Raw genomic sequence first — 115343 nt, 5'->3', positions numbered from 1 at the left:
AAGTGACCGGGTACTTCTCCTCTTTTTTTTCTCGAACCGCATCAGCTGTCCCCGTTACCCATCCTAACAACAATTGCTCCAAGTCTTGAAGCGTGTTGCACAGCTGAATGCGTTCATCCGACTCATGCAAGATTTCCTCCATACGATCCGCTTCAACATAGTTAGGTACCACTGTATTCCGGAGCTTACCTACCATTGATTCCGCAAAACGCACCAGTACAGCCGCAGTAAATTCCTTCCCCTGCCATCTGGCATACAGACGTTCCATAAGTGCAGTCAGCTGAGCAGCGTTCCCTTCCTTCAAATTAGCGTCAAACTCTTTATCCTGATCTAGAGAGAAACCTACGGCCATTTGCCTAGCCGCACGTTTACGAATGATTTGTGTCTCATTAATTAACAAACGTTCTCCTACCAGATCCTGCACTTCCTCATAAGCTTTCGTTAGGTGAATAGATGCTGAATGAATCGATGAGACCGCAATCGTAACGATACCATGATCTCTATCATGGTCGAACACATCTTTCATTTGATTCAACAGCTCATCTACATCTGCCATGTTTTCGGTAAACACATAGCTCAAGATTTGATCGTGTTCCACCTGAAACGTCAGTACATCTGGAAATACGGGCTTGAGCTTGCTGTCAATGAATGTCTTCATATAATAGAGCCATTTCTGGAACACTGGCTGTGTGATGGCATCTATATTATTCGCTTTAATCTGAAACAAAATGAAAAGGAATGGCTTGTCGATAAAATCAAGTCTGACGGTGTCGTGATCTGAGTTGCGTATCGCTTTCAAATGATGGATAAACGACAGCTGCTTGCGGATCATCTGATTACCGTGAAGTTCATTACTTATAATGTTAAATTCTTTGATATTCGAGCGGTAAGGTACATTTTCGTTCATATCGCGAATGGATTCGATTACTTTTTTGAGCGGATTGTTAATCCGTGCCGTAAACAGGAAAGAAAACAATATGCTTAGCATGATTGCCGCCACCACAGCTACAATCAGGGTAATATTCAATCGATATTGACTCGCAATACGTTTCACTAGCACCCGATACACATATTGATACCCCGTCACATCACCCTTCATTTTAAAATAATACTTATCCTCATGGACGAACTCACCCACGTTACTACGTGTCTGCAATTCATCATAGGAAAGGAAGGGCTCCTCGTTCGGGCTCTCGAAGATCGCTTGGCCGAGATCATTGTAAATGATGAAATCGTCAAACATGCTTTGATGAAACGCTTTGTACATCTTTTGGGCATTGAGAAAAACAACCATGTAGAAATCCGGATGATCATTGTCTCGAAATATAATTGGAATAAGCTCGCCCAATATCTGCGGCTGGTCACGAAAAATGGTATTAACCATAGTAGCAGACGGGAAAATCCGATTCGAGTAGGTTTCGGTAAATTGCTGCCTCCAGAATGACAGTGGATATTCGCTGCTCGAGTAAAATTTACTAAACATGTCTTCTGCATTCGTACTCGTACCTTTTTCTAGGACGATATCGTTCTGCTTCGAATAAATAGCTATGTTTTCTATAAATAAATACGGATTGCCGACCCAAGTTGTAATATCACGCACGATTAAAGGGAAATTACCATAGCTTGGGGACTTATGTAGATTCTGCACTTCGTTGCTATAGTAAAACAGAAGCATTTGATTTTTGATTAGGTTAAAATGATTTTCATAATTTACCCTTGTACTTTCAAGCATCAGCGTATTGTATTTGACAATCTCTTTCCTGACGCTTTCTTTGGAAACGGACATCGAATACAGTGTAAGGGATGCGAACAAAACGATGATACAAAGGAACCCCGCGATAAGTCGCATAAAAAGAGAATTCGAATTATTCCGAATGAAAAGTACCGGTTGAAGATTTTTCATACAACCTCCACTTCATCATGAATAATCACTGCAGTTTTCTTATTTCCCAGTGGTACCCATATCTTAACAAACGGTTAGAATCGTGTAAACGGTTTATCCGTTAGGTTATGGCCGTTTTCTTAAAAAAATACTAGCTTTCGTAAAAGCGCCTAATAGACAGTCGATCACTCGGCTGTCCTTACGTTTAGGGCTGTATCTCATCGAATCGTTTTCCTATTTGACCATAAATTTGAAAGCTTCTTCAAATAAAATAAGATGGCTATCCAAAATTTCATGGGCTGTAAATTTCGGCGGTGGGGCGTCCATACCCGTATTGGACTCGAAAGTAATGCTCATTCCACCGCACACATGATGGATGGCAGAAGTCAAATTGAATGCTGGAAAAGGATATTTCCCTTCATCTACCACAATCTGATCAAGATTCGAATACGGAATGTCATGTTGGGCATAGGCAGTTTCAAGCTGAAGATTAAACGACTGATGCTTCTGCATGACCCATTTGGGAATATGATAGATTGGCGGTAGGTGTACATTGTTATTAGCACCGCTGTGAAGCAAAAGGGTGAAATCTGGCGCTTCTTCATCCGCAAGACCTAGCAGAGCGCTTGTCTCGCGCGCCATCGGCGCAAAGAAATTGTCATGCATCAGATTAACGCCATCGTCATTAAAATACGTTCCTAGGAAATCCGAAGCGTCCTTGATCGGATGAACTGCCTTACAGTCCGGCCATCTGCACAGTGTACCGTCCTTCCACGTGCCTTGCATGTAATACACAACCTTCTCTGCAGGCACATCAATGAGCGTATCAATTGGCAGTCTCGCTCGACCGTCAGGGTTCATGCAGGGAATAAGCAGAAGCCGGAAACGGTGTGCATGTTCAATCAAATATTCATAGGGCTTTCCACGATAATCTTCGCCTGTTTCAAGGAGCTTAATCAGGCTCAGTACAGCAGTAATTCCCTCTAATTCCCCACCATGAATGCCTCCAACGATGAGAAGGACAGGCTTGTGACCAGGTCCTTTGCGTGCATAATGTTCTGGATTTTTGGCTCCGCAGGCGGAATTATAATTCGCTTTCCGGTCAAAGTCCTCTTTTGCACCGTACTCCACATAATGGATATCTCGCCCGCCCGCTGATGTAACGAGATGTTTGACTGTCCCCTTCGTAACGTTAGATAAACATGCTTCAATGTCTGTTAATGTACTCCTCCAAAATGAGCTATCCATGAGATGCCCCTCCTTCGCTTGATAGCTCCATTGTAACGATAACGAACCGACTCGTGTATGGACGGTTTTCTAGAAGGCTCAACTATTTTTGACCTTAGCTAAAAAAATACCAGTTTCCGCAAAAGTGACTAGCTCTGTCATAGCCCAAGCTTATTTCCGACTATCTTCAACGCGTCTAAAGCGAAATCCAGATCTTCTCGCGTATGCTTCGCCGTGACAATGAAACGCACGCGGCCTATATCCATTGCGACCGTCGGGTAGACGATGCCTTGCGCGAACACGCCTTGCTGCAGCAGTAAATCCGAGAACAACATCGTCTTCGCCGGATCACCGACGATGACGGGCACGATTGGTGTCTCGCTGCCGCCAGTATCGAAACCGAGCGCCTGTACTTGGGTGCGGAAGTAAGTCGCATTCGACCAAAGCTGACCAATCAACGATTCGCTTTGTCTCAGCACGCGAATTGCAGCTAAACAGGTTGCGGCCACCGCTGGAGGTGCCGAGGTGCTGAACAGAAATGGACGCGCTTTCTGGATTAGAAAGTCCTTCAACACTTGGTCGCCAGCAACATACCCGCCAACCGCTCCAACTGCTTTAGACAACGTACCTACTTGAATATGTACGCGTCCTTTCAAACCAAAGTGGTCAGTCGACCCTTTGCCGTTGCGTCCCAACACGCCGCTCGCATGTGCGTCGTCGACAAACACGATGGCGTCGTATTTCTCCGCCAGCTCCACAATTGCCGGAAGCGGTGCGATATCTCCGTCCATGCTGAACACACCGTCGGTTACCACGACGCGTTTCGCGAACGACCCGCACTCGCGAAGCACCGCTTCGAGTTGGTCCATATCCCTATGCGCATAGATGCGGCGCTGCGCCTTGGTCAACCGGATGCCATCGATAATGCTGGCATGATTCAACTCATCGCTGATGACGACATCATCAGCCCCCAGAATCGCCATCACACCTTGGTTCGTTGTGAAGCCCGATTGGAATACCAGAGCAGCTTCTGTTTCCTTGAATGCAGCAAGCTCTTGCTCCAACTTGTCATGAATGTCCAGTGTGCCGGTTATCGTTCGAACGGATCCGCTGCCAACGCCATATTGCGCGATGGCCTCGATGGCTGCCTTTTTCAAATCCGGATGATTCGTCAGCCCCAAGTAGTTATTCGAAGACATCTGCAGCACACGTCGACCGCCGATATTCATCCAGGTATCAGAACCTGTCTTCCAAACCGTAATTGGACGATAACGCCCCTCCTTCTTCAATTGCTCCAGTTCACGCTCAAGTGCGCCCCAATTGGCCATATTCAAATTCCTCCTTCTGCCGCAGCATTATATTGTCGTGTGTGAATATCACTTTGCCACATCGTCCGGAAGCCATTAGATCAAATGCTTCCTCATAACGGTCCAGCGTAAATGTATGGGTGATAAGTGGACGTAAATCGATCCGCTTCTGGTCAATCAACCCCTTCAGCTGGTACCAGGTTTGGTACATGCGGCGGCCTGTTATCCCTTCTATCCGAAGCCCTTTGAAGATAATATGTTTGGATAAATCAAGCGAAACCTCTTTGCTCGGTATGCCAAGCAAGGATATTCGGGCAGCCGGGGCCGCAGCCTCGAAGCCAGCGCGAATTGCGTCTGGATGGCCAGACATCTCTAGCACGACCTCGGCGCCTTCTCCTCCAGTAGCTTCCATTAGCGCTTGCGCTAGTGGCGTTTGGGTACTGTTGATTGTGATATCTGCTCCCATTCGTTCGGCCAATCCCAATCGATAGGGATTCACGTCGGCCGCAATGACCACTCCTGCACCGCTCGCCTTTGCAACGGCGACAGCCATCAACCCGATCGGCCCTACTCCGATGATGGCAACCGACTTCCCGACGATATCCCCGGAGAGTACCGTTTGCACCGCATTGCCTAGCGGGTCCTGTAAGCAGCCAATCTCGAAAGGCATGTCGGTGCGATTATGGATCACGTTAGACGCCTTCACAACTGCGAATTCCGCGAAGCACCCCGGTGCCGTAATCCCAAAGCTGCGAGTGTTCGGACAGACATGCCCATTGCCCGTACGGCACGTTTTGCAGACACCGCAAACCATGTGGCCTTCCGCAGAAATAGGGTCCCCGAGCTTCACGTTCTTCACATGGCTCCCCACCCCCGCGACGATTCCTGCGAATTCATGACCAAATACGTTCGGTGTAACGACTGTGTTTTCAGCCCAAGAATCCCATTTGTAAATGTGCATATCCGTTCCACAAATCGAAGTTGCCTTCACTCTTACTAACACTTCATCCGGTCCATAGCTTGGAATCGGCAACTCTTTCAGTATAGCTCCCGGCGCTCGATGCGCTTTAACCAACCCCATCATCGTTCCCATCGCATTCTCCTCCTGTCCCGCACGTTAGTACGTTATAATGTATTTTTGTGCGTTATATAACATATACATTATATTATACATATGTGCGCTATAATGTATATAGGTATTTCGCCTATAAGAGAATCATTTTCTACGATTTGTTTGCCAATAGGTTGGGTTGGTTTATAATGAGGAATATAAAATCGGCCGTATCCGTTTGGTAGGCAGGAGGAACTGTAATTGGAACAAGAGCATGAACAGATTCATAAGAAAATTGGCAAAAGCTTGCAAGCGATTCGTAAAGCAAGGTCATTAAGCTTAGATCAGGTAGCAGAGTTGACGGGTGTAAGCAAAGCCATGCTCGGGCAAATCGAACGCGGGGACTCGAATCCGACCATCTCGATCCTATGGAAGATCGTCAATGGCCTACATATTTCTTTTACATCGCTAATTGAAGATGAAGAGCCTAAGGTAACGCATTTCCGCTTCTCCGACAAGGAGCCTCTCATGGAAGAAGACGGCCACTATCGAGCATTCCCGCTCATTCCTTTTGACCAGAAGAAGCAATTCGAAATCTATACCGTCGAGATGGATCCCGGCTGCAGCCACGCATCGGAGCCGCACAATGAAGGCGTCGAGGAATACATCCTTATGATGCAAGGCGGACTTGAAGTGACGTTCCACCAAGAAACTTTCCAGATGTCAGTCGGCGATGCTATTCATTTCTCCGCTGACCAACCACATACGTACCGAAATACCGAAGATGTCAAAACCATGTACCATACGATAATTGTATATCCTTCATAATCTTTGATTAATGGTGGCTATGTGCAGATGATTGCAGGACGATAGGAGTTTAAGTATGAGCATGAAACGCAGCAGTTTTGTCATGTCAGGGGAAAGTTATTTTGAACCAGGCATACCTATCTATGTGAACCGCGCATACGAGACGTTCGAGCTGATCGAGCATTCTCACGAATTTATCGAGATCACATATGTGAGTGAAGGCGCTGGTGTACATTATATTGCCGGTGAAGCCGTTCCTGTTGGCTATGGCACACTCTTTTTCATTCCTGTTGGACAAAGTCATGTATTTCGACCTAAGACCTCCAAGAAGGACTTACCTCTCATCGTTTACAATTGCTTGTTTCCTGTTTCGTATGTGTCGGAATTACGAGCTAGCTTTCCGCAGGCTGCCGAAATCTTTGACTTGTTTCTGAATGGCACCTTGCCTTGGTTCTCCATTCAAGACACATCAGGGGAAAACCATACTTTATTCCGAGAGCTATACCAAGAATTTTCTGCTAAACCGCCTGGATACTTGGTCGTTCTAAGCTCGCTTGTTGCGCGAATATTCATGCTCTTATATCGACACCACTTGCAGATTCATACAGATACGAGGCATCGCCCGCAATGGTTAAGCGTAGATGAAGCAGTTTCTTTCATTGACTGTAATTATGCAGCTGAGATCCGATTAAGCAAGTTGGCCTCGCAAGCCAATCTTAGCGAGCGACAGTTCAGCCGTCTCTTCCGGCACCAGACCGGCATGAGTTTTACCGAATACTTGCAGAACATTCGTATGGAAGCTGCTTGTAGCAAGCTGACTAGTACCAACATGAGTGTAGGGGATATTTGCGGGGCAGTGGGGTATAACGATCTGAAGTTTTTTCATCGCTTATTTAAGAAAAAAACCGGGGTTACCCCCCGGGAATATCGTGAAGCTTCTTATTAAACGATCTCGCAGCGGGTGATTTCACTCTGTTCCGTCTGCGTGATCGTCCTCATTTCTACATCTACAACGTCTCCATCGTAAGCGTAAATCCTTCAATTACGACGTCTTCGTCAACCTCAATCATAATACATCGTTTTCCTTGATAATTCACTTGTCTGACGTACCTTAAATCTTGCGGACTTACCGAGATCGTAGCTACCTTCGTTTCAATCTTAATCGATTTCGACGTGAACTTGGGCATAACGCTGCTCGCTTTGAGTTCATAGTTTTTGTCGTCGACGACGTTTTGGAACGCTCGTTCCACTCTTTCCATCGTTACATTCTCAACACCGCTCGTCGCCAGAATGCGTTCCACATCTTTGTAGTCCAACTTCGGAGGCTCTTCCTCCTCATTAGACTCGATGACTCGATGAATCTCCTCATACACATGAGCGATCGTCGCGGCATCCAGTTGATCACCTGCCAACTCATTTACGATATCTTCGAAAATAGCTCTCTCTTCTAACGCTGTCACGGTCTTCTCAGCATTCAACACTTGATCGATAAACTGCCAATTCGGTTCATGCGCTCTCCCCGAGCAATATAAAATGCGATTCACATCCGAATAGTTGTCCGTCACACTAGGGTAGAAAAAACCTTGTTCCGGCGTGTTCAGTTTGACGATCGGATCAACAAAAACATTATACTTAAATTCTCTCTCCACATAGTCAAACATGAGCGTTTTCTTCTGTTGTTCCGTAGAATTCACGCTGCACAGAATGAATAGGTTCGAGAACATCTCGTTCTTCTCGCTCTCCATGGCATCTTCGTTCCTGCTCTTAGTAGGACTAGCGTATTGGCCGCGAACAAAAGTAATCACGGTATCCTGTTCGTAGATCGTATCCGCCAACATTTTATCCACTAACAGGAGCATAAGATCTTGCCATTCTTCCGGATTACCCGTCACCAAACCCTGATGGAGAAGCACTTGTGTAGGCTGCTCCGCCTCCTCCTGAAACCTCAGCTCGTACATCTTCTGATCTAATTCACCCGTCAACAGTTTCTTGAAATTAGCCATATACAATTCTTGTTTCTCTCTGTCCACTAAGGCGAACGGCTGGCGTTCATAATGGTAGATCTCGTTGGTTTCCTTCATGATGTACACGTTAAAAATATCGTAAATTTTAAGCATTTCATTATCCAATTTAAAATGTTTGCGAATATGTGCGATTTCTTTCTTAATCATAATCCGTTAGTCAGCTCCTAAAAAGTGAAATAGCATCTCTATGCTACCCAACATACTTGGATGAACACTTCCTGTATGTTAATTCATTATGATAGATTTCTCAACATGTTTGAGAAAATCTACTCCGCGACTAAGTTAATTATACTTATTCTTTCCCTTTATCGTGGGTCATCTTAATGGTATGTTTATGTTGCTGAACAAATAAATCGTAAAGAGGTGAGGACAATGAAAACAACAACATATATGTCCCATCCTCGTACTACTTTTTAGTTATTCTTTCTACGAATACATTAGGCTATGAGGGTAGGATTCACTCTCGGAGCTTTTATTATTTGGGCAGAAAGAACGTTTCGACTTTCTTGCCGGTCTATGACAGCCACTCTCAGAGTGGCTGTTTTTTTTATGACCGTAATTCCCTGCTTTTCTACTATGAAAGGATGATGCTTTATTAAAAGACTCGCTCACTATTTTCGCGAATTGCAATCTGGACAATCGACTTACGGTATGATTTATGAAGGTTCCTACTATGATCAAGGGGGGACGATTTCTGACCCAACCTATTGGTACAACGATGTCGCCTATTACATTGAACGGACGCATAAACTCACATTGGATAAACCATGTATCACGATCCAAATACCTTTTGAACGCCTCGGCTTAGATGAGAATAAAGATGGCGTTGTTCTATCCGATTTTGCATTGCGAGAATGGGTTCCACATATTGATGCCTTACAAACATTGATTTATAACCGTTCACGTTCGGATAAAGAAAATGGTGCTTTTTATTGTTTTCGTCCAACCAATGTGGTGTTGCAGCGAAATGCATCTTATGTCAAGGTCATTTCGGACACATGGTACCTGTGTTTAATGATTACAGTTCAACTTCCTTTCAAAAATAATGATAAAGCGATGCGTATGCTCTGCAAAATGCTTCCGAAAGAAGTAGAGGAGTTCATTGCCACATGGGATCTTCACCAACTAAATGCTGCCTATGACTTGGTACAGCAGCAGAATAGGATTCGCGAATGGTTGAAAACAAGCAGTTACTGTGCGTTTATTGCGAATGGGAGCATTTTGCCAAGAAATAAAGAGGGCAACGGACCACTTGCGGGCGCATTGCCTTTTACATCCCCGAAAGATGTTGAAATTGAAATTTGTGGGTTGCGCGGAATGGGAATAAAACAAGGAGTGACCGTCATCACGGGAGGTGGTTATTCGGGTAAAAGCACCATGCTGGATGCGCTAAATTCAGGGATTTACAATCACATCCTAGGCGACGGGCGAGAATTTGTGATTACTGATCCCACTGCCATGGAAATATCTGCTGAGGAAGGACGTTCTATAAAAAATATGAATATTACGCCTTTCATCAAATGGATCCCCTATGGTTCAGCGGAACAGTTTTCAACGGACTATGCCTCAGGTTCCACGTCACAAGCGGCAAACATTATGGAGGCCATCAACTACGGGTGTAAACTTCTTCTTATTGATGAAGACCGAAGTGCGACGAATTTCATGATTCAAGATATCAAAATGCGTTCATTAATTAAGCGTGAACCTATTACACCTTTTACTGAACGCGTTAGGGAGCTTTATGAGGCTGCCCACGTATCTTCCGTTCTTGTGATTGGAGGTAGCGGTGAATTCCTATCCCTTGCCGATCAAATTATCCTGATGGACAATTTTGTGGCGACAAACGTAACACAGGAGGCCAAACGTTTATGTGAACATGACAAACCACGTGAGCTTATACCCTATACCCAGTGGGAGATTGAAAGACGAATAACCAGTGATCACTTCTCGAGCTATCCACAGGGCAGCGGTACAGAAAAGCTGATGGTTTTAACTATGGGATACATTGTGATGGGGGATGAACAAGTAGATATCCGAGGGCTTTACAACATCACTTCTAACGCGCAGCTTGCGGCTATTGCCTTTCTACTTCGAAAAATCGCGATAAGTAATCAGGATCGCCTCATCTCACCCCATGAGAAGATCAAAAAAGCACTCGATGATATGGAGAGAGAAGGCGTGGACATTGTATTCTCTTCCTTCTTTCCTGGTTTCGACAGGTGGCTTGAATTACCGAGGATGCATGAAGTATTAGCAGTCTTAAACCGAATGAAACTTGTGAATTTTATTAAGTCGGACCATATTGGTCAAAATGATGAGTAGCCTTTAATAGATAACGTTATGCCATCATCCTATTCGTTGAAAATACGCGAAATCTGCTCGAATAAGGTTATGGCATAACGGTATGCTTGCTCATAGTTACGGATCTATTTCACCCGATACTTCTCAAAATACTGCGGAATCACCTCTGTCGAGGCACCTGGCATTTCCGGGAGGATGTAATGACCATTCTTGACGGTTGCAGGTTCCAAGAAGATGTCTCGAATCCAAGGAATGTACTCCAGCATAATGGCATTCTGCGTAGCGCCGACAAGATGCTGATGAATTTGTCCCATATCGCCAACATGCGGAACGACAGGCAGATCGTAGGCTGCAGCAAGCCCTGCTACTTGAAGCCATTCTGTGATCCCACCGACACGCGTGCAATCGACTTGCACATATTCAACCGCGCCACTATGGATGTAATCACGGAATGCATATTTATTGTAGACATGTTCGCCAAGTGCGATCGGAACATTGAGGACATCAGCTAATTTTTTATGTCCAAGAATATCGTCCGGGTTAAGCGGCTCTTCCAGCCAGAACAAGTCGAACTCTTCTAGCTTTTTCCCCCAAGTCATAGCTGTATTGATATTCCACTGCTGATTCACGTCAATCATGAGGATAATGTCTTTACCAATGAGTTCACGCACTGCCTTCACGCGATCATAATCTTCCTGTGTGTTAGGCTTGCCGACTTTCATTTTCACCCCTGTAAAGCCCTCTTCCACATAGGAGCTAATGTCTTTCAGCAGTCTTTCTTGGGTCCAGTTTAGCCAACCCCCATTCGTGTTGTAGGCTTTAATTCCTTTATCTTTGGACTTATGACCGCCAAGATATTGCCACAGCGGTTTGCCCGCTGCCTTGGACATCACATCCCACAGGGCAATATCAACGGCGGCAAGTGCCATATGCGTGATACCCGCGCGACCGATCCAATGCATTTTACCAAAACGGAGTTCATCCCAAATTTCTTTCACCTGAAATGGATCTTTGCCAAGCAGGACAGGCGCGTAATAGTGATCGATCGTGTCCGTAATCATGGTATCGCCATGCGCGCAAGTTCCTGTATACCCATAACCAACGATGCCCTCATCTGTAAAAATGCGAACACCCGGCAATCCCCAATGGGTAGGTGAATTAATCGCATCTGTAATCGGCGGGTTTAATGGGACGTGTAGAATAAAGCTTTCAACTTTTGTAATTTTCATGGTAAAGGACTCCTGTCTCTCATTAATCATTTATAATGTATCGTGTATGATAATTCACGAAGAATAACTGCACGTTTTTACGTACTAGTTATCCAACTGTTATTGCGTTCCTACCGTATTCATAAAATGGATATTTGCCCTATTTTGAGAGAGGCTGATATGTTCATACATGGCTGCAGATGCACCAGTGACGTCTCGCTGAATCAATTGCTGCAAAATGGCGTTATGCTCAGCCCATTCCACTTCGCGATTGTCTACATCCAGATTGATTTTAATGAATGTGACATATCGTTGTATCTGCTCAATGTAACCTCTCACTAAATTTTGCAGGCTAATATTATCGCAGTACGCAAGTATAGTTCCATGAATGGACACGTTCATTTCCTCGATGGAGGCTAACCCCTCATGAGGTCGTGACGCCAAATTAGATCGAATGGCATTTAAGGTTTCGCTTAATCTCGCAAGTTTCTCATCCGGAATTTGAAGGACAGCTTTTTCTACTGCAAGTGGCTCAAGTCGCAATCGGATCTCGAACAATTCGTTTAATTGCTGAAGACTCATCAGATTCACATACATCCCTTTAAAAGGAACCATATGTAAATACCCCTCCGATTGCAGCCTAGAGAGTGCTTCACGAATCGGAATATTGCTTACTTCTAACGTTCGAGCAAGCTGGTCAATATTGATTTTTTCACCCGCAGGCAATTTATGAGTTAGAATATCTTCTTTTACAATCCGATAAATTTCTTCTGTTACATTCACCCGGTTAATTTTAGTTGCCATGCCGTCCATCCCACTCCTTTCCACAAATATATCATGTATGGTGGAGTGTTATCCAATTTCCAACTTGTAGAAGCGACATGCATTGTTACCGAAAATATCTTCCTTTACTTCATCTGTTACTTCGATTGGCAAATTGTGATTAACAATATCCAAGACCTCGGAATAGCTCGCTGCCAATAAGCACACAGGCCAATCACTGCCGAACATCACTCTTTTGCCGCCGAAAACTTCAAGCGTATGACGGATATAGTCGGTGAAGTCAGCTTCTTCCCAATTCGAATGATCTGCTTCCGTTACCATGCCTGAAAGTTTGCAATAGATATTAGGATAGGAGGCTACTGCAGTGAGAGATGCTTGCCATTGTGCTTTCTCTTGGATCGCTATTTGCGGCTTTCCAATATGATCGATGACAGCATTCAAAGTCGGTATTAGTTCCAACATTTTGACAATTGTAGGGAACTGGTGTGACTTGATCAGTAGATCGACAGGAAACTGTTGCTCCGCTAAGAACTGTAAGTTCGCCATCACCTGAGGACGAAATACATACGAGTCGGCATCGATATCCTGAAGCATAATCCGAATCCCAACGAAATAGGGATTGGCACGGAATGAGGCATACAAGTCTTGAAACGTGTTCGAGTCAAAGTCCAGCCATCCGACAACGCCAGCTATTGTATCAATCTGCTCACATAGGCTCAATAGATAAGCTGTCTCTTCAACTGTTGGTGCAGCTTGAACCGCAATGGTTTTCGTAATCCCGTTATGAAGCAATTCCTTCGTTAAATCATCAGGCAAGTAATCCTTATAGAGCACGGATAATTCTGGAGTTAACCATTCGTAATCGCCCCGAGAAAGCTTCCAATAATGTTGATGCGCATCGATTCTCACTTGTGGATCATCCTCCGTTACTCATCCTAATTTATTCATTCTAATTTATTTTTCTAATCATATTTAGTATATCGTGTATGATTTTAATATTAATTGCTCTTACATTCTTTGTCAACGTCATCATGAGCGCAAATAAAATCTCGCCCCAAAGCCATTATCTTCGGGACGAGTTTATGGATCCGATTAGCGATGAATCCCTCAGGGGACTCGAATATAACTTCATCTAAAGAAAGCGATTCTCTTCAGGATCTTCTGTATCGTAGCCGATGACTTCAAATGCCGACCATAGCTCAGGGGGGATTGGGTAATTCGCGAGTTCGATGGTTTGAGCTACCCGTTCCGGCTTTGACATACCGATGACAGTGCTGACGATTCGCGAGTCGCGAAGCGAAAATTGAAGTGCTGCGGCAGCCAGCGGAACATCGTATTCCTGGCAAATCTTGGCGTAGCTACGTGCTCTCTCCAATACGGCTGGCGGTGCATCGCTATAGGCGTAACGAGCGTATGCATCCGGTCCTTTGGCCAAAATGCCGCTGCCATACGGAGCTGCGTTAACGACCGCAACACCTAAGCGACTTGCGATATCAAGTAAAGGTTCAGCTGCGCGATTAAGAAGTGTATAGCGATTGTGGGTTTCAACCGCACTGAACGCTCCTGTTTCGACATAACGAATGAGCATATCAATCGGTCCGCCGGACATCCCGATGTGATCGATGACTCCCTGCTCTTGGAATTTTTGCAGTACTTCTAAAGGTCCGCCTGCTCCCATAACATTTTCGAAAGTGCTATGTTCGGGATCGTGGATATACACGTATGGCAGACGCTGGAGTCCTAAACGTTCGAGACTCCCTTCAATGGAGCGTTTGATCTGTTCGCCGCTGAAGTCGCCCGTCTGTAAGTCGCGATCGGCTTTGGTGGCCAAAACGAAACCTGCCGGAAGTCCACCGTTCGCTTGAATCGCCTTGCCGATTCGCCGCTCGCTCTCGCCATCGCCGTATGCCGCAGCCGTATCTAGAAAGTTGATTGGACTTTCGAAGGCGCTGCGCAAAGTCACCAACGCTTGTTCTTCCGAAATACTATATTGAAAAGTTTCTGGCATATCTCCGAGTGGAGCAGCTCCAATACATAGCGGTGTTACGTAGAGGCCAGTACTGCCAAGTTGCCGTTTGGCTAATAGTTCGTTCGACATGGTGTGTTCCTCGCTTTCTATATAATAGGCATTATAACGACACGCCTAAGAAGCCACGCGTCATTTGAAAATCAATATTACCTTGGAGATAGAGACGCGGTACATACGTATGTTCCATAATTTCTTTGCTGCGCTCGAGAATGTGATTCCCCCATAAGCTCGGGTTACCCGCCAGCACCAAATCAAGATCTTGCTGATAGTTACGCAGCACGTTCTGCTCCGAAGTTATTTGCATCATCGGGACGAAAGGGTGCGTCTGCATCGGACGATCACCGATCAGCGCAATGATTAATTCTACGCCTGTTGCAGCAAGTCCTGTTATCGTCTCTACGCCATGCGTTGTAGGGGTTTCCATGATGTGGAATCCATGATGGCGGACGTGTTCCCCGTAAGCGATGGATGGCCGAACTTGGGACGTATTCAGGAGATGTTGGCCGAACGCAGCTGCAGTAAGCAACTCACTGTTCTCGGGGACGACGACCGTGCCTCCTGCCCCGACAATCCTTTTCGTTAGTAACGCCAACTGTTCCGCAGCATCTTTGGAAACGGCGCCAACACTTACGATTCCGATGCGCAGTCCTTCCAAACCAACCGTCACTTTCTCGGCAGGAGCTGCCGCAGTCACTTGATCGGTGAACCAAGCTTCTACCTTCTCGCTCACCTTGGCAATACCACCGTCGAGCTGGATGCTGGCATAACCGAGCCGACTTGCATCGACGCCCATCACTTCCATCTGATGGCGCATGTAGTCGTTATGCGTTTTCTCGCATCCATGCTCTAGAAGCAAACAATGCTCCACCATCGGATGCGTCATATAGCCGATCATCGTACGGGCAAACAGCGATTCGGCTGGCCCTCCTGAAGTGCCGCAGCCTTCTGTGTGCGCCAATGTGACAAAGCGCGAGAGTTCGGGCTGCCCTGTTCCCTGTTTGTTCAGACTCCGTGTGATCATGCCTGCGACCTGTCCCGCACAAAGACTTGTCGGCACGATCAAGCCGATGCTGTCACTAGACAGCCGATCGCGATGACGTGTAAACGCAAACTGAATCGGGTCAGCAGCACTTGCAGCAGCTGGATCCCCAATTTCTATCGGAGCTCCAGTCGGTACAGGAGGATGAAGCAACGTCTTCAGCTGGCTCGCATCGCTCTGCTGCCAGTTGCGCCAAATTTGTACCTGGGCATGACCTGCCTTCTCGCCTACACTTCGCTGGCCAGATGCAATTCGGATCGCCAGTTCAAATACCTCTTCGCCCAGCTCATCCATCGACTTGCCTTCTAGATACTGACCCGCGTTCACATCCATATCGTTCGACAACAATTGGAAGCGACGAGTTGTCGTGACCACTTTAACCGTTGGTACATACGGAAAGTTCGTGATCGAACCATTTCCCGTCGTAAAGAAGATCACATTACAGCCTGCTGCCACCTGTCCAGCAATGCTCTCCAGGTCATTACCAGGGCTGTCCATGAAATAGTAGCCGCCATCCTTCATAAGCTCCCCGTACTCAGTTGCGAAGTCGATTCGCGTAATGGGGTCTTTCTTCATGGCTGCGCCTATGGATTTGAGATAGATGTTGTACAAACCGCGATACATGTTGCCACCTGAAGGGTTGCCTTCTGCGCTAGTGCCGTGCCAGGACGTGCGCTCTTTAAATCGATTCACAAGCTCCAGAAATTTGCGAGCGGTTTCCACATTGCGTACTTTGGACAGGACATGGGGTTCTGCGCCAATCAATTCGTCAGTTTCGGCCAAACTAGCCCCGCCACCGTACCGAACCAATTGCTCCGAAATCCAGCCGAGGAGCGGATTGGCGGACACGCCTGAGAATGCGTCTGAACCGCCGCACTGCAAACCAAATCGCAAGTGACGAATGGATTCTGCCGTCCGCTGCATAACGCTGACCGTTGGCAGCCATTCTCGTACTAACGCTTCACCTTTAAGCAACTCCTCTTCAAAGCTGCCTGTGAGTGATACGAACTTGTGAAGCACTTCGTCGATCGGGTAATTGTGTTCGCGTGCGTAAGCCTCCACCATCTTGTTCGTTACCGACTCATTCCCATAATCGACTACCAATACCGCACCAACATTCGGGTTAACCATGAAACCCGCAAGCGTTCTGAGCAACAAGTCCACGTTGTTCGGCTTATCAATGCCGCCCTCCGTGTGCGCAACGGGAACTATCCCGTCTATATTTGAATCGTTCTTCCAATCCGCTTGTAGTCGGGCAGCAAGTTCATTCACATAACTCCCCGTGTGCGAGGTGGTACCTAGCAATACGATGTAGTTCCGTGTGCCAACTCCGCGATCTACATGGCGGCGAAAGCCCATGAACGTAGGCGTCTCCGTCTCCGGATAAACTGGCGAAGCTGGAGCTGGCTGGAAGTTCTCCTCATCAAATAGGTAAGGAGGAATTTGATCACCGAAATTAGGCGCATCTGGCACTGCGAAGGTCAACTGACGCACACTAAGCGCTTCCAATACGGTTTCATTGATCACATAATGACCGGGTTGAATCGATTTAAGCGCTATGCCAAAAGGCAAATGCCACGAGAGCAGATTTTCGCCAGCTGCAATCGCTTTCACCGCAAATCGATGACCTTCCATCACTGTGTAATCCAAGGTAAGGGATTGACCTTCATATTCAATAACGGTACCCGCGTTCAATTGGCGAATCGCAACAGCGCAGTTATCCTCAGGCAAGGGAAGTCTCGCTACTTCTTCAAATTGATAAACGACGTCCATCGGTGGTTGACTCCTTTGATGAAAATTTCTATTTCCATGTATGTACCTCATATTGTACCAAGATTATGGCATTTGTTAATTCTTTACCTTTGCACAAACATACTCTATTTTGATATTCTATATATAAAGCTTAATAATACGGCAGGATGAACTAAGGAGGTTCACAACATGCAAAACCCACTGATAAAGAACTTTTTTAACGATCACCTCCTACCGTTTGACCTTGTATTTATGGACACCAAAACACCAAATCGAGAACTACCCGAACATCTGCATGATCGGTACGAATTGGTTTATGTTTATAGTGGAAAAGGAACATTCTTCTTAAACCAAATGCTCTATGAGATGAATGAAGGAGACCTCTTTATCATCCCTGGCAATACCATTCATCAGGCATTACCTGATGCTGAATCTCCAGTTACAGCCACCGCTGTCTATTTTGATCCGCAACTGATCGGGCATTATTCAGCAGGTGATTCCTTTACGAATATGCAAGTTTTTGAGCGTGCGCGTAAGTATAAGAGTTACAAGCTTATGATCCCAGCAGCCCTGCGTCCCCTTGTTGAAGATAAACTCAACCAACTGCATGAAGAATTGGAACGACACGAGGCTGGTTTTAGATACGCAGTTCAACTGCATTTAAATAGCCTCTTAATCACCATCAATCGTTTGATATTAAAAGATTCTCGCCATCAACAAGCGGAGTCCGATGTCGGCCCCTCCTGGTTGCTCAACATCCTTCAACATCTAGACCAGTTTCACACGGACCAAAGCGTTGGACTTTCCACTTTAGCGAAGCATACATCAGTCTCAGCCGCCCATTTATCTAGGGTGTTTAAACAATTAACGGGGATGAACATCACCGACTATGTGAATGCCAAGCGAATTTCAACTGCTAAGGAACTGCTGTTAACGACTGAGTTAGGCATCGATACCATTGCGAACAATTGCGGATATGAGAGCTTGCCTTATTTTCATAAACTATTCAAGAAATTTACGGGTGTTACTCCTGGCTTATATCGCAGGAAAGTAATGAAGGAGCTTAGTTTTCAATTAGAATTGGAAAACGGAGCCCGCTGAGTGCAGAGCTCCGTTCTTTCTTTTACATTTGAATAGCATACATCATTACAACTTCTTACAATTGTACAAGTTTGTTTATTCATTTAAGCAGTCATTCCTCTTCAAACAACCGTTCACCTTTATGCAATCTCCAGGCAATTTTGGCTGTATGCGGAAGCTCTCTCGCCGTTGGTATTCCTTCCGTTACCTAGTCTCGTATATAAAAAAATACCCCTAGTCTGAACACTTTTTTTAAATGAGTCCAGACTATTGGGTACTAGGTGTATAGCTAGTTAGTCAAAATGGCACAACCAAATGCCGGAAGCTGCACAATCACATGTTTATTCAATTCATTAACCGTGTAATCTACTTCATTAAGAACATCCGTAACCTGATTATTAGAGGCTGTCCATGGAAGTGTAACTACCAATTCTTGCGGATTCGGGGAATGATGGATGATGATCGCCATGCGTTCACTGTCGTACTCGCGCAGAAAGCCAAACGCGTTGCGTGCTTCATCAACGAACCATAATCGAAATCTGCCGCGTGTGAGTGAAACGTACTGCTTCCGAATCGCTATGAGTTTGCGATATAAAGTCAGCATCTCTTCGTTCTGCTCAGCTCTCTCCCAGATCATTGGTTTCCGGCAATCCGGATCGGTTTCACCCGTCATCCCAATCTCATCGCCATAATAGATCATCGGCATCCCCAGATAAGTGAACTGAAAACAAACTGCCAGTTTCATCCGAGCTACTGCCGTTTCTGTTTTATTCCAACCCCAGCCCCCTTTCCTACAAGCGGTGAGGAATCGCTCTGTATCATGGCTTCCCAGCAGTTGAAGCATCGCTGAGTTTGCCTGATCTGTGTAGCTCATCTGAATTTGAACGATTTCCTCTAGAAAGCGGGTCGCACCTAAGGTTTGGCGGGCAAAAAAATCAAGCACAGCTTCACGGAATAAATAGTTCATCACACCATCGAACTGATCTCCTCGCAACCACGGTCCTGCTTCGTGCATAATTTCGCCAATTAAAGCAAGTTCGCCACTAATACCTTTCACTTCTGACCGCAACCTGCGCCAAAATTGCTGATCAACCTCATTCGCTACATCAAGCCGCCAACCGTCGATCCCTACCTCTTCTATCCAGTAGCGAGCCACCTTTAGAAGGTATTCGACAACTTCGGTATTGGATGTATTCAACTTCGGCATCGTGGATTCAGCATGAGAGAAAGTCTCATAACTCGGAACCGGCTGCTGAACAACAGGATAACTATGCACATGGAACCAGTCCTTATAAGGCGAAGACTCTCCTAATTTCAATACATCGCGAAATGCGAAAAATTGGTCGCCGGAATGATTAAATACCGCATCCAGAATGAGACGCATCCCATGCTGCTTAGCCGTCCATTTCAGCAGCTTTAACAGTCCAATATCGCCGAAAACGGGGTCAATCTGGTAATAATCCGATGTATCATATTTGTGATTCGATGGTGATTTGAAAATCGGTGTCAGATACACTGTATTCACACCAAGCTCAGCCAAATATGGTAATTTCTCAATGATACCCCGAATATCTCCCCCGAATAAGGAGTCGCTTTGGGGTTTGGCTTCTGATGTCCAAGGCTGAGTACCTGGAGGATCGTTAGCTGGATCGCTATTGTGAAAACGGTCTGGAAATATTTGATAGACAATAGCTTCAGGTAACCACGATGGAACCGCTGGAATATCCGCATCACAAATATAGGAATATTGGAAGTAACCTGCCTCCGTCCGGTGCATCGAAGCGCCACGCTCCCCGTACCACACATCAATACCTTCTCGTGTTCGAACCATAAATGAGTACCGCAGTCTTCGCTTCGGAAGCTCTACGATCGTTTCATAGTAGTCAAAATGCCGGGTAAAACCGACCTTCTCCATCTCCTGCGGCCGTTCCGTTCCCGGCGAGTTGTAACGATCCGCATGCAGGACATAGCAGGATTGCGTTGTATTTTTTTTCATCCGAATACGGATCTTCAGTTGGGTTTGATTCAAGGCAAAAGCATAAGGAGCTTCGCTTGTATGATAAATAGTCTCGAACATTCGTGATCTCCTTCTAGTACGCGTGACTTAACCTTTGGATGCGCCGACCGTAAGGCCGTCTATTAAATAGCGCTGCAGCCAAAAATATAGAATAATAATCGGCACTGCCAAGAGTACCGCGCCAGCCGCAAACATCGTAAATTCGGTTGAGTTCTTTTGGCTGACCATTTCATAGAGCCCTACAGCTAATGTGATTTTGTCTTGGGAGCGCAGAATGAGCCGAGCAAAGATGAAATCGACCCATGCTCCTGAGAAAATAACGAGACTAACGTAGGTTAGCATAGGCTTGGATAGGAGGAAAATTATTTTCCAGAATACGACGCTGTGCGTAGCCCCATCAATTAACGCCGCTTCCTCCAAACTACGCGGAATCGTATCATAGAACCCTTTGGCCACAAACATATTCATAACGAATGCGCCTGAGCTGTAGACCAAGATGAGCGCCCAGTGATTGTTCAACAATTTAATTTGGGACAACAGGATAAAGATCGAAATCATTGCCATAAACCCAGGAAACATATTGAGGACAAGCAGCAACATTAACCCCTGCTTCCTGCCGGGAAACCGAAACCTGGCCAAGGCATAAGAGCCGAGCATGGTCAACAAGCTACCAAACAATGTGGAGAAGAAAGCTACTTTCAGCGTGTTCATAAACCACACCGGATAACGGTGAATCGGACTTGTAAACAAGTCTTTGTAATGAACTAGTGTGAGCGAACGTGGAATGAAGGTTTCACTGTATAAGCTATTTCCTGTTTTCAATGAAGACAGGATGATCCACAAGGCAGGATACACGCTCGCCAATGAAAGTATGGTTAGGATCAAATAGGTCACCACGAGGCGAATTTTCATTGAATGATATCATCCTCCTTGTAGGATTGTGTTTTGCGGTAGTTATAAATGGAAATACCCGCAATCAAAAGGAAGATGATTAGACCGATTACCGAAGCGAAGTTGTATTGGTTGTTCGTAAGCGTTAGCTTATACAACCATGTCACGAGCAGGTCAGTCGCTCCCGCGTATTGATAGTTGGATATCAGCGGGTTGCCATCTGTGAGCATGAATATAACGTTGAAGTTATTAATGTTGGAGGCAAATTGCATAATGAGTACCGGAGCTGCTGAGAACATGACCATGGGAAGTGTGATTTGTCTAAATTTATCCCAAGCCCTGGCTCCATCTACTTCCGCTGATTCATATAAATCTCTTGGTATCGTTGTCAGAATTCCCGAGACTAGTACCATAATTAACGGCATACCTAACCATAAATTCACCAACAGCACGGTAACCTTCGCCCAAAACGGGTCTGTTAACCAAGGCAACCCTTGCAAGCCGAACCATTTTAAATATTGGTTAATTGGACCGAACTCGCTGTTAAGCAAGTTGCGGAAAACAAGTAATGACACCAAATTGGGAATTGCAAAAGGAATGATGAGCAGCGTTCGCCACATTTTCTTAAGACGAACATCCTTCTGAGCAACAAGCACCGCTACCAATGTACCAGCTACGTAGGTCGTTGCCGTTGCCAAAACCGCCCAAATCACCGTCCAGGTCAGCACACCATAGAACGTTCTGCTCCACGTCTTGAGAGTGAGCAGGTTTTGGAAGACGCGGAATCCTACCCAATCCAGAAGATTAGCTGGAGGCAGCACCGGAGCGGCGTAATTCGTAAAGGCAATTAGAATGCTGAAGATAAGCGGCATCACATTTAGGAAAACAACGAAAATCGCAGGGATGGCGAGAATGAGATAAGGAAAATGCCGGTATCGAATATGCTGCAGCGTCTGTGCGAAAGAGTGGGGATGGCCCCCCCTCTCTCGCTGTCCAGCCACCTTATACGCATCACGCACATTCAGGACATACACAAGTAGAATAACAATCACACCTAGCAAGGAAATGAGCCCCTCCACCATGAGAAATACCGAATGGTCTCCTGCAACCGGAATGTAGACATCTCCCGATTTTACGATGGAACGCGGGGTATCCCCCAGTGTAATTAATCCTTCAATACGCCTAATTCCCTGGGAAACGATGAATACGACTCCCGCAAGGCCAAAGAGAAACAATAGAAATCCTTTGAACAATTGCTTGTTGTACCATTGTCCGAAGCCCATGAAAAGGATGGAGAGCCCTACGGCTTTGCCGGTGTACTTGTTCTGCATATTGATTGCGCTTCTTTCCTTTTTATTTTTTAGCCGGCGTGGATGCCATTTGTTCTTTGATCGTCTTCACCGCTTCATCCAACTTCTTGCGCACATCCGCATGATCGTTCCAAATGGCCGTAAATGCCCCTTCCATCGGTGTCCATACATTAGATGTTTGTGGGATTGTCGGCATCGGCTGCGATTGCGCGAATTGCTTGATAAATCCGCCTAACAGCGGATCATTCGCAATGAGAGGGTCCTTGGACGCCTCTGTATTGGCAGGAAGGATGCCCGTTGCTTTAAAATTTTTCAGCGCATTGTCCTTGTTCGTAATGAACTGGGCGAACAGCTTCGCCGCATTCGGGTATTTCGTGTAGGAATTCACATAGTAGGAACGGACACCTGAGAACGACACGGCTTTCTTACCGCCTGGGAAATCAGGCAACGGCATGACGCCAAAGTTGACCTTATCTTTAAATGAACCGATAGACCAAGGTCCGTCAATGTTAAAAGCTAGCTTGCCTTCTTGAAACAGTTGCGTTTTCACATCGTAGCTCAAATCCTCGACCTTAACAGGAAGAATATCGTGCAGGCTTTGGTAATATTTCATACCTTCTACAGCTCCGTCGCTATTCAATCCGATATCGCTCGGATCCGTGCCATTTTTGCCAAACATATAACCGCCGAACGCTGTCATGAAAATGTAGTTGTAATACGTAATTTTCGCTTCCCACATGATGCCATACTTTTTCTTGGCTTGATCATTGTACGTTTTAGCAAAAGCGATAATATCATCCCATGTCTTCGGCAGCTCTTTCACGAGGTCTTTATTATAGAAGAGCGCGTATGTTTCTACTGATTTGGGATACCCGTAAAGCTTGCCATCATACGAGGAGGCCTCAATCGCAGCTTTGGCTACGGCCGCTTCCGTATCCTTCTGGAATACATCGTTAGGCAGGAGCAGGCCGGCCGTTACAGCATTACCGAGTTTATCGTGTGCGAACATCACCACGTCAGCACCAAGTCCTGCCGGCCCATCATTCGCAAGCCTTCCTGCTTGATCAGGTGCAGGGACAGACTCCACTTTCACATCAACATTATATTGTTGCTTGAAAGCAGCAGCCAATTCTTTAATGAAAGCAACTTCAGCACCATCCTCCCATACAAGCAGCGAAGCTCCTGGCTCCGGTTTGATGCTAGCATTCGTTTTGGCAGCGTTATCATTGTTGGCTTGATTTGTTCCTTCAGGCTGTTTCGTTGCCTCATTCGCAGGTTTCATGGAGGATGAACTTGATGGCTGATCACCCGCTGTGGACGAACAGGCTGTGAGTGAACTCGCAACGAATGTGGCAGCTAGCAGACCTAACATTTTCTTCTTCATACGCAGCATTACCCCTTCTATTATCGGATGAAAAGCGACATTACCAATCTGATTATTGATGTGCTATAGTGTAGAGAAAAATGAACAACAGCCTTCAAGGAAACCGGTTTCCTAAAATTAAAATACCATATCCGATTTAGTAAATCAAACTATTTTTCTGAACGTTGGGGGAACTATGAGTAAAATTACAATTAATGATATTGCCAAAGCTGCCAATGTCGCGAAATCGACTGTATCGAAAGTATTGAACGACTCTCCGACGATACCAGAAGCAACCAAAACAAAAATTAGGGAAATCATGAAAGAAATGAATTACATCCCGAGCAGTATCGCAACCCAATTAGCTAAACAAAGCAGCTTTAATATCGGCGTGCTGATTGATATGTCACGGAAACATGATTTCTTGAACCATTTCTTTTATACCATTATAGGCGGGATAGAAAATGTGATTGGCACACTCAATTATGAATTAACCATCTGCAATTCTCATGCTCAGAGTGAAAATAACTTCCTTGAGCGACTCGTTTTGAATAAAAAAGTAGACGGTCTTATCATGGATAACACCATTCTAACCCCGTCACTAGCTCAACAATTGAATGATTTGCAATTCCCCTTCGTGTCACTAGGCGGTTTGGCAGGTGTCGATTCCGTAAATTGGGTAGATATTGATAATATCCAGGGAGCGGGGATGATCACTGAGCATCTGTTACAGCAGGGATACAGTAACTTCGCCTTTATTGGCGGCGAGATACATAGCCCCCTCTTCAAGAACCGCTACGAAGGAGTGCAACGCACGCTTCAACGATTCGGTAAAACGATCCATAACGACTACCTTAAGACGGGATTCGCTAACGAAGAGAACGGCTATCGCCTGATGCAGGAACTGCTGGCACTAGCTTCTCCGCCTGACGCGGTTGTTTGCATTAACAATTACACCGCCTTCGGTGCATTAAAGGCCATACGCGAGAAAGGGCTGTCTGTACCCGATGAGATCGGAATCGTTACGTTCGACAACTACCCGCTTGCACCCTATACAACTCCGCCGCTCACTTGCCTCGATCTGGACACTTTCGAGCTGGGGGTCACTGCGGGGAACATGCTGATTCAACGGATTGCCGATCCTCATAAACCCTTGGAAAACAGATCGATTGAACCTAGTTTGATTATTCGTGAATCGACCCTTAGAATTTGAACTTGATATAAAACTACGAAGAAAGACTGCCAAATTGGCCAATGTCATTAAGATAAGGCTCAGGGAAAAAAATTAAAAAAAGAGCAGGTTATCAAAGATAGCCCGCTCTTTTTTTGGCATACATGATGAAAATAAATGAGAAAACAACAAAAGTTGCCCCGATGAAGAATGAGACAACTCTTGTTGCGTAAGTCATGTAACAAACTTAGATTTTTTTCAGTATTTCAACTACACTCGTCTGCCTAGGACTGGTACTGATCGTCGCTGACTTTCTCCATCCACTCAACTGTCTTCCCGTTCAAACGCTCTTGGATGGCTATATGAACCATAGCTGTTGTTGGCGAAGCTCCATGCCAATGTTTCTCGCCAGGTGGGAACCAAACCACATCACCAGGACTAATTTCCTCGATTTGACCTCCCCAGCGTTGAACCCGTCCTTTACCTGCCGTTACGATTAACGTCTGACCGAGTGGATGCGTATGCCATGCTGTTCGCGCACCTGGCTCGAACGTAACACTTGCTCCTACGACACGAGCAGGTTCTGCTGCTTCCAACAATGGATCAATCCGAACCGTGCCTGTGAAATACGCTGATGGTCCTGTGCCTGAAGGTTGTGAGCCGACTTTCCTGATTTCCATTTTCTATGAGCCTCCTTAGAGTTTCGTATTTTATGTGTTGTTTACAACCCCTACCGTTTCCACTTTCGGAATGAGGACGAAATACGCAATGATGGCCAGTACACTGGTTGTACATATCATAATACCAAAAGGAACAGCGGAATACTCACCTGCGATTCCCACAAGCGGGGAAGTAACTGCACCTAGTGCGAATTGAAAAGTGCCAATAACGGCAGATGCACTGCCCGCCATTTGCCCATGCGACTCCATCGCTAAGGTAATCGAAACCGGTCCAATGATCCCAATGGATACTGCAAATAAGAAAGTTGAAGCAAATACTGCCAATAAAGATCCCTGAGAAAGAACAGCAATCAGGATTGCGAAAGTGGAAATAAAGGATAGCGATAATCCGATACGCATTATACTGCGATTTGAAAGCCTGCCAACCATACGTTTGACTACTTGCGCTCCAATCATAATAGCTAGACCGTTCATTGCAAACAGGATCGAGAATATGCCCGGCGACACGCCATAAATGTTCTGATAAATAAACGGTGTACCGGCGACAAAGGCAAATACGCCTGCGAACAAAATACCATTAACTAGCGCATACCCCATAAATGTTCGATCATGAAACAGACGTCTGTAGTTCGTCATTACGTCCTTGAGGTTTCCTTGTACACGATGCTGTTCAGGTAAGCTTTCCTCTAATCCCCATTTTGTGATCCCTGTTAATAGTACTCCTAGAAGCCCCAAAAAAACAAACACACCCACCCATGAACTGTTAGATGTGACGGCACTCCCGGCATTTGGGGATAGTAATGGAGCGACATTGCTGATCATCGTCAGCATTGATATAAATTTCGTCAACTCCGCCCCACTATATTTGTCTCGTGCAATTGCACGAGAAATCACAAGTCCAGCCGATGCTGCCACCCCTTGGACGAAACGTAAAACGATGAAAGATTCAATATTGGGTACTAAAGCACAACCAATCGATGAAACCATATAAAGAACCATGGAGATCAGCAATGGGGTACGTCTGCCATGCCTGTCACTTAAAGGTCCCATGACCATCTGGCCTAATCCTAAACCTAATAGGCTTGCTGTTAAACTCGCTTGAATCATAGATGCGTTACTTCCAAAGAAATCCATGATTTGAGGTAGCGATGCGAGATACATATCGACTGTAAATGGCCCTAATGCGGAAAATGCGGCTAGAATTAAAACTAATCGGAGCGATTGTTTTCTACGATTATCATCCATACCTTCTATAAGGTCGATATGTCGATAACGAATCGGTATCGCACGTCACTACGCTGAATTCGCTCATACGCTTCGTCTACTTGCTCAGCACGGATAATCTCAATCTGAGGCAGAATGCCATGCGCGGCAGCAAAATGAAGCATCTCTTGCGTTTCCGCAAGTCCGCCAACCAAAGACCCTGCAATACTGCGGCGGCTCATGATGAGAGAAATCACATTATATTGACTTGGTTCCGCAGGCGCCCCGACATTAACAATCGTTCCGTCTACACGAAGTAGCGATAAGTACGAATCCATGTCAATGTTGGCGGATACGGTGTTGAGAATCAGGTTGAACCGGCCGGCAAGCGTGTTGAATGTTTCAGGTTCAAGTGTTGAAAAGTAGTAATCTGCACCAAAACTTAGCGCTTCGCTTTCCTTGTCTTTTGCCCGGCTTAACACGGTAACTTCTGCTCCCATCGCATGTGCGAATTGTATCGCAACATGACCAAGTCCTCCCATTCCAAGAATAGCTACCTTTTTGCCAGCGCTGGCATTCCAACGTTTCAAAGGGGAATACGTGGTAATACCTGCACACAATAGCGGGCTAGCAACATCTAGTGCCATATTTTCCGGGATATGCACAACGAACCGTTCAGTAACAACAATACGCTGGCTGTAACCGCCATAAGTTGGATTGCCATCGTAGTCCAAGGAGTTATAAGTGGCGACAAAGCCTTTTGAACAATACTGCTCCTCTCCTTGAAGGCAGTATTCGCATTCTCCGCAAGAGTCCACATAGCAGCCAACACCAACGCGGTCACCTACAGCGAATTTCGTCACCTTTTCCCCAACTGCTGTTACAACTCCAGTAATTTCATGGCCGGGCACCATGGGGAAAATCCCGCCTGCCCAGTCCCCATGTGCACTATGAATATCGGAATGGCAAATGCCGCTATACTTAATATCGATCGACAGGTCATACGGTCGTAATTGTCGTCTTTCAATCGTAGTTTTTTCAAATGGCGCTTTGGCCGCAGAAATACTTAAAACGTGAGTTTGGCACATGTGTGTTGTCTCCTTTAACTAAATCAAGTCGAGATGGTTAATCGATTATATTCGATTATAGAAATCTATTTGATTAACCAACTAGTGTCTATTATTATATAATCAACTCTGTGAATTCAATGGTTAAAGAATCGTAATCTGTTGATATATCAACAGAACTGCTGAATGTGTTGAGTAACTTAGAAAGTTTGGTGAGTATACAATGGCGAAAACAGATCGACGTATCCTTAAAACGCAGGAATCTTTGAAAAAAGCGGTGATTGAACTGATGACTGAAAAAAATTTCAATGATATAACGATTCAGGATATTTCAGATCGGGCTAACTTAAATCGAGGAACCATCTATCTTCATTATCAGGATAAATTTGATTTATTGGATAAACTCATTCAAACGCACCTCGATGAATTAGAGGAGATGGATGAGTGGGCATGTAAGTTGGATTGGAACGAGGCGCTTGTGCCGTACTTTGAATATTTCGAGAAAAATTATTTATTTTTCTCAACCATGCTTGCAAGTACTGGAGCTCCCGCTGCCTTTCGCGCTCGGCTTCTTGCTTCTTTTATACAAGGATTCCAGGGCGAGATTGACAGAGAAAGCGGGAAAAATACCGATTTAATGGATGATGTCATGCTGCAATATGCAGGCACCGCGTATGCAGGTGTTATTGAATGGTGGATCAGGAACGGCATGCCCTATCCGCCACAAGTCATGGCTAAACAAGTTGGTACCTTGTTAGGGCGAAGCTTGTAGTTTAAAGAGAAAACGGAGCCCGCTTAACAGCGGCGCTCCGTTTTTTTATTCCACAATTCGTGAGAATCCTAACTCGCCATCCGCCCCAAAATGGAAAGTTTGCTTTACATCCCTGCCAATCCACGATATACTTTCACTATGGAAAGTTTACTTTCCTTAAGGAGGGTGAACATTGTGAACAACCGTTTGGAAGAAATCCGAAAGCAACGCGGAATTAAGCAAGAAGAATTGGCAGCAGCCCTTGAAGTGTCAAGACAAACTATCGGTTCACTGGAAAATGGACGCTATAACCCATCGATCCTCCTAGCGTTCAAGATTGCTCGTTTTTTCGGTATGAGTATAGAAGAAATCTTTATTTATGAGGGGGATGAACATGTATGAGTAAAATTACTTCGTCATATTTTCTTACCGTTGTAGGCTTAGCACTACTAGCAGTTGGTCTTTACTTCATCAAAACAATTGAAGATCCACAAGGTACCTTGCAAGCGTTGCCTTATATCTGTTTTGGCCTTGGCTGTGCCATTTTTGGTCACGGTATGGGAGAAATAATCCTCCAACACGCTATGAGGAAAAATCCCGCCGCAGCCAAACAGCTAGAGATTGACAAAAAAGATGAACGTAATTTGACAATTACTAATCGGGCAAAAGCGAAAGCATATGACATGATGGTTTTTGTGTTCGGAGCCTTAATTACAGCATTAGCCTTAATGGATATTGATATAAAAATGGTGGTATTATTCGTTTTTGCCTATATATTTTTCCTTGGATATAACTCATATTACCGCGTCAAGTACTTTAAAGAGATGTAAAAACAAAAGAAATTCATTGCAAAGGGCTTCGCCACTGTTCAACAGTAGCGAAGCCTTTAATATTCATACACCTTTTTTTATATTTTGAAACAAGCCTATCCGTTTAGAGAATTAAGGTGTTGATGGTTTATGTACATGTTTCAAAAAAGGAAAAGTCGGTTATATTCCATTCAAACTTGTTTCATGAGTAGGAGGAATGTTGAAGATGCCAACTAATCGTAAAGTAATCGTACCTTATGTAGGAAAAAACGATCCTTGCCCACCTCTCAAAGAAAAGACTTACGAGACTCCACCTCATCTTTATTTAGGTGTTCAACAGCCAGAACTAGAACAGTACTCATTACAAGAAGCACTACAATCTGGAACTCTTTGGCCCGCTTTATATGGACCATATAGCAATCCATTTAAGGATGATGCAGAAGATCATACCAAAGTGGAAAGCAAGAAAACAAAGAGGAGATGAGCACATGAACAAGATTAAGAAAACAAATTCTGATAAGTTACTCGAAGAATTGCAGGCAATTGATTTTGCTTTAGTAGATATTACCTTGTATTTAGACACACACCCTGATGACGAACTAGCGTTTGCACAGCACAAAGAATTAGCGGAAAAACGACAGGATATCCGACATCAGCTTAAAGTTTTAGAAGGACCGCAAAATGCTTATGAGGTTGGAGATTCACCCAAATGGCAATGGAGCCAAGGACCTTGGCCGTGGCAAATTTAATATAAAAAAAAGGAGATGTAGCCCGTGTGGATCTATGAAAAGAAACTGTTATACCCTGTAAAGGTGAGTACTTGCAATCCTAAGCTCGGCAAGTATTTGAACGAGTTGTATGGCGGTGCAGATGGAGAACTGGCTGCAGCCCTGCGGTACTTAAATCAACGTTATACAATTCCTGATAAAGTTATTGGCTTATTGACGGATATTGCTACAGAGGAATTTGCTCATTTGGAAATGATTGCAACCATGATCTTTAAATTGACCAAAGATGCAACTCCAGAGCAGCTGAAGGAAGTTGGTATGGAGGATCATTATGTGAATCATGGAAGTTCATTGTTCTATGAGAATGCAGGTGGAGTTCCATTCTCAGCTACATATATTGCTTCCAAAGGAGATCCAATTGCAGATTTATATGAAGATATTGCAGCAGAGGAAAAAGCACGAGCAACTTATCAACATATCATAGATTTATCTGATGATCCTGATTTGAATGATAGTTTGAAATTTTTACGTGAACGGGAAATTATTCACTCTCAGCGTTTTCGTGAAGCAGTTGAGATACTAAAAGATGATCGAAATACTCAAAAGGTATTTTAACCTTAATTGCCTCAAGGAATTCTAAAATCTGCCCTTGAGGCCATTTAATAAATCGAGGGAGGAATGACATTATGCTGTGGTCGATATTTGTTTTTATCCTAATTTTATGGGTTCTTGGATTCTCATTCCATGTAGCCGGTGGTTTTATTCATATTTTACTGGTAATTGCTTTAATTTCTCTTATATTCAATTTGATTAGAGGAAGAAGTAATTAGTCAAATTTCACAGAAAAAAGGCACACTCGCAGGCGATGCGAAATGTGCCTTTTCTTTTTTAAGTGTATACATATATAAACTACTTTGTTCTGAGTGATACCTTGCGTAAATCTTTTTTATTTGTAACCTTTTCTTCGCTATCCTTACTTTGATGAGTTTGGTGATAGAAATTGATTATATCATCTATGCTCTTGAATTCTACTGAGTTATTTGTTTTGTGATAAATCATTTTACAAACACTCCTTTCTCTCTTGTTACTTAACCTATATCTGTTTACTTGAATCTTAGTAAATAGAGGAAAATCGCCAGTTTCTCAACGAAACTGACGATTCTCTTTCGTCACTGCTTATGATTTACTCGTACTTATCATGTGAATCCATCTTGCGAATACCACAGCCACTTCTGCTCGACTAGCCCTCGTGTGAGGATCAAAGATTCCACCAGTCTTGCCATTAAGAATGCCTGCCGCCGCAGTTGCGTTCACTGCTTCTTTGGCCCATGAACTTACGCGGTCTCCGTCTGCGAATTCCGCCTTGGTTATTGCGCTGAGCTTATACCCCTTACTTATGGCGTAGTTGTACAACATAAGTGCCATTTGTTCACGCGTAATCATCTCGTCAGGGCTGAATTGGTCAGGACTTGTTCCACTCACAATACCGTTCTTAGCTGCCCAATTCACAGCCGCCGTATACCTCTGTCCACTAGGAACGTCGGAGAACATAGAGGAAATCGTATTGTTGCGCTCTACCCCCTCCAGATTCGCAAGTACTTGTGTGAACATCGCTCGCGTCATCGAAGCTTCGGGACTGAAGCTGTTATCGCTAGTTCCCTCGAACAACTTGCGTGCTGTTACTAACGCGATATCCTTGGCCGCCCAATGATCGGCGGGAACATCCTCGAACGTCTTGCCATTAGAGTTGCTGGAGCCGTTATCATTCGGGTTTTCCTTCGGCGCATCTTTCCCGCTCTCTGGATTTGTCGTCACTGGGTCTATTGGAGCAATAGGTACATCGGGAACATTCGGCACTTCTGGTGTCTCTGGTGTTTCCGGAACTACCGTCGCTTCCGGCGCAGCCTTCGCTTCCACACTCGTACTGCTGCCTACGAAGTTGACTGCTCTCACATAAAATGTGTATTCGAGTCCATTCACGAGGTTATCGAAACTATAACCTGTTGGCGATTCAGCTGCTGCCCACGTCACACCGTTATCCTTGGATACCTCATACTTCGTTATAGCCGCACCGCCGTCACTATTTGGAGCGTTCCAGCCCAGTGTTACTCGTCCGTCGCCTGGGGTCGCTGTAAAATTCTGTGGTGCACTCGGAGCCACAAGATTGTACATAAACAGGAGTCTTTCACTCGTCGTAACGTCTGGTATATCTGTGATTTGGGACAGTTTTTTGGTCCCCAACCGAAGTGTTAGCACAGCGCTGTTGCCTGATCCTGCCGCATCTTGATAGATGATCCGATTGTCATATTTAGGCGAAGCCAGATAAAACGGACCGACCCCCGTGGAACGAAGAGTAAACTTTTCATTGGCGCTGATCTCCACTGCATCACCTTTAATCACATTGTAATTTCCTACTTGCTCATCCTTTACCGATAAATACGTATTGGTTTGAAGTATTCGTACCGAATACGTACCGTCCTCGTTCGCGATTAATTGATAGAAAGGTGCCGCTTTCTTCATAACGCTTGTCGTCAGTTCACCGCTCGCATTGAGAGCAAAGTACGAGTTTAAGGTCTCAGCGACTTTCTCTCCGTTCACAGTGCTCCAATTTCTTTGATACAAAGGCTCCCATCGGGTTCTCATTTGGAAATAAGGTCCGCCAGTTGTGTCGATCGGTTCATCCCTGTAGTATGTCAACGTCCCAAAATTTAAATTGTCAAAATGCACCATACCCTGCGGACGCATCGCATTCGCCGCTCTTGCTGTCCATGTCAGATCGACGCCCGCCACTTTGTTGTACAGCGCTAGCCCCTGTTCGAAAACAGGTCGTAACTCTCCCCTATTCAACCCATTGCTATCGCGATCAAATCCAGCACCGTAATAGCCTCTGCTCGTATCGCCAAAAACGTTCGGCATCGCAACGAAAGGTACATCCTCTCCATACAATTCCTTCGAATACAGGTTATATTTCGCCATATATTCAAAGGCTTTCGCCAATCGGTTATCGTAAAGGGAGTATAAGTCCACATCCTGATTTTTCGCAATTAAGCCGATTTCCGCCATATAACCAAGCGTTAACATCGCATGCCCTTGATCACGACCAGTTTCCATCGTCTGACCTGCATCGTTCACATAAGCGAAGATGGATCCGTTGGTATGCATATCCTGATAAAAGAACATCGCGCGATCAAAGATTTCGCTATTCTCACACAACACGCCGATCGCCATCATACTAACCAGAGCAGCATCGTCCCAGTTTCCGTTGGCTAGCATAGGAACACCCGCGTCCTGAATAACAGGGTATACAACATTCAACATCATTGCTTTCAATGCATTGAAGTCCGTTTGGGTGTATCCACTGTATCCGCCGCCGTAATACTTGATGATCTCTGCCGCACTGGCATATTTGTAAGCATTAATACCTGCTCCTAAAATTCTGTCCCTGCCGTCAATCACCTTGAGCGTATTCGCCCATTGACGGAGAAGTTCAACCGCCTTATCGGCATATCGGTGCTCTCCCGTGATCACCCATTGCAGGGCATTGAAATAAGCAGCGTTGCCACCCTTCTCAAAATAGCCGATATTCGCAGAGTCCGAAGGTGCTCCCCCGCGTCCGACATTCGCAAAGACATTGATTGGGTAGTCCACACTTGCCACATCATAGGAAACACTATTCAGCATTCTTTGATAGTCCGAGTACCATGGCTCCTCTTTGGCTAACACATGCGACTTCATTCGCTCTAGATCATCCAACGTTAGCAAAATACCCGGATGGCTGAAAATACGAACACTTCCACTCATACTTACGCCATATCCATTTCCGTTATAAGAAACGGTATACGGATGGACGCCGACACTCAAGTTCGACAACGTCACATGCATACGTCCTTCGGAATAAACCGCACTAGAGACCGTCCCATTTACACTGTAATTCGCCGAATTCGTATCGCCATTTACGGGACTCCAGAACAACTCTGCCTGATTACCGGAAACGGTTTGACTGATTTCCAATTGGTCTTTATCCGTCACCTCTTCAAAATAAAACTTATACTCAGTATTCTCTGAAGCTGTGCCACTGCTTAGCATCGTAGTATCGGTCATTTTCACGTTAAAACGGTCAAAGTTCACATCGTCTCTCAACGTAGATAAATGCGACCATATGTGGGAATAACCAGCGTTTACGTATTGATCAATATAAAAACGCTCATTCCACCCTGGCGTGCTAGCCGACGCTTTAACCTCGAACGTCCTGTCAACACTAGTGCCGCTTGGGGCGCCGCTAAAAATATTAAAATAGTGATGCGTATTACTTAGAAACTCTTCACTCGTAAAATAATTCTGGATAGTTAAGTACTTGTTGTTGGTCAATGACTTGATGGAGTACGACGTTCTGGTGGCTCCAACTTCGGGTTCTACATGATTTACAGTGGCAAAATAATCTTGAACATACAAGGCAAACGGGGAAGCTTCGGCTGCATCAGACGTAAGAGAAAGCTTTTCCGAAACGGGATCAACCTTCACATATTTGCCCGCTCCATTTCTCATCTTCATAATCATTGCCGCTGTTGTGCTGTTGTTATAGTAATTTCCCATGTTGGGTCCTGTAATCTTAACCGGAAGTTCCGCACTTACGAGATTGTCCATCGCAACTTGGAGCGCTCCAATCACCTGATTCAACTCAACTTGCGTCGTATTGTTGATTCGCAATGCTTTGGCATTCGTGAGTGCTGTAGTCAATACCGCCCAACTATCCGTTGTGTATGCGTTTTCAATTAGTTGATCTGCTTGCGCAATCAGCGCGTTAAGGGTAGTTCTATCAACCCCGTCGTTCACCACTGGATCACCCAGTTTGACACTTAATGATGGAGCCGGAAATGAGGAAGTATTCCTAGAAGAATACAACTCACTGGCACCAACCGTGCTATCGTCTACTTTGGCTGTCGTCAGATGAATACTGACTACTTTTCTTCCGTTCGTTAATGCATGTTGGAAAATAGTGGACAAATTCACCGTAAAATTCTCTTCTCCGTTGATGGTAGAAACTTTGGATACGCTTGGTGAACCAACCATATCGTAGGGACGCGTTGCATAGGTGACGTTCGTGACCGTCCATTCCGTGCTAGTTCCCTGCAACGTTGATTCACTTTCTGTGAATATCAACTCGTTTGGCGCATGAGATTTTCTAAAACTTAACGTCATGTTCATATCGCCAATCTGATATCTACTCGTATCAATGGAAGATAAATCAAACTTCAGATAGGCATGACGTGATTTCCCATAAATTAATTTCGTTGCACTCAAACTTGTCCCTAGACTGTTTGCTTGCGTGCCGAAATTGGAAACAAACGCATCTTGTACTGCCGGAAATGACAGTACGGTCTCTGCCGCTTTCACAGTTTTCGTTGACCCCCACATAAGGGATGGAACCGACAAACACACACATAAGAATAACGATAAAATCCGCTTCAAGCTCTGATTCATACTCGCTCTCCTTTCAAATTAAACATTCCACGATTTAAACGCTTTCATCTTTACAAGATCGAAACGGAGCCTGCCGATTCCACGGTGCTCCGTCTCCTATGTGTTAATACTCCAAGATATCTGACTTCAATGTTAGACAATTCTCGATAATGTACGAATCCCTCGTATCTTCATGCATCGCGTGGAATTTCAGTCCATCCAGGGTAAGCCGCTCAACATGACGAACATCCATAAATGTCGTCCGGCTCCAGGTCGGATAATAATTTTCGGATACTTGATCCGGATGATCATAGCGCATATCCCAAACGCGAGGATAGTCAGCCGGAACCTCTTCTTTTTTCACACCGCCGACAAAGGTATACGTGATATTCTTCATCGTCAGATCTCGAATCGGATAGCTCTCGCAGGCATCGACCCGAATGCCGTTGAAGGACGGACAACCCATGATATCGTCGGTGAACCTATAGTGGGTCTTACGCATTTCCTCATCATCTGTCGCAATGATATCCGTTAGACTGATTCGCGCCATCGCGCCGATCTTCGGCATCTGATCAAGACCGATCGAAGAGCCAATCCTATCCAGACGGTTGTTCAAAATAATAAAAATAGGCCTCGTGACATTCCGCATAACTAGCCCCTGAGCTACAATATCGGTGATGCTGCCGCCTTCCGTACATTCGATTTTAATTCCCTCGCGCCATATGTTCTCGAAGGTACAGTTGCTGATCGTTACGTTTGATATATCGCCAACCGATTTAAGCCCGATACGAATAGCAGCACAAATCGATGTAAATTGGCAGTTCGTGATATGCACATTTTTCATCGGAAAGTCCTTGCTGCTCGCTTGCAAACAAAGGTTATCGTCCGTCCCTACAATCTTGCAGTTGGCTATAAAAACATTTTTACAGCCGTCATAGTCTAGTCCGTCCCCGTTATACCTTCTGTCGTTACGAATATCCAAGTCTTCGCACCAAATATTCTCACTATCGAGAAACGCGGTCGTCCACGCAGTTGAGTTATAGAGACGTAAACCTTTGACATGAATGTTGGTGCAGCGTAAAAAACGCATCATCATAGGGCGATATATACTCCCCTCATTCGGAAAACTTTCGGCGTTGCCGTTAATCTCGCCCTGTCCAATGACACCAATATTCACAGCGTCTTCCGCGTAAATAAAGCATTTATCCATATCCTTCTCATTGATATATCGGTTATAGTGCGTTCCGTCCGGATAGTCGCGAATATCCGGATTGGCGAGCAAGATCGCAGACGGATTCACCTGCAAATACACGTTAGATTTCAAGAAAATGGTGCCAGAGACGAAAGTTCCGCCTGCCACAACGACATATCCGCCGCCTGCATCGAAACAAGCGTCAATCGCTTGCTGAATCGCAAGCGTATCAACGGTAACGCCATCACCGATTGCGCCGAATGCCTTCACATCATATACATCACTCATCATGTTAGGTTAACCCATTTCCTTGTAATCAAAGAAGTCAAAGTCCGCATGCAGCCGCGTGCCTCGTAGATCCTGAGCGCAAAGGCCGACAAAAGCACCCGTAAAGGATAATTTCTTCGCGTAACTGTCCGCTAAATTGCCAGCATACAACGTCGGCCCGATGAACTGCCAAGAATGACCATCCAGTGAATAGCTGAATTGAATTCGTTCGAAGTCCATCGTTGCTTTTAGATAAATGCTCTCCTCAACTGGGATCGGCAAATAAACATCCAGCTCGTCATATTTTCCCTGATCGCTTACGATGATTGCGAGATGTTTCCCCAGATCGTCATCATGCGAAATGCGTAAATAGTAATGATCAGACTCATCATAGTAGAGAACAAGACCTGCCATTTGGGTAAAAGATTCCGGCTCGAACGACACACACGTCGTCATCTCGCACTGATAACTTTGAATCCGTCTAGCCACAAGGCTTTGATTGTGCAAGGAAGCCAATGACTCTCTTCCCCTCAGCCTCATAAATCCAGGGCGCTCAGATAAGCTTATCCATGACTCTTCGCAGGGAACACGAAGCGAATGCCAGTGGACGCTGAGCTGCGGCTCATCGAAATCATCGCGGATCGGGACCGGCATCCAAGGGTGCGGCGTTAGCTCCGTCTCCGGAATCAGCAGCTGTGGCTGCTTCCCGCCTGAAGCTAAACGCAGCCAACCATCCTGCGTCCAGACAACCTTTTGCAGCGAAGTCTCCCTGCCTAATGGACTAAGCCCGCTTCCATCCTTCAGCGGACGCGAACAGATAAACACCATGTACCAATCGCCGAGCTGCGTTTGAACCAAAGAACCGTGTCCCGCATTTTGCAGTGGATGATCAGGCGACGTTCTTGTCGTCATGATCGGATAGTCAGGATCGACTTCATACGGACCGTCTATCGATTTAGCACGCATGAGCGTCGCGGCATGCATCGGGCCCGTTCCGCCCTCGGCCAACAGCAAATAATAGTAACCGTCCTTCTTGTACACCATCGGACCTTCCGTTACGCCTAGATCCGTGCCTTCCGTAACCAGCTTGATATCTTCGATCAGCTTGCCTTGCGATGGGCAAAACTCCTGCATGACGATGCCGGCGAATCTGGGTTTATTTTTGCGAAAATCCCACTGCATATTAAACACATATTTACGTCCGTCCGTATCGTGGAACAAAAAGTGATCGAAGCCACTGGCATTCAGATAGATCGGTTCTGACCATGGACCTGTAATCGATGGCGCCGTCACCACATAATTGTGTAAGTCCTTATATACGCCCTTACGGCCAACGACATTCGTAAAGCATAAATAATACGTGCCTTTGTCGTAGCTTAATGATGGCGCCCAAATGCCGCCTGAGCTTGGCACGCCGCGCAAATCGAGTTGACTTACACGGTCCAGGGGACGGACCAAAGGCCGCCAATTCATTAAATCCTTCGAGTGATGAATGAGTACACCGGGAAACCATTCGAACGTTGACGTTGCAATATAATAATCATCTTCTACTCGGATGATGGAAGCATCCGGATTGAAACCGCGCAGGATCGGATTCTGAATTACCATAGATACAAATCGTTTCCTTTCAGTTTGAAGATGGCTTCCATGAAATAATAGTCCCCGTAGATAATCGGGTGATGATGCTTATCATTATGATAAGATGCCGACCCGTATTGGAGCAGACAGTCGTTATCCGTCGTCCAGTCAATCCGAGATTGATCTAAGGTTCGAAGCAACTTCAACGCTGCGCCTAAGTATAGTTCCTTTTCATACTCGCCGACGACTTTGGCAATTTCAATGAATCCGCATGCTGCGATAGCCGCGGCAGTATCGTCCTCGAGCTTTGGCTCCTTCGGTTGTCTGAAATCAACAGGAATAAAACCGTCTGCTGGTATATTGGCGATAAAATAGTTCGCAATCCGCTTAGCGGTTTGCAGGTACTCATCCTTCTGCGTGTGAATATAGCTCATCATGAAACCATAAAGCGCCCACGTCTGGCCTCGCGTCCATGACGAACCCTCTTCATAGCCCTGACCACCGTATGTTTTCACCACGCCGCCAACGAAAGGATCGAACTCCACGATGTGGTTGACTGACCCGTCCGGCCTCACAAACGCGGTGATCGCTGTATCCGCATGCTTCATAGCGATTTGCTTGTACCGCGGATCGCCAGTTTCCTCCGATGCCCAATACAAAAGCGGGATATTGAACATACAGTCGATAATCGCCCAACCTCTTGTGTCGCCTTCATCTAGATCGTTCCATGCGCGAATGAATCCCCCTGCCAGATTAAATCGGCCAGCAAGCAAGTTCGCTGCATGCAGCGCTCTTTTGCGGGATACCGGATTTCCCGTCACCCGATAGTTTGCCACGCTCGTCGGCAGCCACATGAATCCGACATCATGGTGCAAGCCATAGAATTCCTGAAAGCAACGATCCATCTCGCCTTCCGAAATTTGCGCAATCTCTTTGTACTTGTCATTTCCCGTTTCGTGATGCATCAGCCACATCATGCCGCCCCAGAACCCATTGGTCCACCAATTGATTTCGTCGGATTCAAGCCCAGTTGGATTATCTACGATGCGGTTATCATGTGTCCCATTAACGGTGGTATACGGAATTTTATTTCTCGACTTTTCGCTCACCCAGTCCATTTTCGTTGTGATCTTGTCGATCACTGCCTGTAACCAAGCTTGATTTTCCCCATCTAACATCCGCTATCTCCCACTTTCTCCGGTTTGTAAATAATCTCTATATCTATCCCTTGGTAGCTCCTGCAGCGATCCCTTTCACGAAATACTTCTGAAGTGCGACGAAAGCGATCAATACAGGAATAATGGAAATCGCTGTGCCCGCAAACACCATGTCCCATTGTGATGCATATTCACCGACAAATCCGAAAATTTCGACGATCATTGTTTTCGGTTTATCCGAAGGCAGCACGAGACTTGGCATAAGGAAATCGTTCCAAATCCCGAGACCATTTAGCACAACTAAACTTGCTGTACACGGCCCAAGAAGTGGAAATACGATCCGCCAAAAGATGCCGTATCGAGAGCAGCCATCGATTTCAGCAGCTTCTTCGATTTCTTGTGGAATGCCCTTTAAGAAGCTGGTATACAGCAAGACACCGAAGCCGACCGAACCGGATACGTAAATCAGAATTGGCGCTCCCAAAGTGCCATACAAACCAAACATTTTCATTTCTTTGAATAACGGAATCATGTACACCTGGAACGGAATCATCAAGCCTGCCAGGAAGTACACATAGACGGCATTCGTCCATTTTTTATGCGTACGTTCAATCGCGTATGCCGCCATCGGAATGACGAAGATCATCGCGATAATCGAAGTTACTGTGAGAATAATTGAATTCACCATCGCACGTGGGAAATCCGTTTTCGTCCATAAGTAGACAAAACTGTCTACATACAAGCTGGTCGGGAATGCAATCGCATCGCGCATAATCGCGCCATTGCTTTTAAAAGCAGAGATCAAACTAAAGTAAATCGGGAAGAAAAAGATGAGGGCAAGAACCAGCGTCACTGCGAAAATGAGCCATTCCAGCATGGATTTCTGTTTTTTCATCTTATAATTGCACCTCCCTGCTGCGCAGCAGCTTAATCTGGATGAGCGATACGATCAGGATCAATGTGAAAAGCACAAGTGATAGCGCTGTGCCGAAGCCTTGCCGCAGCTCGCCAAAGCCTACTTTGTAAATAATGTACGTCAATGTTTCTGTAGCAAAACCAGGACCACCATCCGTCATAACGGCAATTTGATCGAATATTTTCAAGGACGCAATCATCGATAGCATCATGCATACCGTAAATGCCCCTGCCAGCAGCGGAAACGTGATATGGCGGAATTGCTGCCACCGATTGGCTCCGTCTATGCTCGCAGCCTCCGTCAGCTCTGGCGGGACACCTTGGAGACCGGCTAAATAAATGATCATATAGTAGCCTGCGCCTTTCCATACGGTCGTAAGAATGATCGCCATCAAGGCATAATCCGGATTTCCAAGCCAATCAAGTTTCAGGAAGGGAAGATTCATTTTATCGAATACTTGCGATAAGACGCCGAAGTTATAATTCATAATGATCGTCCAGACAAACCCCATGACAATCCCGGACAGTAACGTTGGAAAGTAAAAAATGCTGCGAAACAAGTTGCGGAACCAACGTACTTGATCCACAAGCATCGCCAGTAGCAGTGCTAAGATGTTCTCCAAAACCACTAATACAATGGAAAGAATCATCGTATTCTTCAACGCGTTATGCACGCGCTCGCTGTGCCACATCTCAACGAAGTTGTCGAATCCAATGAAACGGATATCTGAGCTAACGCCATCCCAGGAAGTGAAACTAAGGTATATACTGCTTGCTGTTGGAACCATTACGAATGCAGTATAAAGAATCAAAGCAGGAATAAGAAACACGATGGAAAAGGATAGCCATTTTCTTTTTCTCTTTACAGGCTGTATGGTTGTCATTCTCTTACGCCTCCTAGTTAGCAGGAGAACCTCAGCTGTTAAGATGAGGTTCTCCGTGTGCAGCCTTTATGTCATTATTTTTTCATTGCCTTCACTTCAGTGTCCCACTCTGCGTCGGCTTTTTTCAGGCTATCTACGCTGAAATCGCCTTTTACAAGCCAATCTTGAACAGACTTGTAGAACCAGTTGCGGAATTGCGGCGGAATTTGGTTCGCGCCCCAGAAGTTATTGATTTGCAGTGATTTTTTCACATTAGGATCGGACATCATCGCCAGTACTTCTTGAAGCTGAGGAGAAGCTTCGTAGGTCACTTTTTCCTTCGTGGACGGGATTGCGCTCGCCACTTTCAAATATTTCGGATATTGCTCTTTGCTGAAGAAGAATTGGATAAACTGTGTAATTGCTGCTGTTTTGTCAGCATCTTTCGCTGCCCCAGTCGATAGCGACCAACCACTCGGCTGTGCTACGCCGACAACGTTAATAGCGCCGTTTTGATCAGGTACTGGGTACCAGCCGAAATCGAATTTCGGATCTGCTTGGGCAATGGTCGGGAACATCCACGGTCCGGAATACAAGCTTGCTGCCTTGCCGGTAACTAGCATCGAAGCCGTTTGATTATCCGCTGTACTCATGTAACCTTTGTCCACGTATCCTTTGGTAAACAAATCCGTTAGCAACTGCATCGCTTTTGCTGGTCCTGGATCCGTGAAGCTTACTTTTCCTTCCGAACGCTTCGAATTCCAATCCGGATCTTTAATAAACACTTCGTCAATCAGGAATTTGTTCACCCAGAAGCCCCAGTGGAAGATGTCTTTACCACCGACAACGATCGGGGAAATTCCTTTCGCTTTCAGCTTTTCTTGTGCGGCGATGAAATCGGCATATGTCTTAGGCTCTTCCGTGATGCCTGCATCTGCGTAAGCTTTCTTGCTATAGATAATCCCTTGTGGCGCAGGGAGCGAGATCGGCGCGTTGTACACTTTGCCGTTAACTTGAGGTACGCTATCGAATAGTCCTTGCAGTTCCTTCGGCAGTTCCGCTAACTTCCCGGCATCTGCGAACAACTGCGTATCGCGCATTTCAACAAGGTCTGGGAATTCGCCAACTGCGTCTTTTGTTTTCAAAAAGTCCAGATAAGCGGCCGATGTCGTTTCACTTAAATCTTTAATTCTGATGTTCGGGTTTGCTTTCGTAAAAGCAGCAATGGAATCCGATACAGCTTGTTTCGTAGCCGGGTCGCCAGTTGCATATATCATGCTGAACGTAACGTCTTTCTTCGGAGCGGCTGTTGCTGCTGTCGAGCCTGCCGGCGCTGCGCTCGATTTGGTATCTGTAGAATCACTATTGCCACAGCCTGCTAATATCAATGCAATCACTGTCGAACTGACGAGTACTTTGGAAAAAGTTTTAATCATATTGAATGTAAACCTCCCTTTATTCTGCTGTTGCTTTGAACAGAGCCAGGCGGTTCGCGAAGCCGCATCTTCTGTTATTCTGTTCCGTAAGGTAAGACTAACATACGGTGAAAACGCTTTGAATGAAGTTTTTTAAGCTTGATATGCATGAATTTAAGAAGCTTAAAAGGGCTAAGCGAATGAAAAAAGCAGCTTTCCTTGGCCATCCTACAGAGGCCAGAAAGAAAGCTGCTTATGTCGCAAATTACGACATCCTAGCTTTTAATTTGATTTTTATACTCATGCGGGAGCTTGCCGTAGCACTTCTTGAACATGTCGCTGAACTGCCGCGGGTTCTGGTAGCCAACTTGTTCGGCAATTTCATACACAAGCAGATCCGTATTCAGCAGCAGTCTAACCGCATGCTTCATCCGAATGTTAGTCACATACTGTTTAAAGTTTTCCTGCATATGTTTTTTGAAAAAACTACTGAAATAATAAGGGTTCATAAATACTTGAGAAGCCATGCTTTCGAGTGTAATATTCTCTTTGTAGTGCTCTTCGATGTATTCCTTAATCCATTTCATCTGCTGCGCTTCTCGGGCCCCCCCCGAGGCGCTGACTTGTTCAAGAATACCCATGACTTGCCTAGTCAGGAAATCGGTCAAAGCAGCAAAGCGAGAACAGTGATGCATCTGCTGAAGCCAGTCCTTCCTCACCTCTGGCGATATGCTTATCGCTATCCCGACCTCAGCCAGTGCCTCTACAACGTCAATAAGCAAGGAATAACCAGCCAATACGGCAGGTTCTTTGCTTCCATTAGCATGGATATGGACTTGTTTGAAGAAATCAGAGAGCAACACCTCTACATGTGCCTTATCCTTTGCAATAACGGCTTGAATAATCGCTTGCTTGGCTTGCTCTACATTCGACTCTGGTTTATATATCTCTTCATGCTGGATCCATTCTAAGACTGTACCTGCCTCTTCATAATAGCTGCGAGCCATCGTATCCACTGCGGACTTATAGGCGTGACGAATATCTTCGAGCGAGTGAGCCGGCTTCCCGATACTAATCGTCACATGGACTTTTAAGTAAAAGAGCATCTTATCCCGCATCTCACTGGCAAGCCGCTTCATATCGGCGCTGTTACGATCGTGATTCACGATCACGCACAGGTTCTCAGCCTTGCGAATGACAAGTCCTCTCCCGTAAGTACCAATCAGCTCCTCCGCCAAATTGGACACCGCAAATAGCAGCAAACGCATCTCATGCTCGCCCCATCTGCCGTCCTGTAACTGTAGACGTTCTAACTCCATAGAGAGCACAGAGAAGCACGGCGCTTGGAACGAAATTTCCAACGCTTGCAGCTTGCGGTTTGCTTCCTCCGGCCCGATATCTCCTTGCGTCAAACGATCGAACAGTTCCTCAAGCTGCGTTTTTTTATCCTTTTGCTCATAAACGGCCAACTTTCCTTTGGACGTTTGATCTTCACTCGCCTCCTGCAGCTGCGTGATCGCTTTCTGAACCGCATCGAGCAGCAAATTCTTCTCGATCGGCTTGACCAAATAGTCAACGGCGCCATAAGCTAAGGCATCTTTGGCATACGAAAACTCCTGATAGGCGGAGATGAATATAATTTTCGTCCGAAGCTGCAAGCTCTGCACGTGCTTAATCACATCTATTCCAGTTCCGTCAGGCATAGAAATATCTGTTACGACGAGATCTGGCTTGAGCAGCTCGATTTGCTCCATTAAACCTCTACCGGTCATTGCTTCTCCGACAATATGAATACCGAGTTCTTGCCATGGGATGAGTTTCTTCAAGCCTTTAATAATGATCGGTTCATCATCAGCCAGAATGGCGTTTAGCACGGTTATTCACCTCTTTCGTTAAAGGAAGGACCAGCCGAACCGTAGTCCCTATATGCTTGCTGCTCGTGATCTCAACGCCAAATTCCGTTCCATACAGAGCTACGATGCGCTCATGCACATTGATAAGTCCAATACTACTCCCCGTTTCCAACGAGCTGGTTTGGGCCAGATTGCGGTGAACAGTTTCCACCGTTTCCTCACTCATACCCACGCCGTCGTCGTCCACAGAAATAAAGAGTTTGTTTGATTCCGACTTTTCAATAGTGATCCTGATCGTTCCTTTCCCCTGCTTAGGCATGATGCCGTGATAGATCGCGTTCTCCACAATCGGCTGCAGCGAAAGCTTGGGAATAGCGCAGTCCAATAAGTCGCTGTCGAATCGGAAATCCATGGCAAGTCTGTGCTCACCGTACCGGATGACCATCAATTGAAAATATTGCTCCACATTCGCTTTCTCTGCCCGGACGGTGACGGTTTCCTCGCCATAATCAAGCACGTATTTCAGCTGGTGAGAGAGCGATAATATCATATCGCCCACTTCATTCGCATCTTCTGCAACAGCATTCATTCGGATAACTTCGAGCGTGTTGTACAAGTAGTGAGGTCGTATCTGACTTTTCAGCGCGTTTAATTCCGCCTGCTTCTGCTTAAGCCCCGCCACGTATACGACATTAATGTATTCTTGCAACCGCCCTACCATTTTATTAAAACCATGGGCCAGCAGCCCTAACTCATCCGCGGATTGAACCGTTACCTGGGTATCGAAATTGCCGGATTCGACCTTTGCCATTTCGCGGGTAATGCTTCGAATCGGTCTAGAAAACCGGTTTGAGAACCATACCGCTACGATAATCAAAGATACAATACATAGGCCAATCACGATTGTTATCGTTTGTAATAGTTGCTCCAGCTTAAGAAACAGTTCTTTTTTATTAAATTCACCGATAATTTGCAGATGATTCTCTGCCGTTTCCTGCCGCAAATGCAGCATATCATCCGAAAGATTCGCTTGATACATCGTTCCGATTTCATTCGTATCATTACAGTATAGAATGATGCCATGTTCATCGACCACATAGACACGATCACGATTATTCAGGGACATTTGCTTAAAAATCTCATTAAATGCCCCAAGTCCGACGTCCATATAAAAAGTGCCGACAAGGTCCCCTTCAATTTTGGAAGAGCCGAGCACATCCGTTAAATTTCGCCCAAACGTCATCACCTGCTCGGTGGCCCCTAGGTAATACTCTTGTTTATGCGTCGGGAAAAAGGCAAGCCCATTACGGTTGTTCGCCATTTGGGATTTCCATTCTGTTCGTGGATACTGATATTGATAATCTAAGGCCACATTATTCTTGGTTAAATTATGGTAAGTACCGTTCGCCTGAACGAAAAAGACACTCTGCAAGTCACGATCCGTGTATAGTACCGTTTGTAGAAAATCGTTGATCGTCACCGTCAAGCGATAATCATTTTCTTTGCTTTGTGCCGCAATCGCTTGCCCTAACTGGCCATATTGCCCACCTACCCCATAGGAATACATGAGCTTAGAGATGTTGTTATACTTCATGAACATATCTTCAACATTCCGACTCGCATAGAGCAGCATTTGATCATAATTGTTCGTGGCGTAGCGCTCCATAAATCCGCTGAAAGTTTGCAGCGAGATATAGCTGAGGATAATTAAGGGGATAAGCCCCACCGAAATAAAGGAAAGCGTAAATTTGGCGAATATGCTCTTGTGCAGTCGAAAAGGGTTCGAAGTCATGATGCTGCCTCATTCCTAGCTTTAGCTAATATAGCTATTGTAACAGATTTCGGATGCAGAAATTTAAGAGGGAAGTGCGCTTTTTTAAGGGAGGTCGAATTGAACAGCTTATTCATGTCTACTCTTTAAAACAACAAAAAAATGAGCAAAATTGCCGCTGCCGGAGGCTTTGACAACTTCACTCATTTCAATAGAACTAGTTACATCCATCTCCTTGCTTACACGCAAAGTTCATAACGACCGAATTACTTGATGTTGGTTGCGACATACGCAAGATCCCAGATATCAATTTTGTTATCGTTGTTCATATCAGCGATTTTAGCTTTTGTCCAATTTGCGCTAGTGGAGTTCTTGCCATAGTAAGTAACAACCGTCGAAAGATCACCTACATCAGTGACTCCATCAGGGACTCCATCTTTTCCACTAATGTCTGTCGACTTGTAAGCCGTGGCCTTGAAGGTGTCGGTGGCACTATTAAGTGCTGCGAGAGCACTGTCTACTTGTACTTGAGTAGAATTCGTGTTGTCTCTTACAACAATTGCGGCGTTAATTGCTACATGGAATACATCCTTAGCTGCTTGCGGATATTGGCCAGGTTTAATACCAACTACAGCCGCGTTGTAAAGCGTTTGTGCACTCGTAACAGCTGCAATCAAAGCAACTTTATCCTGTGGAACTGCGCTAACAGAAATAGTCTTACTGCTCGGTACCGCAGTAGTTACGGTTCCATCGAAACCGCCAGTTTTCGCTTCAGAGACGGCAATGATCCCAGTCGTATTCTGAACACCTGCCTTTACTCCAAAGGTTACATTCAACACAGCTGTGCTGGTACCAGCTAGCCCTCCGAGATTAACGGAGATGATTCTCACTTTTCCAGGGCTAACAGTATCTTCTCTCAGAACCTGAATGTTACTGTTTGCACCCCCTGCACTGACATAATCGAATACGCTGGTATCGTAGCTTAGCGTGATATCCTGTGCGTATACACTTTGTGTCACGCTATCCAGGCTAACAACTGCTGCGAAAGTACTTCCAGGTGTCACACTATCGTTAGCTGCGATTGTTGCTGTAAGCGATTTGGTTTCACCATTTCCCGGTGTATAGATTCCAAGATCGCCAAGGTCAATCGCATAACTGTTCTGAAGTTTCTCGTATTCGCCTTTAAAGAATTCTTCTAGGTATGAATGTCCAAGAACGAATCTGTCCGGATTCACGGCGCCATAGTAGCCGGCATTGGCATTGCTCTGACTGTCAAACAGCACATAGCTTCCCTGCCATCCTGAACCGGCTACACCCCAGCTGATGATGTGATCGATGTAAGGGGCGAACCTATTGAACAGTTTGTACATTAGGGCGTACTCATAACCAAGGGCGTCAGACTGTCTGACATTGAGCACTGCAGGTGCGACCGCTCCGCCGCCTGGGGTGCTGGTCGGTGCCTTAAGGTCAAGTTCTGAATAGGCAATGCCGGAAAGAAGACCTTCATCAATAAGAGACGCATAGAGGGCCATGGCATATTGGTTATCGCTTGCAAGCGTCTTTCCAATCGAATCATGTCCCTGAATACCCATGTCTTCGATAAGGGGTCTTCCGTCATACAGCGGATCGGAGAGCCATGCCGTGTTCACTGCGCGAATCATGTTGTATACAGTTCTTGCTTTGGTGCGATTAGAGATGTCGTAATCGTTATAAGTCAGTTTCGGAGGATCATTCACGATATATGCATCAATGCTGCCAACGTTGTCATGTCCATCGAGCTTCATATACGCCGGAAGGTTAGCGTAGTTGGCTTTGTAAGCCGCCGCCATCTTGGCGTTAGGGGCCGCGATGTGTGCGTTTTTGAATAGCATGTAAATGTAATGCTCGGTGATATCGCCGCCAATTAGATCATCCGACATGGCAGAAAGCCAGTTCGTATTTTTGAGTGACTGTCTCCAGCTGTTCGGATCCGCGGGGATCGTTTCGCTGTGACGGCTTTCGTGAACCTCTTCGTTAAGTACATCCCATGAATGGATGGGAATTACTCCGCGAGATACACTTGACCCATACTTCGTATCTGTAGTCAGGAAGTGTCGCATTACATACATAGTATGGTTAAACTGCACTCTTCTGGCCATTTCTTTGTCTACTTTAACCGTAGTTGTAACGCCGTTGCCCAATCCATAGTAATCGGTTGTTCCATTATATCCCAATGTAAGGGTCGCGGGAATCATCTGTCTCATCCAAGCAGGTGCCTGGTTGTACCATGCCAAAACGTGGGCGTGAGACTTATACTGTCCAGGAGTTCCGGAATCCCTGATTGCTTGATAAGAGCTGGTCGGGAAACTGTATTCACCTACACCAGGCGTGGTGGTTGCACCGCTCAGCGCCTCGCCAGTAACACTTTTCAGCCAACTTGGGCCGCGGGGATGCGTTGCATCCGCCTTGAGATTGTTGCCATCGACAAAGATTTCATAGTGATTAGCTCTGGTTCCAGTTACTGCTCCTGTTCCGATCGTACCGACCATGAACGTGCCATTCTGCTTGTTGTAAACATTCTTTAAAGGCGTTACGACACTCTGGTTTTCCTTGTTAACAACGTTAGGAAGCGCAACGCCGTTAGGGTCCGGTGCGGTGATTTTGATGTTACCGACAAGAAGCATACCCGTTTCTGCAGGACGCCCATTCTCGCCATGGAGCTCAAGAATGAAATTCGAGGAGGTGCCTGTTGTGGCGGTAATGCTCGTGTGCTTCAACAACCAAGTTTCACCGTTGAAGGAGCCAATCCAGTCAGGGTTAAGGTTGTTGTACTCATATTCCCTGAGATAGGAATCGATGTCAGAGCTGGCATTCCTAATTCTCCACCTCATGAATTTCCCCTGCGCGCTCTTGGGATAGAACACATCAAACTCAATATTTGAGCCTGCGGGAACATCTACACTTGGAGACAATGGAGACTGAAGAGTCATTCCTCCGAAGGTGGTCTTTCCGTTATGGACATAATTGATCTGAAGCACATCAGATTTACCTTGGGAATCTGCAAACGGATACGGAATCATTTTGTATGTACCACCAGCAAAGTCAGCAGGGACACGGTTGTCAAGCGGGGTTCTCGAGGTCCAGACATTGCTTGGCGCAGTAATATTTACAGGTACTTTGCCAGGACCCGGATCAAGACGGAAATAGGGATCTGAACCGTCCGCTTTGATTTTTCCAGTGAAGCTGACTATGGCGGTTTGCAGACTGGCTATAGCTTCGCTGGTGGGAGTCATCGCATTGCGCGCGAACTCAAGCGCGTTATTAAGATCTCTGAGTTCGTCAGCGTACACCCAGGGGAACGCTTTGTTCACATCGGATCCAACGTCCGTGTTGCTAATTTGGAGCGGGAATTCCTCATTACCACTTTTTAAAGTTTCGGCTTTTGCGATGAGATCGTTCAGTTCATGTGTCAGTTCGCCTCCAGCTGCGGCGGCAGGGACAGGGGCAAACGCAAATACAGAGAGAAGCATCATGACTACCAGCATACGAGAGACGTTAATTAAGGGATTTTGAAAATTCATCTTTGTTTACTCCTTTTCTTAAAAAATGACTACTAATAATATGATATACAAGCCTTAGAATGAACTCCATGGATGGATAATCGATCATTTGTACTTTTTTAGAAAGCGGTTACATTCAGTGTGTTGTTCAGACTGCATTCCCTTCAGAAATACCTTTTGCTTAGGGTTTCAACTTCCTGTCGATCTGACCTACTATTCTCTATCAGAATTCTAGATGGCGGGAAACCTTTTATTTTTTTGAATACTTTACTGAAGTAATAAATATCTTCAAAGCCGCATTTATAAGCGGCTTCCTGCACAGTAAATTCACCGCTAAGGAGAATATTCTCTGCATTATTAATTTTCATTCTGTTAATATACTCCTTAACAGATGCACCCATGTATTTCTTAAAAAGAGTGCCAAAATACGCTGTGGTCAAGCCAGCAATGGATGCTAGCACCTCAACTTCTATTTGATTTTGCAAGTTGCTCAAAATATATTTAATGGATCTCTGTATTCGTTTGTCTATGTTCACATGGTTGTCTTTATAGTATAAGGCCTTGAAATAGTAATGTAGGATCATAAGCAATAATGCACGTGTTTTCAATTCATAACCTTTATTTTTCTTTAACCATTCAAATGTTAACTCATTGTACAATGAATGCAATTCTTCGGGCTCACCGATATGAGATATTAATGGAAACGGCAGATTAATATCCTTGCCTTCCCTATCGTAGATTTGAATATTCAGCGCATAACTGATCATTAGATTTGCAGTGTCCGTGGTTGCACTTCGACGACTGCCTTTAGGGATGCACAAGAGATCTCCTTGATTGACTTCATACACCGTTCCGTTAATGCGGTAATAAGCCCTTCCTTTGAAGATATATGTTAAATCGTAGAAATCTGTTGTCGCATCTTCAATAATCCAATTTGATGTGGAGTTTCTATTGATAAACAATTCAATTTGAGGATTAATCCCGAGATATTCCATAGAAATTATCCTTTCAAATATAATATTTTAAAGCTAACAGCCCTTGAACGCCCATACTGGAGCGCCCAAGGGCTATTAGTCTGTTGGGGAATGCAAGAAACATTAAGTTGCCTATCTCGAGAGTTACAACTTTATTGCCCCAAGAAATTATAAATAACTTGAGAGGCCTCTGCTCTAGTTCCGACTCCTTTAGGTATGAACAAATTGCCCTCTCTTCCCTCAACAAGATGCAACGCTCTCGCGTTCCTGACATACGTCGTTGCCCATGAAGAAACAGCATCCTCATCGTCAAAAGCGTTTACAGAAGGTACAGCAGCATTACCGTGTTGCTTTTCATATGCGCGCATAAGCATAGCGACCATTTCTTCTCGTGTGATCGATGCTTCAGGCGCAAAAGTCGTTTCACTCTTTCCTTCAACAATGCCAGACTTCACCGCAATCGAAACCTCAGGATAGAACCAGTCTGATACTGACACATCCGAGAAATTGCTATTTCCATTGTCGGTTAAATGAAGTGCTCTCACCAGTAAGGCTGTGAATTCAGCCCTAGTAATCTGACGTTCCGGCTCGAAATCCGTGCTGCTTGTACCCGTTACAATATGCCTGGAAGCAAGCTCTGTAATCACATTTTTCGCCCAATGAACATTAGGTACATCCTTGAAATTTTTAGTGTATTCTATAGCAGCGTACTTACTAAAGTGATAAATCTCGGCAGATATTACTCCATTTGCGTAGGTACCCCCTATAAACTCAAGCGTTCCATCATCCGCAATATAATAAATGGAGACTAGTTTAGCATTTAGGGAAGGATCTACTTTGAATCGCAAAGTGATTGGTGTAGTGAAATTTTTCAATGACGTAATCTCATTCCCACCTGTGACTATTTGCAAACTGAATTCGTATACGTTGCCAGAAGGTTTTAAATCAACATGATAAGACTGTTGGCTCTTGTCTATAAGTGTATCTGCTTCATTATCTGAAAGAGGTTTCATAGTGAATAAAAGCCTGCTGTCATTCCATTGTTCAAGAGATAAATTACCTCTTAATTGCTGCAACACCTCAGAAGGAAGCTCCACGCTAAGATTATCTTTCTTAATCTCCAAATGCGTCTGGGGATCACTTCCAATTTGGTTCAACGCTATGTTCACTTCATTGGCAGCTGCCGGAAGCTCGATTGTTTTTTTACCTTTACCATCATCTGTCATCTTTACTGGTTCACTAATAGGGTCAGTGGTTCCACTTCCACCGCTACTATTATTACCACCGTTACCACCGTTACCACCGTTACCACCATTTCCGCTATTGCTATTCGCAATGATAATCGTTTTTTGATAAACATCGACTGCATCTGAAGATTGCAATTGTGAATCAATTAAAGTGATCTTATCAAGCGAAATGTCGGCTGAACCAACAGAAAGACTTTCAAATGTAAGTGTATATAAGTTAACATTCCCATCTAATCCTCTTTTGGGTCCTACACTTGTGTGTGCCAATTGAAGTTGATTTCCGTTTTGTATGGTAGGGACTGTAAATTCATTTTTCACATCGCTTACAGCAGTTATATATTTGAGCTTTGTCGAATCATAAGTAAGGTTTAACTCATAGGCATATAAGTCATTCAGCTGCTGGCCTCGAATAGTAACCTTCAGTTCGCTGCCAACAGTTACTGAGTCGGAAGTTGTTGTCAGAACTAACTGAGGTGAATCCTCCGCATGTACAGGAGATACAGGAAGCAAATACATTGTGCATAGAAACATAATTGCAAGAACACTACCCATCAAACCTTGTCTTCTAAGCATACCTTCTTCATCCTCTCCACCGAAATACCGGAAGGAAGGTATTGCATAACCTTCCTCCGGAAACCATTGCTTGTTTTAGTTATTCAGGATTAGTCTTGCTATGAACGCAAGGTCAGAGATGTCAATTCGTCCGTTATGATTATTATCATAACGCTTAGTTTCGTTCCAGTCCGATGCATCGGAAGTTAAATTATAGCGGTTAGCTAAGTAGCCTAAATCACCTATTGTAGCTTGTGTACGAATAGAATTCGTGAAGGTTTGCAGTGCACTGCCAAGCAGCAAGGCCGACTGGTTGACCTGATCTTGTGTAGCAGTTGGATTCGATGCTACTCCTTGTGCAGAGATAATAGCTGCTTGCAATGCTGTTTTGGCGCCGGATGGATATTGTCCCCACAGAGGACCATACGTTGCCGCATCGCGACTCGCCATTGCTGATTCAATAGCACTATTTAAAGCAGTTTTATCGATTACGATTGCTTCAATTGTAACGGTATACGGCGCACCGCTATTCACATTCGTAACCGTTCCGATGTCGTCGGATACTTTAACATTTGTCAGGTAAACGGAACTATTTACCGTACTGGATGTAGAAAGTGCCTTAAACTGGAATTGAAGAAGGTCCCCACTTCCGTACACGGCATTCGCTACTCCTTGAGAGTATGCCAGAACACGAACTTGTCCAGGAGCTATAACTTGACTGTCTGCTACGATAACACCTGTTTTCAAGGATTGAACACCTTGAAGCTCCAGTTGGGAAGCGTTAAAGTTTAACGTTACATCCTGCGCATATACGCCTTGTGTTACGTTTACTAATCCATAGTTTACATTAAATGACTGACCAGTAGTAACCGTCGTTGTTCCTGTTAATGCCGCTGAGAATCCTGCTTGCCCAATAATAGTAAAGGCATTTACCGTTATCGTTGAGGTTCCTTTCGATAGGCTAAGTACATAATCACCAACTGTTCCAAGGATTTGGGCGGTAACCCCAAGTGAAATTAAATTAGCATCATTATTAAGTAATTGTTGAGCTTTTGTTTTCAGTGTTGCTGCGTCATCACCCGTTGCATTCGGAACTGTAATCGTAGTACCGATTAGGGATGCTGCTTGTTCTACTGCCTGTTGATCCGCACTAACATCGCCTGAACTAGCCATTGTCTTCACGAATGTCACATTGGAGAATGTTGCTTGCAAATCCGCTGTTGCACTAAGATTGATTGCATACAATTGCAATTTGGCATCATTAAAGAACTCTGGAGAGAAAGTCGTCGCGACATTGGCCGAAGTATTCCCTAATGGTGAGTAGGTTGAACCATTATCTCTTGAATAGTACCCTTGTACATCATTGCCAGTCTTTACAATGCGAAGATAATAGTCTGTGCCGCTTAAGGTTGTTTGGCCAGTCGTATTGGAATGTGGTGTTGTACCCACCATATCCGAATTATTGATTTTAATAGAAGTACTATTCTTTCTTGCATTGATTCTGAAGAATTCACCCGTGGAAGTTCGGCTCATCCCTAGACCAATTTGTGTATTCTCTGCAAAAGATGCGTCACTTAGTGCTTTATTCACGGTGAGCTTCGCCGAAAGTGTCCAGTTCCCATTAGCTGTCCCCGGGAATTCCAGGATATTATGGCTAATTGGATAATCTGTATCCGCTTTTTGAGTTGCGACGGATGCTCCTGTTGCACTATAAGTTAGGGCACTTTGAGGATTCTGAGGATCCGTTGGGTTCGTTACCTTCCAACCTGTTGGAAGTCCATCGGCAAAATTTATAACCTCAGTAGTACTAAGTGCTATCTTATAGGTTTTCACATTTTGACCTTTAATAAAACGTACAACAGCAGTACCTTGCGTGCTATCCGCTTGAGAAATACTTACTTGTACATCTTTATCATTCGTAGATGCCGTTACAGTTGGAATTGTACTTCCAGTTACCGTGTACGTATAGTCAGACTTGTTAGCGTCAAAATTAGAAGGTTGGACACCATCAACGAAAACGCTGTAAGTAGGAATCATTTCAGCAGTTAGTGATAGTTGATCCCCATAAAGAATGTTGGAATCCTTCGCATAAAGGGCCAAAACAACCTTAGCCGTACCATCTGGTTCACTATAAGTGAACGGTTGGTTAGGTGTCTCATGCCAGTCTGCTATCTTCACGTCTACAGGCTGGAAGGAGGTTAAGCTGACAGGACCGCCCTCAAGAATGCGGCCAACTAACTGACCATTACTCCAATAGGCAGGATCTCCGGCCTCACGAGCAGCGTAAGGTTCAGGCATATCACGTTTATTGATTGGGGTCATGCCCAGTTGATTACCTACGCTGTCGTAATATACCAGTTGGACTTCAACGTCCCCTGGGTTCTCGGCAGCAATATCATAACTCTCCGGGCGATTCTTCATGGCAAGGAAGTAACCCTTAAAGTTGTACTTTTCGCCCTTGGTCAGTTTACCAGTTACGTCTTGCCACAATCCGTCATATTGCCCTTGAGCATTAATACGGTTGGCTACTTTTCCAGATCCGGCTACTTTCGATGTGTTGTTATTTTTGAGATATCGCGACATACCCGAGTAGCTCTGAATGGTATCCGCTGTTAGAACTGGGCCTGTTACCGACTGTTCAAACGTTCCATTATTGTAACGACCTGCATTCCAATTGTTTGTATTGGATGCCGTTGTAGTGTCAAAGTCGCCATTGACTAGAATATTCCCTGGGATGGATACCGTCGAGTTGTTTGCTGCAGTACTCCAATCGGAATCATTAGCCCCAAATAAGAAACGGTCTACGGTAATCGTATCACTGGTTCCGTTCGCAGCAGCTACGATATAAAGATCCTTATGGCCGTATGCACTAAGATCGCCTGTGTCCACCATATCTTGGAATTTACCAAATTTATTATTAGCTGGTACGTAAATATCAGCTACCCGCGTTCCTTGAGATATAATATCAGCTATATTATTTACAGGTGTTCCTACTGGTAACACATAGGCTTGAAGGTTACCGCCTTTTGTTGCCTTTGTTTGTGCGGTTAAGTACAACAAGTGTCTCCGAACCACACCGCCGTTTGCAGAACCATCCGCAAAATTAAGATTTTTATAAGCGAGATATTCGCCATTACCAAGTGTGACAGCCTCATTGTCGCGACCCGCATTTCCTGTCGTATTACCAGGTTTGCTATTGTCATTTGCCTCCGCTTCGAGGGAAGAGAAAATATCACGTTCGCCATCAAGACCATTATACGTGGCGAAAGTGCCTTGTGAAGGTACAATCGTAACGATACTAGCCGATGGGATGTCGATAACGAACTTACCATTACTTACAGGAATCGTTGCCAATTTCTTCTGATTCTCGCTGCCTGAAGTACGGAATACAGTTACGCTCGAGGTACCTGCAGGGAAGTCCTTCAATGTGAATTCCAATGGCTGAACGCTGTCATCATTTTTCGCATTTGATACTGTCATCGCGAAATCATTATTCAGTGGGTTTTTGAAACCGACAACATTGATATCAGCAATAGGTGCACGTGTTACATCAAAGCGTACGTCGCCTGGCTTAATAAAGCGGGAGAAATGACCATATCCATAGAAGCGTTTAAACAATCGATATTCGCCAGTCAGTGTACTTGTGTGACCAGCTTTCTGCTGGGAGTTCGTGTTTACGAAACGGATCAGGTCGGAACCATCAGCACCGTTGTTATCCCACATACTCCACCATACAAAACCGTTGAAGCCCGGATTGCTTGTAAACATATTCGTCAACAGGTTGGACCAACGAACGGCATCATTGATATTTTGGTTGCCATAACGTTGCGTATAGGCACCAGCGGATCCATCGCCGGTATCCTGATTCATAAACTCCGCCTGCCAAAGTTTATATTTGGTCAGAAATTCTGGATACTTAGATCCATCCTTGGTATAATCCAACGGACTTTGGGAAAAGTCTCCTGTGTGGTAGAGCTTATTTTCATCCGTACCGATACCGACTGTACCATACAGGTGAGTCGTAAATGTGTCGAGATACGGATTTTTATCTGTTGCATTACCTGGGTCAGTTTCAGAGAATACCGCACCACCTCTGCTGAGAGATGCACTAAGGTTGGTACCATCTACAGCAGCAAGCTTAGGTATGAAATCTATAATCTTACCTGTTGGATCCTTAATATCGTAGAGTGCACCGCCTGGTTGCATCGATTTCTTCAGGGTAGGACCGACGTAGCTGTCAATAAGTTCTGTCACATAGGCAGCGGATCCGCCTGCAAGGTCAACCTCATTAAAGGGATTGATATCGGTAATGGGAATACCCCACTGCTCCCACATGCCTCGGATATAATTGACAAGATAATCAGCAAAAGCTTGGTAATAAATTTTTACTGGCTTTCCGTCAATTGTAGCGACGTCCGCTCGAATTATCTTATTAGGTGCATTGGTTGACGAGTTACTCATCCAATAGGGTGCAGTCCATACGCAGGCATAGAATTGGTTCACACCGTACTGCTTAGCTTGTAGCATTGTCCACACCTGGTCGAAGTCGAACAGCTCTTTTCGAGTTCGTTGCGTGTTTTTAATGATTACTGGATCTTGGCCTGGCGCACTCAAGAGATTGGTAGGGCCACCATCGTCATTCGCAATCGGTTGATTCCACGTTGGGGAATCCCACACAAACCCCTCAACAGGTACCAATGTGCCTGGATCATGTTCAGGCTCGTTAGGCCAAATACTATCGGTGTTCCCGTCATAGAAACGGTCATATGCTTCAATTTTATATCCGTACTGACCGGCTGTTCCCCTCATAGGAATCGGATTATTCTGGATATCAAATCCTGGTTTTGTAACATCAGCTAGCAAGCCAGTTAAAGGGTTGAATCCTGGGCTAGTTGCTGTCGCATTAGCGGTGGTGAGTCCACCGTTATCACCGATGATCACCCGTACAATGTCGTGTCCAGTTCCGTCTTTTTCACTGAATGTCAGATTCAGCAGATGTCTTACGGTGTCTTGATGGCCAGCTGATGCTAGCTGCATCATTTGAACGGAATCTGTGAATGCATAAGCGGCACCTAAACCGTCCATCGTCTGATATTGCGTATACCAGTTGGCTGTTACTGGTGCAGCGGTAACCGCTGCATGAACGGAAGGTGAAACCACCATAGGGGCGATGGCCGAGAGCATAAGAGCGCTAATCAAATTAATTGAAAGCGACTTTCGCCAATTCTTTATATTCATTCTACATGTTCCTCCTCAACGTTTTGAATGCGCTTTCACTTACTACATCTTCGAATCTTCGCTAAAGCTCCATGGCAGCAATCCTAAACTGCATTTGTTATAGCCAACGTTCCGGAATGCTCGAATTCGATTTTGTTCCCCCTTCTATTTTTGATCAATATAATCTCACCTGCCTGATACTATAGTAACAACTAGGGAATCAGTAATATATATGAATGATCCACGATTTGTTATAAAATAGACCGAAAATATAGAGTCCGCATTATTTAGCCCAATACGGTCTTGTAGCGATCACGGTCTCTCCCGTAGTTATCGCCTTTTCAATCATCATGCCCAAGTAGTGATCCTGGGAGGCCTCTGACAAACTGTAAAACTCTGAACTGCCATTGATATAGGCAGCCATCTTCGCCAGACAGCTGGCGATAGCAATTTCATCATCGTAAAGCCTAGCAGGAGCAAAAGGATTGTGATACAACCATTGTTCCCCGCAAAGAATTCCTTGCAGAAAGTAACCTTCTGCATTTTCATATTCGCCTCGGTTGACTCGTTTCATTTCCATCTGCAATGGCACCGTGTTCTCCTGCTGGATCAGAATCCGGTTGTCGAAGATTTCTCCCCGCTCTCCCCTTACGGAGAGATGGTTGGAACGTGTCCAAGAACGGTGCTGGTCTTTGGTAAAGTCATAAATCCCCAATCTGTCTCCGAAATCTAACCACGCCATATCCCTTTTCATCGGAATCATCCTGTCTTCCGTTGGTGGACCGCTCCGTGTAGGACCGCTAACCCATCTGGATTCAAAACGCATGGCTTTAATCTTGACTTCTTCAAAGGTGATACCTAGCATTCGACGGATTAAACTGACGGCGTGGTACAGATGGGAGATGGAGACTGTCGTTTCCGTGACAACGCCGAGTTTTCCCGAACGGATTAGGGCCAAACGCGCTTCCTGCACGGGATGAAATTGATATTGTTCAGCTACTTGTACGCGTGCTCCTGTCAATGTTAACTTGTCATGAAGAAGTTCCAATCCCTGCATATCCGGTGCAGGAGGCGTTTCTACCAAAACCGGAATCCCTATTTCCGCTAGCTTAAACAGGTAATCCAGGCTCTGTGAGCCGCTTACACATAGCACAATGAAATCCGGTTGCTCATACTTTAGAAGCTCTTCTAGAGAAGGATAGGCTGGTACTCTCCATTGTTCTTGCATCGTTATCCTTTTAGATACATCTCTTATCACCATACTGATGATCTGGAAACTCTCCGGTAACGCTTGCGCAATTCGCAAAAAATACTGCGCACGGAAGCCAGCTCCTCCGATAATGCTGATTTTTACTGCCATTTTATACACTCCTAAATAATTTAATATTTAGCTAAATATATAAATACTTTGCACGACTAATGAATTATGTTATAGATAGCTTTTTGTTGAAACGAGGCACATGAGCGAGAATACCTTCACGTGTATATAACAGGCTTTTTTGCATTAACGGCAGCTGAACCGGTAGGGCTGTTATAGCCGCTTCGTAGATGGCAGTTACCAATTCGATGACTTACCTTCCTATATCCGCCCCGATCCCTCCGCCGCTTCAATCATTCTATCGCATTCTTCCAATGACATCGCCATTGGTTTCTCGAGGAGCATATGCTTGCCTGCATGCAAACAGTCAATCGTCACTTTAATATGTTGCTGTGGAGGGATGCAGATTGAGACCAAGTCCACCTCATCCAATTTTAGGAGCTCCCTGTAATCCTGTATAATTTGTCAGTAATTCATTACTAGAACTGGTAACGAGATCATAGTTTAATGAGATCTGTCGGGTTCATGCCTGTTATTTTTTTAAAAAGAAGGCTGAAATAAGGGAAATTTTTGTATCCAACGCTCTCAGCAACTTCATAAACCAGCATATTTCGTTCCAAAAGCAGTTCGCGAGCTTTTTCAATTCTGACACGAGTCAGATAGGTATTGAAGGTTTCACCGGTCATATTCTTGAATATGATAGACAAGTGGTTCCGTGAAATAAACACTTTATCAGACAGAATAGCCAGCGTTAAATCCTCCGCATAATGCTCATGAATGTATTGCGTAATGAAATCAACGACTTGACGGTGTTTGCTGCTCCCCTTCCATTGTCTGCTGTCGCAAATAATGGAAATTTTCTCAGATAACCACCTCTGCAATTGATCAGGCTTGATTAAGTCCTTTATCTCCTTCACAATTTGGTCGTTCGTGAATAGGTCGTCAAGTACATGTCCAGCCTCATATAGACAATAAGAGATAATCCCCCATAATTCACTACCTAACATCTGAACATATTCAGATCTTATCCCCACCTGGTTCTCCAGTTCTCCAATGTAATCAGCAACGAGTTGCTGAGCCTTCGTTTTCTGGACACCCTTCATGGCATTCGCAAGCTCATAAGAGAATTTTACTGGAAACAAAGCCACCTGCTCCTGTTCAGCAGCCGCTTCTCTCTGATATGTATAAAACTCAAAGGACGGGTTTACCCTCAGTTGTCTCATATCGATGGCACGGAATGCTTCCTCCGTTGAATCTGGCATTTGGGTCCAATCAGTCTTAATGCTTCCGCTTCCGACACGGCTCATCAATTTCAGATAATTTGCAACGCTTTCAATAATCTGAATGCTCAACTCTTTAATAGCTGTGTGTGTGTATTCATTGTTATCCAATTCCGGATGAATAATTAATACAGCACGGGTGCTGTGGAGCTCTGTATATTCGACAGATGGAAATACTTTACGAGCCAACTCGTAAACGATATTACTAACCGCGAATCGGTATAAGTTCCAGTCCGATACTGAAAATTTGCGTACCCTTTCATCCCGAACGAGTTCAATCCCGATCACTGCATGGTTAGTATTGGACCAGAAACGATACGGCTGAGGCAAGATTTCTCCGCTTTGGTTAGCGCTTTCTAATGTACCAACCACAGCTGACCGCACCCACTCCTTCTCAATAAACGGCTCGTACAGCATCAGCTTGTGCTCCAACTCGCCTTGCTTTATCCGTTTTTCTTCCACATCCATCAGTTCTTGGATTACCTTGTTTAGAATTACTTTTAACGTCGGCATGCTGATCGGCTTTGATACATAATCGCTGACGTTATACCTCAGAGCTTGTCTAGCATGTTCAAAATCAGAATACCCGCTCAATATGATAATCTTTCCAGTAAATTCTTCCTTTCTTAATTGTTCAATCATATCTAAGCCATTCATAAGGGGCATGTATATGTCCGTTATAATAATATCCGGCTGTGTACTTCGGATCATATTTAACCCATCGACGCCATTCATGGCTTCCCCAACCCACTCTGCTTCCAATTCATCCCAAGGAATGGCACGCTTCATTCCTTGAAGCACTTGGCGCTCATCGTCAATAATCGCGATCTTCCACATTATATTTACCTCCTTTAGCTATTACATTTATTAGCATTTAAGAGTAAGTAGCTTATTATGTATGACTGGATCCTATGCGTTTCTGACTGCCATCATCTTCATAATAACGGCCTATTATAAAGGTTTAAATAGGAATGATGCACAAATTATTATAAAATATCACGATTCCTTTATTCATTTAATTATTTGGTTGGAGGCTCGGTCAATAACGGAAGAAATATTTCTACCCTAGTTCCCCCTTCTTCCCGCTCGTACAACTCAACACCGTAGATATGCCGGAAATAACCAGCAATTCTTTCCCTTACATTGCGAACACCGTAACCTCCCGTATGACGTTTCCTCTTATTCTCCACCACTTGTTGGAGACCAATACCGTCATCATCGATGATGATCTGAAGCGAGTTCTCCAAACGGTTCATCTGAATTTGGACATAACCGGTCAGCCTTGTGTTAAATCCATGCACGATAGAATTTTCTACGAAGGGCTGCAATGTCAGCTTAGGAATATACAGTTCCATAACATCTTCGGGCACATCAATGGCATAATGAAGACCGTTCCCCCAGCGAAGTTGCTGGATTTCCAGGTAGCATTTAATATGCTCTAATTCATTTGCAATCGGAATGAAACTGTCTCCGTTAGATAAGCCGATCCGAAACATTTGTCCCATTAGTTCCAAAATTCGGCTAAGCTCTTCGTGTCCGGCCTCAATGGCCATCCAGTTCAGCTGGTCCAGCATGTTGTAGAGAAAGTGAGGGTTAATATTAGCTTGTAGCGCTTCAATTTCAGCTTTACGCTGCTGCTCATATCGCTGCTGGAGGGATACGTACAAATCCTCGATACGCTCGTTTTGCTTTCGGTAGCCGGCAAATAAATAGCCAAACTCATTCTGGTAATCTCCTGGCAAATCCTGATTCTTACCACCGATCGAATAGGAGCTCATGGCAGAGACCAGCATATTAATTGGCTTTGTAAATTGTCTGCTTAAATAGAGGGTCAGCATCAACATCAGCAGTACAGCGGCAACACCAATGATACCGATAACTTCCGCCAAACGGATACTACTGGCCGTAATCTGTTTCCACGGTGTCATCTCGACTAAAGTCCAATTGGAATCATTCAACTTCGAATATACCAAAAGCGAATCTCCCACCGAAGAATTCCCACGAATATGGATAAAGCCGGATTTCTCGGTTTCCATGTTCACCCTTTTACTCATTTCCAACTGTTCCTGCATTTCACCTATCTTCAAAATTTCCTGCCCGTTACTATCTGTCATAATCCGATTGGAGTCCCTTGAGCGGCCTTTTAACAGGGTTCGGATTTCTTCTGCTTTCACATGAATAACAACGACACCTAAAAAAGTATCATTATATAATATTTTCCGCCCAAAACTAAGAACTGGAACATTCCCCGTGAAGCTAGGAATTTCATACTCAGATGTCCAGGCAAAATCACTCTTGTCCAAATACTGACTCCATTCCCTCCGATTATCTAAATCCTCTACATCCCAGAATTGGATATAACTGTTTTCTTCTTTTCGAAAAGGACGTTCCATATAGAGATCAATACCTTGAATGATCGGAATAGAATAGGTAAGATTTGCCATTGCATTATGGACATTATCGGCTTTTTGGTGACGATCGAATTCATCCTGACTATTCCAAAGAAGTCTAATCAATTCGTTGTCACGGGAAGTGGATAAGGAGATCTGCTCAATCATGGTTAGCCGTGTTGAAATTTCGTTGTTCAATTCTTCCAACAATTGTTGTTGATAATGGGAGGTATTTCTCACCAGAGCTTTAGAAGAAATATTGTAGCTTGTCCACACAATACTGACTAGAACCAGAAAGATAAGAACAAAAAAGCTGCGGAAAAATAGGCTCTCAATTCGAAACTTCTTGAAAATGTTAGTCATCTGGCGTTTCTCCCAACTGTAATTACTGTGAAAGAAAACGGTAAAGCTACGAAGGAAACTCGTCTCTTTACCGTCCAATTTGCATATTCAAAATAATCTTAACCTTTAATCCCCGTCGTCGCAATGCCCTCAACAAAATAACGTTGCAGAAACGTAAATACGATTGTTGCAGGGAGTATGGATACTAGAGACATTGCTAACAATTGGCCCCATTCTTGAGCTGATTGCGCATCATTGATCATCCGCAACGCCAAACCTACGGTATATTTATCTACCGAGTTTAGGTACAGCAAGTGGCCAAGGAAGTCATCCCAGTTCCACAAGAAGCAGAAGATCATGATCGTTACAATTGCGGGTTGGGTCAGTGGCAGAACCACACGCCAGAATATACCAAACCATGAACAACCGTCAATTTTCGCAGACTCATCAAGATCCTTGGGGATACCTCTGATAAACTGAATCAGCAGGAAGACGAAGAAACTACCGCCCGCTCCACTTGCTACCAAGTGAGGAACCACAAACGGAAGATAGGTGTTTACCCAACCCAGTTGATGGAACATCGCATATTGCGGAATAATGAGCACCTGTGAAGGCATCATCAAAGTCATCATTAGAATAGAAAACCAGAGATTCTTTAATGGGAAATCTAGACGAGCAAAGCCGAAGGCTACCAAGGTGGTTGAAAAAAGCGTTGCTATTAAAACCATGGCTTCAAGACCGAAAGTATTCAGATAAAAATCAGTAAATGTGCGTCCGGGAATTGCATGCCATCCATCCGTGTAGTTGCTCCATTTGGGAACCGAAGGAAAGATTCCAGGCGAACCAAGCTCTGCATTCGACTTAAGTGATGCGCCAACCCACCAGATTAATGGGTAAATCATAAGAATACTAAACACAATCATTAGGGTATGGCGAATAGAAGAATTCCATTTTATGTTCATTTCCTTTTCTTCCCTCCTGTGTCAGTTTCATAGAAGACCCAATACTTCGAAGTGCCAGCAATAAGAACTGCTACTATGACAATCATAACCAGCATAATCCAAGCTAAAGCTGAAGCATATCCGAGTTCATAGCGACTGAAGGCCCGCTCATATAGATACAATGCGTATACATACGTAGAATTCATCGGACCGCCATTGGTAATAACGAAAGCGGAAGTAAACATTTGGAATGAATTGATGACACCCATAATTAAATTAAAGTAGATAATCGGTGAAAGCATTGGCAGCGTAATTTTGAAAAATTGTACAACCTTGTTCGCACCATCAACGGATGAGGCTTCGTAAAGATCGTTTGGAATTTGTTTTAATCCTGCAAGGAAGATAACCATGGCTGATCCAAACTGCCAAACTGTTAGGAGAATCAGCGTCCACAAGGCTGAACCTGGATTCGTGATCCAACCTTTTCCTACTATACCGAATATGGATAGAATTTCGTTAAAGATGCCGTCAACACCAAAGATATTACGCCACAAAATCGATACGGCAATACTTCCACCAATTAGAGAAGGGAAATAAACCGCCGTACGGTAAAAGGAAATACCTTTCATTGCCTTATTTAAGAGTGTTGCCACCAACAAAGCCGCAATTAATTTCAACGGCACCGATGCCAGCACATATTGAAATGTTACTTTGACGGATTGGGTAAATCTCGGATCATCTGTAAAGATACGGGTGTAGTTCCGTAAACCAATCCATTTGATGGGTTCAAGCAATGTATAATCGGTAAGAGAATAATACAATGATAGAAACATAGGATAGGCCGTCAAACCAAAAAATCCGATTAACCATGGAGAAATAAACAAATAACCTGCTAACGGGGCATCCCATCTGCTGAAAAACTTGCGCTTCTTTTTCACTTCAGCCCCGTTTGCAGCAACGATAGTAGAATTGTTCAAGCATAATCACCTCTGTACTTTCTTTATAGTCGGTATTTTATAATTTAATTATATAAGTCGCTCATCTTAGTCTAAAGTAGGGAAATCATCGAATTATTATAAAATATAACGAAAAACGAAGAAGCTAGCCGTGGCTGCTTCCTCGTATTGCGAATACATAGCAAGAATTATTTTAGGAATAAATGAAGCGTTTAGCCTTGTCGGCAATCCCACTTTTTCTATAAAAATACGTATTGATCCGATCTCTCCATTCTTTGGCATGCTCCACTTGCTCTTCGATACGCTCAGCAACTTGCTTATGCAATACCTCATCCATGCTTCCAGCTAGACTGTCCCATTGTGAAACAAGCTGCGCTGCCTTATCCACACCTTCAAAATGCGTGTCATATATATGCTGAATAACGGTTTTACCTGATTGAAGAACGTGCGTATAAGGAACATGATGGAAGAAAAGCAAAAGTTCATCCGGACAATGGGCGAGAGATTCATATCGTTCAAAATTAGGTGAATTGTATTGGGATGTATATCCAGTACCTGTTGCAAGTGTCCGATCTACACCTATTCCATGCCAATCGGCATAGTGATACGTCCCCCATTTGGCGTATTCGTAACCATCTACATCAGGACCATAGTGAGTATGGGGAGTAACCATAAAACCAACGCCTAGCGGTGCCGTATAGGACTCATAGATAGCAGGCGAACTCAACAGCATGTTTTTTATTACATGAATGATATTTGGGTTATCACCGAATGTAAGCTTGATCCATTCCTCAGCAATATGCTCAGCAGTCAAGTCTGGATTCCAAATCAACCTGCCATAACCGTACAAATTGGCTTGCGCTAGCAAATGTCCTGTCCAATTCATGTCATTTCCAATATTGGAAACAGCAGCAATGCCTGCCAACCGATTGCCATGAACCGAGCCACTAGCAATACGCTTAATGGTGGATCCGTTACCTTTGGTGTAGGATTCAAAGTCTAGGATTTCCTTCCAATGAGGGATCAAATAAAATAAGTGTCGTTGCTGCCCTGTATATTCTTGGGCAATTTGGAATTCTAGCACCTGATTTGTGGACGGCATAGCTCCCAGAAGTGGAGATACAGGCTCTCTGACTTGGAAATCCATGGGACCGTTTTTGATCTGCAAAATGACGTTATCCTTAAAGCGACCATCCAAGGGCTTGAAGTGATCATAGGCGGCTCGAGCTCGATCCGTTTTTCTATCGCGCCAATCCTGCTTGCAGTTATACACAAAGCAACGCCAAATAACCATGCCACCAAATGGCTCTAATGCTTCAGCCAGCATGTTGGAGCCGTCAGCATGATCTCGGTCGTAAGTAAAAGGTCCCGGTCGGTTCTCCGAATCGGCTTTTACTAAGTAGCCGCCGAAATCCGGGATAACTGCGTAAACGTCAGCTGTTTTATCCTTCCACCATTGGCGCACATCCGAGTCAAGGGGGTCCGCAGTCGTCAGACCGCCGATTTCAATAGGGCTGGCATAATTAACCGATAGAAAGAGCTTGATTGCGTACTTACGGAAAATAGCAGCTAGTTTGGCCACCTCAGGCAAAAATTCTGTAATCAGTTTACTTTCCACTTTATGAACATTCACATTATTGATCACAATACCATTCAGCCCTGCTGAGGCGAGCATTCTAGCATAATCTCGGATACGGTCATGATCTTCTGTAATCAGGTTGTCTTTAAAAAAGATGGATTCACCCGCATACCCTCTTTCCACGCTGCCGTCCATATTATCCCACTGATTAATCATCCGTATCATATTGATTGGGTTCTCAACAATATCTAATTCGTTAATATCCGAGCCAGTACTTAACAAACGTAGCAAGTGGAAAGTTCCGTATAAAACACCATTAGAGGTAGTTGCACCAACTGCCACACATGCGTTTTCTTTATCCGTTATAATGACATAGCCTTCCTGCCCAACCCGTGCAATTTTCTCCGGTGTGACTAGACGATCTACTACAGGATTGTTGCCAAACGTGCCAATGGCAATGACATGTTTCTCTTGGTCGACAATTTCGGGCTTCACGCCCAAGATACCCTCTAGTCCATAGGTTAATTCAGATATTGCGGTTTGGATAACGGCATCCTTTTCCGTTACATGAATTCGGCTACAGTCCGCGTATTGATCATAACGATCCCCAGGTAACAATTGGCGGTATCCTAGCCATGCTTGATAGCCGCTGCCAGTATGTAAGTTAGATAAAGTTTCCATGTATAAATAAATCCTCCTCGTGTTGTCCCCATTCCAAGAGATTAAAAGATACCCTGGAACAAGTATCCGTTCCAGGGTATCTGACTTAGACTACTTTTCGTATGATTTCGATGCAGATTTCAACTGATCAAAAGCTTGTTGTGGGGTAATTTTACCAAAAGTAAGTTGATCACCTACCAACGTCCAATCCTTGTCAATGAAATTGGTCCAGCCGCTTGTTGAATCCCAAGTTTGACCGTCTTTCTCTGTTGCGCGAAGCAGATCCAAACCGACTTTATCTTGGTCACTGAAGCTAGCTTGAAGAAGAGCCGAAACGTCCTTGTTAGCAGGCAAACCGCGTACTGTCCCCAAAATTTTAGCTGCTTCAGTATCATTAACGAACCAGTTAACAAACTTCTTAGCTTCTTCCTGTTTTTTCGAGTTTGCGCTAACAGCTAGGTACATCGAAGGCTTCAACCAACCGCCTGGAGCGGAAGAGCGAGGCATAGTCACCAAAGCGTAGGCACCTTTTTTCAAGCTATCATACGTACCGTATCCATTAGAGAACGCATAACGCACTAAGATTTTGCCTGAAACCATTAGATCCAATTTAGGATCATTTTCTTTGTCAGAGGCATTTACGTCAGCTGGAGGAACAAGTCCTTCTTTGCGCAATTCTTCGAATTTCTTAGTCCATTCTAGGTAAGTCGCTTGATCTACATTAAATTTGCCATCTGGGGATACAACCGAACCTTTGCCTTTTGCATACTGGTAGGCTGAGTAGACGAAGTAATTACCGCCGTAATCCTTAGTGAAATAAGTTCCACTAGGTAATTTCGACTTGGATTCTTTGGCTAGTGCAAAATATTCATCCCAGTTCCAACCATTAGCAGGATTCTTAATGCTTAGTTTATCCATTGCCGCTTTGTCATAAATCATACCAAAAGCAACAGAACCAAGAGGAATACCGTATTGTTTACCACCGGATTGTCCACCTGCCATCAGTTTGGCATCAAATTTACTTACATCCACAGTTGGCGTCAATTCAACTAATTGCTTGCGGGCAGCCCAATCAGGCGTCCAGCCCGGGTCAAGCTGTACAACATCTGGCGCATTGTTAGCAGCTGCTTGTGTGGACAATTTGTCCAGATAACCGTCCATACCTGAATACTCAGGTTCGAACGTTACGTTCGGGTTGTTCTTCGTGTACAATTCAAGAGCCTTCAAAGTTGCGTCATGACGATTCTGAGCCCCCCACCACATAATGCGAAGCTTAACTGGCTCTGTGGATGCCTTTGCTGTCTCTGTCGGTGCGGCAGTTGGCGCTGAACTAGTAGTTGCTCCTTTGTCGCTAGCACCACAAGCAGCCAGTGATCCCACCAAAGCAGTTGTTGTAGCCAATACGGCTAGAGAACGTTTCCATTTAAACATTGTTACCCCTCCTGAATGTCATTTATTGTTTTTATTTCTGTTACTATCGTAACAACTCAGCAGTGAGATTGATATATGAATGATCCACGAATTGTTATAAAAAAGACCGAAATTCTATATGACACATTCACCAATTGGGACTTACACGTAAAAAATTATATCAAATTAAAATGATATCAATTTGGGGTGAAATATACTTATAATGGTTTTGTGTAAAGCGGATTTAACAGACATTGCTTACAATAAGGGGGGAGTCGTGTGAAAAAGCAGGGATTGGGACTTAAACTGCACAAGTTGCATTCTTCAAATGCTTGGATCCTATTGTTTCTAGCAATTAGCGGCATATTACTTTACCTACCACCCATGCGCGCTTTATTAGGTGAGGGCCGGGTTTGGCTGAAGCAGCTGCATATCGCAGCTGGATTGGTATCTCTGGCTTTAATAATTATATATCTCCCATACATCCGCAAGCATCTTCGCCTACTGTCTACCCGCAAAGCCCAGCAAGGAAATCTGATGCTAGTACTTGTACTATTGGCAGGATGGATTGTGTCTGGTCTTATTTTATGGAGATATCGGTCATTTCCACCTGCTTGGAATAATTCAGCATTATTGGTTCATGATTTACTGACATGGGTCGGTATTCCATACGCTATTTACCACTCCATCACACGAAGTCGTTGGTTGAGAAAGGCCGCCCGGGAAGCGGCTAGGAATCAACATTCCCCCTTGGGCAAACCCGTTGAGCTCAGGGAGATTGGTACCTATGAGCCGACAACGGGTAGAATTTTCCGCCGCATATCTCGTAGATCCTTCATTAAAACAGGTGTGGCGGTGGTTGTGGCGGGGCTCGCCATGCCCCCTTTTATCCGTTGGCTGAATTCTGCTGTAGGGGGCTCCAACCTCTCCTCACTTCAAGAAGAGGAGTCCTTATTGGTGGATTTTCTACAGCCGACGCCATTGTCAGATTCACTGCCACCGAAGGGGGGCGGAGCGAAGGGCAGCTTCCGGATCTATACTGTGACAGACATACCCAAGTTCAATCCCGATACGTGGACATTCACTGTCGACGGGCTTGTTAATCAGCCTTTTCAATGGAGTTGGACCGAATTTCTCGCTTTTCCCCGCCAAGTGCAGGTCAGCGATTTTCATTGTGTGACAGGTTGGTCAGTCAACAGCTGTACTTGGGAGGGCATTCCTCTGAACAAACTGTTAGAACTAGCAGGCGTTAAGGAGGGGGTAAAGATGGTGAAATTTTATTCAGCGGATGGCGTATATACGGATAATATCACCATTGAACAGACCTGGATGGAGGACGTGATGGTTGCGGTTATGCTAGATGGTAAGCCAATTCCCAGAGATATGGGAGGCCCTGTTCGACTAGTGGTTCCACAAATGTACGCATACAAATCAGTAAAATGGCTGAACCGGATCAAACTCATTGACAGTGATCATACGGGCTACTGGGAACAGCGAGGCTATGCCAAAGATGCCTGGATTTGGGTACCGCCCGCGTAAACCGGTCATTTTCAAACTTATAATATGTAAATAGAAATCGCCATTCCCAGGCGTCAATTGCTACACTGTCCTTCAAGGACCAGAGCGTTTAAGCATTTAAAGAGCCGCCCATCCAGGCGGCTCTTCATTGTACTCATGGTTGTTGCAAGAAAACTTTTCGCTGCTCCCTAGCACTTTGTATGGCACCAAAAACCATGGCGGTGCTGTAAATATTGTCAGCGTAAGTCGTCTCTGCTGGGCGTCTTTCCTGAATCGCTTGGAACATTTCATCCAAGCACCCATCATGCCCTTCACGCCCTCCCCAAACATAAGGAGCGTCGATGCGATTGTATTCATATAAGAATTTATCTGCTTGATCCGGTGCCACAACTTCTGCGTAAGGAGCTCCCTCTGTCCAAGCGGCTGTTCCTTTACTGCCGGCGATACGCCATTCGGCCTCCCATGAAGTACGGATACCCTCGGAGCACCATGATCCGTTATAAGTAAAGACTGCGCCATTATCAAATTCGAAAATGCACACGGCAGCGGCATTGCCGGCATACCAGGAACCTTCTGGATTAAACTCGTGGCAATAGACTGACACGGGGTTAGCCCCGATGAGGAAGCGTGCCTGATCGAACGTATGGATAGCCATATCCAAGATGAGTGGACTTTCCATCGCATCCCGGAACCCGCCAAAATGGGCACCTATAAAAAAATCCGCCGTCACAAAGTTTGGCTTGCCAATCGATCCGGAGCCGATCAACTCACGCAGCGCGCGAATATCTTTTAAATAACGCCGGTTCTGCATGATGCTATAGTTCAGTTCTGGCTTGGACGCTGCCAGTTGAGCCAGTTGTTCTGCCTCTTCCATCGAGGCTGCCATCGGCTTTTCACTCATGAGATGGCAGCCGCCATGGAGCGCCGCCATCGCAATCTTCTTATGTGCCGAAGGAATCGTCACATCAAAAACCAAATTGGCGCCAGTTTCCTTAATCGCCTCTTCCACGCTTGCGTACCAAGGTATCGTCAGCCCATAGGTTTCATTCATTTTTTGTGCTGCCGCTTCGTACAAATCGACAAACGCTACAATCTCTGCATCATCCCGCTCTAATGCATATTGAATCCACTTATTAGCCATACCGCCGCAGCCGGCCTGAACTATTTTATACATCGTACTCATGAGCTCTTCCCTCCTGTTTTATGATTAAATGATCGGATTTGGAACGAACGTTCCACCTCGGCATGTTTGTAAATAATGGAGCGCATGAACTTGCCCCGTCATTTCCAGCTCACCGCAATATACCGGGTCATGCCACCCTTCAATATCAATCGTACTTCTATACCCGGCTAATCTTAAAATGGAAATAATATCTGTCCAGTTCGTATCGCCAAAGCCAGGTGTCCGGTGCCATACATAAGGGTGATTGCCGCCAATCCCATGCTCTTTGATCACATCCCAGGCAATCGTAGCGTCCTTCCCATGAACATGAAAAATCTTATTGACCCACTTACGCAGTTGCGGAATCGGTTCGATGAGCTGTGTCATTTGATGCGTAGGCTCCCATTCAAGCCCAATATGATCATAAGGAAGTGCATCAAACATCATTTCCCAAGCAGTGGGATTATGGGCGATGTTCCAATCCCCTTTCTGCCAGTTCCCATTCATAGGACAGTTCTCGAATGCCAATTTCACACCATTTGCCTCTGCTCGATGTGCCAGTTCACCGAACACTTCCTTGAATTTGGGAATAGAATCGGGGATAGGTTGATCCGTTAGTCTCCCTGTGAAGCCAGTTACCATATCCGCGCCAAAATCCCTCGCAGAATCAATCAATCGTTCCCAGCTAGCCACCGTGTCCGCATTGCTTCCAGTTCCAGTAAGGGGATTGCCAAATATCGATAAACTCGAAATGACTGTATCATGTTGCATCATCATGTCACGAATTTGCGCAGCACTTTCTTTTAAATCCGTCGTTCCTGTCGTTTGCCAAAATGAAAGCTGAAAGCTCTCAAAGCCATGCTTCACAATTTGCGGAATCACTTTAACTGCCGTGTTCCCTTGAACGAGCGTACCGATTCTTATTTGTTCCATTTTAGTCGTCTCCTTATTCGTCATATATCCATTTAGAGCATGTAGCCCTACACAACCATCTGGGATATACTAAGAATAGTTGAATTCTTGGTAATCTCGCTACGTAGAATCGTGTGAAAAACTTGCACAATTTTGTGCTATTAGGAGTGAAGTTATTCTGACTGCTCTGAAGGAATTAAAAGAAAATACCCGCATGCCTGGCAAGCATTTTCAGGTTAACGTCTTTCACAATCTCAGCTCCGGTGAGCGCGTCTTGTACCCTCACTGGCATGAACATATGGAAATTATCTATTTTGTCAAAGGAAGCGCTGTCTTTGACATCGGCGGCATCTCCAACGAGACATCGCCAGGTGATCTGCTGTTTGTCCATTCTGGTGAGCTGCATACGGGCTATGCGGTCAATAATATGGATGTTGATTACTATGCCATCGTTTTTAATAAATCCCTGCTTGGCGCCGATTCGGGAGATCCGTTGTATGGACCCATGGTGCTGCCTTTCATGGAAGGCCACAAGCGCTTCCCTCTTCATTTGCGTTCGGGGGATGCCGCTTACACGGCCTTTGCAGAACTCATTCTTCGAATTATTGATGAATTCGAGCACAAACTCCCGGGCTATGAGATCTCCATCCGCTCGCACCTTCAACTCCTTATTACTGCTGCGCTGCGGTGGATGGACCAAGCGAATACGACTCACCGCAGCCATCGGACGAATCTGTCGCTCTTGCATGCCAAACATTTTGAAAATTTGTTTGCGTTCATCCGCGAGGAATACAGGCGCCCCATTTCCCTCGAGGAAGCTGCGCATGTGACCAACATGAGTCTCCACCATTTTTGCAAAACATTCAAAAAGTTAACAGGCCGTACCTTCGTTGAATACGTCAATTTATTCCGCGTCAATGAAGCGGAAAAGCTGCTTCGGACAAAGGGCATTTCCGTAACCGAGGCAGCCGAGCAAGTTGGTTTTAACAGTATCAACTACTTTACACGGACATTTAAGCAATTTAAGTACTACAGTCCGTCACAGTGTAAAAAGGATTAAACGGAACAAGGTTGAAACTACCTTTTCTTTGGAGGAACAATGAAGCTGCGATCAAACTCATATTTATTAAAACTGTTGTTTTTCTCTGTGATTATAGGCACAATTCCCGTGCTGCTATTGGGAAGCTTCGCATATTACAACTCATCCCGAACTGTACAAGATAAAGTGAACGAGAGTAATAAGCAGCTCTTGCAGCAGATGCAGATGCGCGTTGAACAAACCCTCAAAACCATAGACAATTCCGCAACACAACTGTTGCAGTCGCCTGTTGTCATGGGTGCTTTTAAAAAAGATATCAATAAAGAAGACTTTGAAATGGTTCATGAGCTGTATAAGGGCATTTCCCAAATTCAAACCTACGAACTAGGGATTAAAGATGTCTTCCTCTATAGCTTAAATAAACAATGGATCGTCTCCAGCTCTGGCGTGAATGAATATAGTTCACCGGCTTTTCGACCGCAGCTTGCAGCATTTGCGCAAACGGTTACCGGTTCATTTTGGACCAAAGATACCACGAGTTCGCCGAACTCGCTTCAAAATATTTATTTTATTAAAAAATATCCATTCAATGCGGTTACACCCGAAGGCATTATTTGTGTCGTCCTATCTTCCGATGTGATGAAGGAGTTTATTTCCGTACAAAGCGACAAGCTTGGCACCACGTTTATTCTGGATAAAAATTTAGATGTCATTGATCATCTTGACCGTAATCAACTGGGTAAAAGCATGGCCGGGGAACCTCATTTGGAACCTCTCATTGAGGCGAATGCCGCATTCGGTCAGTACACCTCTAAAGTAAATGGCGAAAAGGTCACTGTCACTTACCGGAAATCTTCCTATAACGGTTGGAGTTATGTATCCGTCGCTTCCAACAAACAAATCAATGCTCAAAATACGATCATCGGCTGGGTTACCTTATTGGTCAGTGTAGGCATTCTATTAGTAACCTTCGCGATTGCATGGTTTGGCTCTAAGAAAATGTATCGTCCGATTAAATCCCTCTATACGGCGCTCCATAATGTTCCAACGTCTTCCAATGTGGCACAACCTAGCGGTGAGCTTCAGGTCATTGGAGATCGGGTTGATTTCCTAATCCGGAATCAGTCCTTGATTATGAACGAGTTAAAAGGGCAGCAAGATCAACTCAAAGAATTTTTTATGCAGAAACTATTCGGTGGAAGCCTTCGATCTACAGAGTTTGAAGAGAAGTTAGGCTTATATGGTGTGGAAGCTCCTTGGAGGTCGATGTGTGTAATCGCCATCCAGATCGATACGCTGAGAGAGACTAGATTTAGCGAGAAAGATCGCGATCTACTGATGTTTGCCATCAATAATATTGTTGGCGATTTAATTTTAAGTGAGCAACGCCTGGTTCCGATCGTCTATCTAGACAATCAGGTTACGCTAATCGGCTCCTCCAACGAAGCCGCCTCATTTAAAGAGCACATCTTTACGCTTTCCAATGAGATTCAGACTGCCATTTTGCAGTATCTTGAAATCAAAGTGAGCATCGGGATTAGCCGTACATTCAGCTCGTTTATGGAAGCACCACAAGCACTGCATGAAGCGATGACATCCTTAAAATATAGGGTTGGCCTAGGTGACGAATCCATCCTGTTTATTGAAGATCTACAGCCGCAGAAAAGCAATCTATCGCTATTCCCGCATGACAAAGAGCAATCCATTTTTGATGCTATCCGTGGAGGCAACCTAGAACAAGCAGAGATTGCCTTGCATCAATTTATTGAATCGATTTTCCAAGCGCCTGCACAACATCAAGACTATCAGTTGACTCTACTTCGATTATTGGTCGATCTTCTACGATTTGGCCAAGAATTGTCCATTGATTTGGAGCGTATAAGTGAAGAAGCTACCTTAGTCCAAACTCTATTTAAACTGAGAAACATGCAAGAGATGGAACAGTGGTTCCTAACCTTGTTCATCGTTCCTTATATCGAGGAGCTCGGTAACCGGCGTGAGTCTCAGTTCAAACAAATTTCTGAAGCTATCATGGATATGATTAAAAGGGAATTCGATTCCGACTTAACCCTTGAGAATTGTTCTGCTCGCATTAATTATCATCCGCATTATGTAAGCCGTGTGTTCCGGCAAGAAACCGGTATTAATTTCGGTGAATACTTGACTCAGTACCGCATTGATATCGCCAAGAAATGGCTCAAAGAATCGGACATGAAAGTTGCCGAAATTGCGGAGCGACTGCAATACAACAACGCAGCCAACTTTATTCGTTCTTTCCGTAAATTTGCAGGCATGACACCTGGGCAGTTCCGGGATGATGGGTAGTGTTAATTAAACAGAAAAGCGCTGGCTTTGGAAGATATCTTTCCAAAACCAGCGCTTCTTCGTTATTCAGCAGCCATTACCGAAGAGGTCCCTCTTCGCGTTGAGAATGGATGCAAGGAAAACTAACGTAAGTCCTTGTCCCCATCCTTGAATTCGTTTGTCTGGCACATTTCGATAGCCATCTGCATCATCCATCACAGCAGTTCCTGCCGAAACGCCTGTAACCGTCCCGTCCTCCGCAATGCGCGCTAGGATGCCGTCAATCGATTTCTGCACATATTTGTTGTACAGTCTGCCGCGGGATAGTAGAGCAGCTGCAATCCCTGCAGAACCTGATGTTTCCAGAGGTGATGCTGAATCGTCAACAATGGTATGCCAAAGTCCTGAGTCATCTTGCAGCCTTACAAGCGAGCTTAATTGATCCCGCAACGATCCATCAATTATCATAAACGAAGGATGGGTGACTGGAACCAAATCGAGTGCTCTAGCCATCGTTAACGCCGCCCACGCATTGCCACGAGCCCAGTAAATTGAAGACATATTGGATTGCGCAATATGATCCCAACCATGGTAATATAAGTTCGTTTTCGAATCTTGTAGAAACCGTTCATGTCCGTGATATTGCTTGAGCCCATCTGCTATATAATCATCGCGCTTCAGCAGGCTACCCATCCGGAGTAAAAAGTACCCGGCCATAAATAGGGTATCCACCCAAGCTTGTTCCGGGAAGTTATACGTCTCCGAGTTTACTGTGTGCTGGAAGATGCCATCCGAGAAACGCACTGCCTCATGTTTGAGATACTCTGCCATTTCTATTGCAACCGTCAGGTACTTCTCCTCTTGGGTTGCTTCAAATAAAGTAAGGAGCGCATGACCAATCGAAACAGCGTTTACAGAAAGCTTAGGAAGCCCGTCTTCCAAATTCTCGTCAATCCATACTTGTAAAAGCGAGAGATACTCTTTGTTACCTGTAGCAAGGTAAGCTTCAGACACACCATAGAAGGCTACGCCCCCTGGCCAATCCCAGCTGAAATCCATTCGAAACGTGCGTTCAACGACACGATCAATGACAGCGCTAACCTGTTGTTCATCAATCACTAGCTTCGGCATCGCACTACTTCCCTCCATCATCATGCCCTATTTCTTAGAAACCTTGGCATATTCCGCGTTAATTTCCTCAATCACTTTACTTCCACCTGCTTGTGCCCATTTATCGACCGCTTGCTTCCAACCCGCTTCATCAATGGAACCCATTACAAACTTCACGGTTGCATCTTCAATAATCTTGGATAGCTCTTTACCTTTTTCTACTTCTGTATTAGAAATAAATGGAGCTGCCGGATTTGCTACCGCAATAGTTGCATTATCTTGGAACAGTTTCGTAGATAACTTCTCGAGCTCTGTCCCATAATTAACAACTTGATTTTGCATAACCATAAACTGCGCGCTATCATTAATGTCTGCTTTGACTTTAGCATCCGTTGTTGGCTTATAAGCGCCATTATCCAGCGTGTATTGTTTTCCTTCAATGCCATACTTCATTAGATTCTGGTTATCCTTTTCAGAAACATGATCGAAGTAAGATAGGATTTGTTTAAGTTCAGCTTCTGTCTTCACGCTCGTTTTGGGAATCATGTACATTCCTAAATAGCCTGCACCTGCCCTTGCTCTTTCACCTTTTGCTCCAGCGATGCGGTTAATTAAAGTCATTTTAGCATTAGGATCAACTTTCTTAATGTTATCTTCAATCCCTTTGCCATCTAGCATGTTATCGATCCAAAGGCCAGCCTGGCCTTTACTCATTACAGCACGCCCATCCGGGATAATGGCAAAATCTTGATTGATAATTTTTTCATCATACAATTTTTTGTAAAACTTTAATGTTGTCATGTACGCATCTGTCATTGCTGATGGTGTCAACTTGCCATCCTTGAGCTCCCACTCATTTGGGCCGCCATTATAAACAAGAATATCTTTAAATCCAGCAATAACACCGCCTTGCATACCTACGGCAAGTCCAATTGTATCTTGTTTGCCATTCTTATCTGGATCTCCAGTGGCAAATGCTTTAAGAACGCTATATAACTCATCCAAATTTTTGGGTGCCTGCAAGCCTAAATTGGATAGCCAATCTTGGCGCATCATTAAGCCAAAACGTGAGAGATCACGCTCTCGATACACACCGTAAATTTTACCATCAACAGAAATATTCTTGAGTACAATGTCGGACATTTTACTCAGATTCGGATAATCTTTTAAGAAAGGCCCCACTTCCCAGAACATGCCAGTTCGAGAGGCATTAATAATGAACGGTGCTTTAGGCTCAAGGGCAACAAACGTTTTTGGAAGTTCGCCAGAAGCCACCGTCGCACTTAATTTATCTGTATACGATGAGGAAGGTACCCAAGTAACCGCTAATTTCGTATTTGTTTTTTCTTCAAGCTGCTTTACTACGGAACTGTCTTGTGGCATAATCTCTGGACTGTAACTCGGCAGCATCATGGACAATTGAAGCGGACCCTGATTGCTCGTCGCAGAAGTACTATTCTTAGCAGGCTCTTCTTTCCCTCCGCAAGCTGTCATGACCATCGTGGCTGTCGCAAGCAATGCACCCGTTTTAGCCCATGTTAACTGTTGTTGTCTTTTCATTCGTGAAATCCTCCCTTTATCTAATTCCTATTATATCGTTACCCTTTCACTGAGCCTAGTAATACCCCTTTAGCAAAATGCTTTTGTAAAAAAGGGTACACCAGCAAAATCGGTAGGGTTGATACCACGATTACGGCCATTTTGACAGATTGATCTGGCGGTGCAACATAATCTGCTCCCATGGAAGCCGAGTCGCCAATACCTCCAGATGCTAAAATAACAATTTGTCGTAATAAAACTTGAATAGGCCACATTTTGTTATCGTTGATGTAAAGAATGGCACTAAAGAACGTGTTCCAATGCCCCACAGCATAAAATAAAGAGAATGTCGCGATTGCCGGCATCGATAACGGAAGCACAATGCGAAGGAAAATACCCAAATCATTGCAGCCATCGATTTTGGCCGACTCTTCCAAACCATCTGGAAGCTGCTGGAAAAAGTTGCGAATAATAATTAAGTTGAAGGCGCTGATTGCGCTTGGAATTAATAACGCCCAGTACGTGTTGATCATGCCTAGCTGCTTAACGACCAGAAATGTCGGGATCATACCACCGCTGAATAGCATCGTAAAGACAACAAGCATCAATATCGGCTTGCGAAAGTCCATATCTTTTCGAGCTAGAGGGTAAGCCATTAAACAAGTTAAGAAAATATTAATTAATGTACCCGCCACAGTAATAAAAATCGTCACGAACAAGCTTCTAACCAGCGTTTGCGTGGAGAAAATGTACTTGTAGGCATCGAGCGAGAACTCAGATGGAATCAGAATAAAACCTTTCGTCAACAGTTCCTTCTGAGTTGCAAACGAGCCTGCAATGACATAGATGAACGGAAGAACCGTAATTAACGCGATGATAAGCAGTAGAACCATATTGATTCCATCAAAGATTCGACTGCCCCAGCTTGGCTTTATTGCCATAAGATTCATGCTTCCTTTCTAGTAAATTCCTTCTTCCCCAAATTTTTTGGCAAAGTAATTGGACATCACGACGAGCACTAATCCGATGATGGATTTAAATAGCCCAACCGCTGTACTAAAGCTGTACTGGCCTTGGCTAATGCCGACGGAGTAAACGTACGTATCAAACACTTCTCCGACTTCACGGTTCATGGCATTTAACATAAGGAAGATTTGCTCAAATCCCGTATCGAGAAAGGTGCCTAATCTTAAAATAAGTAGAATAATAATCGTGCTCCGAACGGCCGGCAACGTAATATGCCACAGTTGGCGTGCGCGGTTTGCACCGTCCATACGTGCTGCTTCATATAACTGAGGATCTACGCCGGACAAAGCAGCTAGGAAAATAATCGTCCCCCAGCCCGTTTCCTTCCAAATCACTTCAGACGTAACAATGGTTCGAAACCATTCATTACTAATGAGAAAATTGATCTTTTCTCCACCTAACCGTACCAATACGTCATTCACAACGCCGCCTTCTGTCGTTAGAAAAATGTAGGCAATCCCTACAACAACGACCCAAGACATGAAATGAGGAATATAAATCAATGTTTGTACCATTCGTTTCATAAATTCAATCCGTACTTCATTTAACATAAGTGCGATGACAATCGGTAATGGAAAGAAAAACAAAATATTGTAGCTAGCCAAAATAAGAGTATTTCTAAATAACACGATAAAATTGTCGTCGCTGAACAATCGTTCAAAATGTTTCAATCCAACAAATGGGCTATCCCAGAATCCCAGAAATGGCTGGTAATCCTTAAAGGCGATAAATATGCCGTACATGGGCCAATACTTAAAAATAAGAAAATACAGCAATCCGGGTAGTACCATAAAATAAAGCCATCGATTTCGTGCGAGCCTGCTGATGAATGCCGATGATTTTGCATTCGATGGCACCTTCACTCGAGCATTCGTACTTGTTTGCATATACGTCCATCCTTTCATGACCTCACTACAACTGAAGTTGCGACTTGCAAGTTGCAGTCTCATCATATCGAGCAATCTTCATTTCCGTCGATAGTCCCTGATTGTTCAGATGGGTGCTTAAATGCGTTCAAATCAAGCTTTTCAGGCCAATTGTCATTAGTTGCGGTGATAGTTTTCAGTTGCTTTATAGGCTTAAAACCGCGGTAGCTCAAGGAAAAGCGGCTGAGATGAAAAACCTCCGTTTTCAATATTCATCTGATAAACAATAATTCTCACAACAAAAAGGCGTCCACCCGAATCGAGTGAACGCCGTTCATTATGATGAACTCCGAGTTGAAAATGATGGTTTGTTTCAGAAATCGTCAGATAGAATCCTACCTTCATTCGTCCATGTTAACCTCGGCACATTTATCAAATATAACTTCAAAGTCTCCTTTGACTATCAAATGCCCGACCACTTCTTCAATGCGAATACGACTGCATTCATCCACCAGTACCATGTCACTTCCCCAAAAATACTTTCCTTGTAAACACTCTCCTGTTTGTTGATTCTTTTCTGCGAGAGTCCGAATGTTCTTGTATGTAAAAAATGAAGCCACCCATCGTGACCCATCTTCAAATGTAACTATTGCATCCGTATTATCATCGAATATGTTCCATTCTCCTTGGGCCCAATGTTCGGCTTCAATCCAAATGGAATATTGCATGTCTTTCACTAAAATCACCTTCTTGACATTTTATTTAAGAATTTAATTGTACCATATGTTGGAATTAGATAATCTAAACCTCCTCTGACTTCCATTCCAGTATATGGTATTATTTGTTTAATAAAAGAATTTTGTGCTTGGAACGCATAAAGAAAGAAGTGGGTGAAACAGTTGGAAGAAAGGAATGTAAAAGCATATATTTATTTACTTTATGTAGTTTTAATCGACATTCGATCTAACACATGGTCATTAGCTAAATGGTGGAATCCATTTTCATTGTATAAGATGGTTCAAAAAACTAGATATATTGCTGAATTAACAGATGTATTTCATAATCTTCCAGAAATTCTTTCAAACAATCATAATCAATTTGATGAAAAACTATTTTGGGAATGCATTGATTCCTTTCGCAAGAGGTATCCAAATGAAACGAGAGATTATAGAGGAATATTTGCCCAAAAATTAAGTGATTTAAATAGAAATAACATGGAAAGAAGACACTGCAAAGCGGTTATCCAATGGAATAAAGACCCCAGTCGTTACTCCATGAATGTATGGCTTCGCGACATCGTAGTGATTTATGGAGAAATAATCGATAAGAAGGTCAGTGGTGATACATGGACCGTACCTGTAAGAATAACCGCCATTATAGATGGAACATGGAACACTTATGCAGATGTAGGTTTTTTAGTTGACGAAGCCCCTTGGCATCTGCTTGAAACAGGTTATACCTTTAAACTTTGGGCTGGAAGGGATATAGCAACAGTCACAATTCTTTAGCATTCATAAAAAAGTAATTTAAAAACAGACCAAGGGGATTGGGGGTTGGAATTAGGTGGTAAAACAGAGCCCGTAAACCCGCGGTACTCCGTTGTTGTTTCAGAATTCATTAGAAAAATACATTTTAGCCGTTTAACTGCGCATGCATAAATATACATTCATCTCGAGGAACCTTTTATATATTACATATCTACGCTTCATTGTATAGGTAACAGGACAAAGGAATTCCTCGACCTACTATTGTTAATGCTAGCTTACTGATTAAATGATACGCGTCATACTGATAACCATAGCCAACAGGCAGAGTACGATAGCCGGTATTGCCTTTGTAAAAGGATCTTTCGCAATAATGATAAGAATAAAGGCCGCAACAAACATTGTAGCCGCTAGTACAAGTCCTGCGATCATAGCTAATATTGGAAACCAAATACCTACAATTAAGCCCAGTGCGCACGTTATCTCAATAAATCCTGTCAAAAAATTAAAAATGGATGGCATGCCAAAACGATCGAACTCATTTGCCATTTTACCGGAAATAATTTTACTTCCTGTAAACATAAAGAATACGCCGAGAATGACTTGCAAAATAATCAATATCATCATTTTTCCCCATTTCTTTGTTCAAGCCACTTACATGCTATAGCATGTATTCAACTTTTTAATTACATTTTTGCTATAGTTAAAATTGTCTCTTTAAAACTCTCATATACATAAGACCAAAGAGTCGGATCCTGAGCGTAACGGTTTCTTAACGATCCAAATACCGCTTTTTGTTTATCTGCAAATGCAGGATCTTCTTTGTCAGGTAACGTGGAGCGAAGATCATCGACAATCTCTTGCACTTTAAGCGCGCGAGGTCCCCACTTCCCCACTGTCTGACCTTGGTCATTGAGGATTAGTACAATCGGAATCGCACGGCCGCCATTCGTTAAATACCTATCCATTAATTCGACGTTAGTATCTCGCAATGCTACTCGCATCTCCAGATTAGCAGCTTCTGTCACTTTGCGAATAATGGGATTGATCATCATAGCATCGCCGCACCAATCCTCCGTAATCACCAAAAAGTGAAGTGAAGCAATCTTGAGTTTTTGTATGAAACCATCATCCGGTATCTCAAAGGACTTAAAGACCGCGAAACTCTCTTCTTTAAGGGAACTCATCTCTTCCATGTAATTTTGAATTAACTTGCCTTCCTCAAAAAATTGCTGTTCAGTTTTAATCATTACTTCCATCCCCATTCCTATCATTTAATCATTCTTAACACTCGCATACAATTTATCTAGAAGAACTTTTAACTCCTGAATTTCGTCTGTACTCAAATAACGAGTCACATGATTATGCGCTTCGATAACCACCGGCAGAATCTCCATTTTGAGCTTCTTTCCTTTATCGCTTAGGAACAAGTTATGGGAGCGTCTATCCGTATCGCTTACTATGCGTTTAACGATCTCTTTTTTTTCAAGCAAGTGAATCATTCGAACAACCGTAGTCTGGTCACGATCTATAGCTTCCGCAAGTTCTTTTTGCGTCGTTGCTCTTTCTCCATCCAGCACACTAAGGATACTCCATTGCTCTGGCGTCACCTCAAACGGTTTTAATTGCTTTGTAAAAAAATTGGTCATTTTAACATCAGCACGATGAATCTGAAAGCCTGTTATATTGTATAGTTCCATATTTCCCCTCGATTCGTTATGACTCGGACTACATACTTCTTTGTACAATTGCTTTGCCTTTTAGTATTTATATGCTATAGCATATAAAATATCTTAAAGAATAACAATTGTCAAGTTGCACAATAAATTGAATCTACTGCTTCCCATTAAAGTAACCTCCCTTTAACATAGGAAAAGCAGCAGGTAGTGTGATAATCCAAAATTAATTAAAAACGGAGCCACCAAACTCACGGTACTCCGTTTAGCAAATTTTAGTTACCTTCAAAACCAAAAGGTGATTTATCAGATTCGTCTAACCTTAAATTAAAAGTTGAGTCACTAAAATAAACCGATGAATAATTATAAGGTATGTTCATATCAATGCTTCGAGGAGTTGCTTTTGGCATCATGTCAAATGCTTCAAGAATGGAATGTTTGTAGCTTTGATTGTCTAATATCCTGCTTAAAAATTCTCTCATTAATGGTGCACTTTCATTATTTAAATTACTTTCAATGATTGTCCGTTGATGATGCTCAGCCGATACAGAAAATTGAAGGTTTATCCTAGGATCTTCTTTAGAAAAAATTTTAAACCCATGTAAGATATTCCCTTCTTCTTTGACGTATCTGTTTAATTTACTATTATGTTGAAATTGATATCCATGTTCTTCGGCCATTACATTGAGCGTTTTAGTGATTCTAGTCATGGATAATACACGATTTGATTCAATAATCTGAGTTACTGGATACAAATCATTCACAGCATTTTTTACTTTAAAGTTTCTAATAAAAGATACTGCTTCGGCACGTGTCAGCAAATCGTTTGGTTGGAAACCATAGACGGTCCTACTTGTTTTACCCTCTGAAAAATTACTATTGTACAAAGCCCAAATCAACTCGTCAGGAGCATCTGCTTCCTTTCCTGTTGCATTTAACAAAATCATTGCGGCTTTAAGACGAATCAACGGCTTATCAGGAACAGGAATAATTGAGTTATCTTGTTTAATGTTTGACGCATACGAAAGTATTCCATAAACATTCCACTTGTGGTCCTCAGCGAATCTATAATACGCATCATACCAATGCAGATCGTTTTTTTGCGTTATGTTCCCCTTATACACTGAGACTAGCATTTTCAAAAACTCTGCTTCAGTTACTTTGGCATCCGGCACAAAAGTGCCATCATCATATCCGCTGGTCATCTGATTCTCTGTTGACCATACTATATCATCATAGTACCAATCTCCTGGTTTAACATCTTTGTACACCTCTGCAGATGCAGCTTGAACACAAGTAGAATAGGCAAATAACAGTGAGACTATGAATAATGTTGATATTCCTTTATTAAATAAAAGCTTAGTTTTATATTCCAAGTTTAGTTAGCTCTCCTTTTGTGTTTTTAAAGAGATTTTCTTATTATTTCATGAACTAAACCGTTAAACCAAGATGGCTTACTTATTAAGTTATCAGAACAATCACTAAAATCACAATAAAAATGTACGTGTTTAATTAATTCGACAACCCCCAATATTTCCCTTTAAAAACTACTATTTGCTTATATATTACTTCAAGGTAAGTTTTAAATTGATGCTGGAATTTATAAAGAAGCAGACAACTGAGAATTCACAGATGTCTGCTTCTTTTTACTTATTCATTTAATTGGTAAATAATCGCATACAAGTGAATTCTGAAATAAGACGTCTAAGTCAATTAATGAAATACGTCATCAGTCTAGTTAAAATAACAGCTGCTTGCGCTCTAGTCGTAGTTCCTTTCGGCATCAGCATGTTGTCCGTCATTCCCGTTAGTATGCCTTTATGAACCATAAAGCTCATTGCATCTGAACTCCAGTTTGCGATGTCTGCTCGATCTTGGAATTTGCTGAGAATTGTGCTCGGTACTGGAGCCGTCTCATCTTTCAGCATTCGCCACACGATGACACCAAGCTCTTCCCGCGTCATTGGTGCATCGGGATGAAACATTCCGTGATCACCTTCCACCAACCCGATAGCTGCTGCTGATTGAACTGCTTCCGCATACCAAGCGGATTCAGGAACATCGCGAAACACTTGCGAGCCAACTGCTTGGGACACCCGCCCCTCTGGCTGTAAGAAATTGACGAGCATTTTCACAACTTGTGCCCGGGTCACAGGGGAATCAGGCGAGAAATGAAGCTCATCCATCCCCTCCATGAGATGTCTGCTAATTAAGATATCAGCATCTTTGCGACTCCAGTGCCCAGATAGGTCTACAAATTGCTTCTTATACGTCATAAGTGCATACGTCCCCCAACTTTCGAGCTTCACTGACATGTCGCTTTGCTCTTGGCGTGCAAATCCGCCAACATAGCGCCAACCACCTTGTACGGCAGTGTCGAGTTTATACACGCCCAGTTTACGGACATCCATTCCTTGCTTCACTGCTTCCGAGTACGTCCAAGACAGATCCAAGGGGTGCAATAAAGCATCTTCTGAGGATATCGTCACATATTCAGCGTGCGCTGCATATCCCGATGGCAATGAATGAGGGGAAGCCTGGCTACGTCTAATCTGGATTTTCGCGCCTTCTTCAAGCGTTCCCTTCGGTATATGCACTTTCAACATACCTTCAAACGCTTCATAGCGCTCTTGACCATTCACAATGCGGATTGTTGCCAACTGAGCATCCTTTGTTGGTACCGGAGTACCCACAACTACGCCTCCGCCTCCAGCTCCTCCGTTCCCAGATCCGTTGTTGGTACCGCCGTTTTCACTTATGGTTACTGTTGCTTCAACAGCTTCTGATCGTTTCCCTAAAGTATCTACAGCTTCCAGTCTCACGGTATAAGTACCAGGTGCAACCAAGCCCTCGTATCTGTACAATTGAACAGCTTTATCAGCCTCTATCGCAGATCCGAATTGAAATTCGCCAGGTTTCTTCAAGGCAATCCGAATCCCTCTTAAATCCTTATCGCTTGGATCAGTCCAATGGAGGGTTAAGCCTTTGTCTTCCTGCTGAAGTGACGCTTCCTTCACGCTGCCAGGCGCTGGATTTAACGAAGCACGAGGTTCAGCCAAAGTGCTTCCAGTCAACATTTCACCATCTGATTCTCTACCTGCCAAGTCAATGGTCAGCAGCTTAACTTCATAGTTCTTGCCTGGTTGGAGACCTTCAATAATCAATTGCCCTCTCCCTGGTTCAACCATCTCAACACCAATTAGAGCTCCAGATTCCACTTGTTTCCACTCCACGCGCAGGTGATCGAATCGCACGGATTGATTCTCTTCCCAGCTTACCCCAAGCGCATTCTGACTACGAATCAGCCCCAAGCTGCCAGACTTCACTGCTTCTGCTACAGGACCAGGTGCTGTTACCTGTACGAAGCCAGTGTAGGCTTGCGTCATGGACGTTCCCGCATAGTTTTGAACCATGGCATCCACGTCAACCCGATAGTTCTGTCCAGCACGTAAAGGCATATCAGACACAATACGGAATTGCTTAGCCAGCACTTCCCCGCTTGGGCTAGTCTGTGACTGTACAGGTTCTATGTCGATTGGGATCAGCTCGCCATCAACACCTTCAGCACTTATAGGCGTCAGTGTAACCAAATCGGTTGTGACGGTGCCAGGAATCATGTAGGTGCTGAAGTGCAGTAGAATATCATCGCCCTGAGGAACCAAGACATCAACGTTTGGAGCGGTTTTGGATACGATACCGACATTCACATCATAATGCGGTGGCAAAACCTCAAGTACCTCGCTTCGTGCTATCTCGTAGCCATCCTTTTCAAACAACACCTGCCATTTACCCTCTGGCACATCCCAAGCATACCTCCCTTCACGATTCGTACGAAGTGGATTTTGCTGACCGTACAGGCTTGCATCCCATACTTCCCATGCCTGTTCCTGCGGATCAAGGAATAACGCTGTCGCTTTTACACCTTCTACACGATTCGTTTCTACAGCCTCAAACACATAACCGCTAGGGTCGTAGATCCAATACGGATCCATGATATCACGATCATCATCCCGATCCTTCTTACGTTTCGGTCGCTTCTCTTCGTTGTCCTCTTCTTCATCTTCACACTCATCGGAGCTTTGATCTGTTGCGTATTGTTGTTGAAGATCTAACAAATCACTTTCCCAAGCAGCATTAAAACCATAATTAATCGCAGCGGATGTCGCTACAACTCCGACACCGGCTAAGAAGCTGATTCCTGCGCCTGCTAATCCCATTGCAGCCATTTGTAAGGAGTATTTTAACAGCAATTGTTGAAAAAGCCTCTCAGCCAAATTCTGCAGCTCATCATTATAATGCTTGATTGAATTTGCGGAAGTGCAATTGCCTGTTCCGATTTGATCCATGAACGCATTCAATTCATTCATTTTCTGTTGATAGTCATATCCTGCATAGATAGCTGAAGCAAGACCTAGTGGACTCGCCGTCCCCGGCGTCTTCAGCTCATACTTGAAATTCGCTCCAATTTCAATGTAAGGAGCTCCTGACAGGCTCGGTGAGGATCCTGATAGACCTGTCAACATTCGCTTCGCTTGCTCCACAGGGACAATCGCACTAACCATCATCGTCTTAAGCTGCCCGTTGAAGTGAAACTTAAGGTTATACAGCTCTGGGCCATTAGCAGGACGATTTCCTGGATGGTAACCGATTGGCATCGGGGCATGGAAGAATTGTGCCTCGATTCTCTCCCCGGGCGAATCGGTACTCGTCAATACAACTTTATTGACATACGTTTTTGACGACTCACTATTTGCACCAGGATTCATGTTCACATCGTCTAGAGGCAGTACCTCTTGCTTCAGATTGCGAAATGCGGGAGGCATGGATTGAAGAATGTCTTCCTGATTGTCTCTGACTTGATACGGTTTGGGAAGTACTTCATAGTTTACCGCGATGGGTCCGAGATGTCTCTGCTTTGTCGACTTAATCCCCTCATAACGCTCTGTCAATGCATTGTACGTGAGAGGAATTTCTTCTCCTCCCAAGCGGATTTGGACTTGTTCCACCCGTTTCGGTTCCCGAAATTTCAGTGAGAACGAGATGGGCTTTTTCGGATCAACGACAATCGGAAAGCGTGCAATTCCGTTGGTTAAATCCACATCCGAACGATGACCACCTACATGCATCGTCAGGTGAATCGGCATAGGTTCATCAACTTCCATCATGTCAACAAACACTTGCTCCGAACGCCATTCATAAGCTCCTAGTATCGCTGAAGCCGATAAAGCATGCGTCCTTCCTTGCGCCTGTTCCTCGATGAGAGTCACCTGCTGGCTCCAATAACCGCCAGGTGCGGCTTTCGTTTCAGCGACAAGCCTTATACCATCGTAGATAAGCACTCTACTTCCTGGAACAGCCCGACCGCTCACTACGAAAGAGGATTTATCCACTTTCGGCGGTGCTTCAAGGCTGATTTGAGTAGTCCGAATCAAAGTCCTCGCGATGTCCTCTTCGCCCCAATTGGTTGCGTTTTGCCTAAATCTCATTCCAATCTCAGCTGTTATACTTTCCGAGTTCACCTTATCCACTTGCAATTGATAAAGTATCGCACCTTCTGCCCCTGGAGCGAGATCGGCGGGTAAGGGGACCTCCACGACCGATTGCGTACCCATAACCACCCCATCTACGGGGCTTCCATTTAACACGACACTATCTTCAACGAGTGATGTGCCTTGCGGAATCCGTAGGAGCAAGATTGGCTCCTGGATGGATTCCCCACTGCCATTACGGAACATGCCTCTCATCGTAACAGGACTTCCTTCAGCAACGGTGCTGTCCAGCGCCTCGAGCGTGTTACCTCCTGCTTGATTAAAAAATCCTTTTCGCGTAAGCACAAGATCGCCTAATTCCGTTATTTCCCCTTCGCGGACCGTGATCGTTTTCGTCACTTTTCGATCCTGCCTGTAATCCCCTACCGCGGTGATGGAGACGAAGTAATTTCCTGCTTTGGGGAGAGAAACATGGAATTTACCTGGCTGAAGCGCGTAATACGTAACTGCATGACCGGTCTTGCCTTGGTTATCCATTTCGAAAAATCCAGCATGAAGGGTCCAGATTCCCTCTTCTCCGATCACCGTTCTGCCCGCTGCAGCCGTTTTTTCTTGCAATCGCAATTCAGCCGTTGCCTGCATCTGCTCATCTATCGTAACCAGCTCACAGCTTGAACCCAATTGTCCCAATCGATCGTAAAGGCATACTTGAAATTTTTCGCCCGCTACAGCCTTGAATGTAAGACCATTCTCAAAATAGGTCGGAGATATGCCCTTCCCTCCTTCTTTCGATACAGAAGGAATGAAAGCGTTAAGTTCCGAAATCCCCAAGTTTTGATATTTCCATTCACTGCCTACAAGCTTCGTAAATAATTTCAGATGAACGGTGGCCGTCAATTCTTGGTGAAGAATCATATCAAGGGATTTCTCCTGCCATGCTTCTATCTGAACGACCTCTTCCTTCATTGTACGCCGAATTGTCTCTCCGCCCATATATCCAGTAATAGTGGCAGGTCCTTCCGGCAACCTCACACGCCAAGCACCATTCTCATCGGTAATCGCTTCGATAGAGCGAGATTCTTGCTTCACGGAAACTGTCACATTCTTGAGTGGCTGTTCATGTACATCTTTGACAATACCTCGAATCGATCCATAATGTATCAATGTTTGCAAGGAAATGTCGGTTTGAGCTCGATTTAACCTCATCGTAATGGGCTCAATCGCTGCATAGGGAGATGGCACTTGAACTTTGATACGAATCTGATCACCAATGTAACCAACAGGCAGAGAGATTTCTCCATTTTCGTTCGTAATTCCAGACACGATCACCTTCTTGGACTCGGCTTGCTCAATCAACACAGGGAGGTAAGCGAAGGGAGCATTCCCCTCTTCTTTAGTAACTTTAATCGTCACCATCGAGGGTACAAAAACGTCCATAGCCAGGTTGGCGAACTCCCCTTTGACTGTCATGACGCCGAGTTGCTCGGCCAGAAGTGCTCCGTCCTTTGAAAGGATCGACAACTTATAGTCTTCTGCCTCGGGGACAATAACGGTAAATGCCCCACCGGACTGATAAACAGCCTGAGTACCCGCCTTCTTCTTGGGACTCCAGACAACCAGCCGACTCCCGTTAAGCGCTGCGCTAACGTCCTGATTCATGGATTGGTCCGGATTAAGCAAGTTGGATACTTCTACTCGTATACATGCAGATACCGAAACAGGTAAGCCTTCCGCAGGTAATGCTATCATGTTCCCAGCTTTGTCTGCTACTTTACCTACAATCGTATTCAAGCGTGTCATCCCTGCTTGGATGTAAACAGTTCCTCGATAGATCCCTGGAGACTGCTCGATAAGTGGGATTTCCCGTGTTTGCTCAGCACCACTCTGCACATAGGCTATCGTTGCAGAAGCCATTCTATTTGTTTCACCATGTACCGTAATATCGAGCGAACTTCCCAGCTTAACTTGATCCTTAGACGCCATAGGCGCTTGCCAGCTTACTTTGCGAATCGGTTTATCGTCAGGAACCTCTCGACATTCACGAGGACAAACAACAAAACTTCCTACGCGGAAATCGCCCTGTTCGTCAAAGCTATTCGTGGCTGTACCTATAAATCCAACTCTGCTGCCATCTTTACTTACGGACCCTGAGCTGGCGTCGGTTGCTGGATTACTAAGAAGTGCTAACGATAAATTCGGATCATCAACTTCGATCTTATACATATGATAGCCTTGAAAAGCATAACCCTGATCTGGCTGAAACTCGAACGCTGTAAAAATAAGATGCTTACCGTCACCGCTTAGCTGGACCTCACCAAACATAGTCTTTCCGTCAGCCCCCTGCACAATGAGCTTACTCTTTGCTTCACCAGGAGCTTCACGATCGTAAACGTATATGCCTTCATTCTTGCTGTAAGCGATGAATCGACCATTGCTGCTTATACTTCTTTCTAAGCTTCCATCTGTAAGATGAACCGTACCTCCCGGCATGGATATCTCTTGGAGATAAAGCTTCTGAACGATACACTCCTCACAACCTGCGTAAAAGAGTACAAACTTGCCATCACCTGATAGGATTGGATTTTGAAGATTCGAATCATAAACCTCCTCAGACAGTTCAACTCGCTTTATGCTGTTCGAACTGCGATGATACACGAATAAATCCGCCAATTGATTCGTATCACCTGCAACCAGATTGCTAGCTGCTGATTTGAAAACGATACGCTCTCCATCGTCACTTATTGAAGGTGGACCAACGAAATCATTGGGTCTCTCTCCATCTATGGTAGGCGTAAGCTTCGCTTCGGAAGCACCTTCATCCATGATCAAAATTTCATAGACGCCGTTTACACTCGCATGAACGGCAATCGTACGGCCATCTTCACTAATAACTGGTGAATCCAAACTTTCAACACCAACGGGAAACGGCAGACGATTGATGCTCCCGCTCCTTAAGTCTTTTACATACAGTGCGCCAATCTCTTCGTTTCCTTCACCCTCAACTAAATTGGTAGCTCTAGAAATGAAAACAGATTTGCTCCCGTCCCCGCTCACCTTCATTTCTCCCGAATTGTTATTGCCAAAAGCGCCATTTGGAGAGGTATTAACATTCTGTTGGGTGTGATGCGCTGTGCCTGTGGTAATGTCGAGCGGGTCCGAAAGATTGCCCGCTCTATCCTTCGCATAGACGCGATACGACAGCGCGCTAAGCTCTGGCACATTCATTTCGGAGTAGAATAAGTCTGACGTTTCTAGCACAAATACACCGTTTCGTTCAATCCGATACTTCATGGTTGCCGCATCCGGGTCCGACGAGATCCACGTCACTTTTACTTCATCCAGCCCTATGGTCTCCCAACGAAAATCCGACGGAGTTTCAGGGGGCGTACTATCCAATATAACTTGAACAGCGGTCGATTCCGGGCTAATTTTACCGGCTAGGGAGGCTTTTGCTGTCAGGCTATAGATCCCATCCCCTTGCAACACGATCTGTATGTCAAAATCGCCATTGGCACCAGCCACAACCTTGCCCTTTTCAGCTTTAGAACCATGATCTTTGGAGACATAGAGTGTTACTTCTGCACCGGGTTGTGCCGTACCTGAGACATCTAAAGTCTCGGTATTTACTGGATCCGGCATTGGAGTTAGGATTGGCGTCAAACTCTCCTCTACATCCAAAGCATACACCGACTCCGTTACGGATTCGTTGAAGAATGTGGAAGATAACATTGACGATAGATTCTCAACCATCCTTTCCTGCTCGCTGGCATTGATACCAGGTGAAAGGCTTCCTGTGACGAGAGAAAGCAATATCGAGTTAATTAATGTCTTTCTCCACCATCGTTTTAATTGATTCTTTTTCAATAGATACAGCTCCTTTATCTAGCCTCCTTGACATTTGCAATCCATATTACGCCATTTTCGAATGACAACAGGGGGATAGGAAGTTTCATTTTCAGCAAAAGGGTGATCTCTGACTTCACTGTTCCTTTACTCGTTCCAATCAACCTCCATTCTTTTCATGTATGCCTTTGTGGTTCAATTGAATCCACAATGCCAATTCCTTGCTTTCAGGACTTCGGTAATTGTGCAAGTCCTGTGGCCAAAGCACCTTAATCTGATTGCCTTCAGGATCCGAAAATTCAAAGGAGATGCCTTCCCTCTCCACATACAGTCCTCGAACTGGAATTTTCCTCGTTTTGATCCGCTCCCACAGCTCTTTGGCTTCTTGAAATGAACCTGTATGAAACACAGTCTTTACGGCAATTGGTTTTCCTACAATACTTAACCGACTGACGCATCCATCCCATTCCAACGTTAATTCGGACAAATCCTGCATCTCATCCGAGGTCGCCAGTTTTAATTGAAAGATCGTTTGGTAGAACGCAGCCAATCTATCCCGATCGCGTGCGTATAGTCCAGACCCACCCAACCTTACTCGACTTGCCATTTCACACACATCCTTTTGTTTGATAGGTCTACTATAACTCGGCGAACGATTACGATTAATTATTCAAAAAGATATAATAAGGTATCCAAAAGGGTACCCTCCGAAACTGAAGGTGCTGCGGGACGATGCTCATGCGCGATTTTATGAGTTGACAAAACAAATAACCCTATCTGGCTGTATACTCCACCAGTTAAGGTTATTTACTTTCCTTATGCCACTGTTAACATACTTCTGGCTTCGCTTCCACTTTGGCTGCGTAACGCGCTTCTGGCTTCGCTTCCGCTTTGGCAGCGTAACGCGCTTCTGGCTTTGCTTCCGCTTTGGCAGCGTAACGCGCTTCTGGCTTCGCTTCCGCTTTGGCCAAAGATGCTGTTGGTTGCACAGTTCCCAGCGATACGAATAGCGCCGCTGCCAGTGCTGTTCCCATCACCCATTTTAATTGAATACGAGTCGTTTTTTCATTTGTCATTTTCTTTTCCTCCAATGATTATAGTTTGTGGCTCTTAAGCCCTCGGGCTGCCTTGTTTTGCCCCTAAACAAACTATAAAGCACTGTAAAAAATTCCTGTAGGATCCTTAAGTATACTTTTTGGTATACTGCCGCAGAGCAAGCGCTATCCCGCTTTTACGCCATACACATCTAACCTCAGCAGATCGGTAACCTCTATCTTCTAGCATTGAAACCACATTCTCCTCAATAAATCCAAAAGCAACAAGGTGCTCATCCCATTAGGACAAACTGGGTATGCTTTCGGATACCTGTCGCATATTTTGTTGTTGAACCCTTTAATCGGATGCGTGTAAAATGGAAAATACATACCAGTATCAACCAAAGTAAAGGTGGTGACTATCCATTGATAGATCAACAGTTTGATGAAGTAGAGAACAGATGGTTGGTAGGACGGCGGCGAGAAATTCTACATTTTGTTCAGCTTCTTCAAGAGACAGATAGATCCCAACGAATTGTGAATGTCTACGGAACTGCAGGCATCGGCAAAAGTTCCCTGTTAGATGAGTTCCAGCAACAGGCAGCTGCGAAAGGTGCCTTCACCATATCCGTCGATAGCGAGGGTTTCGTTAAGACGCCGCAAGCATTTAGCGAATACATTCTTAACCTGCTCCCTCATCAAAATAGCCAAGACCACCAAGCTTCAGACCTCCCTGTGGTCTCTCTGGAAGCACTTCACCACATTTCATCCAAACAATTGGTCGTCCTATTTATCGATGTGTATGAGCAAATGGAGAGCATGGATCAATGGTTGCGGGAATACTTTCTCAAAAAATTGAAGGGCAATGTGCTTACCGTGCTAGCAGGCAGGTATCCTCTTAGTGAAGCATGGCAACTCTCACCTGTTTGGAGACCGCTTATTTTGCGGATGCCCTTGTCAGAACTCGACTATGCCTCGGTTGCCCGCTATGCTGAACATACCTATGTTTCAGATGAAGAGACCATTGGACGCATTTGGCGTTATTCCAAAGGGCACCCCTTGACGTTAACCTTAATCGCATTCCTGCTTAGCCAACCTGAGTATAAGGACACAACCGATCATCCTGGTGGAGATGATTCGCTGCCTTACCTTGTGAGTCAATGGCTTCGAGAAGTGCCGGGAGATCATCTGCGACCGTTAATTGAAGCGGCGTGTGTGCTGCGGCACTTCAATCAGGAAAGTTTATCCTTCGCTATAGATCGTGAGATTACAGCATCCGAATTTTATCAACTCGTTCGGTTCTCCTTCATTCGGAGAGTCGATCGAGGATGGACTGTACATAGTTTAATGCGAGATGCTGTGTGCCGTGAGCTTCTTTTCCGAACTCCCGCCCAATATGAGAAAATCAGGACAAAATCGTTACAATACTACTATGAGCGATTGACGGATTCGAGTCAGCCGCGACCCGATCCACGTGAAGCCATTGAGCTTATGTATTACATCGGAGACGCTTTGATACGCGCTCTAATGAATTGGTTTGAACTCACACCACGGCATTACGAAGTGGTCGGCAGTCATCATCAAGATGAGTTAGAAGCTTATGTTGCCATGCGTAAGGAAACTGCCAAAGAAATACGAATTGAAGCATATGACCCCCACTCGAACGGTCACTTCAACTTTCATCTCACAGCGAAAGAAACATGCTATACCGTTCAACATCTGGATTTTGCTTCGCTCTTCCAGCTTGGCTACGATGTTGTTCGCGTCATGAGGGATGAGACGAATGCGATCATCGGATTTGCGGTGATTATCCCGATAAACCGCGATACGTTACCCTATTTAAAGCGGGCACCTCGATCTTCCGCTTATTTCAACAGTTTGTCCCCGCAAATGAACGCGCGCCTGTCAGTACCTTCACATACACGAGCTGGCTGGTTCATCGAAACGATTGATACGGCCGATTATACGGACCCTTCCCAACAGGCAGCTATGGGACATTTAATACATGCGTTGATTTTTACAGGCGAATTGATTATCGAATCTCCAGCGCCGATCTCCTACTTTATTGAGTCGCACAAGAGTCTGGGCTTCGATATTGCCGCAAATGGCAGACATGTTAACTATGACGGTGTAACACCAGCTGATACATTTGTTCTTGACTTGCAGAATGAGCAAGGGGTTAGCTACATCCATAGGATGCTCGCTATAACGGGGCAACAGAAGCTCGTGGAACAAGACATTGCACCACAGGTTCAAACGGTGACCGTCACTCAGAATCATCAAGTGGAGTTCCTCGATCGGATTATGGCCAGAACGGATATTACATCACGTGAGAAAGATATTGCAAAGTTGCTGGAACAAGGTTATAAAAATGCCGAAATTGCCACAACCCTGTATATTAGTGAAGTTACCGTCAAAAAGCATTTGAAGTCCATGTTCGCCAAACTGGAAGCAACAAACCGAACCCAACTGTTGAAGAAATTACTGGAATAAGGTGCGGATGTGTTAAGAAAACCGTCAAGAAGATGAACTGCCCCTCCAAAAGTTAAACATTTATGTTATGCAGCCTGTGAGGCATGGGTTCGGTACTGTACCGGGCTCATGCCTTTTAGCTTTTTCTTGATGCTTGCTGCGTTGGTGCAAAATTATAGCTAGGCAAAAAAAAAGCGCAAATCGCTTAAACGTAGCAATTGCACTTTGTTTATGTAACCTTACTCAGGTTCCAGAAACATATTCAAAGTTGGAACAACACCAATTGTTCTACTTCCTGGTTATCTTCATCTATGGTATTAACATTTTCTAGTATCGTTGTTTCATCTGCTCGTTCAGGGACAATTTCTATTGCATCATTCAATGCATCAGTAGCACTACCGCGGATACCATATTCTGGTAATATGATAATTAGAGAACACTGACTGCAAACATATTGACGTCCTCTTTTCACAGAGACTGCCAGAGCAACTCGTGTTTCAATACTTAATTGATTATTTTGAGCGCACGGGCCACATAAAAAATCTTGTTGCATAGAAACCTCCGCTGAAGTCATCATTTATTAAATTAGTAAAGCTATTATATCATTTAGTCATTCAATAGTCTCCACGTGAAAGGTTGATAATCTCGTTCTTGATTCGCAGCCGTGGCGATTTGTTCTTTTTCAGTGATGGCTAATCCTCTTGTGGCATTAAAGAAAACAAAAAAAAATGTGATATTCCAGAATTAATTAGTAAACGGAGCCCGCAAACCCGCGGCGCTCCGTTATTGTTGTTTCAGAAATGTTTAGAATTAGAAGCGAACCGCGGCAAAATTAGCGGTTTGTAGCAGTATTCATTAGGCTACATAGGCATATCATTAGAAACCATCATTGATCCTAAACATTTCCTTTATTATTGTTATTATTTTGTTGATATTATGACTGTCTTTTTCGAGGCATCCCATTTGACCTCAGCGCCTAATGCTTCACTGACGAGCCTAATTGGGACAAATGTGCTTCCGTTGATTATTTGAACTTCTGTATCTAGCTCTTTTACTGCTCCATTAATTTCCACCTTTTTAGAACCAACCTGAAGTTTTAAAGACGAATCTGATTTAATAGCAACAATAGTACGAGTATCATTTTCCCATGTTACTTTTGCATGTAGCGCCTCGAATATTTTCCTCATTGGAACATATATGGACCCCTTAATATTTTGAGGATCTTCTTCAGTTGAATAATCTTGAAGTAACCCATCTATCGAAACAAATATGTGATCACCATACGAAGTAATCACACCGCCAGCTTGTCTTGCTTTTAACCAGTTCAAAGAATCTTCTCTGACAGGATTATTAGCTAAATATATTTCCCAAAGATTGCTTTGATTAACTAAAACTGCAATATCCGATAAATTATTATTAATAAGTGATACCCTTCTCAGGTCCGTTTGAGAGGACAACACTGACAGATTAGAAATACCATTTCCATCCAAATATAGTGATTGTAATTTATTAACTTTTTCTAACGGCAACAAATCAGTTATCCGATTATTTCGTAGTTCCAACGATGATAGTTTAGTTTGACCTTCAATTCCTTTGAGACTGGTGATCCTATTATCATTTAAGGAGAGTGAAGATAGTTGTGGAAGACTCCCTAAAAACTCAATTGAGTTTATTCCATTATTATTTAAATAAAGCGAATACAATTTAGGCATTTTAGTTAATGGATCTAAATTAATAATTGGGTTATGACTTAGATTTAGGAACCATATTTTTTTCAAATCACTGAGTGGTGTAATATCTGAAATTTTGTTATTTTCTAGATAAAGTGTATCTAGTACATCTGAACCATATAATGGTGAAAGGTCTGAGATTTCATTTGATGATAAAATTAGAGTTCGGAGTTTCTTAAGCTTTTGTAGAACATGTATATCAGAAATTTGGTTATTAGTTAGATCGAGCCTATAAAGATTAGTCAGATTCTCAAGAAAACTAATATCTTTTAAATGTTGTGATCCTAAATTTAGATTCGCAAGATTTGTGAGTTGTTTTATTGCAGCCAAATCTTTAATCGGATTGTTCGACAGTTCTAAGCCACCTAAATGAGTAAGCCCATTTAACGAGTTAATATCTTTTATCATATTATCTTGTATACCCAAGTAGCTCAAATTTAGTAGATTTCTTAAAGGAGTTATATCCTCAATCTGATTATCCTTAAGGACAACATATTTTAAAGAATGAAGTTCCGATAATGGGGAAATATCGCTAATTTGATTATCATAGGCAGTAAAGCGTTCTAATTGTTTGAAATCTTTTAGAGGTGAAAGATCAGAAATTAGATTATCACTTAAATTTAATTCTTTTAGTTGTGAAGCTCCTTTAAGGAAACTAATATCTGTAATATTGCTCGCAGCTAAATCCAAAACTTCTAGTTGCTTCATTCTCCCTAATAATTCCATATTACTCAATTGGTTGTATCTTAGCGTTAATACTCTAAGATTTTTCAAGTCCAATAATGGACTAATATCTTTGATTTCATTTACTGCCAAGAATAAATTCCTTAAATTTGTTGCGTGCTCCAATCCATTTAAATTAGTAATTCCTTGCCAAGTTGTAGGCCCTAATGTAATCAACTGATCCATGTCATCTTGGGTTAATGGAGAATCGTCTTTTTTAAGTTGTTTACGAATAACCTTTTCAAGAGCTTGATCTTCAATAGTTACAACATTACTCACTTTTGCAACCGTGCTAAAAGGAACAATAAGAACAGAAGTACAAATAAGACTTAGGATTACAACACTCAACAAGTATAACTTTTTCACTTAGTAAACCTCCTATTTAACTAGAAAAGTTATCTTCTAGGTCCATACCTTAATTGGTTTTAATATTAATTGTAGAAGTTGCATCGTCCCAATCCAAGGTAGCTCCTAAAGTTTCTGTTATGAATCGAAGCGGCACCATAGTTGTGTTTTGATACAATTGTGGTTTAACTTCAAAAAACATGTCTTCCTTATTAACAGTAACTTTTCTTGATCCAATAGAAAATTCAATCAAGTTTTTACCAATACTCGCAGTTACTTTATGGCTTGAGTCGTCCCAGACTACTGTTGCACCTAATAATTCAAAAATACTTCGCATAGGTACCATAGTTCGATCATAAGACAGCGTTGGCTCAACTTCGAAGGTTTGAACTTTACCATTTACTTCAATATTACTTTTTGACATCAAATCTTCTGGAACAACAATTTCTACACCTCTTGCTTTTAAGTGTTTTATTACTTCATCTGCTCGATTATTTAAAGGTAAATTCTTAATGTATAAAGTTTTTAAACTCAGTATCTTTTCTAATGGGGTTAAATCAGTTATTTCTGTATCACAAATATTTAATGAATTGATAGGCTGATTTACTAATGGTGTAAGATCAGTAATAGAAGTATTAGCCAAATCAAGTTTGTGGATATTTTGGACCTGAGATAATGGGGAAATATCTTTTAAATAAGGATTACTTTCTAGTGACAAGCTTCCGAGCCTTAATCCCTTTAAAGCGCTAATGTCTACAATGTTGTTAAAATCCAAGCCTAAACTGCTGAGCCTCTTAAGATTGGAAATTGGTGATATATCACTAATTTCATTATGATTCAAACTTAAAAACCAAACATTTTTTAAATTTGCCAAAGGCTTAAGATCAGAGATTTGATTGTACTGTACTAAGAATTGACCTAGACTGGTGGCATTCTCCAGTCCCTTTAAGGATTTTATGTTATTATCCCTATAGATTAATAGATATTCCAAATCACGTATATTCTCTTTAGATAGTTCAGTGACCATTAGCTTATTTTTAATAGCAACTTCAAGATTTGAGTCCTCAATTAATTTTCCCTCAGCCTTTGATAAGGTGGGAATCATTAAACATGTCGATACGATTAGCGATGTAATTATCTTATTTTTCATCGTAGTACTGACCTCCATATTATCTACTAATCAATGCCTTTGAGAAATAAACTGATTCTCCATTTCTACTTACATTGTCTAATTTGATTTTCATGTGGGAATAATTAGAAAGAAAACTAACCATGGAGTTGGACTAATGGAAATTTTTCTATCTTTTGTAACTATTATCTTCTTAGGGTTAGGATTGTACAAGTACTATTTAAAAGAGAAGGAACTCTCAACAATTCGTTCACTTTCTACCGCGTATTTAAAAACCAATCAGCAGATGTACAAAACTTTAGCCATGGGAATGTATTTAAAAAATAAGAAGGAAACACTAGTAAAAAAACTGCTCTAGCAATTTTTATTAATAATAATCCATACGAATTTGAGTATTTTGTAGCTGAAATACTAGAGGGGGTATATGGATGGACAACATTTGTTACCCGAGCTTCTGGTGATTATGGCGTAGATGTCGAGCCTCAAAGAGGTAATGGCCTTTTTCTTCTTTAAACGAAATGCAAAAAGGACGATGTTTCGTTTGATCCCCTTGCAATTATCCATTCTCAAGTGGTAAAACAGAATGCAAATGGGGACCTAGTTATCACAACAAGCAATAAATAAATATATAAATAAATAACATAATAAATAAAAAAAAAATAATTGTGATGTTTCATAAATAACTATAAAACGGAGCCCGCAAACCCGCGGCGCTCCGTTTGTTTTGTTTCATATATAATATAATTTTGCTAGTAAAGGTTCTTTATAATGCCCTTAGTTTCAAAATTATTTGAAGTTAATAAAATCTTTTCATGCATAAAATGTATAAATATTCACACGAGTTGTTCGAAATGAAAATGACAGAAATTGATTAAACAGAATCACTAAACCATAGAGCCTCTAAATCAATTGTTTCACTTGTTGGTTGTAATTCTTTGTCTAACAAGGGGATTTGTACAGCAATTGGTGTTTCTGTTGCTGTTCCAGTAAATATGCACCCTCCTGCTGGCATGATCGACAATGAATCAAAAGAGACTTTATCCAAAAAAGAGATAGCCTTCCCCATTGTTTGAAGATCATTGTTATTAATTAACCTATGAATAAACACGTTATGTAGTTGTGAAATAATAGTATTAGAAATGTCAGATGGACGTTGACTAGAAAGTGTTAAAAACACACCAAACTTTCTGCCCTCTTTGATAATCTCTTCGAACACTTCAAGCCTATAATCTTTCCAACTCTCACTCTCTCTAAAGGAATCTTCGGAAAGAATATTATGTGCTTCATCTATTATAATATGTAAAGTCTTTAAACTGTTTTGTGCTCCTTTGTGAGTATCGTATAATTTTTTAGTCACCAATAATGGAATGATCTTTTTCATTTCTGTGTTTACATCTCTTAACGATATACTAGTTAGACAATATTTACTTACTGAATTTGTAAAGAAATCATCATCGTCACTTATCTCAATAATTTTCGCTAGCTCTTTTTTCCTTTTTTGAAATCTGTGAATTATTGGAGCAACATGTTCGAATACAGCTGTATTACTTATTACATCTTCAAACAATCTTAAACCTAAAGCTAATTCAAAGAATTTCAAATCGCTAACAGTTCCAGAATAATTACTTTTCAATAAATTTAATCCATTGCTAAACAAATGAATCTCTCTATCAACGTTTGCTTGATTACCATACAAATCCTTGCCATACAGAAATTAACCAAAAATGACACAATACGAAGTAGATCATTGTTTAGAGTACTTCCTCAACAATCATCCTACTACTAAAGTTTATTAGCTGACCCCAAGTAAGAAGATGATGTTGTTCTTCTTTTGCACTAAGTTAAGATGAAATAATCTAAATTCTATCTCTAAATGTCTACGAGTAAAAGGAGCGATTGTCCGTGGCAGTCAACTGCTCCTTTGTACTATGGATACTGGACTGTTGTGCAGCAAGCTGGAACTAATCACATTTTCTCAAATAAAAAATTAACATGATTTTTGATAGACCTTTTCACACTTTATTGAACAAATATAAAGTTTGTTTCTTATTTCTTTGGTTTCTAGCTGTAATTCTAACTTGATTATATAATCGTATTTGATTGATTTCAGCTTCTCCAGTATCTAGATGTAAAGATAGCCTATCAATTGATTTCGGCTGAAAATTATAAATATTAAAACCATCTCTGATTAACCTATGGCCGTTTTGTTTTATAGTAGAATTATCATCCGCTATCTTTTCTAATAGTAATTCATTATCTTTGTAGAAGGAAAAATTTATTTCTCTCAATACTTTAGGGATTTCTGCTTTATTATAAAAATCCAGTTCAATATCCCAACTAGTGTAAGTAGCTTTTTCCCATGTGCATTCTACATAATCGCCAAACGAACTCCGATTGTAACTTATCGTTTTAATGTCTGATGGATAAATTATTAGCCTTCCACTGTTTTTAAGGATAAACTGTAATACTAGTGTTACAGCAACTCCCAAACCGCTCCTATTACCCCTTCGAAGCTTTCAATTAGCTTAACCCATTCCGGATTCATTTCATTCTCCCCATTAAAATCTGAATTTTACTTTTGTAAACACTATACATGACATTTAATATTCTTGAAATGTCCTCCAGTAAATTTCAGGATGTAAGAACTATTTTAAGGTCTCAAACGTTGATAGACAATATAAATATTACCTACTCCCAACCAGGGTAATTTCTAGGCTAATCTTTTGTAAATTAAGGAGTTGATAATACAAATGTTATTACAGTTATAGTTAAGTTCTTGATTAACAAACCACTTGCATTAAGACCACCTGCATTAAGACAAATCCGATAATAAATTGTTGATTCTTATTACGCAGAGATTCCTTCTTTATAAATCAAACCATCTATCATTTCCTTATTAAACAAATAACGTCTTCTCCCATCCTTTAAAGTAACTATCTTCTCAGGAACCAATACCCCCTCTTTCATCCACCTAAGCGCCTTCTTCTCCCCGATCTTTAAAAGAGCAATCACATCTTGCAAATAGTAACCTTGCGTATTCTGAAGCTCATTTCTAATCAACTCCACGCACCTTAGCAGTTCTTCTTCCACGTAATAATTCTGAGCTAATGTTCCATTTAGTGAATCAGTAACCGGCCTCAGTATACCCTCTCGAGTGAACTGAATAATTTTAACAATATTTAACCCGTTCACAGAGTATGTAATTAATGCCTTGTGTAAATCTATTCCTTGAACCTCACTTATTGCAACAATACTACCGCGGCAGCTTTCCACCAAACTTTTAACCTCATCGTGTGATAACAACTCATACTGACTAGACTGCTTGTGAAAGGTATTCAACAAACCAGCTGCAATAAGTTTGGGTATCGAATCTTTTTGAATACCAATCATTAGTGCTGCTTCTTTTTTAGTTATGAGGTATCTGCTCTCTTCAAGTGCATTTATGCATTTAAGTATGAATTCTTCTCCACATAATATTGCATTCTATTGCCTTTTTTCGAAGCTAGCATAGTAATTTGATTCAGTTCATTCAATTGGTTCATCTTTGCATAGCTTGTTCCAACTGAGGTTCTAATCTCATCTTTTCTTAAATACTCACGTTTTTCTAGTAATTCAGGATTCTTTTTAAACACAGAAAGATCCCTTCGAACGATACCTTGATCTATTTTCCCAATCCAAAATCTTTGATATGCTTCCGCTACTTCAGATAATGACTTAATCTCAAGTATCTTTTCAAATTGCCCTTTCTGTTCGTACATTATTGAAGAATCCTTCTTCTGAATAAAATCATCGAGCACACGATAGAAATTCTGGGGGAAATCTTTGTACATCCAAAACACATTATTAAAAGCGTGTGATTGCTTTTTACTATCTCGATTATCACTTTTCTTTTTATGAAAACTGGAAATAAGCAGCTCATCGCCTAAGTAGCTTTTCATACCTTCTAGTAAAAAATAACTTAAATCTGCTAGCCTCAAGAATTCATCAATCTTTAATCCTAATATAGGATTAGCCATTGAAGGAACAAATAGACTTTTGTATAAGTACATTTGTGGCGCAATTATTGAATTAATTAGTTCAATATTCTCTGAAACAGCATTTGTCAGAGTAAATCTACATTTCTCACAGACTCCACCCATCACACTTCTCAGTGAAATGGGTGAATTACAACCATAACAATTCTCAAGAAGAACAGTACTATGTTCTAGGCAAACATTTAAAGGAAACAGAATCCAGGGTAACTTATGATACACACTTTCTTTCATACATGTTGAACAATATTTAACTCGACTTTTCATAATTAATTTAACTGCTAGATAATTGCCTAAAAGATTCTCAATTAAAGAGTTGGAATGACTATGAAGTGATTCTAAAGATTTTGTTGTTAAACTACTAATGATATTGAGTTGTTGTTGAGTATACAAATTGCTAGAATATCTTGTTAATGAGATCTCACACTCTGTTAGCATATATGAAATTGACTCATAACGATTTAGAATTGAAACCCGATGTAAATAACTAGACAAACTTTCTTCTAGATAAAAATCCGAACGTCGACAAAATGACATTCTCAAGTTTAATGTCCCCCCTTTTTCTTCAATTTGCTTTTTTGATTTTTCCACCTCTTCTTTAGTTCATTAAACGCCTCGTAATATGCTTCTATAATTTCAGAATCTATGGGTTCGGACATCATTTTCTTTGAAGCCCAAACCAAACCAACTTTTTCAAGCAGCACCAAGATAAAATCTTGTTTATCAGGAACAGCACAAACGCAGACAGTTTTATTCTCATCAATATTGGATGGGTGAAACCATTGCTCCTTAATAGCAATTGGAGTCGTGTAAAAATGACCGTTATAATTAATACCCTCACTAGTTATCTTAGCAATATCCAACGGCAGTAAATTTGTTAATATCACTATTCATCACCTCCTTCTCTTAAATCTAGTAAACTATCTTAGTAACATTATTGACTCAACTGCTAGAATTGATATATATAATTATCAAAATAAGTTTTGATATCAAACGGCGTATGTCTCTTCTTTTTTCCTTTGTCTACACTTTATATAAGAGATGTAGACATGTCTGATCATATTTTGAAATATATAGGATCTCGGATACGGGATTATCGTAAGGAAAAGGGGCTTTCCGAAGAGCAGTTAGGTGAAAGAGCAGGATTTCATTTTTCTTATATCGGTGGTATTGAAAGAGCTGAGAAAAACATTTCCATGCTTAATTTAGCTAAAATTGCTGAAGCATTGGATATTGAGGTTCACGATTTATTCAGTTATTCAAAAAGTAGTAAAACAAAACTAAGTGAAAAAGAAGAGGAAATACAAGAAATTGTAGATATACTCCTGAGGCATAATATTCGTGATGTGAAGAAGGCCAAAGTTATTATTAAAGAGGTATTTAAAGATTAATAACCCCATTCTCAAATTTGAGAACGGGGTTATTTTTCATTTCCTCTGAACTTGTTGCTTGTTATTTACACCTTTTGAGGTTGTGAACACGAAGCAACGTAAATTTCATTACTAAGTCTGTACACTTCCTGCAAAAAGACATTCAGCTCTCAGCAAAAAAAGACTGGATAACTCAAGTCTTTTGGATAAATTACTCATTATGAAAATGTAAATAGTCACTACAGGTGAGGATTGTTTCTGCACCCAATCAATGCCATTCTCGTGTGATAACTTCACCCGTCTTATCGCTTGATCCATTTGGGTAATCAAGCCTGTAAAATGAGTATCCCCTGAATCGTTATAAATTTTTACAGTTACAAACTGTTGATCAATTAAAGCCGCGGCCAACACATTTATTATTTTATTATTTTCACGAACATAGTTACTCAATAGTCTCCCCCACTCACAGAACATTTGTTCCAGTCACTCTATTTTACTTTCACTACTCGAGAGGTAAAGGGGGTAGTAAGCGCCTAGGGAAATACGTTACTACCAAACGTATTAGTCAGTTGAACTTTGTTTAGATTTACGACGTTGTTCTCCGAGCAGAAATTGATGGATGGCTTCTCTATCCCCACCGACCAGTTCCCTGCCGATCCGATTTACTAATTCACGTTCAATGAGCTGTTGGTCATCATACTCAGTAACTAGTTCGGCCAGTGCACAATACTCGTTTAAATCCTGCCAGAACTCTTCAGCCCTAACAGGCCTATGATGGGACTCGATGTACCAAGCTGCTGGGTACTGTTTAATCTTTTCTACTATCCTAAGAAAATCCCGAGCAACATAATATCGCGGTCCATCGTAAATTGCCGGTCCGAGAACATCCCCGAGAAACAGAATCTTTTCCTCGGGAATATGCATGATGCAAGAATCATTTGCATGAACACCGCCAATATGGTGGATTTGACAGGATACTGCACCTAAAAGGAGCGTTAAAGATTCGGTAAACGTAATGTTCGGAAGCACAACCTGGATGTCTCGATCTATGCCATCATATTCCTTTTTTATATAGTCAGCACAGAACTCGATCTCTTTTCCTTGCCTGACACGTTCGTCCAAAGCTTCCTCTGACCAGTCTAAGCCGAGTAGCTGTTGAAGGGCTTGATGCGTCATTTCTGTGGCGACGAGCGGTGATGATGGGTCATAAGCCGCACCGAAACTATGATCCCAGTGCCAGTGTGTCAACGCAGTTATACAAGGTCGAGAGTTATACTCATTCCTCACTGCCTCGCGGAACGTTGACGCATGACGTAGTGAGTTGCCTGCATCTAGAAAGAGAGTTCGATCATCTCCGAGGATTGCGCCTAGGATTGGTCGGTCAACAGAACCGTCAGCGGACATATAAACAAAACGTTCGGTTAACTGATGAATCATTGGCTTGCCTCCTATGGTGAAAATGGGCTCGTCTACTTACTCTTCTGTTCTTTCGCGTCCGTGATCGTGATCTCTCCATCTTCAAAAAACACTTTCATTTTCAAACTTTCACTAACAAAACGAACGGGGACTAGCGTTATTCCATCGCGAATGACAGCCGGTGAATCCAATTCCGTAGCAGCACCATTCACAAAGGCATCCTTCTGATCAATTACAAGTTCAACTTTACTTCCTTCTTTTTGAAGTATCACTCGTCTTTCTTGAGCATGCCATTCAATCTTCGCTCCTAATGCTTCCCCAATAAAGCGAATTGGCACCATGGTTCGACCATCAAGTGTGAAAGGAGCCACTTCAAGCGTGTGCTCTTGCTCATCAATAGTTGCTGCGTTGGAATCCAGCTTCAAAAATATGCTTTTAAATCCAAGCGGTGCGTGATTGACATAGTTGGATGCCGGGTCGCCGAACTTCACTGGCTGTGATTTGACTGTACCATATGGAGTTTCAACCTCAACAAGATAATACTCGCCATTTTTTATAGAACCATTATTATTGGCATATAAATCGAAGACAATGTTTCCCCTAAACGAACCAACCGGTTCTTTAACATCCTTTTTAAATCCTGGTGTCACAACCATTTCACCCTGTGTAATACCAAGCAACCACCCGGTTCCTGCTCTATTTGTTCTCCAAATGCCTGGAGCGCTGCCGCCATCCTTGTCCGTTCCACGCAGAATTACGGCTGAAATATCTGTTTTTTGTGCAAAATTAAGTTTTAATTTAAAATGTCCTTCCTTCACATGATCAGCGCCAAACTCGGCAACTCCTGTACGATCTGAATCCAAGTCCAACCAACTAAATTCCCGAATTGCTACGGGTGCGTAAGAAACTTCATTTTCTGAAAAAGGGGCTACATCCGATTTCACAGGTCCTTTACTCGTTAGGATTTCCAAATAATAATATTCACCCAGTTTCATTCCATTGTTATCCGAAGCATATAACTCAAACTGTACTTTTCCTTTAAACATGCCTAGCGTTTTTTGAAAGCTTGTATTGACGCTTTTACCATCGTGAAAAACGGCAAGTAGAGTACCAATATCCGTTTTCTCTTTCCAAGTTTTCCACATACCGTGACTTGTGTCTCTTCCATCGGCATCGGCTGTTTTCATTGTAATCGATAGGATCTCTGTTCCTTCTCCTGCGTCTAGCAAGACGGTGAGGTGACCGTCGCGTGTCCCATCCGGTATTGAAGCCGTATCCAGAGAAATTCTGTCTAATTCTTTATCCAAGTAGCGGAATTCTTTAAACTGAATGTCATTTGAAGCATTTGGATCCGTAGCGAAAGTACTCCCTGCAGTAATTCCGTTTAACATTGCTGAACATGTAATTGCCAATAATATTTTTTTGCTAAACATTTTTTTCTCTCCTTTAATCAAATAAGCATATATTCATGTTACGCTATTACTTGTTAAGGAGTCGACGGACTATAAGTATCAAACACCACGTTCCACACCGCCAATATTAGTTCGATCCTGCCTTAAAAAATTGCTACATGAACTTTGGTATACTGAATGGGCCGTATAGAAATACATTCTACACGGCCCCCTTCTTATTATCTATTCAATTGGTTTGATCTCAACAGTCCCATCTACGCTATTTAAATTACGGGAAAACTATTGTCATCACTTAAGCAGCACATGCCGAGCCAATTGAGTTCGGTTTTTCAAATCGAACTTAGATAGCATGGCGTTGACGTGCTTCTTCACCGCAGCCTCACTGATGAACAGCGCTGCAGCGATTTCCATGTTTGAATGGCCTTCCGCCAGCAAACAAGCTACGTCTCGCTCACGTTCTGTCAATTCGCTGAGATTAGCATATGTCACGACTACATCCCTAATTTCCGTTTCGGTCCCGGCCTTCAGTCCAATCATTCGCTCTAGGAAATACCTTAGCTTCTCTTGCCGCGTATCCAGCCAATAAGTTGCGGCCGGTTTTGCAGTCCCATAATCGAAATGTGCCGCTCCAAGCACTTCTTCAAATCCGAGACTAATCTGAGACTGCTCATAATAGGGCAAAGGCGGAGGAGACGAGACGATCAAGCTGCCTGCCAATACAAGGTCGAATAAGTGCCGTACGATGTCCGAGCGGAGTTGTTCTACCTCCAGATTTTCGACGTCGACACTGTACAGATACCACGCACGCTCCTGCTCAATTGCTGCTTCCAGCGCACGTCTCCGCTCTGCCGTGAGTGTGCGGAAGAAAGCTCGGGACACCGGCGCCGCCGTCAGAAAATCGCGCGTTTTGGCACAAATCGGAATCGCCGCAAACACGCCGATAACCTTCCCTTCCTCGCTTCGAAGCAACTGCACGGCTTGCTCTGGCAGGCCGCTCAACCAATCCGTTTCCAACAGCGACAACCGAAGCAATCCCTCACTAGGCGCGATTTCAAAACGATACATCTCCCCTAATTCCGGATCTGAGCATCGAATGTTCATAGCTCTTGGCTCCGTCCTCCTCCGCTCTATAAATGCCGTGAGCTCCTCGATGTTGCTTACGTTCATCGGTTCCAAATAATGGGGTGATATTCTCGAATGGCGATAGTGGGCCCGCATGATCGGATTTCCCGCAAAATGAAGTAGTTCAGCTAGTTCTCTTGCCCTGTTCCTCACTCCACCGATACCATCCATGATCTTTTTCATCGCCGAATCAACTGCAATCCGACAAAACCGATCGAACTTACCTGGCATCCGCTCGCGGAACATACTGCGAAGGTTTTCCCAGACAAGATCGTGCAATTGCCAGCCCCCAACAGTACGGGCCACGAAGCTGAGCTGGATTAACCGATCGAAATCCGTAGACGGCACTGGCTGCCCTGTTAATTCCTCCAGCAGCTCCTGCCGAAATGTGCGGGTAATCGAAGCCGCGTACAGTAATTCGCGAATTTGGTCATTTGAGGCTTCCTGGAGCCAATTTTCTAGTAAAAACTGTAGGTTCTCCACTGTGCTCGTTCGGGAGGGACGATCTGGGACAATCATTTCTCCTCCCATTGGGGTCAACAGGGACATGGCGAGTGGATGTCCGAGCGTGCGCAGCCAGACCATGTCGATGACGGCTTCATCCTGTTCCCCCCACTGAAGCATGTATTGGCGGATATCCTCATAAGATAACTCCGCTAGCGGGAGACGGACGATTAGTCTCTTCCAGGCTGGGGTATACCTCCAAGGGCCTTCCAATTCAAATCGTCCGGCAATGACGATCAATGTATTTTGTGGCAGTTGAGGCAGCAAAAGCGTCCTCAACCAGTGATCCAACCCTCCTGCTTCTTCATACCCGTCGAGAAGGAGCACGACCTGCTGTTTTTCAGCAACAGCATGAACCGCATTTATACAACGCTCTGTCAGCGAATCGGTTTTTGACATCGCATGATTTGAATCCAGTGCCTCATCTCCGGCGCACTGAACAAACATCTGGGTAATAAAACGCTGATCGTTCATTGCTTCACCCATATGAATTCGAATAGGCACCCTATCAAACTCTCTTGTAATCTCCGTAAATCGGTCAAGTAAATATGTCTTGCCCATACCTGCTGTGCCAAACACGTTAAGGATTCGTTCAGGATGCTCCTTCATTCGCTCTAGAAACTCACGGAATAACCCCATCTCGAAAGTCCGTCCGACGAAATGGTCAGCCATAATCCTGTTCAATTGCTGTCCAAACGTCTTTTGCATGCCTTAACCCCCGTATCGACCTCATTTTTATCTAGAAGTATACCGTACTAGTAGCCGAAAGGATAGCCTCAAGGACATCCTCTTTGTGCTAACTTAGGATGAGACGAAATAAAGGAGGAAGATGAGTACATGGGTCAAACACAAAATCAATCATCGATTTTAACAGGCTCGGCAAAAAATGGAGAATGGATGACAGGTTCAGAAATTCTACTTCATATGTTGCTAACGGAAGACGTAGATTGCGTATTCGGATACCCTGGAGGGGCCGTGTTGTACATTTACGATGCCATGCATAATAATCCGGATTTTAAGCACGTGTTAACTAGACATGAGCAAGGAGCCATACATGCCGCAGACGGCTATGCCAGATCGTGTGGCAAAACGGGGGTAGTAATGGCGACTTCCGGTCCCGGGGCAACTAATCTAGTGACGGGAATTGCCACCGCGCATATGGATTCGGTGCCGCTTGTCGTTATTACCGGAAACGTCCCCTTGAGCATGATCGGCACTGATTCCTTTCAAGAGGCCGACATTGTAGGCATGACGCAGCCCATCACCAAGCACAGCTACTTCGTGAGGCGCGTGGAAGATTTGGCCCACATCATTCGTGAGGCTTTTCTACTGGCAGGATCAGGACGCAAAGGGCCGGTGCTGATCGACATCCCGAAAGACGTCAGCGCAGCTCGGACGAAATTCATATATCCAGAACGAGTTGAAATTCCTGGCTATATCGCGGGTACCGAAACGTTACCAGTCGATGAATACATGCTAGAGAGACTGATATCCGCTATATCCGCTAGCGAAAGGCCGCTGATTCTAGCAGGAGGAGGTGTCGTACAGTCTGATGGATGCGAGGAACTGCTCGAATTTGTGAACCGGACGAAGGTACCAATTACAACGACGTTGCTCGGCTTGGGAGCTATTCCATCGGATCACGATCTGTGGCTCGGCATGCCCGGCATGCACGGAACTTATGCGGCCAATCAGGCGCTCATCCAATGCGACCTACTCATCGCAATCGGTGCCCGCTTCGACGACAGGGTCACAATGCGACTGGATGGGTTTGCCCCGCATGCCCGCATCGCACATATCGATATCGATGCTGCCGAAATCAGCAAGCTGGTTCCTGCCGAGATTCCGATCGTCGGGGACGCTCGATGTGTACTGCAAAGATTAAACCGGTTAGCCGGGGGACGGATCACCAAGAAGCCGCTCTGGTTAAAAAAGCTGCATGGTTTAAGGGTGGATTTCCCGCTGGGTTATGAACCTTCGCAGGACGAACTAAAGCCTCAGTATGTCATTGAAATGATTTCCCGTACGACAGACGGCCAGGCGATTATAACGACCGATGTCGGCCAGCATCAAATGTGGACGGCGCAGTTCTACCGCTTTCGGAATCCACGGTCACTTATCACATCGGGCGGATTGGGTACGATGGGATTCGGATTTCCTTCCGCGATTGGCGCACAGATCGGAAACCCAGACAAAACAATCGTGTCCATCAATGGGGATGGCGGCATGCAGATGTGCGCACAAGAGCTGGCGGTTTGCGCAATCCATAACATTCCCATAAAAATTGTGGTCATTAACAATGGGATTCTCGGCATGATTAAACAATGGCAAGAATTAGTTTATGAGGGACGATTTAGTCACATCGATCTTTCAGGCAGTCCAGATTTCGTCAAACTAGCGGAGGCGTACGGAGTAAAAGGGTTGCGTGCGGAAACTCCAGCGCAGGCAGAGCGAGTGTGGCAAGAAGCGCTGGAGACAACAGGTCCAGTGTTAATTGACTTCGTCGTTTCTCAGGATGAGCTCGTATTTCCAATGATTCAGCAAGGACAAGCACTTCAAGATATCATTCTTGGACCGAACGGAGGAGCAACGAAATGAGCAGGCAGTTGATCTCAATTACAGTCGATGACAAACCAGGGGTGCTGCAGCGCATCTCGGGCTTGTTCTCCCGCAGAAGCTACAATATTGAAAGTATTACGGTCGGGGCGTCAGAAGTCGAAAATCGTTCTCGCATGATCATAGCTGCGCGAGGCGACGACGCCCAAATTAGGCAGATGGTTGCCCAACTTCAGAAGCTGATCGACGTGTTGGACATTACCTTGTTGCAAGGAAATCCCCACGTCAGCCGTGAGTTGATGCTCATCAAGATAACACTAGAGTCAACCAAGCGAACTGAATTACAGAGCTTAATAGATACGTTTAGATGCTCTGTTATCGACGTCGGGCCCTCTTCAATGATCGTTCAAATTGTCGGCAATACGGAGAAGAACGACGCGTTCCTTCAACTTATTCGATCGTACGGCATAATGGAGATAACCCGAACGGGCGAAACAGCAATGAAGCGATGCTAACATTCACAACTTAGGACTGACTATACTCCAAGTGTAGCAGCGGGAAGGGATTGCCAGAAGAATCAAGTTCAGACCTTCCAATTCGAACAAAGCCAAGTCGTTTATAAAAGATGTATGCTCCATCATTTTGTTCATTAACATCAACTCGGAGATTCGCGCCCTTTTGCGCTTCTACATGTTTAATTAACCGGCGTCCTTTACCGCTCCGCTGATGGTGTGGGTCTACAAAAAGCATTTCAATTTTAGACCCGTCCATCGTGATAAAACCAAGTGGTTCTTGATCTTCGTTACTTCAATCCAAATTTCTACCTCTCTCAAAGCACCATTTCGAACGATCTGATAGTAAAACTCATACCTATCCTCGTTTGTCAGATAGGTATGAGTTTTGACTACTGCTTGGTAGAAAATACTTACTAATTTATCATGATATTGTACATTTCCTTTTAACACTTTACAGTCTCCAATATTCAAAGGGAAAGGTTTATCTTTATATAAAATAAAAAGAGTTTAAAGAAAACAAGAAGCAGTCGCCGCTGCTTCTCATTTTCTTAACTGTACTTCCTATCTTTTCAAACTTTAACCAGATGGGCAATGTTTCAACGGTTGTACCAACGTAATTCTTACCCCCATAAGATGCCTTGGTAGCTGCTTTGAACAGAGGTGCCTTGCCTCACCATGATTTCTGCTCTTGAATTTTTGCCGTCCCATTAAACTCAGTAACTTTGGCAATAATCCCAGTATCTCCAGGCCTTTCTTATTTACCATTTCACAATTTTTTCTGAGACTTTTCTGGATTATCGCAAACAGCTTAAAACGGTTATCTACTGAAGATCTTTCTTAAGTCAGATCCTGAGTATCAAGAAGAATTCCAAATGACTAGTATCAATAAGTCTCAACTTTCGCGTCGCATCAATTCTCTTTCCTGTTGAAGTCACTCAGGCTCTATTTGCTTCTGTCTTCGAGTCTATTCAAAAACAGCTCTTCCTCGCAAAAAACAGGAAAAGCTTGTTTTAAGGATTGTAGATTCCACTAGTTTGAGGATTCCTCTTTTCCTTGGAGACTGGGCTTATAATAGGTTAACTATTCAATTACTTAAGCCTATGGACTCGCTAATATGGAGTTTAATGATTATGATACTTATAGTCTGTTTACTCTGTTAGGCATGTTGCTTAGGGTTGTTGTATACCTTATTGAGAAAAGATCTACATCTACTGAATTCAGACTATAATCATATTGGCCCACCCGAGGTATTTCAAGGTGATGCTTTATCGGCTCTTGAAAAGCTTGTTCAGAAATATAGCTCCTGATAAATGCCAATACCGCTAATACAGCATCAAATCTTTTTTAAAAATGGACCTATTCAGCTAAAACTAAGGAAAAAGGAGGGGTTCACAGTGAGAGCTGGTCATCATGACAATCGAAATGTAGAAAGTGACAGTGAACATTTTCTACAAGAATTAATGAATTTAATGGTACCTGTAAGGGGAGGGATTATTGAATTACGTGATTATGTTAATACGAATAAATGGCTTAGTTCTGATTACACTTTATCAAATCCAGGAAGTAATAAAAAGGTTATCCTATGGACCGAAACGATTGAACCTTTCCATGTAATGAAGTATCCGATAACACAGCAGTTATATCATTTTGTCATGTATAA

At 43.7% G+C, this 115343-nt stretch carries 85 protein-coding genes and 1 pseudogene (2 of these 86 running past the window's edge); 21 read left to right on the top strand and 65 right to left on the bottom strand.

Annotation, left to right across the window (positions count from 1 at the left end; translation table 11 throughout):
• The 4 genes from AC58PV_RS06910 to tdh all read right to left on the bottom strand — a co-directional run.
• A protein-coding gene (locus AC58PV_RS06910) for a helix-turn-helix domain-containing protein (RefSeq protein WP_497431534.1) crosses the window boundary here: on the bottom strand, window positions 1-1903 show its 5' portion. Its footprint begins 305 nt before the window's first position; the window shows 1903 of its 2208 coding nt (coding positions 1-1903); the start codon lies at window positions 1901-1903; its stop codon lies beyond the left edge, outside the window.
• A 213-nt stretch (window positions 1904-2116) separates the two neighbouring features.
• Window positions 2117-3130 (bottom strand): M14 family zinc carboxypeptidase, encoded by a 1014-nt coding sequence (locus AC58PV_RS06905; RefSeq protein ID WP_497431533.1) that lies wholly within the window; start codon window positions 3128-3130, stop codon window positions 2117-2119.
• Window positions 3131-3267: 137 nt separating this feature from the next.
• Window positions 3268-4437 (bottom strand): glycine C-acetyltransferase, encoded by a 1170-nt coding sequence (locus AC58PV_RS06900; protein WP_497431532.1) that lies wholly within the window; start codon window positions 4435-4437, stop codon window positions 3268-3270.
• Window positions 4415-5509, bottom strand: a complete 1095-nt coding sequence (tdh, locus tag AC58PV_RS06895) for an L-threonine 3-dehydrogenase (RefSeq protein WP_497431531.1) — start codon at window positions 5507-5509, stop codon at window positions 4415-4417. Before tdh ends, AC58PV_RS06900 begins: the two co-directional genes overlap by 23 nt.
• Window positions 5510-5728: 219 nt before the next feature.
• On the opposite strand from tdh, the gene AC58PV_RS06890 reads away from it, so the two are divergent.
• On the top strand, window positions 5729-6295 hold the full coding sequence (locus AC58PV_RS06890) for a helix-turn-helix domain-containing protein (RefSeq protein ID WP_068661851.1): 567 nt from the start codon (window positions 5729-5731) through the stop codon (window positions 6293-6295).
• A gap of 55 nt (window positions 6296-6350) precedes the next feature.
• The gene (locus AC58PV_RS06885) at window positions 6351-7220 is read left to right on the top strand and encodes a helix-turn-helix domain-containing protein (RefSeq protein WP_497431530.1); all 870 of its coding nucleotides are present in this window, start codon (window positions 6351-6353) and stop codon (window positions 7218-7220) included.
• A gap of 61 nt (window positions 7221-7281) precedes the next feature.
• On the opposite strand, the gene AC58PV_RS06880 is transcribed toward AC58PV_RS06885, so the two are convergent.
• Entirely contained in the window at window positions 7282-8445 is a 1164-nt protein-coding gene (locus AC58PV_RS06880; RefSeq protein WP_497431529.1) for a DUF4317 domain-containing protein, read from the bottom strand.
• Between the two features lie 504 nt (window positions 8446-8949).
• Between AC58PV_RS06880 and AC58PV_RS06875 the strand changes: the two genes are divergently transcribed.
• On the top strand, window positions 8950-10620 hold the full coding sequence (locus AC58PV_RS06875) for a P-loop domain-containing protein (RefSeq protein ID WP_497431528.1): 1671 nt from the start codon (window positions 8950-8952) through the stop codon (window positions 10618-10620).
• Between the two features lie 104 nt (window positions 10621-10724).
• On the opposite strand, the gene AC58PV_RS06870 is transcribed toward AC58PV_RS06875, so the two are convergent.
• The 5 genes from AC58PV_RS06870 to AC58PV_RS06850 form a co-directional block, all read right to left on the bottom strand.
• Complete coding sequence (locus tag AC58PV_RS06870) at window positions 10725-11828, bottom strand: mandelate racemase/muconate lactonizing enzyme family protein (RefSeq protein WP_497431527.1); 1104 nt, start codon at window positions 11826-11828, stop codon at window positions 10725-10727.
• 99 nt (window positions 11829-11927) lie between these two features.
• A complete protein-coding gene (locus tag AC58PV_RS06865) occupies window positions 11928-12611 on the bottom strand; it encodes a GntR family transcriptional regulator (RefSeq protein WP_497431526.1) in 684 nt (227 codons plus the stop codon).
• Window positions 12612-12659: 48 nt separating this feature from the next.
• Window positions 12660-13499: an amidohydrolase family protein gene (locus AC58PV_RS06860; protein ID WP_497431525.1), complete on the bottom strand. Its 840-nt coding sequence runs from the start codon at window positions 13497-13499 to the stop codon at window positions 12660-12662.
• A 223-nt stretch (window positions 13500-13722) separates the two neighbouring features.
• A complete protein-coding gene (locus tag AC58PV_RS06855) occupies window positions 13723-14688 on the bottom strand; it encodes an aldo/keto reductase (protein WP_497431524.1) in 966 nt (321 codons plus the stop codon).
• A gap of 31 nt (window positions 14689-14719) precedes the next feature.
• Window positions 14720-17431, bottom strand: coding sequence for a UxaA family hydrolase (locus AC58PV_RS06850; protein ID WP_497431523.1), 2712 nt, complete (start codon window positions 17429-17431; stop codon window positions 14720-14722).
• A 168-nt stretch (window positions 17432-17599) separates the two neighbouring features.
• On the opposite strand from AC58PV_RS06850, the gene AC58PV_RS06845 reads away from it, so the two are divergent.
• Window positions 17600-18511: a helix-turn-helix domain-containing protein gene (locus AC58PV_RS06845; protein WP_497431522.1), complete on the top strand. Its 912-nt coding sequence runs from the start codon at window positions 17600-17602 to the stop codon at window positions 18509-18511.
• Window positions 18512-18779: 268 nt separating this feature from the next.
• Here the strand turns inward: AC58PV_RS06845 and AC58PV_RS06840 are convergent, their stop codons facing one another.
• Genes AC58PV_RS06840 through AC58PV_RS06825 form a run of 4 tightly spaced genes read right to left on the bottom strand, consistent with a single transcriptional unit; the run spans window position 18780 to window position 24092 of the window.
• Window positions 18780-20567: a glycoside hydrolase family 13 protein gene (locus tag AC58PV_RS06840; RefSeq protein ID WP_497431521.1), complete on the bottom strand. Its 1788-nt coding sequence runs from the start codon at window positions 20565-20567 to the stop codon at window positions 18780-18782.
• 27 nt (window positions 20568-20594) lie between these two features.
• Window positions 20595-21419, bottom strand: a complete 825-nt coding sequence (locus tag AC58PV_RS06835; protein ID WP_497431520.1) for a sugar ABC transporter permease — start codon at window positions 21417-21419, stop codon at window positions 20595-20597.
• Window positions 21416-22729 carry a carbohydrate ABC transporter permease gene (locus tag AC58PV_RS06830; RefSeq protein ID WP_497431519.1) on the bottom strand — a complete coding sequence of 438 codons (1314 nt, stop codon included), beginning with the start codon at window positions 22727-22729 and terminating at the stop codon, window positions 21416-21418. Before AC58PV_RS06830 ends, AC58PV_RS06835 begins: the two co-directional genes overlap by 4 nt.
• Before the next feature lie 22 nt (window positions 22730-22751).
• The gene (locus tag AC58PV_RS06825; protein ID WP_497431518.1) at window positions 22752-24092 is read right to left on the bottom strand and encodes a sugar ABC transporter substrate-binding protein; all 1341 of its coding nucleotides are present in this window, start codon (window positions 24090-24092) and stop codon (window positions 22752-22754) included.
• 175 nt (window positions 24093-24267) lie between these two features.
• On the opposite strand from AC58PV_RS06825, the gene AC58PV_RS06820 reads away from it, so the two are divergent.
• The gene (locus tag AC58PV_RS06820) at window positions 24268-25284 is read left to right on the top strand and encodes a LacI family DNA-binding transcriptional regulator (protein ID WP_497431517.1); all 1017 of its coding nucleotides are present in this window, start codon (window positions 24268-24270) and stop codon (window positions 25282-25284) included.
• 242 nt (window positions 25285-25526) lie between these two features.
• Here AC58PV_RS06820 and AC58PV_RS06815 read toward each other — a convergent pair whose 3' ends face one another.
• Genes AC58PV_RS06815 through AC58PV_RS06805 form a run of 3 tightly spaced genes read right to left on the bottom strand, consistent with a single transcriptional unit; the run spans window position 25527 to window position 28213 of the window.
• Window positions 25527-25922 carry a (R)-mandelonitrile lyase gene (locus AC58PV_RS06815; protein WP_497431516.1) on the bottom strand — a complete coding sequence of 132 codons (396 nt, stop codon included), beginning with the start codon at window positions 25920-25922 and terminating at the stop codon, window positions 25527-25529.
• A gap of 30 nt (window positions 25923-25952) precedes the next feature.
• The gene (locus AC58PV_RS06810; RefSeq protein WP_497431515.1) at window positions 25953-27167 is read right to left on the bottom strand and encodes a multidrug effflux MFS transporter; all 1215 of its coding nucleotides are present in this window, start codon (window positions 27165-27167) and stop codon (window positions 25953-25955) included.
• Window positions 27168-27172: 5 nt separating this feature from the next.
• Window positions 27173-28213 carry an NAD(P)-dependent alcohol dehydrogenase gene (locus AC58PV_RS06805; RefSeq protein ID WP_497431514.1) on the bottom strand — a complete coding sequence of 347 codons (1041 nt, stop codon included), beginning with the start codon at window positions 28211-28213 and terminating at the stop codon, window positions 27173-27175.
• A gap of 202 nt (window positions 28214-28415) precedes the next feature.
• Between AC58PV_RS06805 and AC58PV_RS06800 the strand changes: the two genes are divergently transcribed.
• From AC58PV_RS06800 to AC58PV_RS06770, 7 genes are all read left to right on the top strand, one after another.
• Window positions 28416-28964, top strand: coding sequence for a TetR/AcrR family transcriptional regulator (locus AC58PV_RS06800; RefSeq protein WP_497431513.1), 549 nt, complete (start codon window positions 28416-28418; stop codon window positions 28962-28964).
• A gap of 174 nt (window positions 28965-29138) precedes the next feature.
• A complete protein-coding gene (locus tag AC58PV_RS06795; protein WP_497431512.1) occupies window positions 29139-29345 on the top strand; it encodes a helix-turn-helix transcriptional regulator in 207 nt (68 codons plus the stop codon).
• Window positions 29342-29773 (top strand): hypothetical protein, encoded by a 432-nt coding sequence (locus AC58PV_RS06790; RefSeq protein WP_497431511.1) that lies wholly within the window; start codon window positions 29342-29344, stop codon window positions 29771-29773. The genes AC58PV_RS06795 and AC58PV_RS06790 overlap by 4 nt, the downstream gene beginning before the upstream one ends.
• A 205-nt stretch (window positions 29774-29978) precedes the next feature.
• Window positions 29979-30236: a spore coat associated protein CotJA gene (locus AC58PV_RS06785; protein WP_497431510.1), complete on the top strand. Its 258-nt coding sequence runs from the start codon at window positions 29979-29981 to the stop codon at window positions 30234-30236.
• A gap of 4 nt (window positions 30237-30240) precedes the next feature.
• Complete coding sequence (locus AC58PV_RS06780; RefSeq protein ID WP_497431509.1) at window positions 30241-30501, top strand: spore coat protein CotJB; 261 nt, start codon at window positions 30241-30243, stop codon at window positions 30499-30501.
• 24 nt (window positions 30502-30525) lie between these two features.
• The gene (locus AC58PV_RS06775) at window positions 30526-31095 is read left to right on the top strand and encodes a manganese catalase family protein (protein WP_497431508.1); all 570 of its coding nucleotides are present in this window, start codon (window positions 30526-30528) and stop codon (window positions 31093-31095) included.
• Between the two features lie 71 nt (window positions 31096-31166).
• Window positions 31167-31310 (top strand): lmo0937 family membrane protein, encoded by a 144-nt coding sequence (locus AC58PV_RS06770; RefSeq protein WP_497431507.1) that lies wholly within the window; start codon window positions 31167-31169, stop codon window positions 31308-31310.
• A gap of 346 nt (window positions 31311-31656) precedes the next feature.
• On the opposite strand, the gene AC58PV_RS06765 is transcribed toward AC58PV_RS06770, so the two are convergent.
• From AC58PV_RS06765 to AC58PV_RS06665, 21 genes are all read right to left on the bottom strand, one after another.
• On the bottom strand, window positions 31657-35961 hold the full coding sequence (locus AC58PV_RS06765; RefSeq protein ID WP_497431506.1) for an S-layer homology domain-containing protein: 4305 nt from the start codon (window positions 35959-35961) through the stop codon (window positions 31657-31659).
• Window positions 35962-36064: 103 nt separating this feature from the next.
• Window positions 36065-37423, bottom strand: a complete 1359-nt coding sequence (locus tag AC58PV_RS06760; RefSeq protein WP_497431505.1) for a glycoside hydrolase family 28 protein — start codon at window positions 37421-37423, stop codon at window positions 36065-36067.
• 6 nt (window positions 37424-37429) lie between these two features.
• Window positions 37430-39007: a glycoside hydrolase family 43 protein gene (locus tag AC58PV_RS06755; RefSeq protein WP_497431504.1), complete on the bottom strand. Its 1578-nt coding sequence runs from the start codon at window positions 39005-39007 to the stop codon at window positions 37430-37432.
• Window positions 39001-40155: a glycoside hydrolase family protein gene (locus AC58PV_RS06750; protein ID WP_497431503.1), complete on the bottom strand. Its 1155-nt coding sequence runs from the start codon at window positions 40153-40155 to the stop codon at window positions 39001-39003. Before AC58PV_RS06750 ends, AC58PV_RS06755 begins: the two co-directional genes overlap by 7 nt.
• 43 nt (window positions 40156-40198) lie before the next feature.
• Window positions 40199-41029 (bottom strand): carbohydrate ABC transporter permease, encoded by an 831-nt coding sequence (locus tag AC58PV_RS06745; protein WP_497431502.1) that lies wholly within the window; start codon window positions 41027-41029, stop codon window positions 40199-40201.
• Between the two features lies 1 nt (window position 41030).
• Window positions 41031-41933, bottom strand: coding sequence for a carbohydrate ABC transporter permease (locus tag AC58PV_RS06740; RefSeq protein ID WP_497431501.1), 903 nt, complete (start codon window positions 41931-41933; stop codon window positions 41031-41033).
• A 74-nt stretch (window positions 41934-42007) separates the two neighbouring features.
• A complete protein-coding gene (locus tag AC58PV_RS06735) occupies window positions 42008-43348 on the bottom strand; it encodes an ABC transporter substrate-binding protein (protein WP_497431500.1) in 1341 nt (446 codons plus the stop codon).
• A 254-nt stretch (window positions 43349-43602) separates the two neighbouring features.
• The gene (locus AC58PV_RS06730; RefSeq protein WP_497431499.1) at window positions 43603-45201 is read right to left on the bottom strand and encodes a response regulator; all 1599 of its coding nucleotides are present in this window, start codon (window positions 45199-45201) and stop codon (window positions 43603-43605) included.
• On the bottom strand, window positions 45179-46972 hold the full coding sequence (locus AC58PV_RS06725; RefSeq protein WP_497431498.1) for a cache domain-containing sensor histidine kinase: 1794 nt from the start codon (window positions 46970-46972) through the stop codon (window positions 45179-45181). Before AC58PV_RS06725 ends, AC58PV_RS06730 begins: the two co-directional genes overlap by 23 nt.
• 245 nt (window positions 46973-47217) lie before the next feature.
• Complete coding sequence (locus AC58PV_RS06720; protein WP_497431497.1) at window positions 47218-50511, bottom strand: endo-1,4-beta-xylanase; 3294 nt, start codon at window positions 50509-50511, stop codon at window positions 47218-47220.
• A 143-nt stretch (window positions 50512-50654) separates the two neighbouring features.
• Complete coding sequence (locus AC58PV_RS06715) at window positions 50655-51485, bottom strand: AraC family transcriptional regulator (RefSeq protein ID WP_497431496.1); 831 nt, start codon at window positions 51483-51485, stop codon at window positions 50655-50657.
• A 131-nt stretch (window positions 51486-51616) separates the two neighbouring features.
• Window positions 51617-53284 carry an S-layer homology domain-containing protein gene (locus AC58PV_RS06710; protein WP_497431495.1) on the bottom strand — a complete coding sequence of 556 codons (1668 nt, stop codon included), beginning with the start codon at window positions 53282-53284 and terminating at the stop codon, window positions 51617-51619.
• A 75-nt stretch (window positions 53285-53359) separates the two neighbouring features.
• Complete coding sequence (locus tag AC58PV_RS06705; protein ID WP_497431494.1) at window positions 53360-58501, bottom strand: hypothetical protein; 5142 nt, start codon at window positions 58499-58501, stop codon at window positions 53360-53362.
• Window positions 58502-58763: 262 nt separating this feature from the next.
• The gene (locus tag AC58PV_RS06700; protein ID WP_497431493.1) at window positions 58764-59840 is read right to left on the bottom strand and encodes a Gfo/Idh/MocA family protein; all 1077 of its coding nucleotides are present in this window, start codon (window positions 59838-59840) and stop codon (window positions 58764-58766) included.
• 219 nt (window positions 59841-60059) lie between these two features.
• Window positions 60060-60257 carry a Gfo/Idh/MocA family protein gene (locus tag AC58PV_RS06695; protein WP_497431810.1) on the bottom strand — a complete coding sequence of 66 codons (198 nt, stop codon included), beginning with the start codon at window positions 60255-60257 and terminating at the stop codon, window positions 60060-60062.
• Between the two features lie 38 nt (window positions 60258-60295).
• Window positions 60296-61915, bottom strand: coding sequence for a response regulator transcription factor (locus AC58PV_RS06690; RefSeq protein WP_497431492.1), 1620 nt, complete (start codon window positions 61913-61915; stop codon window positions 60296-60298).
• Window positions 61916-62097: 182 nt separating this feature from the next.
• On the bottom strand, window positions 62098-63831 hold the full coding sequence (locus tag AC58PV_RS06685; RefSeq protein ID WP_497431491.1) for a cache domain-containing sensor histidine kinase: 1734 nt from the start codon (window positions 63829-63831) through the stop codon (window positions 62098-62100).
• Between the two features lie 98 nt (window positions 63832-63929).
• Window positions 63930-64772 carry a carbohydrate ABC transporter permease gene (locus AC58PV_RS06680; protein WP_497431490.1) on the bottom strand — a complete coding sequence of 281 codons (843 nt, stop codon included), beginning with the start codon at window positions 64770-64772 and terminating at the stop codon, window positions 63930-63932.
• The gene (locus AC58PV_RS06675; RefSeq protein ID WP_497431489.1) at window positions 64769-65728 is read right to left on the bottom strand and encodes a carbohydrate ABC transporter permease; all 960 of its coding nucleotides are present in this window, start codon (window positions 65726-65728) and stop codon (window positions 64769-64771) included. Before AC58PV_RS06675 ends, AC58PV_RS06680 begins: the two co-directional genes overlap by 4 nt.
• Window positions 65729-65900: 172 nt before the next feature.
• A complete protein-coding gene (locus AC58PV_RS06670) occupies window positions 65901-67967 on the bottom strand; it encodes an alpha-glucuronidase family glycosyl hydrolase (RefSeq protein ID WP_497431488.1) in 2067 nt (688 codons plus the stop codon).
• A gap of 90 nt (window positions 67968-68057) precedes the next feature.
• Window positions 68058-69377 carry an ABC transporter substrate-binding protein gene (locus AC58PV_RS06665; RefSeq protein ID WP_497431487.1) on the bottom strand — a complete coding sequence of 440 codons (1320 nt, stop codon included), beginning with the start codon at window positions 69375-69377 and terminating at the stop codon, window positions 68058-68060.
• Window positions 69378-69635: 258 nt separating this feature from the next.
• Here AC58PV_RS06665 and AC58PV_RS06660 point away from each other — a divergent pair, with 258 nt between their 5' ends.
• Window positions 69636-70895, top strand: a complete 1260-nt coding sequence (locus AC58PV_RS06660; RefSeq protein WP_497431486.1) for a molybdopterin-dependent oxidoreductase — start codon at window positions 69636-69638, stop codon at window positions 70893-70895.
• A gap of 133 nt (window positions 70896-71028) precedes the next feature.
• Here the strand turns inward: AC58PV_RS06660 and AC58PV_RS06655 are convergent, their stop codons facing one another.
• Window positions 71029-72057, bottom strand: coding sequence for a Gfo/Idh/MocA family protein (locus AC58PV_RS06655; protein WP_497431485.1), 1029 nt, complete (start codon window positions 72055-72057; stop codon window positions 71029-71031).
• 24 nt (window positions 72058-72081) lie between these two features.
• The gene (locus AC58PV_RS06650; protein ID WP_497431484.1) at window positions 72082-72969 is read right to left on the bottom strand and encodes a sugar phosphate isomerase/epimerase family protein; all 888 of its coding nucleotides are present in this window, start codon (window positions 72967-72969) and stop codon (window positions 72082-72084) included.
• Window positions 72970-73162: 193 nt separating this feature from the next.
• Here AC58PV_RS06650 and AC58PV_RS06645 point away from each other — a divergent pair, with 193 nt between their 5' ends.
• The gene (locus AC58PV_RS06645) at window positions 73163-74008 is read left to right on the top strand and encodes an AraC family transcriptional regulator (RefSeq protein WP_497431483.1); all 846 of its coding nucleotides are present in this window, start codon (window positions 73163-73165) and stop codon (window positions 74006-74008) included.
• A 39-nt stretch (window positions 74009-74047) separates the two neighbouring features.
• Window positions 74048-76312: an AraC family transcriptional regulator gene (locus AC58PV_RS06640; protein ID WP_497431482.1), complete on the top strand. Its 2265-nt coding sequence runs from the start codon at window positions 74048-74050 to the stop codon at window positions 76310-76312.
• Between the two features lie 66 nt (window positions 76313-76378).
• Here AC58PV_RS06640 and AC58PV_RS06635 read toward each other — a convergent pair whose 3' ends face one another.
• The 5 genes from AC58PV_RS06635 to AC58PV_RS06615 form a co-directional block, all read right to left on the bottom strand.
• On the bottom strand, window positions 76379-77422 hold the full coding sequence (locus AC58PV_RS06635) for a glycoside hydrolase family 88/105 protein (RefSeq protein WP_497431481.1): 1044 nt from the start codon (window positions 77420-77422) through the stop codon (window positions 76379-76381).
• A gap of 27 nt (window positions 77423-77449) precedes the next feature.
• The gene (locus AC58PV_RS06630) at window positions 77450-78961 is read right to left on the bottom strand and encodes an extracellular solute-binding protein (protein ID WP_497431480.1); all 1512 of its coding nucleotides are present in this window, start codon (window positions 78959-78961) and stop codon (window positions 77450-77452) included.
• A 38-nt stretch (window positions 78962-78999) separates the two neighbouring features.
• Window positions 79000-79881 carry a carbohydrate ABC transporter permease gene (locus AC58PV_RS06625; protein ID WP_497431479.1) on the bottom strand — a complete coding sequence of 294 codons (882 nt, stop codon included), beginning with the start codon at window positions 79879-79881 and terminating at the stop codon, window positions 79000-79002.
• A gap of 18 nt (window positions 79882-79899) precedes the next feature.
• Window positions 79900-80757: an ABC transporter permease gene (locus tag AC58PV_RS06620; RefSeq protein WP_497431809.1), complete on the bottom strand. Its 858-nt coding sequence runs from the start codon at window positions 80755-80757 to the stop codon at window positions 79900-79902.
• Window positions 80758-81233: 476 nt separating this feature from the next.
• Window positions 81234-81560: a hypothetical protein gene (locus AC58PV_RS06615; RefSeq protein WP_497431808.1), complete on the bottom strand. Its 327-nt coding sequence runs from the start codon at window positions 81558-81560 to the stop codon at window positions 81234-81236.
• 171 nt (window positions 81561-81731) lie between these two features.
• Here AC58PV_RS06615 and AC58PV_RS06610 point away from each other — a divergent pair, with 171 nt between their 5' ends.
• On the top strand, window positions 81732-82340 hold the full coding sequence (locus tag AC58PV_RS06610; protein ID WP_497431478.1) for a hypothetical protein: 609 nt from the start codon (window positions 81732-81734) through the stop codon (window positions 82338-82340).
• 261 nt (window positions 82341-82601) lie between these two features.
• Here AC58PV_RS06610 and AC58PV_RS06605 read toward each other — a convergent pair whose 3' ends face one another.
• The 7 genes from AC58PV_RS06605 to AC58PV_RS06575 all read right to left on the bottom strand — a co-directional run bounded on the left by AC58PV_RS06605 (window position 82602) and on the right by AC58PV_RS06575 (window position 94400).
• On the bottom strand, window positions 82602-82940 hold the full coding sequence (locus tag AC58PV_RS06605) for a DoxX family protein (RefSeq protein WP_497431807.1): 339 nt from the start codon (window positions 82938-82940) through the stop codon (window positions 82602-82604).
• A gap of 62 nt (window positions 82941-83002) precedes the next feature.
• A complete protein-coding gene (locus tag AC58PV_RS06600) occupies window positions 83003-83563 on the bottom strand; it encodes a thioredoxin family protein (protein WP_497431806.1) in 561 nt (186 codons plus the stop codon).
• 27 nt (window positions 83564-83590) lie between these two features.
• The gene (locus AC58PV_RS06595; protein ID WP_497431477.1) at window positions 83591-84016 is read right to left on the bottom strand and encodes a MarR family winged helix-turn-helix transcriptional regulator; all 426 of its coding nucleotides are present in this window, start codon (window positions 84014-84016) and stop codon (window positions 83591-83593) included.
• Window positions 84017-84267: 251 nt separating this feature from the next.
• Window positions 84268-85368 carry an S-layer homology domain-containing protein gene (locus tag AC58PV_RS06590; RefSeq protein WP_497431476.1) on the bottom strand — a complete coding sequence of 367 codons (1101 nt, stop codon included), beginning with the start codon at window positions 85366-85368 and terminating at the stop codon, window positions 84268-84270.
• A 333-nt stretch (window positions 85369-85701) separates the two neighbouring features.
• Window positions 85702-93345 (bottom strand): S-layer homology domain-containing protein, encoded by a 7644-nt coding sequence (locus AC58PV_RS06585; RefSeq protein WP_497431475.1) that lies wholly within the window; start codon window positions 93343-93345, stop codon window positions 85702-85704.
• 139 nt (window positions 93346-93484) lie between these two features.
• Window positions 93485-93931, bottom strand: a complete 447-nt coding sequence (locus tag AC58PV_RS06580; protein WP_497431474.1) for a VOC family protein — start codon at window positions 93929-93931, stop codon at window positions 93485-93487.
• 220 nt (window positions 93932-94151) lie between these two features.
• Complete coding sequence (locus tag AC58PV_RS06575; protein WP_497431473.1) at window positions 94152-94400, bottom strand: hypothetical protein; 249 nt, start codon at window positions 94398-94400, stop codon at window positions 94152-94154.
• Window positions 94401-94784: 384 nt separating this feature from the next.
• Here AC58PV_RS06575 and AC58PV_RS06570 point away from each other — a divergent pair, with 384 nt between their 5' ends.
• Window positions 94785-96851 (top strand): response regulator transcription factor, encoded by a 2067-nt coding sequence (locus AC58PV_RS06570; RefSeq protein WP_497431472.1) that lies wholly within the window; start codon window positions 94785-94787, stop codon window positions 96849-96851.
• 241 nt (window positions 96852-97092) lie between these two features.
• On the opposite strand, the gene AC58PV_RS06565 is transcribed toward AC58PV_RS06570, so the two are convergent.
• From AC58PV_RS06565 to AC58PV_RS06530, 8 genes are all read right to left on the bottom strand, one after another.
• On the bottom strand, window positions 97093-97383 hold the full coding sequence (locus AC58PV_RS06565) for a hypothetical protein (protein WP_497431471.1): 291 nt from the start codon (window positions 97381-97383) through the stop codon (window positions 97093-97095).
• A gap of 367 nt (window positions 97384-97750) precedes the next feature.
• Window positions 97751-99649 (bottom strand): leucine-rich repeat domain-containing protein, encoded by a 1899-nt coding sequence (locus tag AC58PV_RS06560; RefSeq protein ID WP_497431470.1) that lies wholly within the window; start codon window positions 99647-99649, stop codon window positions 97751-97753.
• Between the two features lie 49 nt (window positions 99650-99698).
• A complete protein-coding gene (locus AC58PV_RS06555; RefSeq protein ID WP_497431469.1) occupies window positions 99699-100778 on the bottom strand; it encodes a stalk domain-containing protein in 1080 nt (359 codons plus the stop codon).
• Window positions 100779-101628: 850 nt separating this feature from the next.
• Window positions 101629-102414, bottom strand: coding sequence for an ATP-binding protein (locus AC58PV_RS06550; protein ID WP_497431468.1), 786 nt, complete (start codon window positions 102412-102414; stop codon window positions 101629-101631).
• Window positions 102415-102769: 355 nt separating this feature from the next.
• The gene (locus tag AC58PV_RS06545) at window positions 102770-103246 is read right to left on the bottom strand and encodes a hypothetical protein (RefSeq protein ID WP_497431467.1); all 477 of its coding nucleotides are present in this window, start codon (window positions 103244-103246) and stop codon (window positions 102770-102772) included.
• Window positions 103247-103604: 358 nt separating this feature from the next.
• Complete coding sequence (locus tag AC58PV_RS06540) at window positions 103605-104147, bottom strand: hypothetical protein (protein WP_497431466.1); 543 nt, start codon at window positions 104145-104147, stop codon at window positions 103605-103607.
• A gap of 50 nt (window positions 104148-104197) precedes the next feature.
• Complete coding sequence (locus tag AC58PV_RS06535; protein WP_497431805.1) at window positions 104198-105325, bottom strand: TniQ family protein; 1128 nt, start codon at window positions 105323-105325, stop codon at window positions 104198-104200.
• An 8-nt stretch (window positions 105326-105333) separates the two neighbouring features.
• Window positions 105334-105675 carry a hypothetical protein gene (locus AC58PV_RS06530; protein WP_497431465.1) on the bottom strand — a complete coding sequence of 114 codons (342 nt, stop codon included), beginning with the start codon at window positions 105673-105675 and terminating at the stop codon, window positions 105334-105336.
• Window positions 105676-105837: 162 nt separating this feature from the next.
• On the opposite strand from AC58PV_RS06530, the gene AC58PV_RS06525 reads away from it, so the two are divergent.
• Window positions 105838-106179, top strand: a complete 342-nt coding sequence (locus tag AC58PV_RS06525) for a helix-turn-helix domain-containing protein (protein ID WP_497431464.1) — start codon at window positions 105838-105840, stop codon at window positions 106177-106179.
• A gap of 111 nt (window positions 106180-106290) precedes the next feature.
• On the opposite strand, the gene AC58PV_RS06520 is transcribed toward AC58PV_RS06525, so the two are convergent.
• The 4 genes from AC58PV_RS06520 to AC58PV_RS06505 form a co-directional block, all read right to left on the bottom strand.
• Window positions 106291-106608 (bottom strand): YolD-like family protein, encoded by a 318-nt coding sequence (locus AC58PV_RS06520; RefSeq protein ID WP_497431463.1) that lies wholly within the window; start codon window positions 106606-106608, stop codon window positions 106291-106293.
• A 111-nt stretch (window positions 106609-106719) separates the two neighbouring features.
• Window positions 106720-107595, bottom strand: a complete 876-nt coding sequence (locus tag AC58PV_RS06515) for an MBL fold metallo-hydrolase (protein WP_497431462.1) — start codon at window positions 107593-107595, stop codon at window positions 106720-106722.
• 32 nt (window positions 107596-107627) lie between these two features.
• Window positions 107628-109028, bottom strand: a complete 1401-nt coding sequence (locus tag AC58PV_RS06510) for a copper amine oxidase N-terminal domain-containing protein (protein ID WP_497431461.1) — start codon at window positions 109026-109028, stop codon at window positions 107628-107630.
• 246 nt (window positions 109029-109274) lie between these two features.
• Complete coding sequence (locus tag AC58PV_RS06505; RefSeq protein ID WP_497431460.1) at window positions 109275-111320, bottom strand: helix-turn-helix transcriptional regulator; 2046 nt, start codon at window positions 111318-111320, stop codon at window positions 109275-109277.
• 129 nt (window positions 111321-111449) lie between these two features.
• Here AC58PV_RS06505 and ilvB point away from each other — a divergent pair, with 129 nt between their 5' ends.
• Window positions 111450-113210 (top strand): biosynthetic-type acetolactate synthase large subunit, encoded by a 1761-nt coding sequence (gene ilvB, locus AC58PV_RS06500; RefSeq protein WP_497431459.1) that lies wholly within the window; start codon window positions 111450-111452, stop codon window positions 113208-113210.
• Window positions 113207-113683: an acetolactate synthase small subunit gene (gene ilvN, locus AC58PV_RS06495; protein ID WP_497431458.1), complete on the top strand. Its 477-nt coding sequence runs from the start codon at window positions 113207-113209 to the stop codon at window positions 113681-113683. Before ilvB ends, ilvN begins: the two co-directional genes overlap by 4 nt.
• A gap of 10 nt (window positions 113684-113693) precedes the next feature.
• On the opposite strand, the pseudogene AC58PV_RS06490 reads toward ilvN, so the two are convergent.
• Window positions 113694-114133 (bottom strand): annotated as a pseudogene (locus AC58PV_RS06490) (GNAT family N-acetyltransferase).
• 1010 nt (window positions 114134-115143) lie between these two features.
• Between AC58PV_RS06490 and AC58PV_RS06485 the strand changes: the two are divergent.
• Window positions 115144-115343: the beginning of a formylglycine-generating enzyme family protein gene (locus AC58PV_RS06485; protein WP_497431804.1), read on the top strand. The gene runs 511 nt beyond the window's last position; only the first 200 of its 711 coding nucleotides appear in the window; its start codon is at window positions 115144-115146; its stop codon lies beyond the right edge, outside the window.

The organism is Paenibacillus sp. J22FR83, from assembly GCF_059691955.1.
This window is presented reverse-complemented; position numbering and strand designations above follow the sequence as displayed.

Coding starts and splice junctions, on each gene's coding strand:
- AC58PV_RS06905 (WP_497431533.1), bottom strand. CDS start 3,130: ATGGATAGCTCATTTTGGAGGAGTACATTAACAGACATTGAAGCATGT.
- AC58PV_RS06900 (WP_497431532.1), bottom strand. CDS start 4,437: ATGGCCAATTGGGGCGCACTTGAGCGTGAACTGGAGCAATTGAAGAAG.
- tdh (WP_497431531.1), bottom strand. CDS start 5,509: ATGGGAACGATGATGGGGTTGGTTAAAGCGCATCGAGCGCCGGGAGCT.
- AC58PV_RS06885 (WP_497431530.1), top strand. CDS start 6,351: ATGAGCATGAAACGCAGCAGTTTTGTCATGTCAGGGGAAAGTTATTTT.
- AC58PV_RS06880 (WP_497431529.1), bottom strand. CDS start 8,445: ATGATTAAGAAAGAAATCGCACATATTCGCAAACATTTTAAATTGGAT.
- AC58PV_RS06875 (WP_497431528.1), top strand. CDS start 8,950: ATGATTTATGAAGGTTCCTACTATGATCAAGGGGGGACGATTTCTGAC.
- AC58PV_RS06870 (WP_497431527.1), bottom strand. CDS start 11,828: ATGAAAATTACAAAAGTTGAAAGCTTTATTCTACACGTCCCATTAAAC.
- AC58PV_RS06865 (WP_497431526.1), bottom strand. CDS start 12,611: ATGGCAACTAAAATTAACCGGGTGAATGTAACAGAAGAAATTTATCGG.
- AC58PV_RS06855 (WP_497431524.1), bottom strand. CDS start 14,688: ATGTCGAACGAACTATTAGCCAAACGGCAACTTGGCAGTACTGGCCTC.
- AC58PV_RS06850 (WP_497431523.1), bottom strand. CDS start 17,431: ATGGACGTCGTTTATCAATTTGAAGAAGTAGCGAGACTTCCCTTGCCT.
- AC58PV_RS06845 (WP_497431522.1), top strand. CDS start 17,600: ATGCAAAACCCACTGATAAAGAACTTTTTTAACGATCACCTCCTACCG.
- AC58PV_RS06840 (WP_497431521.1), bottom strand. CDS start 20,567: ATGTTCGAGACTATTTATCATACAAGCGAAGCTCCTTATGCTTTTGCC.
- AC58PV_RS06835 (WP_497431520.1), bottom strand. CDS start 21,419: ATGAAAATTCGCCTCGTGGTGACCTATTTGATCCTAACCATACTTTCA.
- AC58PV_RS06830 (WP_497431519.1), bottom strand. CDS start 22,729: ATGCAGAACAAGTACACCGGCAAAGCCGTAGGGCTCTCCATCCTTTTC.
- AC58PV_RS06825 (WP_497431518.1), bottom strand. CDS start 24,092: ATGAAGAAGAAAATGTTAGGTCTGCTAGCTGCCACATTCGTTGCGAGT.
- AC58PV_RS06820 (WP_497431517.1), top strand. CDS start 24,268: ATGAGTAAAATTACAATTAATGATATTGCCAAAGCTGCCAATGTCGCG.
- AC58PV_RS06815 (WP_497431516.1), bottom strand. CDS start 25,922: ATGGAAATCAGGAAAGTCGGCTCACAACCTTCAGGCACAGGACCATCA.
- AC58PV_RS06810 (WP_497431515.1), bottom strand. CDS start 27,167: ATGGATGATAATCGTAGAAAACAATCGCTCCGATTAGTTTTAATTCTA.
- AC58PV_RS06805 (WP_497431514.1), bottom strand. CDS start 28,213: ATGTGCCAAACTCACGTTTTAAGTATTTCTGCGGCCAAAGCGCCATTT.
- AC58PV_RS06800 (WP_497431513.1), top strand. CDS start 28,416: ATGGCGAAAACAGATCGACGTATCCTTAAAACGCAGGAATCTTTGAAA.
- AC58PV_RS06790 (WP_497431511.1), top strand. CDS start 29,342: ATGAGTAAAATTACTTCGTCATATTTTCTTACCGTTGTAGGCTTAGCA.
- AC58PV_RS06785 (WP_497431510.1), top strand. CDS start 29,979: ATGCCAACTAATCGTAAAGTAATCGTACCTTATGTAGGAAAAAACGAT.
- AC58PV_RS06780 (WP_497431509.1), top strand. CDS start 30,241: ATGAACAAGATTAAGAAAACAAATTCTGATAAGTTACTCGAAGAATTG.
- AC58PV_RS06770 (WP_497431507.1), top strand. CDS start 31,167: ATGCTGTGGTCGATATTTGTTTTTATCCTAATTTTATGGGTTCTTGGA.
- AC58PV_RS06765 (WP_497431506.1), bottom strand. CDS start 35,961: ATGAATCAGAGCTTGAAGCGGATTTTATCGTTATTCTTATGTGTGTGT.
- AC58PV_RS06760 (WP_497431505.1), bottom strand. CDS start 37,423: ATGATGAGTGATGTATATGATGTGAAGGCATTCGGCGCAATCGGTGAT.
- AC58PV_RS06755 (WP_497431504.1), bottom strand. CDS start 39,007: ATGGTAATTCAGAATCCGATCCTGCGCGGTTTCAATCCGGATGCTTCC.
- AC58PV_RS06750 (WP_497431503.1), bottom strand. CDS start 40,155: ATGTTAGATGGGGAAAATCAAGCTTGGTTACAGGCAGTGATCGACAAG.
- AC58PV_RS06745 (WP_497431502.1), bottom strand. CDS start 41,029: ATGAAAAAACAGAAATCCATGCTGGAATGGCTCATTTTCGCAGTGACG.
- AC58PV_RS06740 (WP_497431501.1), bottom strand. CDS start 41,933: ATGACAACCATACAGCCTGTAAAGAGAAAAAGAAAATGGCTATCCTTT.
- AC58PV_RS06735 (WP_497431500.1), bottom strand. CDS start 43,348: ATGATTAAAACTTTTTCCAAAGTACTCGTCAGTTCGACAGTGATTGCA.
- AC58PV_RS06725 (WP_497431498.1), bottom strand. CDS start 46,972: ATGACTTCGAACCCTTTTCGACTGCACAAGAGCATATTCGCCAAATTT.
- AC58PV_RS06720 (WP_497431497.1), bottom strand. CDS start 50,511: ATGAATTTTCAAAATCCCTTAATTAACGTCTCTCGTATGCTGGTAGTC.
- AC58PV_RS06715 (WP_497431496.1), bottom strand. CDS start 51,485: ATGGAATATCTCGGGATTAATCCTCAAATTGAATTGTTTATCAATAGA.
- AC58PV_RS06710 (WP_497431495.1), bottom strand. CDS start 53,284: ATGCTTAGAAGACAAGGTTTGATGGGTAGTGTTCTTGCAATTATGTTT.
- AC58PV_RS06705 (WP_497431494.1), bottom strand. CDS start 58,501: ATGAATATAAAGAATTGGCGAAAGTCGCTTTCAATTAATTTGATTAGC.
- AC58PV_RS06700 (WP_497431493.1), bottom strand. CDS start 59,840: ATGGCAGTAAAAATCAGCATTATCGGAGGAGCTGGCTTCCGTGCGCAG.
- AC58PV_RS06690 (WP_497431492.1), bottom strand. CDS start 61,915: ATGTGGAAGATCGCGATTATTGACGATGAGCGCCAAGTGCTTCAAGGA.
- AC58PV_RS06685 (WP_497431491.1), bottom strand. CDS start 63,831: ATGACTAACATTTTCAAGAAGTTTCGAATTGAGAGCCTATTTTTCCGC.
- AC58PV_RS06680 (WP_497431490.1), bottom strand. CDS start 64,772: ATGAACATAAAATGGAATTCTTCTATTCGCCATACCCTAATGATTGTG.
- AC58PV_RS06670 (WP_497431488.1), bottom strand. CDS start 67,967: ATGGAAACTTTATCTAACTTACATACTGGCAGCGGCTATCAAGCATGG.
- AC58PV_RS06665 (WP_497431487.1), bottom strand. CDS start 69,377: ATGTTTAAATGGAAACGTTCTCTAGCCGTATTGGCTACAACAACTGCT.
- AC58PV_RS06655 (WP_497431485.1), bottom strand. CDS start 72,057: ATGAGTACGATGTATAAAATAGTTCAGGCCGGCTGCGGCGGTATGGCT.
- AC58PV_RS06650 (WP_497431484.1), bottom strand. CDS start 72,969: ATGGAACAAATAAGAATCGGTACGCTCGTTCAAGGGAACACGGCAGTT.
- AC58PV_RS06645 (WP_497431483.1), top strand. CDS start 73,163: ATGCCTGGCAAGCATTTTCAGGTTAACGTCTTTCACAATCTCAGCTCC.
- AC58PV_RS06640 (WP_497431482.1), top strand. CDS start 74,048: ATGAAGCTGCGATCAAACTCATATTTATTAAAACTGTTGTTTTTCTCT.
- AC58PV_RS06635 (WP_497431481.1), bottom strand. CDS start 77,422: ATGCCGAAGCTAGTGATTGATGAACAACAGGTTAGCGCTGTCATTGAT.
- AC58PV_RS06630 (WP_497431480.1), bottom strand. CDS start 78,961: ATGAAAAGACAACAACAGTTAACATGGGCTAAAACGGGTGCATTGCTT.
- AC58PV_RS06625 (WP_497431479.1), bottom strand. CDS start 79,881: ATGGCAATAAAGCCAAGCTGGGGCAGTCGAATCTTTGATGGAATCAAT.
- AC58PV_RS06620 (WP_497431809.1), bottom strand. CDS start 80,757: ATGGTACTACCCGGATTGCTGTATTTTCTTATTTTTAAGTATTGGCCC.
- AC58PV_RS06615 (WP_497431808.1), bottom strand. CDS start 81,560: ATGCAATATTCCATTTGGATTGAAGCCGAACATTGGGCCCAAGGAGAA.
- AC58PV_RS06605 (WP_497431807.1), bottom strand. CDS start 82,940: ATGATATTGATTATTTTGCAAGTCATTCTCGGCGTATTCTTTATGTTT.
- AC58PV_RS06595 (WP_497431477.1), bottom strand. CDS start 84,016: ATGGAACTATACAATATAACAGGCTTTCAGATTCATCGTGCTGATGTT.
- AC58PV_RS06580 (WP_497431474.1), bottom strand. CDS start 93,931: ATGGCAAGTCGAGTAAGGTTGGGTGGGTCTGGACTATACGCACGCGAT.
- AC58PV_RS06575 (WP_497431473.1), bottom strand. CDS start 94,400: ATGACAAATGAAAAAACGACTCGTATTCAATTAAAATGGGTGATGGGA.
- AC58PV_RS06565 (WP_497431471.1), bottom strand. CDS start 97,383: ATGCAACAAGATTTTTTATGTGGCCCGTGCGCTCAAAATAATCAATTA.
- AC58PV_RS06555 (WP_497431469.1), bottom strand. CDS start 100,778: ATGAAAAATAAGATAATTACATCGCTAATCGTATCGACATGTTTAATG.
- AC58PV_RS06540 (WP_497431466.1), bottom strand. CDS start 104,147: ATGATTGGTATTCAAAAAGATTCGATACCCAAACTTATTGCAGCTGGT.
- AC58PV_RS06535 (WP_497431805.1), bottom strand. CDS start 105,325: ATGTCATTTTGTCGACGTTCGGATTTTTATCTAGAAGAAAGTTTGTCT.
- AC58PV_RS06525 (WP_497431464.1), top strand. CDS start 105,838: ATGTCTGATCATATTTTGAAATATATAGGATCTCGGATACGGGATTAT.
- AC58PV_RS06515 (WP_497431462.1), bottom strand. CDS start 107,595: ATGATTCATCAGTTAACCGAACGTTTTGTTTATATGTCCGCTGACGGT.
- AC58PV_RS06505 (WP_497431460.1), bottom strand. CDS start 111,320: ATGCAAAAGACGTTTGGACAGCAATTGAACAGGATTATGGCTGACCAT.
- ilvB (WP_497431459.1), top strand. CDS start 111,450: ATGGGTCAAACACAAAATCAATCATCGATTTTAACAGGCTCGGCAAAA.
- ilvN (WP_497431458.1), top strand. CDS start 113,207: ATGAGCAGGCAGTTGATCTCAATTACAGTCGATGACAAACCAGGGGTG.